A 113985-nucleotide genomic window follows, 5' to 3' on the forward strand; every position below is an offset into this window, starting at 1 on the left:
CGGACCTCGTGCCCGGCGATCTCGTGCTGCTCTTCGGCATGGTCGAGGGCGTCGTCGAGGGCGCGGCCGACGCCGGCGAGGCCGTGACACTCGCCGGGCGGTCCATCGATCTGGCCCTGGATGGCGTTTTCCGGCCGATTTCACGGCCTTCCGAGGCGAGCATGAGGATTGGTAGGCTCTGATGTTCGACGGATAAGGTGGAATGTCGATGAGCTCGCCCGAGACCGCTGTCCCTTCTACTGAGCCCACCGCTGTTCCCGAGGCCCCGCCTCCCGCACCTCCCGCTCCGGAGATCACTCCGCAGCCGGAGGGCGTCGCCGTGCCCGGAAACGGCGCCGGCCCGGACAGCGTTGTGCCGCCGGCTCCCGAGGCCGTCGACCCGCCCGCGGAAGACCCGCCGGCGCCCGTCGAGTCGCCTCCGGCCGTCGAGGCCCCGGCGGCCGTCGAGTCGCCACCTGCGGCCGTCGAGTCGCCACCTGCGGCCGTCGAGTCGCCACCTGCGGCCGTCGAGTCGCCACCTGCGGCCGTCGAGTCGCCACCTGCTGACGAACCGGTCGCCGCCGATGAGCCGGTGGCCGTATCCGCCGACGACGCGGCGGCCGTCGGCGGGGCCGCGCCCGTCAGCGAGGCCGCGCCCGATGGCGTGGTCGCGGCTGATGGCGAGGCTGCGCCCGTCAATGAAGCCGCGCCCGATGGCGTGGTCGCGGCTGATGGCGTGGTCGCGGCTGATGGCGAGGCTGCGCCCGTTAATGAAGCCGCGCCCGACGGCGTGGATGCGGCCGACAGCGCGGTCGCCGCCGACGGTGCGGCCCCGGCCGGCGGCGAACCGGTGCCGGTGCCCGCGCCCGACCCGGCGCAGGCCAAGCGCGAGCAGGCGTGGGCCGAGATCGAGGCGATCAAGCAGGAGGACGGGTTCGTCCGCGGGCCGGTCACCGAGGCGGTCAAGGGTGGCCTCATCCTCGACATCGGCGTGCGCGGCTTCCTGCCCGCCTCGCTGGTCGAGATGCGCCGCGTGCGCGACCTCCAGCCGTACGTCGGCCGGGTCCTCGATGCGAAGATCATCGAGCTCGACAAGACCCGCAACAACGTGGTGCTGTCCCGCCGGGCCTGGCTCGAGCAGCAGGGGCCGGTCAACCGCGGCGAGCTCCTGTCGAAGATCCAGAAGGGCCAGGTGCGCCGGGGCGTCATCTCCAGCGTGGTCAACTTCGGCGCGTTCGTCGACCTCGGCGGCGTCGACGGGCTCGTGCACGTCTCGGAGCTGTCCTGGCGGCACATCGACCACCCGTCCGACGTCGTGCACGTCGGCCAGGAGGTCGAGGTCGAGGTGCTCGAGATCGACCAGGCCCGCAAGCGGATCTCGCTGTCGCTCAAGGCGACCCAGGAGGATCCGTGGCGGCAGTTCGCGCGCATCCACCAGATCGGCCAGATCGTCCCCGGCATCGTGACCAAGCTGGTGCCGTTCGGCGCGTTCGTCCGGGTCAGCGACGGCATCGAGGGCCTGGTGCACATCTCCGAGCTGGGTGAGGGCCACGTCGAGCTGCCCGAGCAGATCGTCCAGAACGGCGCCGAGGTCCTCGTGAAGATCATCGACATCGACCTGGAGCGGCGGCGGATCTCGCTGTCCCTGCGCCAGGCCAACGAGGGCTACCTCGAGGGCGAGGAGCACTTCGACCCCACGATGTACGGGATGGCCGCCGCCTACGACAACGACGGCAACTACATCTACCCCGAGGGCTTCGACCCCGACACCGGCGAATGGCTGGAGGGTTTCGAGGTCCAGCGCGAGGCGTGGGAGAACTCGTACGCGGAGGCGCACGACCGCTGGGAGGCCCACGGCCGCCAGGTCCTGGCCAGCCGCGCCGCCGGTCACTGACGGCTCAGGCCAGGAAGCGCTCGATTTGAGCCGCGCGCTCATCCATCTGCCGGGTGAGCGACGCGGCCACCTCGTCGACCAACTGCTGAAGTGCCTCCTCGCCGAGCTCGGCGCCCTGAACGGCGGCAACGAGCCGTTTCCGCGCGCGGGCGGCCCAGTACGCCGACCCCGCCGAGGCGGCCGCGCTAACGCCCATGGCGGCGATCGTTATCGGAATCAAGTGCGGCACCTTGGCAAACTTGGCAGCGCCGCCGAGCATGCCCGCGAAGCGGCCAATCTGGAAACTCGTCCCGATCGCGTCGAACGCTGCCTCCGAGAACCGGTCGGCGGAAAGCTCGGTGTTGATCAGTTCGGTCACCGTCCCCGGGAGTACGTCCGGCAACGAGAAGCTCATCTCGATGTTGTCGTCGGGAACGCCGTACTCTCGGCAGATCGCCCGAACCCGTGGGCCCAGCGACGCCTCCAGCGTTGCGGTGAGCTGAGCCTGTAGCCGGACCATCGCCGGGTCGGCCCGGAGAACCTCGGGGTCGGCGAGAGCGGCGAGGTTCAGCGGCGACGTCCCCGGTCCGGCCGTGGTGATCCGCGTGACGATCGATGTCTTGACTTTCTCGACGGTGCCGGCCGTCTCGTCGCGGAGCTCCTCACGGAACGCCGGCGCCTGGGTGAGCGCGTGAACGTCTCGACGGAATCGCACCACGTTCACCCGGTGCCGGCCATTGGCGGCAAGTCCGCGCGCGACCGAGAAGGAGGGCTGGTCGTCGTTCTCGACCCGTGATCGGGGGAACACCGACTCGCACATCCCGCGGACCAGCGGCATCCGGGAGCCGCCGCCGGTGAGTACGATCAGCTCTGGCGGCGTCCCCTCGAGGTGGTCCCGGACTTCGGTCAGCAACTCTCGCAGCCGCCCCGACCAGCCGGTTGGGCGTGCCACGACCTGTGGGATCTCCAAGGCCTGAAGCCAGGTCCAGGCTCGGTCGACGATCGGCGCGTAGCGGGGATCGCAGGACTCCCGCAGGTCCAGGATCCGTCGTGCGTTCCGGGAGAACTGCGCTTCCTTGGCCCATCGACAGGCCAGCAGAAGAAATTCCTCGCCGCCCTGGACGCCAAGGGCGTCGGTCAGCTCCCGGTCGTGGCTCAGGGCGGACCGGACACTCTCCGCGAGCTCCCGGTCGATCTGCCGGCACCCGAGCTCGGCCCCGACCGGAAGGTTGACCGGCGTTAAGTCCTGCACGAACGTGCAGTCGGTCGTCGACGAGCCCACGTCCACCACCAGTACCCGGTCGAGGCTGCGGTCCGCGCCGCCGGCCCGGTCGCGTACGTAGACGAGCGCCGAATGCGACTCCGGCATGAGGCGCAGATGTACGCCGAGACTCGCGAAGTGGTGCTGGTACGCAACGACAGCGCCGGACGGCCAACCGGCCGGGTGGCCGACGTAGATCATGCTGTCGGCCGCGACGTCGGGCCGATCTGCACGGAACTCGGCGATCAGACTCTGGGCGAAGAGCACCGCGTCAGGGGTCGCGAGATCCCAGGCTTCGGGCACCTGCTTGGAGTTGACACTGAACTGGAGCGCGTCCCTCGCCAGGAGCGCCTCCTCGCCGATCAGCCGCCGGTGGTCGCCCCGCGCCCGCGCAAAGGCCGTGACGATGCTCTCCTCTCCCGATCGGGTGCGGCGGTGCACTCGCGCGACCCCCGGATCCGCGACCGAGAGCCAGGCGAGCGAGCTTTCGCCGTCCCCGATGTCGAGGCCGATCACGTGTCCGATGTCCGGTGATATCTCGTCGTCCAGCATGACTATGACTCCTCGGCAGTCGCGTAAAGGCCACCGGTGACGGTCAGGACCTTCGTGACAACCTCGATCTGGTCCAGGGTGGGGATCGGCGGAAACTCGCAACCGCCGTGGCCGCCCGGGGTGATCGCGGCGAGTAGGCGGAGGAGGTCGGGATCCTGGTCGGCCAGCTCGAGTTCGTCCTGTCGCAGGGCGCTCTTGTCGCCGCGGGCCGCGTCGTCCATGCGGGACCAGACTTGCGGGCTGATCTCGATCCGGCGGAAGAATTCGGGGTGCTGGAGCCGCAGCGTGAGCAGGATCGCGGCGTGGATGAGCCGCTCGCGGCTCGGTTCGCTGTGCAGGCGCAGAGTCTGCGCGGTCAAGTTGAGCGCGGACATGAAACGTCGGATGCGTCGGGGGTTGTCCTGGAACGCCGCCTCGACGAGCCGCCACAGCGCCGGATCGTCGCCCAGGCCGGTGACGACCTTGTCGCGCAGCTGCTTATAGACGGCCTCGAAGCGGACGGCGGGCAGGTGGAACGGGAAGTGGATCAGCTTTTCCAGGTATTGGCGGCCGCGGACCTCGTCGCCGTTGAGCCGGACTGCCGCCGCCTCGGCCATCACCTGGTAGTCCATGGCAAGCACGAAAACGCAGGAAGCGTCGCCCAGGAAAAGCTTGAGGGAGTCGAGGGCCGCGACCGCCGCGTCTCCGGAACACCGGTCCAGGTCATCCACGAAGACGACCAGGCGGCCGCCCTTCGTGAAGGCAGCGACCACCTCGGCGAAGTCCTCCTCGAAATGGTTGACGTGCCGGTAGTTGTCGTTGCCTCGCGCCTGCCAGGCGTCCCGGACGGCGTCCACGTCCTCGCCGGTGACGAAGCCTGCCGTCAACGGCCCGACCACGCGGCGGGTGAGTAGCCAGCTCGCCGTCATGCTCAGCTGCCGGGCCTTCTCCATCAGGCGGGGACTCGGGCCCGCCGCTTCGACTATCTCGGTGAGGACGGTCTGGATGAGGGCGTGCCAGATCTCCTCCTTCTGATCGTATTTCCAGGGGTTGAAGCCGATGGCGGGAATGCCGCGGGACCCGAGGATGTCCCGGCAGATGTTCATGAAACTCGACTTACCGGTGCCCCACGGTCCGAACACGCCGATGGTCAAGGGGAGGTTCGTGGTGGCCACGATCGCGTCGCAGAGGATCTCGGCGTGACCACGGAAGCCGAAGTCGTCGTCGGCGGCCCCGGCCACCGGGTTGTCGGTGAGCAGCATCGGGCTCGTGCCGGAGCTCATGGGCGGACCTCCGCGGTCGCGCGCGGCGGCCGGGCGCCGCCGTCCGCGCCGCCGGATACTAGATGGGGCACGACGTGCGGAAATAGCAAATCATGGACACCGCTGGCCCGGTGTCAGATAGGAAGCAGACCAGGGTCTCCGGTGAGGTGACTGGTTCATGAACGCGCGGAGCTGCGGCCCGTCAGGTGGTGGCGCAGGTCGCGGGTCTCGCCGGTGACCGGGCGGGCGGCCAGGATGCAGGTGTCGTCGTCGGGGTTGGCCCGGCGCAGGCGGGCCAGCAGCTGGGCCAGGGGCTGCTGCGGTGACGCCGCGACCGCCGCGTCGACCGTGCGCATCACCTGGTCGAGGCCGTCGTCGAGGCCGCGGCCGCGGTGCTCGACCAGCCCGTCGGTGTAGAGCAGCAGCACGTCGCCGTGCCGGAACGACATGCGGGCGGTGGGATAGACCGCGTCGTCGACCACGCCGAGGATCGGGCCGGGCGGGCGCTCGAGGGGCACCGTGCGGCCACCGCGGTTGAGCAGCGGCGGCGGGTGGCCGGCCTGGGCCCAGGTGATCTCCTGGCGGGCCGGATCGAAGCGCGCGACCACGGCGGTGGCCGCCAGCTCGGGGTTCTCCCGCTCGAGGTCGCAGGTCAGCCGGTTGAGCTGGCCGAGCAGCACGCCCGGGTCGCTGGTGGTGACGGCCAGCGCGCGCAGGGCGTGCCGCAGCTGGGCCATCGTGGTCGCGGCCGGGGTGCCGTGCCCGGCCACGTCGCCGACCGCGAGCAGCACCGTGCCGTCGCGCAGCTGGGTCGCCTGGTACCAGTCGCCGCCGACCAGACTCTCCTGCCCGGCCGGCAGGTAGCGCAGGGCGACCTTGATGCCGGGCAGCTCGATCGGGCCCTCGGGCACCGGCTGGATGATCCGCTGGAGGTGGGCGGCCAGCTCGTGCTCGTCGGCCAGCTGCCGCTCGACCTCGGCCAGGCGGCGGGCGTCGTTCTCCCGGTCGGTGACGTCCTGCACGATGCCGTAGAGGCGCAGCGGCCGGCCGGCGGCGTCGCGGACCGCGTCGGCGACCGTGCGCAGGTGCTTGACCCGGCCGCCGATGCGGACCCGGGTGGTGACGTCGACCTGGGTGGCCCGGTCGAACGCCTCCAGCGCCTCGACGACCAGCGGCGCGTCGTCGGAGACGGTCAGCGCGTCGGACTCGGCGCGGCTCATCGGGCCCAGCCCCGGGTCGCGCTCGAAGATCCGGTAGAGGTGCTCGGACCAGAAGATGTCCCCGGTGACCAGGTCCCACTCGCCCCAGCCGAGGTTGCCGAGCCGCTCGGTGCCGGACATCCGCTCGCCCTCACGGCCGGTGCCGTCGTGCCTGGTCCAATGCACCAGCAGGCCGGGGCCGAGCCGGTGGGCGCGAACCGTGTACGTCCCGTCGCCGTAGCGGAACGGCCCGATCGCGGCCGGGCTGCCGGTGTCGAGGACGCCCTGGTAGGTGTCCCAGCGGCCGCTGCCGGGCGAGGACGGGAACTGCACGCTGGCCCGCCGGCCGATCAGCTGAGCGCCGCGGCTGCCGTCGGGTGTGGACGCCTCGGGGCTGGCCGCCTGCCAGATCAGGTCGACGATGCGGCCGCCGTGGTCACGCTCGGCGACCAGGTAGCCACACATGCCAGGGGTGACGTCGAGGACGTGCTGGACGACCGCGAGCCACGGCTCGAAGCGGCGCATCGGGGCGATCGGCACGTCGGCGATCGGCGCGGTCAGCACGTCGAGCCGGGGCACGTCGCTGGACTCGGAGACGTCGAGGGCGCGGACCAGGCCGGCGGCCACCTCGAGCAGGTCGCGGCCCTGGTCGGCGGCCATCCGCAGCAGGTGGCGGCGGGCCTCGGCGACCCGGCAGCGGGCCCGGCCGGCGAGCAGCCCGACGGCACGCTCCACGATGGCCCGATCGGCCTCGGCCGCCATCGGTGGGCGGACGGCAGGGCGCAGGCTGCCGACTGCTTCCGCGTATGCCCGACCCACCGTGCCTCTCCTCCACAATGCCGCATGACGTGTACGGACTCTTGCTTACGGCACGGAAACCAAGAGCGTCATCCCCCGTTCATCCGGGTGGGCCCTCGACCTGCGGCGCGACCTCGCGCCAATCACCCGAAGGGTGCTCAGATTTCGAACAGCTGCCGCATGGCCTCGGTCAGACGGACCATGCTCTGCCCGGTGACCATGCCGATGCGCTCGGCGCCGACCGACGCGGGCAGGCGGCGCATGCGGTTGACCACCACGACCCCGGTGATCGGGTCCTGCTCGGTGAGGGCCACCGCGTACGGTGGAAGCTCGGTCGCCCCCCGCTGGCGGACGATCGGCGCGCAGAAGGGCGACGCGTTCTTCCGCTCGTTGTAGCTGTCCCCGGAGAGCACGAGAACGCGGTAGCGAAGATCGGTGCGGCTGCCGATGGTCCAGATCTCGCCACGCCTCATGGGATCACATCGGGGGTGGCAGGCGTCGGCACGCGCAGACTCTACCGCCGCGCGGATCTTACGCCACGCGCAGGCCGCGGCGCGTCCGATCCAACCCGCTGGGACGACCGGGATCGAACCAAGATCGGTCCAATCCCGTAGGTAAGAATGAGGTCGTAGAGAGCAGCTAGGGAAGGACGTCAATGATGTCGGAGAAGGCACAGATCGGGGTCACCGGTCTGGCGGTGATGGGGCGCAACCTGGCGCGCAACTTCGCCCGGCACGGCCACACCGTGGCCCTGCACAACCGCTCGTACGGCCGTACCAAAGAGCTGGTCGAGCAGTTCGGCCACGAGGGCAGCTTCATTCCGTCGGAGAGCGCCGAGGACTTCGTGGCCAGCCTCGAGCGCCCCCGCCGTGTGGTGATCATGGTGAAGGCCGGCGGGCCGACCGACGCCGTGATCGACGAGTTCGCGCCGCTGCTGGAGAAGGGCGACATGCTCATCGACGCGGGCAACGCGCACTACCTGGACACCCGCCGGCGGGAGGCGGCGCTGAAGGAGATCGGCATCCACTTCGTCGGCGCCGGCGTCTCGGGTGGCGAGGAGGGCGCGCTGCACGGGCCGAGCATCATGCCGGGCGGGCCCAAGGAGTCGTACGACGCTCTCGGTCCCCTGCTCGAGGACATCGCGGCCAAGGTGGACGGCGAGCCGTGCTGCGTGCACGTCGGCCCGGACGGCGCCGGCCACTTCGTCAAGATGGTGCACAACGGCATCGAGTACGCGGACATGCAGCTCATCGCCGAGGCGTACGACCTGCTGCGTCAGGTCGGCGGGCACTCCCCGGCGGAGATCGCCGAGATCTTCAAGGGCTGGAACGAGGGCCGCCTCGGCTCGTACCTGATCGAGATCACCGCCGAGGTGCTCAAGCAGGTCGACGCCGCGTCGGGCCGGCCGTTCGTCGACATCGTGCTCGACCAGGCCGAGCAGAAGGGCACCGGCCGCTGGACCGTGCAGGCCGCCCTCGACCTGGGTGTCCCGGTGAGCGGCATCGCCGAGTCGGTGTTCGCCCGGGCGCTGTCGGGCGGGGCCGAGACCCGCAAGGCGGCGCAGGACGCGGGGCTGCCCGGCCCGTCGGTGTCGGCCGGCTCGCACGCGGGCGACCTGCAGGCCGACGTCGAGCAGGCGCTGTTCGCCTCCAAGATCGTGGCCTACGCGCAGGGCTTCCAGCAGATCCAGGCGGCCAGCAAGGAGTACGACTGGCAGATCGACCCGGGCGCGATGGCGAAGATCTGGCGGGCCGGCTGCATCATCCGGGCCAAGTTCCTGGACTTCATCAAGCAGGCGTACGACAAGCAGCCCCAGCTGGCGACGCTGCTGGTCGACGACTACTTCCTGGACGCGGTGAGCGGCGCGCAGGACGCGTGGCGCCGGGTCGCGGCGACCGCGGCGGCCCAGGGCATCCCGGCGCCGGGCTTCGCGTCGGCGCTGGCCTACTACGACGGTCTGCGGGCCAAGCGCCTGCCGGCCGCCCTGATCCAGGGCCAGCGCGACTTCTTCGGCGCGCACACGTACCACCGCGTCGACAAGGAGGGCTCGTTCCACACCCTCTGGGCCACGGACGACCGCAAGGAAGTGGACGCTTAAGCACATCGCACCGATCAAGCCCCGCGTTTCCACACCCGCCGGTTGTCCACAGCTCGCCCGCGTCGTCGGCCCGATCATGGGCCAACTTCGCGATAATGAGCGGCGGGGGATCCCCCTGGGTGGGCGGGCCTGGTTGGTGGGGCGGGCTTGAAAGGGCGGAACAGCCCTGATCAGCGCAGCACGGTGACGGGGTCGGCGGCCATCAGGGCGCCGGCCTCGTCCGCGGGCAGCGGCTTCGACATGAAGAAGCCCTGGCCCAGGCGGTACCCCATGTCGCGCAGGCGCTCCAGCTGGGCCTCGCTCTCGATGCCCTCGGCCACGGCCGACAGCTGGAGGTACTCGGCCAGCTGGGCGACCGCCGCGGCCACGGCCAGGCGGCCACGGTCCTCGCCGTCGGCGATGCCGTCGACGAACGACTTGTCCAGCTTCAGCACGTCCACCGGGAACGCCCGCAGCAGCGACAGCGACGACTGCCCGGTGCCGAAGTCGTCCAGCGCCAGCCGGACGCCCATCTCGTGCAGCGCGTTCAGGGTCTCGCGCACCTGGCGGCCGTCGGCCACCGACGACTCGGTGATCTCCACGACCAGGTTCTGCGGGAGCAGGCCGGTCTCGCTGAGCACGGCGGCGACCTCGTCGACGAAACCGGGCTCGCGCAGCTGGCGGACCGCGACGTTGACGTTGATCGCCTTGATCGCGCCGGCGCCGTACGCAGCCTTCCAGCGGGCCAGCTGCTCGCAGGCCTCGCGCAGCACCCACGAGCCGAGCGGCACGATCAGGCCGGAGCGCTCGGCGACCGGGATGAAGTCGCCGGGCGAGACGAAGCCGCGCACCGGGTGCTTCCAGCGCACCAGGGCCTCGGCGCCGTGCAGGCGGCCGGTCACGATGTCGAAGACGGGTTGGTAGAGCAGGAACAGCTCGTGCCGGATGATCGCGTTGTGCAGCTCGCTGCCCAGGCGCGCGTGGTTGACCACGTCCTGGCGCATCCGGGGCTCGAAGCGCACCCAGGCCGCCTTGCCGCTCTCCTTCGCCGCGTACATGGCGATGTCGGCGTTGCGCAGCACCTCGTCGGCGCTGTCGCCCGGCCCGGCGATCGCCACGCCGATGCTGGCGTTGGCGAGCAACTGGTGCTCGCCGACCCGGAACGGCTCGGCCAGGGCCTGGAGCGTGCGCTGGGCCGCGTCCTCGGCGGTCTCGACGTCGTCGGTGTCGAGCAGTACCCCGAACTCGTCGCCGCCGAGGCGGGCCGGCAGGTCGCGGACCTGGCCGTTGACCCGCAGCCGCTGGGCGACCTGGTAGAGCAGCTGGTCGCCGAGGGCCGGGCCCATCGAGTCGTTGATCATCTTGAAGTCGTCGATGTCGATCAGGAGCACGGTGACGGCGCGGTGGGCGGCGAGCCGCTCGGCGAGCGCGGCGGCGAACCGGGTGCGGTTGGCCAGCCCGGTCAGCGGGTCGGTCATGGCCAGGCGCTCGAGCTCGGTCTGCTGGGTCTGGATGCCCTCGAGCAGGCGCTTGTTCTCGCGCAGGCCGAGCAGCTGGCGGGCGACACCGCAGACCACGATCAGCACGGCGCCGATGATCACGGCCCGCTCGCGGCCGTCCATCTGGCGGGCCGAGACGGTGATGACCAGGCCCGCGGTGGCGGTGACGGCCAGGAACGGGAGCATGTCCCAGTGCGAGCGGCGGTGCTTCGCGGCGGGGTCGCCCTCGGCCGGCGGGCGGCCCAGGACGATGTGCTGGCGGTAGGCGGCGACGCAGAACGACAGGGCGACGACCGGACCGGTCAGCACCGACAGGATCAGCCGCGGCTCCGGGGCGCCGGCGATCAGCAGCACGGCGAGCGAGACGGCCACGATCGGCGCGACGGCGAGCAGGCGCAGCGCCAGCGGGTCGATCGGGGCGTCGGGCGCGACCGCGGCCTTCCCGATGATCACCAGGCTGAGCAGGCCGCTGACGCCGACGGCGCCGGCCAGCGCGCGGGTGGTCAGGTCGGTGCCGGGCGGCGCGAAGCTGAGCACGACGTAGTAGAAGATCAGCGTGCCGGCGACGGCGACGGTGGCGCCGTCGAGCAGGATCCGGGCCCAGCCGAGCGGGGTGCGGTCGCCCAGCGGCAGCCGGCCCAGCGCGAACATGACCCAGAAGATGCCGAGCACGTTCGGCCCGGCGGTGTAGAGGGACATGCCGGCGTTGTTGTTGGCCAGCGCCAGCGTGGCGCAGGCGCCGACCAGCACCAGGATCGAGGCGTGCGAGAGCTGCCGCCAGAAGGCCCGCACCGGGCGGGCCACCATGATCGAGGAGCCGATCCGCTGGCAGGCGTAGACCGCCGCGGCCATCGCGATCGGGCCGCCCGCGTAACCGGCGTAGAGGCCGCCGGGCTCGCCGAGCAGGAGCCAGCCCACCATCGCGGCCACGCACGCGGCCGCGACCAGCAAGGGTCCTGGCCCGCTGCCGACCCTGGAGGGCCGGGCGGCGGGCACGACGCGATCTGGCATGCGCTCCCCTGGGCTCCCGAGTCGGTATACCTTTGCGGCATACCTGTCGGCCGGGAGCCCCGGGAGCTGAGAAAATCAGCCCTTCAGTGCGGCGGAGACCACTCCGCGCGCTTCCTCCTGGATGCGGGCGAGCGCCTCCGGCCCCTTGAACGACTCGGCGTAGATCTTGTAGACGTCCTCGGTGCCGGACGGGCGGGCGGCGAACCAGCCGGACGCGGTCGCGACCTTGAGGCCGCCGATCGCGGCGCCGTTGCCGGGCGCGGTGGTCAGCACGGCCGTGATCGGCTCGCCGTCCAGCTCCTTCGCCGTCACCTGCTCGGGCGAGAGCTTGGCCAGCACCGCCTTCTCCTCGCGGGTGGCGGGGGCGTCGATCCGGGCGTACGCCGGCTCGCCGAACTTCGCCGTGAGGTCGCGGTAGTGCTCGCTCGGGGTCCGCCCGGTCACCGCGATGATCTCGGAGGCGAGCAGGTCGAGGATGATGCCGTCCTTGTCGGTGCTCCAGGCCGAGCCGTCGCGGCGCAGGAACGATCCGCCCGCGCTCTCCTCGCCGCCGAAGCCGACCTCGCCCGACAGCAGGCCGGGCACGAACCACTTGAACCCCACCGGCACCTCGTCGAGCCGGCGGCCCAGGTCGCCGGCGACCCGGTCGATCATCGAGGACGAGACCAGGGTCTTGCCGATGGCGGCGCCGGCGGGCCACTCGCCGCGCTGCCCGAACAGGTAGGAGATGGCGACGGCCAGGTAGTGGTTGGGGTTCATGAGCCCGGCGTCGGGGGTGACGATGCCGTGCCGGTCGGCGTCCGCGTCGTTGCCGGTGGCGACCTGGAACCGGTCCTTCTGGTGGATCAGGGACGCCATCGCGTACGGCGAGGAGCAGTCCATCCTGATCTTGCCGTCCCAGTCGAGGGTCATGAAGCCGAACGCCGGGTCGACGCGCGGGTTCACCACGGTCAGGTCGAGGCCGTACCGCTCGCCGATCTCGCCCCAGTAGCCGACGCTGGCCCCACCGAGCGGGTCGGCGCCGATGCGCACCCCCGCGTTCCGGATCGCGTCGAGGTCGATCACCGAGGGCAGGTCGGCCACGTAGCCGTCGAGGAAGTCGTAGCCCTGGACGTGCTCGGACGCGCGGGCCCGGGTGGCCGGAACGCGGCGCACGCCGGTGAGGCCGGCGGCGATCAGCTCGTTGGCCCGGTCCTGGATCCATCTGGTGGCGTCGGTGTCGGCCGGGCCGCCGTTGGGCGGGTTGTACTTGAAGCCGCCGTCGTCGGGCGGGTTGTGCGAGGGGGTGACCACGACGCCGTCGGCGAGCCCGGTCGTGCGGCCGCGGTTGTGGGCGAGGATCGCGCGGGAGACCGACGGGGTCGGCGTGTAGCCGTCCCGGCTGTCGATCAGCGTGGTCACCTCGCTGGCGGCGAACACCTCGAGCGCGGTGATCATGGCGGGCTCGCTGAGCGCGTGCGTGTCGCGGCCCAGGAACAATGGTCCGTCGGTGCCCTGCGCCCGGCGGTACTCGACGATCGCCTGGCTGGTGGCGGCGATGTGGTCTTCGTTGAACGCGGTCCGCAGCGAGGAGCCACGGTGCCCGGACGTGCCGAACGCGACCCGCTGGGCGATCTCGCCCGGGTCCGGGTGCTCGGTGTAGTACCGCGAGACCACCCTCGGCACGTCGATCAGATCGCGGGCCTCGGCGGGCTTCCCGGCACGGGGGTCAACGGACATGGGTGGCCTCCTTCGCTACTCTCGCAGCCTATCGATACCCGGTTGAACTATTCCTGCACAGGATCCGAACTACGAGGTGTGATGCGGGCTCTGCGCGTGGTTGGCGTGCTTCTCCTGGCGCTCGGCGCGTTGCTCGCCCCGGCGGGACCGGCGAGCGCCCATGCCGCGCTGCTCGGCGCCACGCCGGCGCCCGGCAGCATCATCGGCGCCTCGCCGGCCGAGATCGTGGTGACCTTCAGCGAGGCGATCACCCCGGTCACCGGGCGGATACAGGTGCTCGACCCGGACGGCAAGCGGATCTCCGGCGAGCCCAGCGTGTCCGGCGCGACGCTGCGCATCCCGGTCCGGCGGGCCGCGCAGCCGCTCGGCACCTACCTGGTCAGCTACCGGGTGATCTCGGCCGACAGCCATCCGGTGGGCGGTGCGATCACGTTCTCGGTCGGCGCGCCCTCGGCCGCGCCGCCGGCCGCCGGCGAGGCCACCACCCATCGTTCGGTCGCGGTCGCGACGCCGGTCACGCGCTTCCTGGGGTACGCGGGACTCACGCTCGCCGTGGGACCGGCGCTGTTCCTGGGGCTGTTGTGGCCGCGGCGCCGGTCCCGGGCGGGTGCGACGCGGACCGCGTACGCCGGCCTGGGGTTGACCTTGATCGCCACCCTCGCGTCGCTCTGGACGCAGGCGCCGGCCAGCAGCGGCGCGGCGCTCTGGGATGTCTCCGGCACCGAGCTGAAACAAGTGCTGACCAGCCCGTACGGCCTCACGCTGCTGAGCCGGATCGCGGTGCTCGCGATCGTCGCCGGCCTGCTCCCGCCGGTCCTGCGCGGCGCCGCCTCCCGCCCGCGCGCCCTGGCCCTGGTCGTGGTCGCGCTCGGCGGACTGGTCACCTGGCCGCTGACCGGGCACGCGGCCGCCGCCCCGCTCTCGCCCGCGATCGTCGCCTCCGACGTCGTGCACCTGGCGGCGATGGCGGTCTGGCTCGGCGGCCTGATCACGCTCAGCGTGTTCCTGCTGCGGCGCACCGACCCGCGCGTGCTCGGTGTCGTGCTGCCCGCCTGGTCGCGCTGGGCGGCGCTGGCCGTCGTCTGGCTGGTGGCCGGGGGCGTGGTGCAGGCCGTCGTCCAGGTCGGGTCGGTCCCCGCGCTCTGGCAGACGTCGTACGGCCGCCTGCTGCTCGCCAAGGTCGCCGTGCTCGCCGCGACGCTGTCCGTCGCGTTCCTGGCCCGCCGCATGGTCAACCGCCGCCAGGTCGTCGCCGCGGGCGCCGGCCGCATGCGCCGCACGGTCGGCATCGAGGTGCTGGCCACCGCCGTGATCCTCGGGCTCAGCTCGGTGCTGGTGCAAGTCAACCCCGGCCGCAGCGCCACGGTGGACGAGGGCGCGGTGCGCGACGACGGCGTCTCGCAGACCCTGACCTGCCCGCTCTACACGCTGCAGTTCAACATCTTCCCGACCGAGGTCGGCGACAACAACACGATCCACGCGTTCGTCTACACCCCCGCCGGCGCGCCGCTGCCGGCCGACGAGTGGACGGTCACCTCGCAGCTGCAGGGCCGCGACCTCGAACCGGTCACCGAGCCGCTGCTGCCGTTGCAGCCCCGCCACCACGCGGCCGGGGCGATCACGTTCCCGTACCCCGGGACCTACGAGATCAAGTTCACGGTCCGTATCGGCGACCTGAACCAGGCGACGGTAAAGACGACTGTTTCGGTGCCGGCGGATACCGCTACGAGGTGACTTTCGGTCACCTTTTGGGCAGTAGGAGGGCCAGCAGCCCGTCGCGCCTTCCGCCCGTCCGCCCTTCCGCCCGGAGGTAGTCCGCCGTGCAAGTGTCCGTCGTCGGCAACCCCGACGCCTCGGTCGTGGTGACCGTCCGAGGAAACCTCGACATCGACAGCGCCGCCGTCCTGACCACGACCCTCGACCAGGTCCTCGACAACCCCGGCCCGCGCGTGGTCGTCGACCTGTCCGACGTCGAGTTCTGCGACTCGACCGGCCTCTCCGCCTTCGTCCTCGGCCACAACCGGGCCCGCGCCTCCGGCGGATGGCTCCGGCTCGCATCGCCCACCCCGTTCCTCGCCGACCTGCTCGAGACCGTGGGCCTGGCCAAGCGCATGGGCGTCTACCCGACCGTCGCCGAGGCCCTGGCCGACACCGCCGGTTAGCCGGGTGTCTACGCTCGCGACGTGCTGATCCTGCTTCCGCCGTCCGAGGGCAAGACCCCGGCCACGTCCGGTGAACCGGTTGACCACGAGCAGCTCTGGCTTCCGGCGCTCGGGACCGCCCGCAAGCGGGTGCAGAGCCGGCTCGTGGCGCTGTCCCGGCGGACCAGTGCGCGCGCCGTGGCCGAATCACTTCAGGTGCTCGGGCTCAGCGCCGGGCAGAAGGACGAGCTGGCCCGCAACGCCGCCTTGCCGGTCGCACCGGCGCGGCCGGCCGGGGAGGTCTACACCGGCGTGCTCTACGAGGCGCTCGGGGCGGGGACGCTCGGCGCGGAGGCGCGCGCCTGGCTCGACGACACCGCGGTCGTGTTCTCCGGGCTCTGGGGCGTGGTGCGGCTTCCCGACCGGATCCCGGCCTACCGGTGCTCGGTCGGCGTCAGCCTGCCGGGGGTGGGCGGGCTCACCGCGTACTGGAAGAAGGCCTTGAAGCCCAAGCTCGACCGGGCGGCCGCCGGCGGCCCGGTGCTCGATCTCCGGTCCGGCGCCTACGCGAACATGTGGACGCCGCCCGGGCCGGAGACGGCGACGATGCGGGTGCTGCACGAGCGCGACAACCGGCGCACCGTCGTCAGCCACTTCAACAAGGCGACCAAGGGGCGGATCGTGCGGGGTCTCGCAGAAGCGGGCGCGGCCCCGGCCTCGATCGATGATGTGGTCACCACGCTCAAGGAGCTGGGCTACACCATCGAGGAGTCCGGGACCGCGCGGCGTCAGCTCGACGTGATCGTCCGGGAGCTGTAGGAGCTACTGGGCGGCGAGGATGTCGACCACGAAGCGGAGGTCGCCCTGCTGCTCGCCGTACGCCAGGGCGGCGGGGATGTCGAGCTGGATGCGGGAGCCGACCTTCTGCCCGGGGATGGCCTCGTCCCAGCCCTGGATCACGGCGCCGACCCCGATCTGGGTGGCGAAGGGCTGACCGCGCTTCCAGGAGGAGTCGATGACCTCGCCGGTCTTGTAGGAGACCAGCTTGTAGTTCGCGGTGATCGTCTGGCCCTTCTGCACCGCCGGGCCGGTGCCCGGCACGATCGGGGTGATCACGATCTTGGAGAGGGTGCCCTTGCCCGCCTTCACGTCCGGCTCCTTGGACAGCGCGGCCGGCGTGTCCACCGCTGCCGGGGTGGGCGCCTCCGCGGTCGGCTGGGCGGCCTCGGACGGCGCCTCGGCGGCCGGGGCGCTCGCGGCGGGCGCGGCCGCCGGGGCCGACTTGACCGAATTATCGTGATGCTTCACCAGCGCGAAGACGACCGACAGGACGACGAGGACCGCCACTCCCGCGACGGCGCCGGCCACCGCCTGTCCTCGGCGTTTCGCCGAATCACCGGTGCTCGGGCGCACGGTCTGGGTGCTCATAAGTGTCGACTCTCCTGTACCGGGCTGGGCGGAAACTTCCGACACGGTACCCGTAGCGGGACGCAACCCCGCGGGAAACCTCCACCGAACCGCCGAGGTGGGTGATCGACCGTCCGGTTCGTCACGCAAATAGGCCTAGCCCGTCACTGATCGAAGTGAGATCGTTTACCGGCTCACACAGCGAGACGCAATGAAAAAGATTCACGGCCGGGCGGGGCCGTGCGAACGACCAGGGGAGGGTCGGTTTGCCGTCGACCGGAAATGGTCGCCCACCCGCGCGCTACCGGAAAACAGGTCACATCGGATTCCGCCGCGCCGCGGACTCCCCCGAGACGCAGGCGCAGGACCGTCGTAAATGGAACGAGTTCGCCTCGTCCGCGTCGGTGATCCTGGCCGGCGTGATCGTGGTGATCGGGTTCGGCTTCATCGCGAGCCGGGCCATGCGCTCCGACCACGACAACCCGTTGCCCGACCCGCCGCCGACCGCGGCCCTCGGCGGCGTCTCGCTGCCCAGCGCCAGCCCCGGGCTGATCCCGCTCGGCAGCCCGTCGCCGTCGCCCTCGGCGTCCCCCTCGGCGTCGGCGTCGTCGTCCGCCCCGCCGTCGAAGAAGCCGGCCACCAAGGCGCCGGACAACGGCGCGATCGCGCTGACCGCCGGCTCGGTGCCGGGGCTGGTCGACCTGACCGCCGAGGGCAGCCGCGACTGGGTGCACTGGGGCGAGGACGGCACCTTCTCCCTGGAGCGCAAGAAGGGCGGCGGCTTCGCGATCCTCGAGGGCACCCCGACCGCGCCGCGGTTCCGGCACGCGCTGAGCCCGCAGCGGTTCGCGTGGACCGCCGGCGACCCGGTCGACCACAGCGACGGCACGCCGACCGGGATCCGCACGTGCGGCTCGGGCAACGGCTTCACGATCTCGGCGCCGGCCGGCACCGGCACCCGGACGCTGCGCCTCTACCTGGGCGTGGTGTCGGGCAAGGGCACGCTGCGGGCGAGCCTGTCGGCCGGGTCGGCGACCGCCTCGGCGACGCTCGAGCAGCGGGACGGCTCCTTCCACTCGGCGGTCTACACGCTCACCTACCGGGCGCCGAAGACCGCCAAGATCAATCTGACGTGGACGACGACGCAGGCGTTCGGGGACGGCTGCGGCGGGGTGGCGCTCGAAGCCGCCACCCTGCACTGATTTTCACAGTGATAAGGCGATAAAGGGGAAAAGGTTGTTCGCGGGCTGGGGATCGTGGGTCGCCCGTCTCCGCTGGCCGGTGCTGATCGTGACGCTCATCGCGATCATCAACGCCGGGCTGTGGGGACTGGGTGTTTTCGGGAAGCTGACCGAGGGCGGGTACAACGACCCGAACAGCGAGTCCACCCAGGCCGCCGACGTGGCCCAGGAGGCGTTCGGCGCGCAGGGCGGCGACCTCGTCGTCATCTACACGCCGGTCAAGGTGAAGATCGACGACGCCGCGCTCGGCAAGCGGATCAAGACCTCGCTGGCGCAGCTGCCGAAGTCGGCCGTCACCTCCACCGCGTCCTACTGGTCGGCGAAGAACCCGCAGTACGCGGCGAAGAACAAGCACAGCGCCGTCGCCCTGGTCACGCTCGCCGGCGCGGACGACGCCGCCAAGCTCGAGTCGTACCGCGCGATCGACGACATGTTCGCGGTGCCGGGCGCGACCGTGCGGCTCTCCGGGGCGACCGCGCTGGCCGACGCCTCGTCGGCGCGCTCGACCAAGGACCTGGGCACGGCCGAGCTCATCTCGCTGCCGATCACCCTGGTGCTGCTCGTGCTGATCTTCGGCTCGCTGGTGGCGGCCTCGCTGCCGGTGCTGGTCGGCGGCGCGGCGGTGGCCGGCTCGCTCGGCATCCTGCACGCGATCTCGGCGACCACCGACGTCAACTCGTTCGCCGTCAACGTGGCGAGCCTGCTCGGCCTGGGCATGGCGATCGACTACGGCCTGTTCATGGTCGGCCGCTTCCGGGAAGAACAGGCCGAGGGCCGAGATCCGATCGAGGCGGTCTCCCGCACGGTCGGCACCGCCGGGCGTACCGTCGTCTTCTCCGCCACCCTGCTGATGATCGCCCTGGCCGGCCTGCTGTTCTTCCCGCAGGGCTTCCTGAAGTCGCTCGCCTACGGCGGCCTGGCGGCCGTCTTCCTCGCGGCGGTCCTCTCGCTCACCCTGCTTCCCGCGCTCCTCGCGGTGCTGGGCCCCAAGGTCGACAAGATTCCCGTACGCCTGCCCGGCCGTGCCGGCAAGGAGCCCGGATCCGGGTGGAAGAAGCTGGCCGGCTTCGTCCTGAAGCGGCCGCTGCTGGTCGCGATCCCGATCCTGGGCATCCTGCTGCTGCTCGCCTCCCCGATCCGCAACGTGCACTTCGGCGAGAGCGACGAGCGGATCCTGCCCGCCGGCGACCCGTCCCGCGCCGCGATCGAGACGCTGAAGGCCGACTACCCGCAGTTCACCGGCGACAGCGTGCAGATCGTGCTGCGCAATGCCCAGGACAGCGCCGCGTTCGCCGTCCAGCTGCGGCAGATCCCCGGCATCAGCCAGATCGGGCCGTCCCGCAAGCAGAAGGGCGTCACGCTGTTCACCGCGACGCTCAAGACCAAGGACGCGTACAGCGGCGAGGCCCGGGACGTGGTCGACGCGATCCGGGCGCTGCCCGTGCCGGCCGGGGCGACGCTGCTGGTCGGCGGCACGACGGCCCGCAACGTGGACAGCCTCGAGGCGACCGCCGAGCGGCTGCCGCTGATGGTCGGCCTGCTCGTCGGCGCCACGCTGCTGCTGATGTTCCTGGCGTTCGGCTCGGTGCTGCTGCCGATCAAGGCGGTGCTGATGAGCGCGATCAGCCTCAGCGCCACGTTCGGCGTGCTGGTCTGGATCTTCCAGGACGGGCACGGGTCGGGGCTGCTCGACGTCACCCCGGCGCCGCTCGAGGTCGGCATCGTCGTGCTCATGGCGGCGGTCGTCTTCGGCCTCTCCACCGACTACGAGGTCTTCCTGCTCTCCCGGATGGTCGAGGCCCGCACCCGCGGCGCGTCGACGAACGAGGCGGTCACCACCGGCCTGGCCCGCACCGGCCGGGTGATCAGCGCGGCGGCCCTGCTGCTCATCGTGGTCACCGGGGCGTTCGCGCTCTCGGCCGTGACGACGATGCGCTTCGTCGGCGTCGGCATGATCATCGCGCTGCTGCTGGACGCGACCGTGGTGCGCATGCTGCTGGTGCCCGCGGTGCTGCGCCTGCTGGGCGACGCGGCCTGGTGGGCGCCGGGGCCGCTGCGGCGGCTTCAGCAGCGGGCCGGGCTTTCCGAGTACGCCGGGGAGCGGTCCGTTGCCGGCGCGCCGGGCGGCCGCCATGCCGCGCCGGACGACACCCAGATCATCCGGTACGCCCCGTACGGCGCGGGCTCGCACGCGCTGCCCCCGGTGCCGGAGCCGGTCGCGCTGCCCGGGGCCGTGGCGGCGTACGCGCTGCCGGCCGCGCCGCTTTCGTCCCCGCCGCCGATGGACGACTCGACCCAGGTGTTCGCGCGGTTCGAGGACACGGCCGTGCTGCGGCTGCCGGCGCTGGACGCCTCGGGCGAGCCGGTCGAGGAGGTCGAGGCCGAGGCCGTGCCCGACTTCTCGCGGGCCGCGCTGCCGGCGCCCGACGACGACACGATCCTGGACGCGGAGATCCTGGAGGACTCGCCGGTCGACGCCGAGACGTCGTGGGGCCTGTCGCCCGCGCCGGCCGAGGCGTCGATCGAGCCCGGCCGGATCCTGCCCGCCGACCTCACGTCGTGGCTGCCGGCCGTCCCCGAGTTCGAGCCGAGGGCGGCGTGGGCCAAGGCCGACTCCGACGGCTTCTTCTTCGGCAAGCAGGCGGGCGCGGCGGTGGCGCCGTCCGACGGGCCGGCGATCGCGCTGCCGGCGTTCGCCGAGGCCGAGTCTGAACCTCAAGTCGAGGTTGAGACTTCGCCCGTCGCGGAGGCTGAAGCTGAGGTCGAGGTTGAGGCCGCGGCCGTCCCACCTGCGGTTATCGACGACGAGGCGATCGAGGTCGAGGCCGAGCCGGTCGAGGTCGAGCCGGTCGAGTCGATCTCGGAAGAGCCGGTCGAGCCGTTCGAACTCATCTCGGAAGAGGCGGTCGAGCCGGTCGCCTCCGTGGTGGAGGAACCCGCCGCGGACGAGCCGGAGCCGTTCGCCGAGGAGCCGTTCGTCCCGGAGCCGTTCGTCGAGGAGCCGTTCGCCGAGGAGCCGTTCGTCGAGGAGCCGTTCGTCGAGGAGCCGTTCGACTACGAGGCGGCGGCGCAGGCGTTCGGGTACGAGCCGGTGCGATACGAGCCGTTCGTGCCGAGCTTCACCGAGCCGTTCGACGACACCTACGTCCCCGCCGCGATCGCCGACGAGGAGCTCGCCCCGACCGTGGACCTGAGCGAGCGGGTCGCGCGCCCGGCCACCCTGGCCGACGCGTGGCGACCGGCCCCCTTCGACGGGCAGACATCGGCCCCACGCCCGGCTACGCTCGGCGATCAACCGCTCCCCCCGCGGCCGATCCCCTCCCTTCCGGAGCCTCCACCCATGACCGACTTCTCGCCGCAGCCGGCTCCCCCCGCCGCACCGGCGACGGCGTCACCCTCGCCGTTGCCGACGCCGCCGGCGGCCCCAGCCGGGCAGCCCGTGCACCTGGTCGACCCGGGGGCCTCTGTGCCCGTACATCCGGAGAATGACGACCAGCCGCCGGCGCCCCCCGCGCCCGCACCGACCGCCGCGCCCGCGCCCCCCGCGCCGAGCCGGCGGCCGGCCGACCTGGCCGACCACCTGCGCGAGTCCCGCCCGTCCGACCTGAGCGACTACACGTCCGGCAAGATCCCCCGGATGCGCCGCCCGGCCGAGCCGCCCGCCCCGGTGACCCGCCGCCCGGCGACGCTGGCCGACCATCTCTCGACGCGGAAGCCGCAGTCGTCATCGTCGGAGGACGCCACGCGCGACCTGCGGGACCACGCCGCCCACGACTGACGCCGTGCCCTTGCTCTGCTCACCTATGCGCGCGGTCAGCGGAAGACCAGGCCGCCGCCGACCTCGATCACCTGGCCGGTGAGGGCGCCGGCGCCGTCGGAGATCAGCAGGCGGACGGTGGCGACCAGGTCCTCCGGCACCAGCGAGCGCGGGATCGCCTGGGTGGCCACCAGCGGGGCGTGCGTCTCGGCGTCGCGGCCGTTCGCGAGCTCGGCCTCGCCCTCGGTGCGGATCGCGCCCGGCGACAGCGCGTTCACCGTGATGCCGGCCGGGCCGAGCGAGCGGGCCAGCGACCGGGTCAGGCCGATCAGCGCGGCCTTGCTGGCGACGTAGGACGGGCCCGACGGGCCGCCCATCCGGACCGTGGGCGACACGACGTTGACGATGCGGCCCCAGCCCCGCGACGCCATGCCCGCGCTCAGGGCCTGGGCCAGCAGCATCGGCGCGGTGACGTTGACGGCGAAGGTCGCCTGCCATTCCTCCAGCGGGAGGACGTCGAAGCCCACGTTCGAGGCGCGGGCCGCGTTGTTGATCAGGACGTCGACCGGGCCGGCCCGCTCGGCCAGCGCGCGGACGGCGGCCGGGTCGGCGAGGTCGGCGTCGAGCAGGTCGGCCCGCGCGCCGAGGTCGCGGCACAGGCCGGCGACGGTCTCCGCCTCCCCGGCCGCGGCCAGGTGGTGCAGCAGGAGCGTGTTGCCGGGGCGGGCCAGGCCGACGGCGACGGCCGCCCCGATGCCCCGCCGGGCGCCGGTGATCAGGATGCGCTGACCCATGTGCCCACCCTATGCCGACGTCGTCTCCGGGCGAGGGCGGCCGCCCCGGGAACGCACCCCGGGGCGGCCACGGGTCAGAGCCCGAGCTCGTTGAACAGGTACAGCCAGACCTCGCTGCGGGTCGGGAACGACGGGATGGCGTGCCGCAGCCGGCGCAGCGGGACCTCGCCGACGATCGCGATGGTCGCCGCCTGCAGGAAGTCGGCGACCTCGGAGCCGGTGAAGGTGACGCCGACCAGCACCTCCCGGTCCTGGTCGACGACGAACCGGCAGGTGCCCGCTCCCCCGCCGGTGAAGGCGCCGCCCGCGTTGGCCTCGGTGCCGACGTCGACGACCCGTACCCGCAGACCCGCCTTTTCCGCCCCGGCCGCCGTGTAGCCGACCGCCGCCACCTCGGGGTGCGTGAAGATGACACGCGGCGAGCGGGGGCCGTCGGCCAGGTGGTCGACGACCATGTCGCGGCCCTGGATGTGCTCGGCGACGATGGCCGCCTGGTACTTCGCCATGTGGGTGTAGAGCGCCCGGCCGTTCAGGTCGCCGATCACGTAGAGCCAGTCCTTGCCCGGCACCCGCATGTGGTCGTCGACCTCGATGTAGCCGTCGGCGTCGAGGCCCAGGTCCTTCGACTGCGGCGTGCGCCCGGCCGCGACCATCAGCTGCTCGGCCGAGGCCGTGCTGCCGTCCCGGAGCGTCACCGTGATCCCGTCGCCCCCGCGCTCGACCTTGACCGCGGTCTGCCCGGTGCGGATGTCCACGCCCTGCTCCCGCAGCGACGCGGTGACCTGCACGCAGGCGAACTCCTCCTCGCGCGAGAGCAGCCGGTGCTCGCCCTCGACCAGCGTCACCCGGCAGCCGAGCGACGCGTACGCCTGGGTCATCTCGGCGCCCACCACCCCGCCGCCGATGACGATGAGGGACGCCGGGATCTTCTCGGCCGTGGTCGCCTCCCGGTTGGTCCACGGCTCGGCGTCGCGCAGGCCCTCGATGTCGGGGATCGTCGCCACCGTGCCGCCGGCCAGGATCACGGCCGTGCGGGCCTCGAGGATCTCGCCGCCGACCTCGACCCGCTTCTCCCCCGCGATCCGGCCCCAGCCGCGCACCAGGTGGACGCCGCGCTCCTCGAGCCACGGCACCTGACCGGCGTCGTCGAGGTGCCCGATGTTGTCGTCGCGCTTGGCGAGCACGGCCGCCACGTCGAGCGGGCCGGTCACCGCCTCCCGCACCCCGGGCACCCGGCGCGCCTCGGCCAGCAGCTCGCCGGGGCGCAGCAGCGACTTCGACGGTATGCACGCGTAGAAGGAGCACTCGCCGCCGACCTTGTCGGCCTCGACGATCGCCACCGACAGCCCGGCCTGGGCCAGCCGCCCCGCGGCGACCTCGCCGCCGGGCCCGGCCCCGACGACCACCACATCAAAAGTCTGCATACCCTGCATGATCCTCCACGCCGGGCACGCGGGACGCCGCGGTCCGGTAGCCGGCGGCCTGGAGGGTGAACAACCGGGCGTAGCGGCCGCCGGCGGTCATCAGCTCGTCGTGGGTCCCGGCCTCGGCGAGGGCGCCGTCGTGCAGCACGTAGATGCGGTCGGCGTGGATGACGTTGGCCAGCCGGTGCGTGATCAGGATCGTGGTGCGCCGGCCCTGGCGGCCGCGGATCGCCTGGAACAGGGTGTCCTCGGCGCGCGGGTCGAGGGACGAGGACGGCTCGTCCATGATCAGCAGGTCGGCGTCGCGGTAGAAGGCGCGGGCTGCGGTGATCCGCTGCCACTGGCCGCCGGACAGGTCCTGTCCGCCGGCGAACGTGCGGTCGAGCAGCGTGTCGTAGCCGTACGGCAGCTCCTTGATCATGTCGTGGGCGGCGGCCATCCCGGCCGCCGTCTCGATGCGGGTGCGGTGCGGGTCGCCGGTGAGGTCGCCGAGCGCGATGTTGGTGGCGGCGGTGAACGGCCAGCGGTGGTGCTCCTGGAGGGCGACCGAGACGCGGCGGCGCAGCGCGTCCGGGTCCCAGTCGCCGAGCGGCCGGCCGTTCCAGCGGATCGCGCCGGAGGTCGGCGCCCGCAGCCCGGCGATCATCGCGGCCAGCGTCGACTTGCCCGAACCGTTCTCGCCGACGAGCGCGACCGTCTCCCCGGCCCGGATGGTGAGCGTGACGTTGTCGACCGCGGGCTCGTCCCGGTCCGGGTAGCGCAGGCTGACGTCGCTGACCCGCAGTTCGCGGAGCCGGTCCGGCGGCCGGTCGTGGCGCGGCGCGGACGGCAGGTGCCCGCGGGCCCGGGACAGGAAGGACACGTACTCGTTGAAGAACTGGCCGTTCGAGAACACCCGGTCGGCCTGGAACGTCACCACGGTCAGCGCCCGCTGCGCCGCCTGCACCGCGACCACGCAGGTGGCGGCCGCGGCGAGCGGGATCCGGCCGCCCGCCAGGAGGCCGCCGAGCAGCGCGTACACCCCGCCGAGGGCGAGGCCGCCGGCGACCGCGCCGACGCCGGTGGTGGTCGTGACCCGCTTGGCCAGGCCCAGCTCGATCCGGGTCTGCGCCCCCATGACCTGGTCGTAGAGCCCGAGCACGAAGTCGCGCAGCCCGTACGAGCGCAGCTCCGGCGCCGACACCCGCTCGGCCATCAGCCGTTGCAGCACCCACAGCCGGCGCCGGCGGGCCGAGCCGGCCAGGAAGGTCTTGAACCGCTCGTGGCCGGAGCGGACCCCGGCGTACGCGTTGGGCACCGTCGCCACCAGCAGGGCGGCCAGCAGCAGCGGGTGGATCAGCACGACGGCCACGGCCACGGCGAGCACGCCGGCCACGCCCGCGAGCAGGTCGAACACCTCCTGCACGAGCACGATCGCCGACTCGGTGCCGCGCGAGGCCCGCTCCATGTCGTCGGCGAAGCTGTCCTCGTCGAAGGCCTCCAGGCGTACGGCCGAGGTGGTCTCGAACAGACGGCGCTCGACCTCGCGGTTGACCCGGGGCGTGAGGCCGTTGAGGGCATATCCGGCGGCGATCGCCAGCGCGCCGCGCACCGAGGTCACCGCGGCCAGCACGGCCAGCGAGGGCAGCGCCGCGCCGACCCGGCCGGGCGTCGGGCCGGCCGCGAGCAGCGACACCAGCGCCTGCCGGGTGGCGAGCAGGCCGAAGGTGGCCATCGCACCGGACAGGACCGTCGCCAGGGCGACCATCACCGTACGGCCGGGATCGGCCCGCCAGGAGATCCGCAACGCCGACGCCACCAGGCGCGGCAGTTGCGCGACGACGCCGCGCAGCCCGGCGTCGAGGCGGGCACGCACGCCGTGCTCCCACCACATCGGGCGCAGCTCGGGGAGGGTGTGCTGAGGGGTCGCACTCACAAGGACCACGGTCACCACGGACGGGTCGGAGGAATCGGACCGGCCGTGTGAGCTGACCCGATCGTGGCAGGGTGACCTCATGATCGACTCCGTCCGGACGCGCAACGCCCTGCAGACCTCGGCCCGGCACTCCGGCCAGGCGCTGCTGGTGCTGGCGATGGCGGCGGTGACGCTCTGGATCCTGGGCCGGCTGTGGTCCGTCGTCTGGCCGCTCACCGTCGCGCTGCTGCTGACCACGCTGATCTGGCCCCCGGTCCGCTTCCTGCGCCGGCACGGCTGGCGTCCCGCGCTGGCCGCCTCGACCGCGATGGTGGCCTTCCTGCTGGTCGCGGCGGGCACCGTGATCGGCATCGCGGTGCCGGTGGCGTCCCAGTCGCCGCAGCTCGCCGACGGCGTGGTCGACGGCATCCAGCGCGTCCGCGAGTGGGCGGCCGGCCCGCCCCTGAACATCGGCGACGACCAGGTGACGAAGGCCCTGGACGCCGCCGTCCAGCGGGTGCAGGACAGCGTGGGCAGCATCGTCACCGCGACGGTCTCGGGCGTGAGCACGGCGCTGAACGGCCTCGTGACCGCCGTGCTGGCCCTGTTCCTGATGTTCTTCTTCCTCAAGGACGGCCCGCGCTTCCTGCCGTGGTTGCGCCATCAGCTGCCGGGCCGGCTGGCCACCGACGTCCCGGTGGTCGCCGCCCGCAGCTGGGACACGCTCGGCGCCTTCGTCCGGGGTCAGGCCTTCGTCGGCCTGCTCGACGCGGTCTTCATCGGCCTCGGCCTGTGGATCGTCGGCGTCCCGCTGGTCCTGCCGCTGGCCGTGCTCACGTTCGTGACCGCTTTCGTCCCGATCGTCGGCGCCCTCTTCGCGGGCCTCGTGGCCGTGCTGATCGCCCTGGTCTCCAACGGGCCGACCGACGCGCTGATCGTGCTCGGCATCATCGTCCTGGTGCAGCAGCTGGAGGGAAACGTCTTCCAGCCGATCCTGCAGAGCCGCGGCCTGGGTCTGCACGCCGCCGTGGTGCTCCTGGCGGTCACCCTGGGCGGCAGCCTGGCCGGCATCGTCGGAAGCCTGCTGGCGGTGCCGGTCGCGGCCGTCCTTTCCACCATTGGGGGGTACGTGCGGGAGCAGCTCTCCGCTCCCGGATCCGCCACCTAGGCCGCCGTCCCACCGAGTGGTCAGCTGCGGGGTTTCTTGAGCGTCCGGCCGTGCTTCAGGGACGCACGCGCCTCGCGAATGTGCCGCTTGTAGATCGGCTCATCTTCCCACCCGGCATCACCCAATGACTGCACTGCGCGAAGCACGCGTTCGTACTCGTTGCCGTAGTCATCATGAAATCGCACGCGGACGTTGAATGCCTCGATTCTGAGCACCGCGTCGGCAGAGAACGCGGCGATCAGGTCGCTTTCCCCTTCTTTCTGATTCGACGGGAGGTAGATCTTGCCGATCGATCTCAGGTCGAAGTCCGCACGGTCCCGAAAGTTCTCGGCGTGAAGAGCGACACGGAACTGGTGCTCACTCAGCCATTCAACCCCGCGGTCCACCGGATCGCCGACGAGGCGAATGCCGTAACGAATATCGTTGATCGTGGCGCCGATCGGGCCGGAATTGAAGAAGTGGATCTCTCGAGCTGCGGGAGAGGTTCGCAATGCGCTTCGGTGAATACTGACAACTTCTCGCTCGACATCTTTGTCCGTGTAGCACAGATGGGGTCCTTTGGCCAACGCCAGATGGATTTGGATCGCCCCGATGACTACGGCGACGACGGTGCCGGTGGCCAGCAATGGCAAGCGGCCCACCCAGGCGCTCGTCACCGCCGGTCGCGACAACATGCGAGCGGCCAGCACAACAAAGTCCACGATGAGCAGGCCCGACAAACCAAGAAGAACCCCGCGGTACAACCAGCGCCTGCGCACAAGCCGCTGGTCACCGAACTGCCGTCGGCGCACCCAAGAAGCCGGCAGAGATTGCGCGAATCGGATCATGGCAACCTCGCCTGAGAGCATCCGAACCTCTGCCGCACAGTACCAACCCGACGAAAGCATCCACATCAACGCTCAGCTTGGAGTTTCAGTCGACTGTCCACCTCAGACGTCCTCGATGCATCCCGAGACCCGAATCGTACCGGTCCACCCGAGGCGGTTGGAGGCTCGGCCCGATCAGAACGGATCTCTCCTGCTGGAGAACCAGTACGGCCGTCCCCCGCGGGCCAAGTCTCAGGAACCGGCGAGGTGCGGAGCCAGCGCGATCGTCACGAAGCGGATCGAACGGCCCAGCAGGCACGTCGCGGCGAAGATGACCGGGCGCATCGAGGTGCGGCCCAGGTAGGCGCTGGCGGCCAGCAGCGGCGGGATTCCGGTGACGGCGCTGACCAGCAGCATCCCGGTCGCCTGGCGGGGCCGGTCCAGCACCGCGACCAGTCGTGTCGCGGCCGCCTTCATGCCGCGCCGGCCCGGTTTCCCCGGCGCGGGCATACGCCGGTTTCTCAGCCGGTTTCGCAGCCACGGCGATCGGATCGCGCCGCGCGCGCCCAGGAAGATCAGCACCTTGCCGGCGGTCTGGCCGGCCGCGGCCGCCACGCCGAGCGCCACGGACGGCGCGCCGGTCGTCGCCACGGCCGCGACCAGGTACGGCTCGGCCGGGGTGAACGGCAGGAAGGCGGACAGGAGCCCGACGGCCGCGGCCGCCAGGACGGCGATCATGACTGGGTCTGCGGCAGACCCGACGGCAGCCCGGCCGCCCGGACCAGCGAGACGACCTTCACCGCGGCGACCCCGAGGGCGAACGTCACGGCCACGGCCGGCGGCGCGAGGATCGCCAGGACGACCACCGCGGCGGTGTTCAGCGCCTTCGCCGGCGGCGACCAGTTCCACCGGTAGATGCCCCGGTCGACGCGGGCGAAGTAGTTCGGGCTCAGCAGCGGCCAGCGCAGGAACATCAGGCTCAGCAACTGGTCGATGACCATGAACTGGACCAGGAACAGCGCGATCGGCAGGGCCGTGGCCGGCCGCAGCACGACCAGCGCGGCGGCGCAGGCCGACGTGCAGGCCCGGTCGGCGACGATGTCGAAGATCGCGCCGGCACGCGTCTCCTGCCCCAGCCGGCGCGCGGCGGCGCCGTCGAGGATGTCGCCGACCCAGTAGATCAGGTAGGCGGCGACCAGCAGATGCGCGCTGCGGTGACTCAGCGCCGCCACGGCGAGCGCGACCGAGACGGCCGTCCGCACCGCGGTGATCGCGTTGGGAACGTTGAGAAGACCGATCGCGGTCACTCGGCGTCCTTGAGGATGCGCTGCATGTCCGCCGTCCGCCGGTTCAGGTCGGCCAGCTGCGCGCTCACGTCGGCGAGCAGGCGCTGCGTCTCGGCGGCCTGCTCGGCGTACTGCCGCTGCAGGTCGCCCGACACCGCGGTCCGCCGGCGGACGGCCGCATACCAGACCCCCGAGATCAGCACGGCGGCGACGACGATGAGGAAGACCGAGCCGACGTCCATCTAATGTGTTCCTTTCGATACGGCGTCGCCGTCTCCGGCGTTGCTCAGGGTCGCGGCGGCGGCCGCCACCACGTCGGGCGTGAGGTGCAGCGAGAACGGCGCGGTCTCGTAGTACTTGAGCGCCTTGCCGTCCTCGGACAACTCGAGATGCGCGGTGACGAGCCCGGCCTTCTCCAGCTTCTTGAGGTGCACCTGCAGCAGCGCGCGGCTGATGCCCAGATCCCGGGCGAGCTGCGAGACGTAGGCGCGCCCGCCGGCCAGTGCGGCGAGCACGCGCAGCCGGTGCGGACTGGCCAGCGTGGCCAGAACCTCGACCAGCCGATCGCCGCTCAACGCGCCCATAGCTCACCTTGGCTCATGCCAACTATTATTGGCAGGTGCAAGCGCAGTCGTCAACTTCCCGCGGCGTTGCCGTGCGTGATGCGCAGGTAGTAGCCGTCCGGGTCGGTGAGCCGGAAGTCGTACAGGCCCCACGGCCGCTCCTGAAGCGGCTCGCTGACCACCGCCCGGCACCGCTCGTGGAGAGCCCGGAGCGTGCCCAGGTCGTCCAGCTCGAGCACGATCTCGACCCCGGCGCCCCGGTCGCCCTGGAGTCGTTGCCGGGTGAAGCCCCGGCCCTCGGCCCGCTCGGGCAGCTTGGCGACCGGCCCGAGCCCGAGCACGACAAGGCCGCGGCGCAGGCTCGCGTAGTCGGCGGCATGTCGCTGCACCCGAAACCCGAGCAGATCACGATAGAAGGCGACGCTGACGTCCAGATCCGCAACAAACAGTTCCATCCGAAGCCGCATCCATCGATGATTCCCCACCGCCGGCCCGGCCACCGCGAGCAAAAAGCCGGCCGGCGCCGCGGGTGAGCGGCGCGGCCGGCTGACGACCAACCCATCCTCAGAGGATCTGCGCGGCCTCCCAGACGTTGCCCGCCGGGTCGGCGAACGCGACCGTCCGCCGGCCCCAAGGCCGGTCGGTCGGGCCATTGAGGATGGTGACGCCGTGCTGCTTGAGCTCCTCACACACCGCGTTCGCGTCGGCCACCGCGATGGTGAGCAGCAAGCGCGCGCCGGCCTCCGCACCGGCGACCGCGTGCGGCTCGACGAGCGCGGCGGCCCGGTCGGAACGCAGGATGTTGATCATCAGGTTCTCCAGGCGGACCACGGCCGAGGCCTCGTCCGCGTAGATGACCTCGAGGCCGAAGACGTTCTCGTAGAACGCCCGCGCGGCCGCCAGATCGTCCACGAAGATCGTGATGACCTCGATCTTGTTCAGTCCTTTGATCACGTGCGGCTTCCTTCTTTCGTCGGCTGGTCACGCCACGGGCATCGACAACCACCCATGGTGGCCAAGATCGTACAGCCGCGGACCGGCGGCGTGGGGTCACGCGACCGGGACCGGCTCGGCCTCGGCGCGGACCGGGGTGCGGCGGGTGGACAGCCAGCAACCGGTGGCGACCAGCGCGAAGCCGGCCACCGTGCTCCAGCTGAGCGGCTCGCTCAGCAGCAGCACGCCGAGCAGGACGGCCACGACCGGGTTCACGTACGTCACGAGACCGGCCCGGTTCGAGCCGGCGAGCGCGATCAGCCGGTAGAACGCCAGCAGTGCGACCGCCGTGCAGAAGACGCCCAGCGCGGCCAGCGACGCCCAGGCGTTCGCGTGCACCGGCGACGTGGGCCAGGTCAGGATCGCGAACGGGGCCAGCACCACGGCGGTGATCGCGGTCGTGCCGCCGGCCAGCGCCTCGGGCGGGATGTCGGCGGCGCGCCGCTGGACCAGCATGGTGGCGACGGCGTAGCTCACGGCGGCCAGCAGCACCATGCCGGCGCCGAGCAGGCCCAGGCGGTCGCCGGAGACGTCGAGGCCGACCAGGACGGCGACGCCGGCGAAGCCGACGAACAGGCCCGCGGTGCGGATGCGGGTCAGCGGCTCGGTGCGCGACATCAGCAGCGCGATCACCACCGGCTCGACGGCGATCAGCAGGCCGGTCAGCGACGACGTGATGTGGACCTCGCCGTACGTGATGAGCAGGAACGGGCCGATGATGTGCACCACGGCCAGCAGCGCGACGATCCCGAAACGCGACCGCAGCACGCCCAGGGTGCCCCGGGAGGCGGCCACCGGCAGCAGCACCAGGGCGGCGATCAGGCCGCGGCCGGCGACCACGAAGACCGGCGAGAGGTCGTCGATGGCGATCTTGATCAGGAAGTACGGGATCCCCCACAGCACCGAGACGAGGAGGAACAACAGCCAGGCACGTCGATTCACCCCTCGACCTTGCCGCCCGAACCGTGGTAAGCGGTAGTAGTGACTTGCTGATGCCGTTTTAAGGTGGGCTGATGATCGACGTACGCCGGCTGGCCGTTCTCCGCGAGGTGGCCCGCCAGGGCAGCTTCAACCGGGCGGCCGCCGCCCTGCGCCTGACCCCCTCCGCCGTCTCGCAGCAGATCAGCGCGCTCGAGCGCGGCCTCGGCACGGCCGTGGTGCGGCGCAGCACGCGCGGCGTCGAGCTGACCGACGCCGGCCGGGTGCTGGCCGAGACGAGCGACGCGATCGCCGCCGAGCTGGCCAACGCCGAGGAGGAGATCGCCCGGCTCAGCACCGCCCGCACCGAGCGGCTGACCGTGGCCACGTTCACCAGCGGCGGCCAGCGGCTGCTCCCGGCCGCGCTGATCCGGTTCTCGGCCGAGCACCCGGGCGTCGAGCTGACCGTGCTCGAGAACGAGCCCGAGGACGGCCTGCCCCTGGTCCGCTCGGGCGCCGCCGACCTCGCCCTGGCGTACCACTTCGATGGTCCGCCGCCCACGCGAAAAGGCCTCACCTGGACGCCCCTGCTCGACGATCCGATGTGGATCGTCATGCCGGCCGGGCATCCGCTCGCCGGTCGCGAGTCGGTGAACCTCGGCGAGCTGGCCGGCGAGCGCTGGGTGCACGGCTGCCTCGCGATCGTCGACATGCTCGACCACTACGCGGCGATGGCCGGCTTCGAGATCCGCACGGCGTGCCGGGGCACCGACTACGTCTTCGCCCAGTCGCTGGTGCGGGCCGGCGTCGGGGTCAGCATGATCCCGCAGGTGGCGCTCACCGCCGACCTGGGCGGCCTGGCCACCGTGCCGCTCGCGCCGCCGTGCCCGAGCCGGTACGTCGGCATCGTCACGGCCGCGCGCCGGCCCCGCCCGCTGGCCGCCGCGCTGGCGAACGCGCTGCACGAGACGGTCGCCGGAATCCCGCTACCGGCCGCGTAGCTGGGCCAGCACCAGCGGGTCGATCGCACCGGGAACCAGGCGCTCCTCCAGGTTCTCGATCCCCGCCCAGTCGGCCAGGGCCGCGTCGAGATCGGGCTCGGCGTGGCCGGCCTTCTCCAGCAGCGTGCGCACTTCCGAAGCCACCGGCCCGGTCAGCGGCAGCAGCGTCGCCGGGTCGGGGCGCTCGAAGTACAGCGTGTGCATCTCGAGCAGCCGGCCCAGCTCGGCGACCGGATCGGCGTGGTCGTCGGCGCGCAGGTCCACCCACACGTCGCTGGTTCCGCCGTACCCCATGCCCCTGGCCACCACATAGAGCGCGGCGCTCTGCCGTCCCCGCCGGTCTCCCCCGGCCAGATCGCCCGCCCGCAGCGCGGCGAGCAGCCGATGGGCGAGGCGGTCCGAGGAGGAGGCCGACGCCAGCCAGGCCACCTCCATGGCGTCGACCACCTGCGGGCCGGCCAGCATGTTGCCCTGGATCGCGAACCCGTCCCCCGCCGTGCCGCCCGCCCACGCGTGACAGTCGCGGCCGGTGAACGTCGCGCCGTCGCCGGCCGGGCCCACCACGCCGACCTGCCGCTGGGACACGGGACCGGGATCGGCGGCGATCAGCGCCTCGACGGCGTTGGCCGCGGTCACGCCGGTGCTCAGCAGCGAAAGGGCTTGCGGCCGGTACGCGAGATTGGCGTACGACTGGGTGGCGACGGCGCCCACCTCGGCCAGTGCGGCGGGAACGGCCGCGCCGACCCCGAGGAACTTGCTGGCGACGGCGACGCCGTGGGCCCGGCCGTCGGCGGAGCGGGCCACGATCGAAAAGGTCATGGGCGCATTCTGTAACACGAGGGGCGCACACTGAGCCGTGCCGTGGGCGGTTCCGGTGGTTGCCGCGACCGGATCCCGCCCGCGGCGCCGAGCCCCGCGATCCGGGTGCGGCGATCCGGGTGCGGCGATCCGGGTGCGGCGGCGGTGATCAGGCGGCCGGCTGCTGAACCTCCGCCGCGCGGGCGCTCAGCCGCGCCAGGGTGGCGATGAGCTCGGCGGGGTCGGCGTTCGCCGCGAGGCCCCGGATCGACGCCGGGTCCAGCGGCGGCACCCCGACATGCGAGATCAGGGGGTGGTACGGGCGGGAGTCGCGCTCGCCCGCGCCGAACAGCGCCTCGCTGAGCTTCTCCCCCGGCCGCAGCCCGGTGAACTCGATCTCCACCGGCCGCGGCGCCAGGTCGACCATCTGCCGGGCCACCTCCGCGATCCGGACCGGCTTGCCCATCTCCAGCACGAGCGCCTCGCCGTCGTTCCCGATCGCCGCCGCCTGGATCACCAGGTGCACCGCCTCCTGGATGGTCATGAAGTACCGCTCGACGTCGGGGTGGGTCACCGTGACCGGGCCGCCGCCGGCGATCTGCGCGCTGAACGTCGTGAAGACCGACCCGCGGCTGCCCAGGACGTTGCCGAAGCGGACGCTCAGGTAGGTGCCGGCGCTGTGCCGGGCGACGTGGGCGGTCAGCCGCTCGGTGATCCGCTTGGAGTAGCCGAGAACGCTGACCGGGTCGGCCGCCTTGTCGGTGGAGATGTTGACGAAACGCTCCACGCCGGCCGCCGCCGCCGCGTCGAGAACCGCCTGCGTACCCCAGATGTTGGTCTTGACCGCCTCGCCCGGATAGCGCTCGAGCAGCGGCAGATGTTTGAGCGCGGCCGCGTGGAACACCACCTCCGGGCGGCGGGTCCGGAAGATCTCGCGGATCCGGGCCACGTCCCGCAGCGAGGCGAGCAGCAGCGCCGGATCGCTCAGCGGCGCCTGCGCGTCGATCGACAGCTGCACCGCCTGGAGCGCGGTCTCGTCCCGGTCGAGCATCATCAGCTCGGCCGGCGCGAACCGGTGGATCTGCCGGCACAGCTCCGACCCGATCGAGCCGCCCGCGCCGGTGACCAGCACCCGCTTGCCGGTCAGGTAGCCGGCGATCGCGTCCAGGTCGGTGTCGATCTGGTGCCGGCCGAGCAGGTCGGCGACGTCGGCCTCGCGCAGGTCACGCACGCCGATCTCGCGGTCCATCAGCTCGCTCACCGACGGCACCACCAGGAAGCCGGCGCCGGCCGCGGTGGCCAGGGCGCGGATGTCGCGGACCAGCTCGGCGTCGGCGTTGGCCACGGCGAGGACCACGGTGGTCGCGCCGGTGCGGTTCACCTGCGCCGCGATGTCGTCCCGGTTTCCCAGCACGGGTACGCCGTAGAACCGCATCCGTCGTTTGCGCCGGTCGTCGTCGATGACACCGACCGGCACGTACCGCCCGTTCGGGTCGTAGCGCATCGACTGCAGCAGGTTGCGTCCCGCCGCGCCCGCCCCGAACAGCAGCACCTTCACGCCGCGCCCGTCCGGCCGCACCCGCGCGTCCAGGCGCAGCCGCCAGAGCAGCCGGGCGGCGAGCATGACCACGAGCGCGAGCAGGCCGCCGACCAGCGGCGCGCCCGGCGGCAGCCGGTGGCCGGGCAGCATGCCGTCGAGCACGACGAGCACGGCGGTGGTCGCGAGCGCCGTCTGCCACACCGTGCGGACGTCCTCGAGGGTGCCGAACGCGTACCGGCCCCGGTGCGCGTGGCTCAGCGCGGCCTCGAGCACGACGGCGAGCGCGACCATCGGCACCGTGGCGGCGGCGCGCCCGGGGTCGAAGCCGAGCTCGTAGCGGGCGAGGACCGCGAGATTGAGGCCGGCGGCCCAGGCGAGCGCGTCGACGAACAGCGGGAGAAATCCATTCCCCTTCGACACAGGCGCACCTCCCGGCTCATTCGCAACATTCGGGGCGGCGGCTGCCGTTTTATCAGCGTAAACGAACTTCGGGATATCGCTCCGCCTTCGGCACCCCGCCGCCTAGTTTGATGTCAAGCGCGGCGTCGGGAGGTGAGCGTGGAGCTACGCGACTACCTCCGGGTGGCCGGGCGGCAGTGGTGGGTGATGGCCGCCGCCGTGCTGGTGGCGCTTGCGATCACGCAGGTCATCAATCGCCGGACCGCGCCCGAGTACGCGGCGACCGCGACGTTCTTCCTGTCCACGACCAGCAAGGACGGCTCGGCGGCGCTGGAGGGCTCGATGTTCGTCGAGGGCCGGCTCAAGACCTACACGGAGCTGCTCACCGGCGACAAGTTCGCCCACGAATTGGCGTCGGAAACGAATACCGGGCTGACCGCCGAGCAGATCCAGAAATCCATCACGGTGACCTCGGCGGGCGATAGCGTATTGATGACAGTAACGGTGACGAGCAATTTGCCGGCCCGCGCCCAGACCATTGCCCAGGCGGTCATCCCGCGCTTTCCGGCAATGGTCGGCGCGCTCGAGGCGCGGCCCGAGCCCTTCGGCCCGGCGGCCATCGTCACCGCGGTCGAGCCGGTCGCCCGGCTCGACCCCGACCCGGTCTCGCCGCGGCCCCTGCACAACGACGCGCTGGCCGTGGCGGTGGGCCTGCTGATCGGCGCCGCGCTGGGGGTGATCCGCGAGGTGTGCGACAACTCGGTGCGGGCCGCCGCCGTGCTGCCGGAGCTGACCGGCGCGCCGGTGCTGGCCCTGCTCCCGCGCGACCGCAAGGCGCGCCGCCGATCCGGGCCGTTCATCTCCGACAGCCGCTCGCCGCGGGCCGAGGCGCTGCGCCAGTTGCGCACCAACCTCCAGTTCGCGGGCCGCGACCGGCCGCTGAAGATCCTGGCGGTGACCAGCCCGATGCCCGGCGAGGGCCGCTCGGCGACCGCGTGCGGGCTGGCGATCCTGTTCGCCGAGGCCGGCCAGAAGGTGCTGATCGTCGACGCCGAGCTGCGCCGGCCGCGGCTCGCCGCGTTCCTGGGCCGGGAGGGCTCGGCCGGGCTGACCACGGTGCTGGTCGGGGGCGCCTCGCTCGACCAGGTCCTGCAGCCGTGGGGCGCCGGGTTGTGGCTGCTGGCCAGCGGGCACCGGCCGCCGAACCCGAGCGAGCTGCTCGCCTCGCCGCAGATGGCCGACCTCGTCGACGAGCTCCGCGAGCGCTTCGACAAGGTCATCTTCGACTCGCCGCCGCTGCTGCCGGTCACCGACGGCGCCGTGGTGGCGGCCCGCGCCGACGGCGCGCTGCTGCTGGTGCGCTCCCGCAAGACCACCGCCGCGCAGGTGGCGGCGGCCATGCGGGCGCTGCGCGCGGTCGACGCCAAGGTGCTCGGCTGCGTGTTCAACATGGTCGCCGCCCCGCGCCGCCGGATCGGCCTGCCGACCAGCGCCGACACGTTCGGCCCGCCGCTGCCGCCGGCCCCGCGGCCGGGCGGCTGGAGCTCGGTCGCCCTCGCCCTGAGCGGTGCCGCGTGACGACGCCCGGCGGCCTGCAGACGGCGACCGAGCGGACGGTCCCGGGCGCGATCGCCGACGTCTTCGCGATGAGCCGGGACGACCTGCCGACCCGGCTCGCCAACGCCGCCCGCTACCTGCGCCGCGCCCAGGTCACCCGGTTCGCGGCCCTCTACGAGCTGTTCAAGCTGGCCCTGCCGGTCAAGGGCTCGCTCGTCGAGTGCGGCGTCTTCCGGGGGTCGAGCTTCATGACGTTCGCCCAGCTGAGCGCCGCCCTCGAACCGACCAACCTGACCCGGCGGCTGTACGGCTTCGACTCGTTCGGCGGCTTCCCGGCCGTGACCGAGCAGGACCGCCCGGCACAGACCGGCGCGACGGCCGGCGGGCTCGCCGCGGACAGCTACGACGAGCTGTCCCGGCTGCTGGAGATCTACGACACCGACCGGTTCCTCGGTCACCTGCCCAAGGCCATGCTGGTGCGCGGCGACGTCTGCCAGACCATCCCGCAGTTCGTGGCCGACAACCCGCACCTCGTGGTCAGCCTGCTCTTCCTCGACCTCGACCTGTACGAGCCGACGGCCACCGCCCTGCGCCACTTCCTGCCCCGCATGCCCAAGGGCGCGGTGCTGGCCTTCGACGAACTGGACAACCCGCTGTGGCCGGGCGAGACCTCCGCGCTGCTCGACGAGATCGGCATGGGCCGGCTGGAGCTGCGGCGGTTCGAGTTCGACCCGTACATCGGGTATGCGGTGCTATGAGCGCGACCACCGCGCGGGCCATCCGCGCGCACGTGCTGCGGATGACCAACTCCGGCCGCAGCTCCCACGTCGGGTCCGCGCTGTCCTGCGCGGACATCCTGGCCGCGCTCTACGACCGGGTGCTCGAGGTCGACCCGCAGCACCCGGACCGGCCCGACCGGGACCGGTTCATCATGAGCAAGGGGCACGCCGGCGCCGCCCTCTACGCGGCCCTGGCCGAGCGGGGGTTCTTCGGCACCGCGCTGCTGGCCCAGCACTACCGCAACGGCTCGTTCCTCTCCGGTCACGTCAGCCACGTCGGCATCCCCGGCGTCGAGCTGTCCACCGGGTCGCTCGGGCACGGGCTGCCGGTGGGGGCCGGGCTGGCCTGGCGGGCCCGGCAGACCGGGTCGGTCTGGCGCACGTACGTGCTGCTGGGCGACGGCGAGTGCGACGAGGGCAGCGTCTGGGAGGCCGCGATGTTCGCCGCCCACCACCGGCTGTCCAACCTGGTGGCGATCGTCGACTACAACAAGCTCCAGTCGCTGACCACGACCGAGCAGACCCTGGCGCTGGAGCCGTTCGCCGACAAGTGGACGGCGTTCGGCTGGCGCGTGGCCGAGGTGGACGGGCACGACCACGAGCAGCTGGTCGCGGCGCTGGACGTGCCGCGCGGCGCCGAGCCGGACCGGCCGCGCTGCCTGCTCGCGCACACGGTCAAGGGCAAGGGCGTCTCGTTCATGGAGAACCAGGTGGCCTGGCACTACCGGCCGCCGACCGACGAGGAGCTGGCCGGGGCGCTGGCCGAGGTGGCGCCGTGAGGGCCCGGTTCTTCGCCGACCTCGTGGAGGCGGCCGCCGCGAACCCGGACGTCGTGCTGATCACGGCGGACATCGGGTTCGGCGCCGTCGAGGAGTTCATGACCCGCTGCCCGGGCCAGTTCGTCAACGCCGGCGTGGCCGAGCAGAACATGACCGGGCTGGCGGCCGGAATGGCGCTCGGCGGGGCCCGCGTGTTCACGTACTCGATCGCGAACTTCCCCACGCTGCGTTGTCTCGAGCAGATCCGCAACGACGTCGCGTACCACCACGCGGATGTCATCGTCGTCGCGGTGGGGGGCGGTCTCGCGTACGGCGCGCTGGGCATGTCCCACCATGCCACCGAGGATCTCGCCATCATGCGCTCGATCCCCGGGCTCGCGGTGGCGGCGCCCGGCGACTCGGTCGAGACGTCGGCGGTGATGGCCGACCTGCTCGCCAACGGCGGCCCGGCCTATCTGCGGCTCGGCAAGGCCGCCGAACCCGATGTGCATCCGCTTCCCCTGCGCCTCGCGCGGGGAGAATCGATCGGACTGCGTACGGGTGGGGATCTCGCGATCTTCACCACCGGCGGCATCCTCGACAACGCCGTACGCGCCGCCGAGCTGCTCGCCTTCTCCGGGGTGCACGCCGACGTCCGCTCGTTCCCCTGGCTCGACCCGCTCGACATCCTCGCCGTGCACGACGCCGCCCGCCGCTACACCACGATCGTCACCCTCGAGGAGCACTCGATCATCGGCGGCCTCGGCGGCGCCGTCGCCGAGATCCTCGCCGAGCTGCCCGGCTCGGCCTCGCTCATCCGGATCGGGCTGCCCGCGCGCTTCTCCTCGCTCGTCGGCGACCAGGACCACCTGCGGCGCGCGCACGGCCTCGACCCGGCCGCGATCAGCGCCCGGGTGCTCGAACAACTGGAGGTCAACCGTGGACTGGCGTGTCAGGTTCGTTGACTATCCCGAGCAGTGGCGCCGGCAGCGGGCCGGGCTGCTGCCGGTCATCGAGGAGACGATCGCGGCCGGCGACCTCATGCTCCGGCAGCAGCTGCGCGACTTCGAGACGAACCTGGCCCGGTTCGTCGGCACGTCGCGCGGCGTCGGGGTGAGCAACTGCACGGACGGCCTGCGGCTGCTCGCGCACGCGCTCGACATCGGCCCCGGCGACGAGATCGTCAGCGTCGCGCACACGTTCGTGGCGACCATCTCGCCGTTCGTGCTGCGCGGCGCCAAGCCGGTCCTGGTCGACATCGGCGAGGACCATCTGATGGACACCGACCGGCTCGCCGACGCGGTGTCGAAGCGCACCCGGGTCATCATCCCGGTGCATCTCAACGGTCGTACGGTCGACATGGCCTCGGTGGTGAAGGTGGCCGAATCGGTCGGCGCCGTCGTCATCGAGGACGCCGCGCAGGCCCTCGGCGCCACCTTCGAGGGGCGCAACGCGGGCACCTTCGGCCTGGCCAGCACCTACTCGTTCTACCCGGCCAAGCTGCTCGGCGCGCTCGGCGACGCGGGCGCGGTGCTCACCGGCGACGGGGCGCTGGCCGACCGGCTGCGGGCGCTGCGCGATCACGGCCGGGTCGGGCAGGCCGAGCTGGACGGCTGGGGCTACAACTGCCGGCTCGACAACCTGCAGGCCGCGATCCTGGATTGGCGCCTGGGGTCGTTGCCCGAGTGGATCAAGCGGCGGCGCGAACTGGCCCGGCAGTACACCTCGCTGCTGCACGACGTGCCGGAGCTGTCGATCCCGGTCGGGCCGGACGCGGATCCGCGGCGCTACGACGTCTTCCAGAACTATCCGGTGACCACGCCGCGCCGCGACGAGCTGGTCGCGCACCTGCGCGCGGCGGGGATCGAGACGCTGATCTCCTGGCCGATCCCGCTCCACCAGCAGAAGGGGCTGGGGCTGGAGGGACTGTCGCTGCCGCGGACCGAGCGTCTCTGCCGCGAGGTGGTCTCGCTGCCGCTGCATGTCGAGCTCACCGACGACCAGGTCTCGTACGTCGCGGCCAGCGTCCGCCGGTTCTTCGGCTCATGAGCGTCCCGTTCGTCAGCGTCGTCATCCCGTGCTGGAACGAGGAGGCGTTCGTCGCGGCGTTCCTCGACTCGGTGCTCGGGCAGACGTACCCGGCCGGCCGGATCGAGCTGCTCCTCGTCGACGGGATGAGCACGGACGGAACGCGCGACGTGGTCTCCTCGTACGCGTCGCGGCACGACCGGCTGCGGATGCTGGACAACCCGGGGCACAGCAAGCCGGTCGCGCTGAACATGGGGATCCGGGCCTCGGTCGGCGACGTGATCGTGCGGCTCGACGTGCACGCGTCCTATCCGCCGGACTACATCGAGCGGTGCGTCGCCGGGCTCCGCTCGCATCCGGACGCCGACAACGTGGGCGGCATCCGCCGGTCGGTGCCGCGCGACGACAGTGTGCTGTCCCGGGCGATCGCCCTGTCGACCACCGACACGTTCGGGGCGGGGAACTCGAAATACCGGGTCGGGGCGCGCACGCCGCAATGGGTCGACACCGTCTTCGGGGGTTGCTACCGGCGGCGGGTCTTCGACGACATCGGGATGTTCGACGAGCGGCTGACCCGGGCGCAGGACCGGGAGTTCAACAACCGGCTGCGCCAGGCCGGCGGGAAGATCCTGCTGCTGCCCGGCATCGAGTGCGACTACTACCCCCGGTCGGACTTCCCGGAGTTCTGCTCGTGGATGTTCGAGGCGGGGTACTGGCCGTTCGCGGCGTCGCGCTCGGTCGGCCGCTGGATCGGGTCGTGGCGGAACGTGGTGCCGCTCGGGTTCGTGGTCGCGGTGGCGGGCGGGGCGCTGCTGTCGCCGTTCTCGCGGCGCGCCCGCCGGGTCACGGGTGGCGTGCTCGGGGCGTACGGGTCGCTGGCGCTGTTGTCCTCGGCGCGGATCGCCCGCCGGCAGCGGGACGCCCGGCTGCTCGTCGCCCTGCCGCTGGTCTTCGCGACGACGCACGTCGTCTACGGGGCCGGGTCGGTGTGGGGGATTGTCGATCGGGCGCCCTGATGGAGACCTTTCATTACTACCGGGGGCGGGTGGCGCTGTATGCCATTCTGCGGGGGCTCGGGGTCGTTCCCGGCGACGAGATCATCGTGCAGGGGTACACCTGTGCGGCCGTGGTCGAGCCGCTGATCCGGCTCGGTCTCGTTCCCGTCTTCGCCGACATCTCGCCGTTCACCTATGGGCTGGATGCCGCTCAGGTCGCGGCGTCCATGACGACCCGTACCCGGGCCGTGATCGTTCAGCACACCTTTGGGGTTGTGGCGGATCTGGACGCCATTTTTCGCGTTGTCGGGGATATTCCGGTCATCGAAGACTGTGCGCATGTGACCGCGCCGGTCTCGGTCCGGGGTGTGGCCGCGTTTCTGTCCTACGAGTGGGGCAAGCCCATCGTGGCGGGGGTGGGTGGCTCGGCCGTGGTCCGGGATCCCGCGCTGGCCTCGGTGATGCGCCGGCAGTATGGGACATTTCGGGCGCCGCCCGCCTCGCGCGAGGTGATGATGTCGGCCCAGTACGCGGCGTTCTCGCTGGTCGACCGGTCCGGGATGGTGTGGCGGCTGCGGTCGCTCTACCGGCGGCTGGCCGGGCTCGGGCTGGTCGTCGGGTCCTATTCGGCCGATCCGTCGGCGAGCCCCGAGTACGCGTGGCGGATGACCCGGTCGGTGCGGCGGCGGCTCCCCTCGCGTACGCGTGCCGCCGCTCGTCTCGTCCCCCGCCGCCAGGCCGTCGCCGCACGGTACCGGGCCGGCCTCGAACGGCTCTCGCTGCTGACCCCGCCCCCGCAAAACGGAACCCCGCTCCGGATGCCGGTGCCGGTCGCCGACAAGACGGCGCTCGTGCGGACCGCGGCCCAGCAGCGGCTCGAGGTGGGCGAGTGGTTCACGACGCCGGTGCACCCGCTGTCGGGCGAGGCCCTGCGGGCGGCCGGCTACACCCCCGGTTCCTGCCCGAACGGCGAGTGGGCGGCGGCGCACGTGATCACTTTTCCGGTACGCGCGGGCGTGCGCGACGCCGAGGTCGACCGCGCGCTGCGGCTCGTCGCCGACGCGCTCGGCCGGCCGAGCGGGCTCCCGCGGATCCGGGTGCTGGGCGGGACGTTCACCGAGTTCACCGACGAGCAGATCCGGGCCGTGGCGCTGATGCACGCGACCGAGGTGTCGCAGGGTTTCCTGTCGTCCCTGGGCGTGCCGGCGCTGGAGATGCTCTACCGGCACGTGGCCGCGAGCCGGCACGCCGCCCTGTTCATCGCCCTGCGCGGCAACGAGCCGGTCGGCTACATCTGCGGCGCCCGCGACATGTCGGCCCTGTTCCGCGAGTTCGTCCTGCGCAAGTGGTGGGTGGCCGTCCCCGCCCTGCTCCCCAAGCTGGTTTCGCGCCACCGCCTGCTGCGGCTCTACCAAACCCTGCGCTACGCCCACACCGGCCCCGCCCTGCCCGACGCCGAGATCATGAACTTCGTCGTGCAGCCGGAGTCCCGCGGGCATGGCATCGCGCAGGCCCTGTTCACCGAGCTGACCGCCTGGTTCGCGGCGCACGACGAACCCGCCGTCAAAATCGTCACCGGCGAGCAGCAGGGCCGGGCGCACGGCTTCTACGAGAAGATGGGCGCCACGTTCGAGGGCCAGACGTCCATCCACCGCGGCGTGACCTCCCGCATCTACCGTTTCTCCCTCCGCGCGGCGCCCGCCGCTTCGCCCTCGCCCGCCCCGCCCGCCTCTTCCTGATTGCGCCCCTCCCCTCCCTCCCTTCACCTCCCTCCCGCCCTCCCCTTCCCCTTCTCCCGCCGCGCCCGCCTCTTCGTGGGTGCACCCCTTCCCTCCCCCCTCCCCTCCCCTCCGCCAAAAGCCGCAAAATCCCCGTAAGGTACAGATACGCTTCGTTGTGTGACCGTGCGTTACGACCGGGCGAAACGGATCGTGGACCTGACGGTGGCGGCCGCCGTCCTGATGGCCGGCGCTCCCGTCGCCGCCTACTGCGCGTGGCGGATCAAGCGGGAGGACGGCGGCCCGGTCCTGTACCGCGGCGAGCGCGTCGGCGTGGGCGGCCGCCCGTTCAAGATGCTGAAGTTCCGCAGCATGGTCGTCGACGCCTCGCGCCTCGGCGGCCCGTCCACCGCCGACGACGACCCGCGGCTCACCGCGACCGGCCGCATGCTGCGCCGCTGGAAGCTGGACGAGCTGCCCCAGCTCCTCAACGTGCTGGGCGGGTCGATGAGCCTGGTCGGGCCGCGCCCCCAGGTGCCGTCCGAGGTGGCCCGCTACACCGAACGCGAACGCCGCCTGCTCGAGGTGAAACCCGGGATCACCGACTGGGCGTCCATCGTCTTCCGCGACGAGGGCGGCATCCTGGCCGGCCACGACGACCCCGATCTCGCGTACGACATCCTGATCCGCCCCCGCAAGATCGAGCTGGGCCTCGCGTACGTCGCCGACCACCGCCTCCGCGTCGACCTGGAGATCCTGGTCCTCACCGCCCTGGCCGTGCTCGGCATCCGCGGCGTCGACGAGTACATGCTGCGGGTGCTGCCGGCCGAGCCCGTGAACGCCTGATCGTGTGTCCCTGCGTGCCCTCGCCACCAGCATCCCCGCCGTCGTCCGCCGGGACTACGTGGGAACGACGGTCGCCCACTGGCTGACGCTCGCCTCCGGCCTGCTCCTGTTCCACCTGGTGGCGCGCCGGGCCAGCGTCTCCGGCTTCGCCTACTACCAGGTCGCCCGCGGCGTCGTCGCCACCGTCCAGCCGTTCGCCCTGCTCGGCCTCGTCCCCGCCCTGCACCGATACCTCCCCCGCGCCGGCGACCGGTCCCGCGTCCTGGCGCTGCAGGCGTTCCTGGTCCAGATCGTGATCATGGACGTCGTCGGCCTGCTCGGCCTCGTCCTGGCCGACGACGTGGGCCGCCTGCTCGGCATCCCCGGCGGCGTCCCCGCCGTCCGCGCCGTGGTGGTCCTGGCCGCCGGCAACTGCCTGGTCGTGGTCACGATGGCCGGCCTGCGCGGCAACGGCCAGATCCGCCTCTCGAACGCGGTCTCGCTGCTCGGCCTGGGCCTGCTCCCCCTGGTCGCCTTCGCCGCCGCCACCCGCACCGACCTGTTCCTGGCCATCCAGGGCGCGGCCATGGCCTTCCTGGCCTTCGCCGGGATCGCCGCCGTCAGCCGGCACGTACCGTCCCCCCACCGCCCGGTCTCCCCACCCCCATTGGGCACCCTGCTCCGCTTCGGCATCCGCCGCGCCCCCGGCGAGATCGCCCTGCCGGCCCTGTTCGCCTTCCCCACGTTCTTCGTGGCCGGCGCCGCCCCCGGTTCCCCCACGCCCGGCTTCGTCGGCTTCGCCACGTCCGCGATCACGTTGATCTGCTCGGTCTTCGGCATGCTCACGCCGGTCCTGCTCCCCCGCCTGAGCAGCCATTTCCAATCGCCCCCGGCCGCCGCCGGATCCCCTCTGAGCCGCGGACTCAAGACCCTCCCGCTGGCCGCGGCCGGTCTCGCCACCCTCGGCGCCCTGTTCTTCGCCGTGATAGCCCCGCCCCTGGTCCACGGCTTCCTCGGCACCGAGTTCCACGACGCGATCGACGTCCTCCGCGCCGCCCTGCCGGCCGCCATCCCGTTCGCCGCGTTCTACGCCGCCCGCCCCACCTTGGACGCCCTCCAGGAAACCCCCGTCATCTCCCGCATCCTGCTCCTCTGCGTCGCCGTCGAGATCGCCCTCACCTACGCCACCGCCGCCTTCGCCTCCCCGGCCGCCGCCGCGATCGCGGGCCTGACGACGGCGGCCGTCCTGCTGGGCGCCCTCTCCTACGCCGCCCTGCTCCGGGCCGTCCCGGCGTGAAGCGCCGGTCGGCGCGCGGCCGCGCGAAACGCCCCTCTCCGGGCGAACGTCTCGCCGCCCGGCTCGGACCGCGCCGGGCAACCCGTCCCGGCCTGGTGGTCATCGGCATCGGCTTCGTGGCGACGCTGGCCGGCCACTTCACCCTGACCCGCATCGGCCTCGAGATCCCGGTGCTCAACGACACCCGGGTCCTGCTGTTCGCCGCGATGCTGATGGCGTTCGCCCTCGAGACGAAGGCCGCCGGCCCCCGACCCACCACCGGCGCCGCCGCCCGCTGCCTGCACCCGGTGCTGGTGCTCCTCGGCTACCAGATGCTCTCGGCCGCCTGGGCCCCGCGCGGCGCGATCATCCACGACGTCCTGAGCGACCTGATCGCCGAGACGATCCTCCTCGCCGTCTACACCGTCCTCGCCGAATGGGACAGCGACCACGTGGTCCGCGTGACCTTCGGCTGCGTCTACGGCGCCGCCTGGCTCTACTTCCTCTACGCCGCATCGGGCCGGGGCCACACCGCGAGCGGCCGCTGGGCCGCATTCGGCGGCGGCCCCAACGTCTTCGTCCGCGTCCTGGTCCTGGGCATCCTCGCGGCGACCTACTTCTACTTCCGCAGCGGCGACCGTCTCATCTGGCTGATCGGCGTACCCCCCTTCCTGGTCGGCGCCCTGGCCTCCGGTTCCCGAGGCGGCCTGGTAGCGCTGGCCATCACCGCCGGCGTCGCGATGCCCCGCATGATCCGCATCATCTGCTCGCGCCGTTTCCTCCGCCCGTTCGCCGCCTTCATCGCCCTGTGCGCCGCGACCTGGGCGATCATCGGCGACACCGTCATCGCCCTGACCCAGAACCGCTTCTTCACCGCCACCCTCCAGCAGCGCTACACCTCCGACCGTGACGTCCTCTACGAGAAGGGCCTCGGCCTGTTCGTCGAGCAGCCCGTCTTCGGCGTGGGAGTCCACGGCTTCTACGCCATCACCAACCTCGGCCCCGGCGAGCGCTACGTCCACAACCTCCCCCTGGCCGTAGCCGCCGAGGGCGGCGTGGTCGGCCTGATCCTCCTGATCACCGCCTTCTACGCCCTGCGCCGGGAGTTCGCCCGCGTCCCTTACCGCAAGCGCTCCTTGGAGAGCCGGGCCGCGGCCTACAGCGGCATCTACGTAGGCTGCGCAGGCCTCTTCTCGGGCGACTACTACGACGCCCGGCTGATGTGGATCTTCCTGCTCCTGGCCGCCATCCGCCCTCCGTCCGTCCTGGCCGCCGCCGCGGCTACGCCGACCCCGTCCCAACCTCCCAATCGCGCCCAGCCCGCATCGATTTCCGGCTCGTCTGCCGGCGCGCCGGTCGGTCCGCCGGGCTGATGCACGCACGCCGTGCATCCGCCAGGCACGCCGCCGGCCACCGCCCACACCGCTTAACGCCGCCAGACCATCGCCGCGCCGTGCGCACGCCGCCCGGCTGCCGGGGCCAGACACCGCCGGCCGCCGGGGCGTGTGCCGCAGGCCGTGGACCGGGCAGTCAGCCGCGCAGGTAGGCCAGCACCGCCCGCACCCGGCGATGGTCGTCGGCGTCGGGCGGGAGGTCGAGTTTGGTGAGCACGCTGCCGATGTGTTTCGCCACCGCGGCCTCGGTGACCACCATGCGGCGAGCGATCGCCGTGTTGGATCGCCCCTCGGCCATCAACGCCAGCACCTCCTTCTCCCGCGACGTGAGCAACGTCAGCGGATCACGCCGGCGGCCGATGAGCTGCCGCACCACCTCCTGGTCCACGACGGTCTGCCCCTCGGCCACCGCCATGAGAGCGTCGACGAAGTCGGTCACGTCCCCGATGCGGTCCTTGAGCAGGTAGCCGACGCCCGCCGACTTCCCCGAGTCGAGCAGCTCGGCCGCATAGGTCGGCGCCACGTGCTGACTGAGCACCAACACCGGCAGCTGCGGATCGGCGGCCCGCAACGCGATGGCCGCCTGGAGGCCCTCGTCGCTGAACGTGGGCGGCATCCGCACGTCGGTCACCACGATGTCCGGTTCGTGCTCGATCACCGCCGCCTTCAACTCCTCGGCGTCGCCGACCGCGGCCACCACCTCGTGCCCGAACCGCCGCAGCATGCCGGTCACGCCCTCACGCACGATCAGGCCGTCCTCGGCGAGCACCACCCGTAGCCCGGGAACGCTCTGGTCCTTCAGCTCGGTCCTGGCGTCGACCGGTTCCATCGCGGCACCTTCTGAGCTCGCACGGGTGCTGCCCTCGCAGACGCCCGCCCTGTCCAGCGCCGCACGTCCGCGGCGCCCCTCCGGGGCCACGGCCAACGGACCCACACTTCGCCCGTCGGGCCGATCGCTCCCGGGCCTCGGGCCGGTGCCCGCCCCGGCACCGCTTCTGACGCCCGGCCCAGTTCTGACGGACGACTCGGCTCTGGCGGACGTCCCAGTTCTGACGCCCGGCCCCGTTCTGACACCCGGCCCAGTTCTGACTCCCGGCCCCGTTCTGACGCCCGGCCCAGTTCTGAGACCCGGCCCCGTTCTGATGGACGGGCCAGTTCTGGCGGGCGGCCCGGCGTCGGGCCCCACACCCGGTCCAGCGCCTGGCCCGACGCTCGACGCAGCGCCCGGCCCGGGATCCGGTCCGGCACCTGGCCCGGTGCTCCGTCCGCCCCAACTTCGCCAATCGGCGACGCTTCGCCAGCTGCGTTCCCGTCGCCGGCCCGGTCCGGCCGGCAAACCGCCGCCCGAAGCCCCGGAGGGCCGCGGCGCGGTCACGACGACACCGGGATCTCGACGCGCACCAGGGTCGGACCACCCGCCGGGCTGGACAGGGCGACGGTGCCGTCCACCGCGGCCACCCGGTCGGCCAAGCCCACCAGGCCCGAACCCGCGGACGGGTCGGCCCCGCCGCGTCCGTCATCACGTACCTCAAGCGTCAGCCGGTCGCCGGCCATGCCGGCCGTCACCGCGGCGCGGCGCGCCTCGCTGTGTTTCGCCACGTTGGTCAATGCCTCCACCACTACGAAATAGGCCGTCACCTCCACCATCGACGGCAGACGGCCCGGGAGTCGGATATGAACGTCTACGGGAAGCGCGGCCGTGGCCGCCACTTCGCCCACCGCCGCCTCGAGCCCGCGGTCGGTGAGCACCTTGGGGTGCACCCCGTGGATCAGCTCGCGCAGCTCGGTGAGCGCCTGCTTGGCCAGCTCGTGCGCGTTGGCGACCTGGTCGGCCGCGGCCGAGCCCGCGGGAAGCTCCAGCCGGGCCAAGCCGAGCTGCATGCTCAGCGCGACCAGTCGCTGCTGGGCGCCGTCGTGCAGGTCGCGCTCGATGCGGCGCCGCTCCACCTCGAACGCGTCGACCAGGCGGGCCCGTGACCGGGTCACCTCGACCAGCTGCACGTCGGTGTCGTGCGGGCGCGGCGCGAGGATGGCCCGGGCCATCGCCGCCCGGGCACCCGCCCACGCGGTGACGGGGTAGGCCGCGATGATCGCCACCGGGACGCCGGCCAGAGCGATGGGGACGGTGACACTCAGGGGCGAGTCGTGGATGTACAACGGCCCGGCGAGCAACGACAGCGGCAGGTAGACCGCGGCGGTGACGACCACCGCATCCATCCAGCAGAGCATCAGGCAGGAGAGCATCGTGTAGCCGAGCTCGCGCCACGTGGCCTGCTCGCGCAGCCGGACCGTGACCCAGGCGCGCACACCCGGTCGCGGGACGGGCCGATGCGGGTCGGGCAGGACACTCTCGTCGACCAGGCGCATGCGCCAGCGCTCGAGCCGGGCGACGGCGACGCCGGACAGCACGGTCGCGACGTAGCCGGCGATGCCGACCACCAGAACCGACAGCACCACGCCGGCGAACAGCAGCCCGATCACGGCGAGGATCGCGGCGAAGCCCAGCAGCGCGCCGCCGGTCAGATAGGCGAGCGACCGCCAGGGCCAGGCCGAGCACAGGAATCGTGTCGGCCGCATCGTGAGCGCTTCGAGCGCGTTGCGAACCGGCATGGGGGCGACGCTACCGGGGCGGCGGGCCGCTGTCGGTAGACCTGGCTATACCTTCGATTCTCTATCCAGCTCTACTGTGCGCGGGCCGCCGGACCGGTTGGCTGAACGGCATGACGAGGGAGCAAGCAACACCGGCGGTCGAGCTGAGAGCCGTCACGAAAACGTACGGCACCGGCGAGCGAGGCGTGACCGCGCTGGACGCCATTGATGCCGTCTTTCCGGCCGGCACGTTCACCGCGGTCATGGGCCCGTCCGGTTCGGGCAAGTCGACGCTGCTGCACTGCGCGGCCGGGCTCGACCGGGCGAGCGGCGGTGACGTGGTCATCGACGGCACGCCGATCGGTGACCTGTCCGAGCGGCAACTGACCAAGCTCCGCCGCGCCCGGGTCGGCTTTGTGTTCCAGGCGTTCAATCTGATCGCCGCGCTGACCGCCGCGCAGAACGTGGCGCTGCCGCTGCGCCTGGCCGGCCGCAATCCGGCGCGCGGCGAGGTGAACGCGATGCTGGCCGAGGTCGGGCTCGGCGATCGCGCGGGGCATCGGCCGAGCGAGCTATCCGGCGGCCAGCAGCAGCGGGTGGCGATCGCGCGGGCACTGGTGACCCGTCCGGCCGTGTTGTTCGCCGACGAGCCTACCGGCGCGCTCGACGCGCGCTCGGGACGCGAGGTGCTGCGGCTGCTGCGCCTCGCCGTCGACCAGCATGACCAGACGATCGTCATGGTCACGCACGACCCGTTCGCGGCCGCGCACGCCGACCGCGTGCTCTTCCTGGCCGACGGCCGCGTGGTGGACGCGCTCGCCGGTCCGGCCGGGGCGCAGGAGATCGCGATCCGGACGGCCCGTCTCGAGGAGGCCCGCCCCGCCCGGACCGCGGGGGTGGCGTCGTGAGCATCGCGTGGCAGATGGTGCGGCACCGGTTCTCGAGCTTCGCCGGCACGTTCGTGGCGATCGCGCTAGGCGTGGCGGTTGTCGCCGGGGCGACGACGCTCTACCTGTCGTCGCGGCCCGAGGCGCCGGAGCGATATTCGGCCTCGCCGGTCCTGGTGAGCTCGCCATCGGTGGGAGACAACGACTACGGCCGGCCGGAGTACGAGTCGTGGACCGCGGCCGAGGCGATCGGCCTGGCGGCACGGCTGGCCGACGTTCCGGGCGTGACCGCGGCGGCGGCCGACCCGGTGTTCTACGTCCAGCGGGTGGTGGACGGGAGGCCGGCTGGTGACCCGGAGGGGGCTCGGCTCGACGGGCACGCCTGGTCGTCGGCGGCGCTGGGCGGCTACCGGCTCTCGGCGGGGGTGGCACCGCGGCACGAGGGCGAGGTCGCCGTGCCCGGGTTGCCGCCCGGGACGCGGATCGACGTGCTGACCGCCGCCGGCCCCGCCACCTGGACGGTCACCGGCACGGTGGACGGTCCCGGGTTCTACGTGGCGGACGCGATGGCGCTGCGGATGTCGCCAGGTGTGCGCGTCATCGGTCTCACCGTCGGTGGCGACGCCGGCGCCGTTGCGGAGGCGGCGCGTGGCGTGGTCGGCGCGGAAGGCGCGGTTCTGACCGGCCGGGACCGTGACTCGCTGGAACCGGTCAGCGTGACTCGCGTCCGGTGGCTCGGCGCGCAGCTCCTGATCGCGATGGTCGGGCTCGGCGGGTTCGTGGCGGTGTTCGTGGTGGCGTCGACCTGCGCGCTGAGCGCGGCGCAGCGGCGCCGCGAGATCGGTCTGCTGCGGGCGGTCGGCGCGACTCCCGGGCAGGTGCGCCGGATGATGTACGCCGAGACGCTCGTCGTCGCCGTGCTCGCCTCGCTGGCCGGGCTGCCGATCGGCGCGCTCACGGCCCCGCTGCTGGCCGGGCCGTTCGTGGACGCAGGCCTGGAACCGGCGGGCTACGCGGTGACCGTGCAGCCGCTCGCGCTGGCCGGGTCGTTCCTGCTCGGCGTGATCGTCGCCCTGGCCGGCGTCGCGGTCGTGGCGCGGCGGTCGAGCCGCACGCCGGCGCTGGACGCGCTGCGGGATGCCGCGGTCGAGCGCCGGGCGATGACGCCGGTGCGGTGGATCGCCGGGGTGGCCGGCGCGGTGGCGGGGCTGGTGCTGCTGGCACGGCTGTCGGCGATGCCGATCACGGTGCGGTCCACGGCCGGGCTCGGGGCGGCGATGCTGCTGCTGACCGCGGCCGCGTTGCTGGCGCCGGTCGTGATCGTGCCGCTGGTGCGCGCGGCGACCTGGCCGTGGCGCCGGGCGGCCACCGGCATGCTGATACGCGAGGGGACGCTGGTCGCGGTGCGGCGGGTGGCCTCGACCGCGGCGCCGGTGCTGCTCACGGTCGGCTTCACGGTGCTGCTCACGGGCACGGTCGCCACCATCGACAACGTCCAGGGCGCCGACGAGGCCGCCGACATTCCGGCCGCCACCGTGCTGGCGCCCGACGGTGTCCCGGGACTGGGGAACGCCGCGGTCGCCGCGCAGCCCGGTTCGTCTCGTCTGCTGACGCGGGTGCTGATCACGACGGGTGGCACGACCAAGGGGTACGACGCGGCCGGCGTTCCGGGTGGTGAGTTCGCCGGGCTGGCCCGCGGGGGCGACGACGGAATCGTGCTGGACGCGGCCACAGCCGAGGAGATGCACACCGCGGCCGGCGAGGTGCTCGCGCTGGCGTGGGCGGACGGGACGAGCGAGCGGCTCCCGGTCCGGGCGGTCACGGCCAAGACGGGCGGGGTGCTGCTGCCGCGGGACGCGGTCCGGCGGCACGATCCCGCGGCGCTGACCGATGCCGTGCTGCTGAGCGGCCCGCCGGTGGCCGTGGCCGGGGCGCGGGCGATGACGGCCCGGGAGTACGTGCAGATCGACATCGACGACGAGGGCCGGCTGGTCGACCTGTTCCTGGCCGTGCTGATCGGTCTCACGGTCGGCTACACGGGGCTGGCCGTGGCGAACACCCTGCTCATGGCGACGGCGGCGCGGCGGGCCGAGTTCCGGGCCATGCGCCTGGCCGGAGCGACTACCGGTCAGGTCCTGCGGGTGACGACGGCCGAGGCGGTGCTGGCCGTCGTGGTGGGCACGGTGCTCGGCGGCGTGGTCGCGGCGATCTCGCTCGACGGGGTCCGGGCCGCGGTCGAGGCCGAGCTCGAGCGCGGGGTTCCGCTGGTCGTTCCGTGGGGTGCCGCCGCGACCGTCACGGCGGTCTGTGCGCTGGTGGCCGTCGCGGCAACGGCCGGCCCGGTCCTGCGCCGGAAACGGAGCTGAGGCCTGGCGAACAGAGCTGGAGCGGCGAGCTGGAGCGGCGAGCTGGAGCGGCGAGCTGGAGCGGCGAGCTGGAGCGGCGAGCTGGAGCAGAGCGCTGGAGCAGAGCACCGGAGCAGGGAGCTGGAGCAGGGAGCTGGAGCAGAGGCGGCGGGAGCCGGGCCGAAACGGAAGCCGAGAACGTCAACGGGAAGCGCACGGGAGGAGCGGATCATGGAACAAGAGCGAAACGGAGGGTTCTTCAGCTCGCCGCGGCATGCTCGAATGAGACCCAGGCCACAGTGTGAACGTGAAGGGGATCGTCCGCATGCTCAACCTCTCCGTCCTCCTCGAGGACAGCGCCCGCAACTACCCGGAGCGCGCGGCGGTCGTGCTGGGCGACCAGCGTCTCAACTACGCGCAGGTGAACGCGGCGGCCAACCAGGTGGCCAACCTGCTGGTGGAGCGCGGCATCCGGCCCGGCGACAAGGTCGCGCTCTCGTGCCCGAACTTGCCGTACTTCCCGGTGGTCTACTACGGGATCCTCAAGGCGGGCGCGGTGGTCGTCCCGCTGAACGTGCTGCTCAAGGGGCGGGAGATCGCCTACCACCTCGGCGACTCCCAGGCGAAGGCCTACATCTGCTTCCAGGGGACGCCGGAGCTGCCGATGGGCGCCGAGGGCTTCGCCGGGTTCGGCCAGGCCGAGGGCTGCGAGCAGTTCCTCCTGATCACGGCGGATCCGGCCGCGCCGTCGCCGATCGAGGGGGCCGAGACGCTCGGCGCGGCGCTGGCCGGCAAGGCGCCGGTGTTCGAGTCCGTTCTGCTGCCGGAGACCGACCCGGCCGTGATCCTCTACACGAGCGGGACCACGGGGCAGGCCAAGGGCGCCGAGCTCTCCCACTCCAACCTGATTCTCAACGCGCTGACCTGCAACCGGCTGTTCGGCACCAAGCCGGGGACCGACACGCACCTGCTCGTGCTGCCGTTGTTCCACTCGTTCGGCTCGACCGTGAACATGAACGCGGGCTTCGCGAGCGCCTCGACGCTGGTGCTGCTGCCCCGGTTCGACGCGCCGGCGGCGGTGAAGCTGCTGGAGACGGAGAACGTGACGTTCTTCGCCGGCGTGCCGACCATGTACTGGGGGCTGCTCAACGCGCTGACCGAGGGCGTGGACGTCGAGCGGATCGCGTCGAACATGCGGGTCGCCGTGGCCGGCGGGTCCAGCCTGCCGGTGGAGATCATCAAGGAGGTCCGGCAGCGGTTCGGGGTGACGATCCTCGAGGGCTACGGGCTGTCCGAGACCTCGCCGGTGGCGACGTTCAGCGACCCGAACAGCGACCCGCGGCCCGGCTCGATCGGCATCCCGATCTGGGGTGTCGAGGTGAAGCTGATCGACGAGTCGTGGAACACGGTCGAGGGCGTGGACGAGATCGGCGAGATCGCGATCCGCGGCCACAACATCATGCGCGGCTACTACAACCGGCCGGAGGCGACGGCCGAGGTGATGCGGGACGGCTGGTTCCGGAGCGGGGACCTCGGCAAACGGGACAAGGACGGCTTCTACTACATCGTCGACCGGGCCAAGGACATGATCATCCGGGGCGGCTTCAACGTGTACCCCCGGGAGATCGAGGAGGTGCTGATGACCCACGAGGCGGTGTCGCTCGCGGCGGTCATCGGCGTTCCGCATCCGAGCCACGGCGAGGAGGTCAAGGCGTTCGTGATCCTCAAGGACGGCGCCACGGTCACCGAGGACGAGCTGGTCGCCTGGGGCAAGGAGCAGATGGCGGCGTACAAGTACCCGCGCGTCGTGGCGATCGTGGAGTCGCTGCCGATGACGGCCACCGGGAAGCTGCTCAAGCGCGCCCTGAGCTGACACGGCGGCACGGCGACGACCGGCCGTTCGCCCGGCGGCGCGCGCCCGGCGGGGGACCCCGCCAGGCGCATCGCGTCCGTAGACTCTCCCGATCGGCCCGGGCCGCCTCCTGCTGGGGGAACGGGCCGCGGTTGAATGATCACTTGCGTGGATACCGCACAGTAGGACGGGCGGTCACCCTGCCCGACGGAGGAAGCTTGAGCACAGCCTTGGCGGCCCGGCCAGCACCGGGCACGCAGGTAGCGACGGAACCGGCCGGCGGCCCGCCCGCCTCACGACAACGTGGGCTGAAACGGCTGACCGGCCTGCGGCACAGCTCCCCCGGGCGGCTCCAGCTCATCCTCGGCGGCCTGCTGATCCTCGCCGTGCTGACCGGGCTGGTCGCCGGCATCACCGGGAGCGCCACGTCGTCGGGCACGAGCGAGCTGGGCGACCGGGCGCAACCGCTGCTGGTCCAGGCCGAGACGATCTACTCGGCGCTGGCCGACGCCGACACCACGGCGGCGCAGGCGTTCCTCGCCGGCGGCCTCGAGCCGGCCGCGCTCACCACGCGGTACAACGACGACCTCGACCGGGCCACGACCGCGCTCACGGCGGCGGCCCGGCTCACGCCCGACGGCAGCCAGGCCGCCGCCGCGGTACGGCTGCTCAGCTCGGGGGTCGCCCGGTACGCCGCCCTGGTCGCCACCGCGAAGGCGGACAACCGGCAGGGTCTGCCGGTCGGGTCGTCCTACCTGTCGGCGGCGTCCGAGCTCAACCGGCAGACGCTGCTGCCGCAGGCGCAGACGCTGTTCCGGAACGCCCAGCACGAGGTCGACGCGGGCTACGGCAGCGCACGGAGCACGGGCTGGACGGTGCTGTTCGCGATCCTGCTGCTGGCGTTGATCGCGGCCCTCCTGCTGGCGCAGCGCTTCCTGAGCCGCGCCACCCACCGCACCTTCAACGTGCCGCTGGTCGGGGCGACGGTGCTGACCGTGCTGCTGGCGCTCGGGTCGATGTTCATCCTGGCCAGCCAGCAGTCGCATCTCGGCACGGCCGCCGACACGGGCTCGACGCCGACCGCCCAGCTCGCCGAGGCACGCATCCTGGCGCTGCGCGAACGGGGCGACGAGGCGCTCACGCTGGCCGCGCACGGCAGCGGCGCCTCCTACGAGCAGGACTTCCTGGACACCGACCAGAGTCTCACCCGGGCACTCGAGAACCGTTACCTGCGGGACGGGGCACGGACGGATCACCGTCAGTACGTCAGCGACCATCAGCTGATCCGCGGGCTGGACGACGGCGGCGACTACGAGAGCGCCGTCAAGCTGGCGATCAGCGACTCGACCAGCAAGCGGTTCGGCTACCTCACGAACAACATCGGGTCGGTCCTCGACGAGCGCAAGGCCGCCTTCACCGAGGAGATCGGCGCGGCGGGTAACGGCCTCGGGGTGCTGACGGTGCTCGGCCCGCTCGTGGCGCTCGCGATCTGCCTGCTGGCCGCGTCCGGCATCCGCGCCCGCCTGGCGGAGTACCGATGAGCGCCGCAAAGGCCGGCCGGGTACCGACGAGCGGCGCAAAGGCCGGCCGGGTACCGACGAGCGGCGCAAAGGCCGGCCGGGTACCGACGAGCGGCGCAAAGGCCGGCCGGGCACCGATGAGCGGCACAAAGGCCGGCCAGCTACCGATGAGCGGCGCGGAGGCGGGCCGAGCTTCGGTGAACGGCGCGAAAGCCGGCGGAAGAGCGACGAACGGCGCGGCCTCGGGAGGACAGCTGATGCGATCGGCAATCACCAGGCTCGCCGCGGTGGGCACGGCCGGCCTCCTGCTCGCGATCGCCGGGTGCAGCGGCGACTCGTCCCCGCTGCCGCGCACCGCGGGCAAGGCGCAGGCCGCGCCCTCGGCGCCCGCCCAGGCCGCGCCCGACACGTCCTGCAACCCGCGTGCGAGCCTGCGGCCGGCCGGCGCGCTCCCGCAGCCGGGGCACATGCCCGCCGGCAGCTACATGGCCAAGATCCAGGAGCGGGGCCGGCTCGTGCTCGGCACCAGCCAGGACACACTTCTGTTCAGCTCGCGCAATCCGTTCACCGGCAAGGTGGAGGGGTTCGACGTCGACATGGCGCGGCAGATCGCCCAGGCGATCTTCGGAGATCCGGACCGCATTCAGATCAAGGTCATCGGGTACGACAAGAGAGTCAGTTCCGCCCGGGACGGCAGCGTGGATATCGTCGCCGACACCATGACGGCCAACTGCGCCCGCTGGAAGGACGTCAACTTCTCCAGCATCTACTACCAGGCCGGCCAGCGGGTTCTCGTCTCGAGCGACTCGAAGGCCAAGACCATCGAGGACCTCGGCGGCAAGCGGGTGTGCGCGGCGTCCGGCTCCACGTCGTTCGACAACATCGGGGCGATTCCGACCAAGCCGATCCCCGTCGCCAAGGCCGCCTTCGGTGACTGCCTGGTCGCGTTCCAGCAGAACGAGGTCGACGCGATCTCGACCGACGACACCATCCTGGCCGGGATGGCGGCCCAGGACCCGTACGCGAAGGTGATCGGCCCGAAGTTCACGCAGGAGCCCTACGGCATGGCGATGTCGCAGGAGCATCCCGAGTTCACCCGGTTCGTCAACGCCGTCCTGGACAAGAACCGGGCCAACGGCACCTGGGCCGCGACGTACAAGAAGTGGCTGGGCGCCTTCGGCGCCACCCCGGCACCGCCCAAGGCCGAGTACAAATGACCGCTCCGTCGCTCGCTCCGGCCGACGCCGAGCTGCTCCGCCTCGAGACCGCCATGACCGCCATCGCGTCCAACCTCGTCGACCTCGACGACAACCCGGCCCGCAAGGACCTGGACAAGACGAAGCTGACCGGGAAGACGGCCGCGGCGTGGGCGGACGCCACCGATGCGCTGACGCAGCTGTGGGACGGCTACCGCATGCTGACCGACGTGATCGCCCAGGCTCGCGCGCTGCGTGACCAGCGCAAGCTCAGCGATGCCGACCGGGCGGCGTTCGTGCACCGGGTGCTCGGCAAGTCGATCACGCTGTCGACGACGACCGTGCCGCTGGCGCAGCGCGGGCTGCTCGGCGCGGGGCAGGTCCACACCACGTGCTCCGCGGCCGAGCTGCTGTCCGCGATGGAGGCCGCCTTCGGCACCGCCGTCACGGTCGCGGTCCAGGCCGGCGAGGCGTGGCAGCGGTTGCTTCCGGCCGCCGCCGACGCGGCCGCCTCGGTCGACAACGTGCGCGCGCTCACCCGGCAGGCGGGCGGCAGCACGGCGACCGTCGACGAGGCGGATCGGCGGCTCGGCGCGTTCACGGCGGCGCTCGCCTCGGATCCGCTCGGTGTCGACGGGCGCGATCTGGACGCCGTACGGGAGCTGGTGGCGCGGGCCGACGCCGAGCGCACGTCGGCCGCCGAGCTGAGGGAGGCTCTCACCCATCGCCTCGCCGACGCCCGGGCCCTGCTCGCGCAGCTCGTCCAGGCCCAGCATGCCGCGGACGCGGCGCTGGACGCCGCCGCCGACCGGTTCCGGGAGCAGGATCTGGCCGGAGTGCGCCGGGCCGAGCTGGGACCGGATCTCGCCGCCATCGACGCGCTGGCCGCCGCCGGGCACTGGGCGCTGATCAGCCCGAAGCTCGCCGACTGGACGCGCCGGGCCCGGGAGCGGCTGACCGCGCTGCGCAACTCGGCCGCACACAACGACGGCCTGCTGACGGCGCGCAACGAGCTGCGCGGGCGGCTCGACGCCTACCAGGCGAAGGCGCTGCGCCGGGGGCTGGGCGAAAGCGCCGAGCTCACGCCGCTCGCCGACGCGGCCCGGACGGCGCTCTACACGGCGCCGTGCGATCTCGACGCCGCCCGCGCGGCCGTCAACGCCTACCAGGACGCCCTCACCGCCACGATCGCGAGGAACGGCCGATGAAGTGCGAACGCAACTGTCCCGGCACGATCGAGGACGGCTACTGCGACACCTGCGGCATGGCACCGGTGGCCGGGGCCGCAGCCACCCACAACGGAACGGGCAGCGGCGCCGGGGTGCGCGCCGGATCGACCGCCGGTGGATCGGCGGCCGGTGGAACGGCGGGCGGGCGCGCGGCGGGCTCGGCGACGACACCCCGGCAGCGGAACACCGCCGGCACCGCCGCCACGTCGCCGTCGCAGCGGACGAGCGCGCTCTCCACGCGTACCGGAGGAAGCGGCCGGACCGGCAGCTCCCGGACCGGTTCGCGACGCCGCCGATTCGGTGGCGGGCTGGTCGACGTCGCGCCGATCGTGCAGGCCGACCCGGCCACCGCGGTCATGAGCCGGGCCGAGGTGCCCGAGGAGAAGCGGTACTGCGCGAAGTGCGGCAAGCCGGTCGGCCGCTCCCGGGGCGATCGCGACGGACGCACGTCCGGCTTCTGCCCGTCCTGCGGCGAGGGGTTCAACTTCACGCCGAAGCTGGTCAAGGGCGACCTCGTCGGCGGGCAGTACGAGGTGGTCGGCGCGCTCGCGCACGGCGGGCTCGGCTGGATCTACCTGGCCATCGACAAGAACGTCTCGGACCGCTGGGTGGTGCTCAAGGGCCTGCTCAACTCCGGCGACGAGGATGCGCTGGCCGCGGCGGTGGCCGAGCGGCGGTTCCTGGCCGAGGTCGAGCATCCGAACATCGTCAAGATCTACAACTTCGTCGAGCACGACGGCGCCGGCTACATCGTGATGGAGTACGTCGGCGGGCAGTCGCTGAAGGACATGCTCAAGAAGCGGCGGACCGCGAACGCGGGCAACGCCGATCCGATCCCGGTCGACCAGGCCCTGGCGTTCGTGCTGGAGATCATGCCGGCGTTCGCCTACCTGCACGACCGCAGCCTGATCTTCTGTGACTTCAAGCCGGACAACGTGATCCAGTCCGGCGACCAGATGAAGCTGATCGACCTCGGCGGCGTCGTGCACATCGACGACCTGGACGCGGCGATCTACGGCACGGTCGGCTACCAGGCGCCGGAGATGGCGACCGAGGGGCCGTCCGTCGCGTCGGATCTCTACACGATCGGCCGGACGCTCGCGGTGCTCACCACCGACTTCCGCGGCTACCAGAGCACGTTCAAGGACAGCCTCCCGGACCGCGGCGAGTTCGCGGTCTACCAGCAGCACGAGTCGTACTACCGGCTGCTGCTGCGGGCGACCCGCCTCGACCCGGCCGAGCGGTTCGTCGACTCGGCCGAGATGAGCGACCAGATGCTCGGCGTGCTGCGGCAGGTGCTCGCGGCCGGCGGCGAGGCCCGCCCGGCGCCGTCAAGGCTGTTCACCGGCGAGCTGCGCACCGACCTCAACGCGAACGGGCCCCGCTGGCAGGACCTGCCCACGCCGCTGATCGACCTAACCGACCCGTCCGCCGCGTTCCTCGCCTCGGTCACCGTGACCGACCCGGCCGAGGTGCTGACGCTGCTGGCGAACTCGCCCGAGCAGACGGTCGAGGTGCGGCTGCGGGCGTTGCGGGCCCGGATCGACCTGGGCGCGCGCGACGGCGACTTCCGGGGCGCGATCGTGGCCCGCGACGAACTGCTGGCCAGCGACGGCGCCGACTGGCGGGTGGCCTGGTACGACGGGCTGCTCGCGCTGGCGACGGGGCAGCACGAGTACGCGCGGCAGCAGTTCGACGCGGTCTACTCGGCGCTGCCCGGCGAGCTGGCCCCGCAGCTCGCGCTCGGCCTCGCGCTGGAGCTGGCCGGCGACGCGGCGGCGGCCGGCTACTACGACGTGGTGAGCCGCACCGACCCGGCGTACACGGCCGCGGCGGCCGGCCTGGCGCGCTGCCGGCTCGGCGCCGGCGATCGCACGGGCGCCGTCGAGGCGTACAACCGGGTGCCGGGCACCTCGTCGGCCTACCGGACCTCGCAGGTGGGCGCCGTACGCGCGCTGGTGCATGCGCACCCGACCGTGGCCGCCGATGTGACCTCGCTGTCCGCCGCGGCCGCGCTGATCGAGCGGCTCGAGATCGAGGCCGCGCAGCTCGCGGCCCTGCGCGCCGAGCTGCTGGAGCAGGCGCTGCGGACGGTGGCGGGAGGCCGGGCGCTGCCCGCCACGGTGCTCGGGCCGGCCCGCAACGGCGAGGTGACCGAGAGAGACGTGCGGTTCGCGCTCGAGGGCGCCTACCGCGAGATGGCCCAGGCGGCGCACGGGCTCGAGAAGATCCGGCTGGTCGATCTCGCGAACGCGTCCCGCCCGAGGACCCGCACATGAGGAACGAGGCTCGATGACGATGACCGACTGCGCCTCGTGCGCCGACGAGCGCGCCGCCGGCGCGGCGTTCTGCGAGGCCTGCGGCCGCCCGCTGGCGTCGGAGACCGCCGGCATCCCGTCGGAGGCCGCCGATACGCCGGCGGCTCCCGCGGGCGCGACCTGCCCGAACTGCGGCACGGCCGGCTCGGTGGGTGCCGACGGGTACTGCGAGAACTGCGGCATGCTGGCCGGGCGGCCGCGCGACCACATCGAGGCGGACTGCGGAACGGTGGCGGCCGCGGTGACTGACCGCGGGCGGCGGCACCACCGCAACGAGGACGCGATGTGGCTGGCCGTACGCGGCACGGATGTCGACGTGGTGGTGTGCGACGGCGTGTCCGCGTCGTTCGACCCGGACGTCGCCTCCGAGACCGCGGCGAACCGGGCGGGCGAGCTGCTGGCCGGGTCGCCGGACGTGTCGGCCGCCATCCTCGCCGCCAAGGCCGCCGTCGCCGAGCTGGTGACCAGCGGCGACCCGCGGCGGGTCGTCTCCAACCCGGCCTGCACGATCGTGACGGCGACCGTGCGCGGCGCCGAGGTGAACATCGGCTGGGTGGGCGACAGCCGCGCGTACTGGCTGCCGCCCGACGGCCCGGCCGAGCCGCTCACCGAGGACGACTCGTGGGCCACGCACGCGATCGCGATGGGCGCCGACCCAGAGGCCGCGATGCGCGACCCGAAGGCGCACGCGATCACCGCATGGCTGGGCGCCGACGCCGCGCCGGTGCTGCCGCGGACGGCCGCGTTCGCCGTGGCCGGCGCCGGTCACCTGGTGCTGTGCAGCGACGGGTTGTGGAACTACCTCACCGACCACCGGGCGTTCGCCGACACCGTGCGGGCGAGCTTGCGCGCGCACGGCACCCTGGTCGAGGCGGCGCGCGCTCTCACCGACTTCGCGAACGGTGAGGGCGGCGCCGACAACATCACCGTGGCCCTGGTCCCCATCTCCTCCGCCGAGATCCCCGCCGATCCCAAAGACCCAGTCAAGGAGTAGGAATGCCGTATTCCGCCGAGGCCTTCCAGAACGAGTTCCTCGCGCTGGGCGCGACCGAGGTCAACGCGATCGTCACGGTCACCTCGTCCGGCGCCGAGGGCGGGCGACGTACCTCCGGGGCCACCGAGATCATCATCGTGGACGCGTCCGGGTCGATGCAGGCCGAGGGCCGGATCAGCGCTGCCCGCCAGGCCGCGAAGGCCGCCGTCGACTGCATCGACGACGGGGTCAACTTCGCGATCATCGCCGGCGTCAGCACCGCCCAGCAGCTGTTCCCGGCGCCGGGCCAGCTCGCGGTCGCCTCGCCGCAGTCGCGGGCCGACGCGATCCGCTCGATCGACCGGCTGCAGGCCAGCGGCGGCACCGCGATGGGCGCGTGGCTCCTGCTCGCCGCGCAGCTCTTCGCGCAGCGGCCGGGCGACATCGCGCACGCCATCCTGCTGACCGACGGCGACAACGGCGAGCGCCAGGGCTACCTGGAGACGGTGCTCGACTCGATCGCCGGCAAGTTCACCTGCGACTGCCGCGGCGTCGGCGTCAACTGGAAGGTCTCGGAGCTCCGCAAGATCGCCGAGTCGCTGCTGGGCACCGTCGACATCGTGGCGCAGCCGTCCGGGCTGACCGCCGCGTTCGAGCAGATGATGACCAAGGCGATGGGCAAGACCAGCGCCGACGTGCAGCTCAAGGTGTGGACGCCGGTCAACTCGACGGTGCGGTTCGTCAAGCAGGTCGAGCCCGAGGTGATGGACCTGACCGGCAAGCGGGTCCAGGACGGGCCGCGGGCCGCGCGCTACCCGCTCGGGTCGTGGGGCGCCGAGAGCCGCGACTACCACGTGTGCGTCGACGTGGCGCCGGGCGCGGCCGGCGACGAGATGCTCGCCGCCCGGGTGTCGGTCGTGGAGGGCGACACCGTGCACGCGCAGGCGCTCGTACGGGCGGTGTGGACCGAGGACACGGCCCTGTCCACGCGGATCAACCGGCAGGTCGCGCACTACACCGGGCAGGCCGAGCTGGCCGAGGCGATCCAGTCCGGCATCGAGGCACGCAAGGCCGGCGACGACCGCACCGCGACGATCAAGTTCGGCCGGGCCGCGCAGCTCGCGCACGCCAGCGGGAACAAGGCGACCGAGGAGCTGCTGGCCACGGTCGTCGACATCGAGGACGCGGCGACCGGCACGGTCCGGCTGCGGCGCAAGGTCGAGGCGGCCGACGAGATGGCGCTCGACACCCGCTCGACCAAGACGGTGCGGGTCGGGCGGTCGCAGTGACCACCTACACCTGCCCGAAGGGGCACACGTCCAGCACGGACGATTTCTGCGACGAGTGCGGGGCGAAGATCGGCGGCGCCGGTACGGTCGACGTGTCCCCGCCCGGGTCGGCGGCGGCATCGACGGCGACGGCCGCGCCGGCGGCCACGGGCGCCCCGGCCCAGGCGGGCGGGGAGCCGTGCCCGAACTGCGGGGCGCCGCGGGCGGGCGGGACCAGGTTCTGCGAGGACTGCGGGTACGACCACAGCACCGGCAAGGTGCCGACGCTGGCCGCTCCCCCGGTGGCCGCCACGCCGGTCGCCGGGCAGTGGACGGCGACGATCGCGGTCGACCGGAAGTACTTCGAGGACAACGCGATCGAGGGGGTCGAGTTCCCGGCCGACGCGCCGTCGAGCACGGTCGACCTGCCCGCGCCGCAGGTCCGGATCGGCCGGCGGAGCTCGTCGAAGGGGACCAGCCCGGAGATCGACCTGTCCGATTCCGATCCGGGCGTGTCGCACAGCCACGCGCTGCTGACGCTCAGCGTGGACGGGGTGTGGCTGGTGTCGGACGTGGGGTCGACGAACGGGACGTACGTCAACGACGAGCAGCAACCGCTCACGGCGGGACAGACCCGGTCGCTGAAGGACGGGGACGAGGTGCACGTGGGGGCCTGGACGACGATCACGCTGCACGCGCCGGCCGCCTAGGAGGGCGACTTCCGGCGAATCGGGCGCGCGGGCGGCGCGCGGCGGGTTACCTTGCCGATCGTGTCGAGGGTCGAAGCCACGAGCGGTGCCGGCCGGTGAGAGAACGCCGGGTCGGGCACGCCGAGCGCACCCAGGTGCTCGGCCTGCTCGGCAACGCGTTCGAGGCCGGGGTGCTGCCGGTCGGTGAGTACGACGCCCGGGTGGCGGCGGTCGGCACCGCCAGCTACGCGTCGCAGTTGCGGCTGCAGGTCTCGGATCTGCCGCCGGCATACGGCTGGAGCCCGCCGGCCGGCGTGAACGCGCCCGAGAGATCGGCAAACGGGCGGATCGCGCTGATTCTCGGGATCGCGTCGGTGCCGATGTCGGTGTGCGGGATCGGCCTGGTGCTCGGCGTGCTCGCCGTCGTAGCCAGTCGCGGTGGCGGGTCGGCGCACGGCGGGTCGGCGCACGGCGGGTCGGCGCACGGCGGGTCGGCGCAAGGCCGGCCGGCGCACGGCGGCCCGGCGCACGGCGGCCCGGCGCAGGGCGGCCCGGCGCAGGGCGGCCCGCGCTTCACGAGCGCGCTGATCGGGCGGGTCTTCGGCATCATCGGGATCGCGCTCTCCCTGGCCGGGCTGGCCGCGTTCTATCTCGCCTGGCGACGCTCCTCGTAAGCAACCGGGGTTGACTATCACGGGAATAAGCAACTACGGTTGCTTACATGTCCGGTGTTGAGATCTCCGCGCAGGGCGACGTCGCCGATCGGCTCGCCGCCGTCGGGGCGCTGCGCCGCCTCGCCGATCGGCTCGAGGACGCGGCCGTCGAGGAAGCCATGCGCGAGGGCTGGGGCTGGCCGCAGGTGGCCGAGGCGCTCGGCGTCACCCGTCAGGCCGTCTACAAGAAGCACGCGAAACGGCTCATCGACGCCGGCATCTCATTGAGGAGGCGTTCCGGATGACCGACTTCGACCACTACCTCAACGGCATCCTGTCGGCCGCGGCCGACGAGGCCCGGGCCGAGGGCGCGCCGGCCGTCGAGGCGCAGCACCTGCTGCTCGCGATCGCCGCCGATCCGCGGTCCGGCCTCGATCGGGAGGCGCTGCGGCGGGCTCTGGAGCGGGAGTTCGCGGTGAGCCTGGCCGCGGCGGGGGTGCGGCTCGACGGCGGGATGCCGCGGGCGACGCCGGCCGCGGGGACCCACCCGGGGCTGGGGGCGTCGGCGAAGGCGGCCCTCGAGCGCGGCTTCGCCCTGGTCGGCCGCAAGCGCGACGCCCGGCCGGGGCATCTGTTGCTCGGCGTCGTCCTGGCCGAGCACGGGACGGTGCCGCGGGCCCTCGCCCTGGCCGGGATCGATCGCGACGAGCTGGCCCGGCGCGTACGGCGGGAATTGTCATGATCTTGGTTGAGGGTTTGCGCATGCGGTACGGGAGCCGCGATGTCCTCGATGACGTGGCGTTCCGGATCGACGAGGGCGAGACCGTTGCCCTGCTCGGTCCGAACGGCGCGGGGAAGACGACCACGATCGAGATCCTCGAGGGCTTCCGGAAACGGTCGGCGGGGCGCGTCGAGGTGCTCGGCCGCGACCCGGAAACCGCCGGCGAGGACTGGCGCGAACGGGTCGGCGTCGTCCTGCAGTCCTGGCGCGACCACGGCAAATGGCGCGTCGGCGAGCTGCTCGGCCAGTTCGCCGCCTACTACCCCGAGCCGTGGAACCCGGCGGAGCTGATCGCGGCCGTCGACCTCCGCCCCGACCAGAAGATCCGCACGCTGTCCGGCGGCCAGCGCCGGCGGCTGGACGTGGCGATCGGGCTGATCGGCCGCCCCGACCTGCTGTTTCTCGACGAGCCGACGGCCGGGCTCGATCCCGAGGCCCGCCGCGGCTTCCACGATCTCCTCGGCACGCTGCCCACGACGATCCTGCTGACCACGCACGACCTGGACGAGGCGGAACGGCTGGCCGGCCGCATCCTCGTGCTCGACCGGGGCCGGATCGTCGCCGACGGCACGCCCGCGGATCTGGCCGGCGGCCGCAACGAGGTGCGCTGGTCGGCCCACGGCGAGCGGTTCGCCCGGATCACGACCACCCCGGCGCGGCTGGTCCACGATCTCTACCGCGAGCACGGCGATCAACTGCACGACCTGGAGGTACGCCGTTCCTCGCTGGAGAACACCTACCTGTCCCTGGTCGGCGCCCGATGAGGCGCGCTCTCCGGGCCGGGCGCTCCCGCGGGCTGATCGAGCTCCGGCAGTCGGTCACCACCGGCGGCGATCTGGTCAACCACCTTCTCTGGCCGGTCCTGATGCTGATCGCCCTGTGGTTCCTGCGCGATCGGAGCTTCGGCCCGATGCTGCTGCCCAGCATTCTCGGCATGAACGCGGCGATGGCCATGGTCAGCATGAGCCAGCATCTGACGGCCGACCGCGAGGACGGGACATTGCTACGAGCGCGAGCCATCCCGTACGGCGTGATCGGTTATCTCACCGGGAAGCTGATCTCGGTCTCGGGTGGCCTCGCGCTGGATCTGGCGATCTTCCTGGTCCCGGGGCTGTTCCTGATCGGGGGCACGCAGGTCGGAGGCGCGCAGGTCGGAGGCGCGCTGGTCGAGAACCCGCTCGCGTTGATCGGCCTGCTCGCGCTCGGCCTGCTCGCGACGCTGCCGGCCGGCGCGGTGCTCGGCTCGGTCGTGGTCAGCAGCCGCGGCCAGGGCGTGCTGACGCTGCCGATCCTCGCGGTGATCGCGGTGTCGGGCGTGTTCTACCCGATCACGGCGCTGCCGGGCTGGCTGCAGGGGGTCGCGCAGGCGTTCCCGGTCTACTGGCTCGGGCTCGGCATGCGCTCGGCGATGCTGCCGCCGGCCGCGGTCGTGGCCGAGATCGGCGGCTCGTGGCGGCACCTGGAGACCGTCGGGGTGCTGGGCGCGTGGGCGGTGCTCGGCCTGGCGATCGCGCCGTTCGTCCTGAGGCGGATGGCCCGCCGGGAGACCGGCTCGGCGATGACGTCCCGGCGGGACCGAGCACTCCAGCGCGTCGGCTAGACCGGCTGTTGCACGTCCGCGAGCATCTCCAGTGTGGCCAGCCGCAACGCGGCGCTCCGGGCGTAGAGCGACGCCCCCGGGCCCGGGCGCGTCCGGCCCGACAGACCGCTGAACGAGCCGCCGGCCTCGGTCAGGATCAGCGACGTCGCGGCGAAATCCCAGATCTGCCCGCCGGTCTGCAACGCCAGATCCAGGTCGCCCCGCGCCACCAGCAGGCCGGGGTGCACGGTCCACGCCAGGGCCGGCGTCCGCTCCTTGATCGGGGCGGTCAGGTGCGGCGCCCAGGCCTCCGGGACGGCCGCGAAACGGCTCTCGGCGATCTCGTCGCTGCCCCGGGCGACGTGCAGCTTCGTCGCGGCGACCACGCGGCCGCCGACGATGCGGCCCTCGAAGGCGCCCCCGCCGCGCGACGCCCAGAACACGCTCCCCTGGGCCGGGTGCGCCGCCACCGCCGCGACGATCTCCCCGTCCTCCTCGAGGGCGAGCAGGATCAGCCACCGGTCGTCGCCGTCGACGAACAGGGCCGTACCGTCGATCGGGTCGATGATCCACCGCCGTCGCGCCCCGGCCGAGGTCTCGCCCTCCTCCTCGCCGAGAATCGCGTCGCCCGGGCGCGCCGCGGTCAGCACCTCGCGGATCGCCGCCTCCACCGCCCGATCGGCCGCGGTCACCACCGACCCGTCGGCCTTGAGCTCTCGCGGCAGGTCGGCCAGGGCGCTGAAGTGCGGCAACGCCACGGCCGCGCCGGTGATCACGGCGCGCTGCGCCAGCTGCAGATCGGTCTCCACGAACCCATCCTGCACGCTCGGCCCGCCGTCCACCCGCATGTCCCCCTTCGCGATCAAGATGTGTCTCCACATCACCTCGCGAACGCGACCGCCGGGTGTCCGTCGCCCCAACCGAGGGCAAACCCGCAGCGCAAACCCCCGATCAGCACCCCGGGCCGGCGGCCACCCCATTGACGATCCGATACGCGGTGATGTCGCCCGACACGTAGCCGGCCAGATCGGCGATCGTCGCCGGCGGCGCGTCGTGCACGCCCACGTAGGCGACGATCGCCGAGTCGACGGTGCGGCACGAAGCCACGCCGGCCACCTCGCGGGCCTGCTTCTCCGCGCGATCCGGGTTCAACGCAGCGTAAGAAACACCAGCGACACTGACTGTGACTGCTGCCGACATGAGTACATGAGTGAGGTGCACCGGAGCAATCTAGTCAAGATCACTGTCGGTGTTGAGCTGGCCGAACGGACTAGTCTTTCGCCACTCCGGGTGAAAGCATAAAGTCCAGGACCGTGGCCGAGACGCGCTCGTACGCGGCATTCGGAGGGTTCAGGTAGTCGCCGTGCCGGCCGCCGGGCACGGTCACGAACCGCTTTGTCCAGCCCTGAGGGAGCGCGGCATAGGCCTGCCGACCGGCGGCGATGGGCACGGTCGGGTCGCGGTCGCCGTGGACGAACAGCACCGGGACCGGAGAGCCGCCGAACGCGGACGACGGCCGGCGCCCGGCCACCGACACGGCGCCGCGCAGGCCGGGCAGGTGCCCGGCACGGAGCAGACCGAGCGTCGTCGTCCCGCCGGCCGAGAAGCCCACGGCCAGGATGCGGCTCGGGTCGGCGTGCCAGGTCGCGGGCTCGCGGAAGATCTCGTGCAGCACGAACGAGGCGTCGGCGGGCTGGTGGCGTACGTCCGCCGCATCGACTTCGACGTTGCCGTTGGTGTGCGGATAGGCGGGCGCGATCACGACGAATCCGGCCGCGGCCCAGGTCGAGGCGATCGGCGTGAACTGGGACGGCAGGCCGCCGAGGCCGTGGCTGAAGATCACGACCGGGTGAAGTCCGGTCGTGCCCGCGAGCGACCAGATCGTCGTCGGCAGCGGGCGGCTCGCGCCCCGGGCGAAGGAGGCGGTGCGGATGATCACACCCGCGGCCCGGGGAGGGCCGGCGTGGGCGTGCGCCGACGAACCGCAGCCGGCCAGGAGCAACGCCACCATCGCCACCGCCCACCTACGCATGTGGTGAGCCTAGAAACGTCACGCCAACGGACATATCGCCGTTGTGGGGGACGATGAGACGACGAATCTTGCTGGCCGGTGGCGCCGCGTTGGCCGCGTATGTCGGGATAGCCGGTTACCGCGCCCGAAAGGCTGAATCGGAACCGGTGATCCCGGCCGCACCGCCGGGCGAGGAGCACCTCGAACACCGCTGGTCGGCCGCCCGCGGGCGCACGGTCGGCTTCTACACGGCGGTCCCGGCGGGCTACGGCGACGGGAGCGGCCTGCCGGTCTGTCTCGTGCTGCACGGCGGCTCGAAGACGCCCGACGACTACGCGACGCTCGGTCTGGGGCGGTTCCTGACCGACGCCGTACGCCGCGGGCTGCCCCCGTTCGTGCTGGCCGGCGCCGACGGCGGCCGTCTCGCCTGGCGGCCGAGCGGCGCCGACGACCCGCAGCGGCTGGTGCACGAGGAGATCCCGGTGTGGTGCCGGCAGCGCGGCTTCGACATCACCCGGATGGCGGCGTGGGGCTGGTCGATGGGCGGCTACGGCGCGTTGCTGCTGGCCGAGGCGTTTCCGGGCTTCGTCAAGGCGGTCGCCGCGTTCTCCCCGGCGGTGCGGCCGGACGACGACGTGACCGGCGCGACCCGGCTGCTGCGCGGCACGCCGGTCGGGCTGTGGTGCGGCAAGCAGGACGGCCTCTACGGCAACGTGCTCGACCTGGAGAGCAAGCTGCCGGAGCCGCCGCGGGCGGGTGGGTACGCCGACGGCCGGCACAACTTCGGTTACTGGTCGCGATGCGTGCCGTCCGCGTTCGACTTCGTCGCGGGCGCCCTCAACGCCGCCGGCACCGGTAAGTGAGCGAGTTTTAACCCGCCTGTCAAGTGTGATGCCGGACAATGAGGAGATGGTGGCCTCCACCCTGCCGGTCAACGGCATCGAGCTCTGCGTCGAGACGTTCGGCGAACCGACCGACCCCGCCCTGCTGCTCATCGCCGGCGGCGCCAGCTCCATGGACTGGTGGGAGGACGAGTTCTGCCGGCGCCTGGCCGCGGGCGGGCGGCACGTGATCCGCTACGACCATCGCGACACCGGCCGGTCGACGTCCTTCCCCGCCTGCGCGCCGCCGTACTCCGGCGTGGACCTGGCCAACGACGCGCTCGGCGTGCTCGACGCGCTCGGCATCCACCGGGCCCACGTGGTCGGCATGTCGATGGGCGGCGCGCTGGCCCAGCGGATCGCGATCGAGCGCCCGCACCGGGTGCTCTCCCTGACCCTGATCTCCGCGACCCCGGGACCGTCCGGCGCCGACCTCGACGGCCCGGCCGCGCCCGCGACGACGCCCGACTGGTCGAACCGGCGCGGCTCCGTCGACCGGCTGATCGCCACCGCGCGCGAGCTCGGCGGCCCGTTCACCGCCGACGAGCCGCACCTACGCCGGCTCGCCGAGCGGGTCTTCGACCGCACCCACGACATGGCCGCCAGCCAGACCAACCACTGGTGCTGCCCGGGCGGTCCCGCCTTCCGGCCGCGCCTCGGCTCGATCACGGCGCCGACGCTGATCCTGCACGGCACGCTCGATCCGCTCTTTCCGGCCGTGCTCGCCGAGGCGCTGGCCGCCGAGATCCCCGGCGCCCGCCTGGTCTGGCTCGACGGCGTCGGGCACGAGTTCCCGCCGGCCGCGGTCTGGGCGCTGGTGATCGCCGAGATCATCGGCCAGGCCGCGCGCCAGCCCGCCTGACGATCACCCCCGCCGGCGCAGGGCGTTGAGCAGGCTGATCCCGGCCGCGAACGCGCCGCCGCACATGGCCAGGTAGATCAGCAGCAGCGCGGCGCTGGTGTGGAACGGCAGCGTCGCGAAGAACAGCGTGAGCACCGCGCCGGCCGCCGCCGACCCCGCCGTCAGCGTCCACCCGATCGCCTTCTCGGCCGGCGTGAAGTGCGGGGACGCGCTCGCCAGCAGCATGCCGGCGACGGGGCTGACGATCGGCACGATGAGCGAGCCGACGGTAAGCATGCCGACCGCCAGGTACTCGGCGGCGCCGGCCGCCTGCCCGGCCACCGGGCGCACCGGCGCCGGCGGCGGGATCAGCGCGGGCAGCCGGATGTGCGGCGGCACCTGCCCGCGCCGGGCGGCGTCGACGAGCGACTCGGGCGGCCCTAACCGCGTGATGATCGCGGCGGCGTCGTCGAGCGGGCTGGTCGCCGCCGCCCGCCGCGCCGCGATGTAGTCGGCGACCGTGTGCATGAGCTGGTCGCGCAGCTCGGGCGACAGGTCTTCGCTCTGCGCCCAGAGCGCCGCCAGGTAGTCGAGGACGATCACGTCGGTGTGCGCGAGCGGTGCCGTAGTCATGTCCAAGAGAATCGGGTTTCCGGCCCCTCCGGCACATCCCTCCCCGGTCGGAATCGTCCCCCGCCCCTACGCCTTTCGGCCGACCCGGTCACGGCAGGATGGGGGCATGCGCCTGGTATCCCTGCTCCCGTCGGCCACCGAGATCGTCTACGCGCTCGGCCTCGGCGACGATCTCGTCGGCGTCACCTTCGAATGCGACGAGCCGGCCCGGGCCCGCGAGGAGAAGACGGTGTTGGTCGGCGGCCGCGACACCCGGGGCATGACCCCGGCCGCGATCGACCTCTACGTCAAGGAGCGGATGTCCGCGGGCGCCGATCTCTACACGCTGCACGCCGGGGCGCTGGCCGGCCTCGAGCCCGAGCTGATCCTCACGCAGGACCTGTGCCGGGTGTGCGCGCTGCCGTCCGACCACGTCGACGAGGCACTCGACCACCTCGGCTGCCGGGCCGACGTGCTGTCCCTCGATCCGTACTCGCTGGAGGACGTGCTGGCCACGTTCGTGCGGGTCGGCGAGGCCGCGGGGGTCCCGGACCGGGCGGCGTCCCTGAACGCCGGTTTGCGCGAGCGCCTGGCCCGGGTCGCGGCGGCGGTCGAGGGCCGGCCGCGGCCGCGGGTGGCGGTGGTGGAGTGGGTGGATCCGCCGTTCACCGCCGGGCACTGGGTGCCCGACCTGGTGACGGCGGCGGGCGGCGATCCGGTCGCGGCTCGCGGGGGCGAACGCTCGATCCAGGTGTCGTACGCCGACCTGGCCGCCCCGGACCCGCAGGTGGTCCTGGTCACCCCGTGCGGCTTCCACCTCGACGGCGCCCGCGAGCAGGCGAGAGCCGTGGTCCCGCACTTCCCCGGCGCCGAGGTGTGGGCGATCGACGGGGACGGACTGGTGGTGCGCCCCGGCCCGCGTCTGGTCGACGGGGTCGAGGCGATCGCCGCGATCCTGCACCCGGGCGCGGTCCCGGTCCCGCCGCCGGGCCGGATCGCCCGGGTTGCCTGACTAGGCGACGGCCTGGAGCACCGGCTGCGGCGCCGCCGACCAGCGCAGGCGGGCCGCGGCGCGGACCCGGGAGGCCTTGTGGAGCCAGAGCGTGTCGCGGCCGAACGACCAGGTCAGGCTGACCAGCGCGACCACCAGCGCGGCCGTCGCGAGCGGGGCCGGCAGCAGGTGGGCGGTCACCAGGGCGAGGACGATGCCCTGGAGGGCGGCGACGACCTTGCGGGAGAAGCGGTACGGCAGGGCGGCGTTCAGCCAGGGCGCGGCCCACGAGGCGGCGACGAACAGGTAGCGGTACGCGCCCAGGGCCACCGTCCACCAGCCGAAACGATCCCCGGCGTACACGCTCAGCACCAGGATGAGGAAGGCGTCGATCTCCATGTCGAAGCGGGCGCCGAGGGCGGTGGTGGTGCCGGTGCGGCGGGCGACCTGGCCGTCGACGCCGTCCAGCGCGAGCGCGACGCCGGCCACCGCGACCAGGGCGGGCGTGCTGACCGGGTGCGCGAACGAGGTCACGACCAGGGCGGTGACGCCGCCGACCAGGATCGCGCGGCTGAAGGTGACCACGTTCGCGGCGCCCATCGTGCGCATGCCGTGACGCTGGAGGCCGGTGGCGAGCAGACCGCAGAGCACCAGGCCGTACCCGGCGCCGGCGGCGAGCCCGGCGGGGGTGAGCCCGAGGGTCGCGGCGAGCGCGGTCAGCAGCACGAACTGGGCCGTCAGGCCGATCATCGGTCCGCGTGCGGGCGCCGCCGGGGTGGCTGCGAGTGTCACCGTGCCTCCAGTTGCAAGATCATTTGCGTATGGTTGCCGCGTCGGCGCGAAACACACGCCGTCAGCGCTTAACACGCGCTACGGCGACGATCGGTTCAGCATTTGAGGAGACAGCCCATGTCGGGTGACGCACGGGCGTTCTGGATCGCCTCCCCCGGACGAGGGGAGATCCGCTCCGAGCGGGTCCCGGCGCCGGCGCGTGACGAGGTTCTGGTCCGCACGCTGCACACCGGGGTGAGCCGCGGGACCGAGACTCTCGTCTTCGCCGGCCGGGTGCCGGAGAGCCAGTGGGCGCACATGCGGGCGCCGTACCAGGAGGGCGACTTCCCGGCCCCGGTCAAGTACGGGTACCTCAACGTCGGCGTGGTCGAGCAGGGCCCCGCCGAGCTGCTGCACCAGACCGTCTTCAGCCTCTACCCGCATCAGACCCGGTTCACCGTTCCGGCGAGCGCGGTCACCGTGGTCCCGCCGGACGTTCCCGCTCACCGGGCCGTTCTCGCGGGCACCGTGGAGACCGCCGTGAACGCGCTCTGGGACGCGGCGCCGCTGATCGGCGACAAGATCGCGGTGGTCGGCGGGGGCATGGTGGGCGCGTCGGTCGCGGCCATCGCGGCGACCATTCCCGGCGTACGCGTGGAGCTGATCGACGTCGACGAGGCGCGCGCCGGGCTGGCCGCCGCGATCGGGGTGTCCTTCGCCCGGCCGGCCGACGCCCTCGGCGACTGCGACATCGTCGTGCACGCCAGCGCCACCTCGGCCGGCCTGACCCGGTCGCTCGAGCTGCTCGCCGCCGAGGGCACGGTCGTCGAGCTCAGCTGGTACGGCGACAAGCAGGTCAGCGTGCCGCTCGGCGAGTTCTTCCACTCCCGGCGGCTGACCGTGCGATCGAGCCAGGTCGGCGGTATCGTCCCGGGCCGCCGGCGAAATTACGGTGAACGGCTGGCGCTCGCGCTCGACCTGCTGCGGAACCCGGCGTTCGAGGCGCTCGTCACCGGCCGTTCGCCGTTCGACGAGCTGCCCGGCGTGTTGCCCCGCCTCGCGGCGGGTACCCTTCCGGCCCTCTGCCACGTGATCGACTATCCCGAGGAGTAGCGTTGTTCAGCGTCACCGTCCGTGATCACATCATGATCGCGCACAGTTTCTCCGGCGAGGTCTTCGGACCGGCCCAGAAACTGCACGGCGCCACCTTCGTGGTGGACGCGACCTTCCGCCGCCCGGAACTGGACGACGACAACATCGTCGTCGACATCGGCCGGGCGAGCGAGGAGCTGCACGCGATCTGCGGCGGGTTGAGCTACCGCAACCTCGACGACGAGGCCGGCTTCAAGGGCGTGAACACGTCCACCGAGTACCTGGCCAAGGTCATCGCCGACCGGTTGGCGGCCAAGGCGGCCGCGGGCGACCTCGGCGCGGGCGCGGCCGGCCTGACCGGCATCGCGGTGACGCTGCACGAGTCGCACATCGCGTGGGCCTCCTACGAGCGCGATCTGTGAGCTCTCCGCTGTGGGCGGTGCTGCCGGGGACGGTCGACGACCCGGCGGCGCCGAGCGGGGGCAACCGGTACGACCGGATCGTCCTCAACCTGCTCACGGCGGGCGACGGCCCCGACGTCCCGGCGCGGGACGTCCACGAGATCGCCCTCCCCGGCGCCTGGCCGACCCCGGCCGAGCCGTCCCGCGACGCCTTGGCGCGGGCCCTAGCCGACATACCGGATAAATCCGATGTGCTCCTCGACGGGCTGGTGGCCTGCGGGGTCCCCGAGATCCTCAAGCCCCACCGCCACCGCCTCCGGATGGCGGTGCTGGTGCACCTCCCGCTGAGCGACGAGACGGGCCTCTCCCCCGCCGGGGCCGCCGCCTTGCGCGACCGGGAGCGGGCCACCCTCCACATGGCGACGAAGGTGATCGCGACGAGTGAGGCGGCCGCCCGCCGCATTTCGGAAATGCACGATTTATCGGTCCGCGGACTGTCGCGGCGGCGCGGCGGGCCGGAGGCGGCACGAGGCGAGACGGGGGCGAGCGCCGGGCCACCGGCGGCAGGCCGTGTGGAGGTCGTCGAGCCCGGCGCGTCGGCCGCCGAGCTGGCCTTGCCCGACAAATCGGGATGCCGGCTGCTGTGCGTCGCCGCGGTCACCCCTCGCAAGGGGCAAGACCTGCTGGTCCGAGCGCTCGAGGAACACCTTGCGGATCTGCGATGGACCTGCACCTTCGCCGGGGCCGTCAGCACGCCCGTCCCCCACCGAAACGGAAATATTCGATTTGTGGGGCCGCTGCAAGGGACGGCGCTGGACTCGGCGTACGGGAAAGCTGATCTTTTTGTTCTGCCCTCGCGGGCCGAGACCTACGGCATGGTGGTCACCGAGGCGCTCGCCCGCGGGATCCCGGTGATCGCGACCGACGTCGGCGGCGTGTCCGAGGCGCTCGGCTTCGCGCCCAACGGGGAACGGCCCGGCCTGCTGGTCCCGCCGGAGGATCCGGAAGCCCTGGCCGGCGCCCTGCGCACCTGGCTCACCGACGCGAACGAGCGTGACCGGCTGCGCGCGGCGGCCAAGGCGCGCCGCGGCACGCTTCCGACCTGGCACGAAACCGCACGACGACTGAGTGAGGTGCTCACCGCATGACCGGAGAGTTCAGCGAATCGTGGCTCACGCTGCGGGAACCGGCCGACGCCGCGGCCCGCAGCGCCGAGCTCGTCACCCTGCTGCCGGGGCCGGTCCGGACCATCCGCGACCTCGGGTGCGGCACCGGATCGATGGGCCGCTGGCTCGCGCCGCGGCTGGACGGGCCGCAGCACTGGATCATGGCGGACCGGGATCCGGCGCTGCTCGACTACGCCGCCGCGCACATGCCGTTCCCGGGGGTGACCGTGGAGACCGCGCTCGGCGACGTCACCGCGCTGACCGCCGGCGACCTGGCCGAGACCGACCTGGTCACCTGCTCGGCGCTGCTCGACCTGCTCACCGCCGAGGAGGTCGCCGACCTCGCCGCCACCTGCGCGAAGTCGCGGACCACGGCGCTGTTCACGCTCTCGGTCGCGGGCGAGGTCGCGCTCGACCCGCCGCTGCCCGAGGACGCGGCCGTCGCCGCCGCCTTCAACGAGCACCAGCGGCGCGTCGTGGACGGGCGCCGGCTGCTCGGGCCCGACTCCCCGGAGGCCGCGAGGGCCGCTTTCGAGAGGGCCGGCGCCACCGTGATCACCCGGAAGAGTCCGTGGCGGCTCGGATCCGACAAATCCGCGCTCGCCGCCGAATGGCTCGCCGGATGGGCCGGCGCGGCCGCCGAACAGCGCCCCGACCTGCGGCTCGACGATTATCGGGCGAACCGGCGGGCAACCGTCCCGACCGCCACGATCGGACATGTTGATCTTTTGGCGATCTTCGGCTGAACCCTTTGTGCCCGTCCCGGCGTACTAGGGGAAGACGGGCGAACAGAGGGGGACTACGACGTGACGCGATCGATCTGGCCATGGCTCCGGCTCCTCGGCGGAGCGGGGATCATCGCGGTGCTGCTGTGGCGGCTCGGCACCGGCGCGTTCCTCGACGGGCTGCGCGTGATCGACGGGCCCCCGCTCGTCGCCGCGTTCCTGATCGGGGTCACCACGACGGCGTTCAGCGCCTGGCGGTGGTGCCTGGTCGCGCGCGGCCTCGGGCTGCGGCTGTCGTTCCGGGCCGCGGTCGCCGACTACTACAAGGCGCTCTTCCTCAACGCGGCGCTGCCCGGCGGCGTGCTCGGCGACGTGGACCGGGCGGTCAAGCACGGGCGGGACGAGGGCGATGTCGCCAAGAGCGTGCGCGCGGTCGTGCTCGAGCGGACGGCCGGTCAGATCGTGCTGATCGGTGCCGGGATCACGGTGCTGCTCACCGTACCCTCGCCGGTGTTGTCCCTGCTGAAGGAGCACGGCGCGGTCGCCGCCGTCGTCCTCGCGAGTGTCGCCGCGGCCGCGGTCCTGGTCCTTCTCGCCTGCCGCCGGCTGCGGCAGGGCGGTTCCCGGCTCGCCGCCGGCGTCCGCACCGGGATCGCCGAGATCCGCACCGGGCTGCTCGCCCGCCGCAACTGGCCCGGCATCACGCTGGCCTCGACGATCGTCCTGGTCGGACACCTGGCGACGTTCGTGGTGGCGGCCCGCGCCGCCGGTTCGGCCGCCTCGCTGACCCGGCTCGCCCCGCTGATGCTGCTGGCACTGCTCGCCATGTCGCTGCCGCTCAACATCGGCGGCTGGGGCCCGCGCGAGGCGGTGACCGCGTGGGCGTTCGGCGCGGCCGGCCTGAGCGCCACCCAGGGCCTGACCACGGCCGTCGTCTACGGCGTCTTCGCCTTCGTGGCGGCGCTTCCCGGAGCGATCGTCGTGCTGGTCCGGGCCGTGCGCCCGCTGACGGTGGCCGGTTCCGTGAGCGCGGTGGCCCCCGTCTCCCCCGCCGTGCCGGCCTACGTCGCGCCGCAGCGTGAGTTCGCCCGCACGGGCGCGTGATCTCTTGGACTCACCGCTCGAACCGCTCCGAGAGGGCGTATCGCAGCAGCACGACGTCGCCGATCTGACGCACCTCGGCCAGGGCGGCCCGGTGCCCGGGGCCCCACGGGAAGTCGCCGTCGCCGACGAAGCGCGGCGCCCGCGAGTCGCCCACGAAGAAGGGCGCCACCACCAGCTGGAGCTCGTCGACCAGGCCGGACGTGAGGAACTGGGTGTGCATGCTGCCGCCGCCCTCGACCATGAGGCGGCGGACGCCCCGCCCCGCCAGGTCGGACGTCACGCGGCGAAGGTCGACCGGGTCGCCGCCGTCGACGACCGTCGCGACCTCCCCGAGCCGCTTGCGGGCGTCGCCGAGGCTCGCGCTGGCACAGTAGACGAGCTTCTCGACGTCGCCGAGGGCGAAGAACCGGGCGCCGGGGTCGATGTCGCAGCTGCCCGTGACCGTGACCTTCAATGGGTGTGGCCGCTGGCCACGCGACACCCGCAGCGCACAGCGCTCCGGCGAGCGCACCAGCAGGCGGGGGTCGTCCTGCCGGATCGTGGTGGCGCCGACCAGGATCGCGTCGCAGCCGGCCCGCACCTCGTCGACCCGGTCGAAATCGGCGTCGTTCGAGAGCAGCAACCGATCCTGAGCCGCGTCGTCGAGGTAGCCGTCGATGGACATGCCGCAGCTCAACAGCGTGTAAGGACGCTCAACCACCGATGACGCCTCCAGTCGAGCGACGATCGTCACCCCGGTCGAACAGTTGCGTCCAAGATAATCCGAGCGACGATGACAAGCACGTTCGCAGTCTGTTGCGTTCCGACTACCTCGGTGGCGGGCATAGATCAGCGGGGAACCAACGAGGAGGACCGATACCGATGAAGAAGGCCACGGTGCGACAGCAGGTGACCGTACCGCTACGTTTCTCCGACGGATACACCACCAGCGCCCGGGTGATGACCTTCGACGATCTCGTGGATGGCAAGGAGCACCTGGCCCTCGGCCTCGGCGACTGGCAGCGCGCGCTGACCAAGTCGGCGGCCGGCGGGCGCGCGCCGCTGGTCCGGCCGCACAGCGAGTGCCTGACCGGGGACGTCTTCGGCAGCCAGCGGTGCGACTGCGGGCCGCAGCTGCGCGAGGCCGTCGAGCGGATAGCCGATCAGGGCGGCTTCCTGCTCTACCTGCGCCAGGAGGGCCGGGGCATCGGCCTGTACGCGAAACTGGACGCCTACGCGTTGCAGGACGCCGGGCTCGACACCTATGAGGCGAACGTCGCGCTCGGCCGGGGCGAGGACGAGCGGGACTACGCCGCGGCGGCGCAGATGCTGATGGCGCTGGGGGTCGATCGCGTACGGCTGCTGAGCAACAACCCGGACAAAGCGGTGCAGCTCGACGCGTACGGGATCGACGTCACCCAGCGGATCCCGACCGGTGTGCACATGTCGTCCGCGAACGTGCGCTACCTGGCGACCAAGGCCTCGCACACGTCTCACACGATCGAGCTACCCCTGGCCGAATAGAGCCGGGCCACCCCGTCAGGCACGATGGGCTGATGACCGACGATCCCCGGCTGCTGCTGACGGCACTCGACCAGGTGCCGTTCATCCTCGCCGTGTGCGAGGGACCGGAGCTGCGGGTGCTCAGCCTCAGCGCGGCCACCCGGGCGGTCCTGCCCGGGCGGGAGTGGGCCGGCCGGCCGATCCGCGAGGTCATCAGCGACCTGCTCGACCAGCAGATCGTCGACCGGTACTACGAGGTGTTCCGCACCGGCGAGCCGGTCATCGGGCAGGAGTGGCGGGTCCATCTCGACATGCCGGACGGCTCGGTCCACGAGATGTACGCGAACTTCACCATCACGCCGTGGCACTCCTCCTCGGGGGAGCGCCTCGGCGTGATCGGGGTCGGCTTCGACGTCACCGAGACGGTCCGGCAGCGGCAGTCGGCGGCGGCGCTCGAACGGCAGGTCGAGCAGAGCCGGCAGGTGATCACCTCGTTGCAGCGCGAGCTGCTGCCGACCGGGCTGCCGGTGCTGCCGGGGGTGCAGGTCGCGGCCAGCTATCTGCTGGCCGACGCGGACACGGCGGCGGGCGGGGACTGGTTCGACGCGGTCTCCCAGCGGGACGGGCGGGTCGCGCTGATCGTCGGCGACGTCGTCGGGCACGGGGTGGCGGCGTCGGGGGTGATGGGCCAGCTGCGGGCGGTGCTGCGCGACCGGCTCGACGACGGCGCCGGCATTCTCGAGGCCGTCGCGGCGGCCGACCGGTTCGCGTCGCGGTCGCCGGGGGCGCACGCGACGACGATCTGCGTCGCCGAGCTCGACCCGGTCAGCGGCGATCTCGTCTACTGCACCGCGGGGCATCCGGCGCCGCTGGTGGTGTCGCCGTCGGGCGAAACCCGATTCCTTTCCGGTACGGGTGGAACGCCGCTCGCCACCGGCGGATCCTTCCCCGTGGGCACGGATCGCCTGGCGCCGGGCGAGTTGCTGCTGCTCTACACCGACGGCATCCTCGAGCGGCCGGGCCGCACCCACGCGACCGGATCGGCGGAGCTGGCCACGGTCGCGGCGGCGTGCGCGGCCGGTCGCGGGTTGCGCGACCCGGCCGCCACGGTCGCCGAGCGGGTCTGCACGCAGGCGGTGGAGATGCTGGTCCGGGCGACCGGCCATCACGACGACATCACGCTGCTCGCGGCGCAGCGGGTGCCGGCGCCGCCGCCCCTGGTCGTCGATCTGCCGGTCTCGCCGGCGTCGCTGGCCGACGCCCGGGCGGCGATCGGGTCGTGGCTGTCCACGGTGGGCGCGACCGAGCACGACGCCTTCGTGCTGCAGCACGCCATCGGGGAGCTGATGACCAACGCGATCGAACACGCGCGGTCGGCGTCGGTCGTGGAGGTGCGCGGGTCGTTGTCCCCGTCCGGCCAGGTCGTCGTGACCGTGCACGACCACGGAGAATGGCGGCCGCCGTCCCGGCAGCCCCACCGGGGGCGGGGCCTCGCCATGGCCTCCCAGCTGGTCGAGGAGCTGTCGGTGGCGCCGTCGTCGGCGGGGACCGTGGCTTCTCTGACGCACACGCTCGTCCGGCCCGGCCGACTGTTGGACATTTCGGACTCACCGGATTTTATGCCGTCTTCCGCCGCCAGCGGTGTCTTCACCATCATCGAGGAGCCCGGCGATGACGAGACCCGGGTGCGGTTCGAGGGGCCGGTGGACGCGATCTCCGCCTCGGTCGCGCGGCAGGAGCTGCTGCGCCGGGGCCGGGGCGGGACGGTGGCGCTGACCGTCGACCTCTCCGCCGTGACCCACCTCTCCAGCGCCGGGGTGTCGGCGCTGCACCACGTCGCCGGGCGGCACACGTCGTCGGCGCCGCTCTCGCTGCGCGCGGCGCCGGGCACGCCGGCCCGGGAGATCCTCGAACTGGTGGCGCTGCCGGCCATCGCCTCTTTCGCGTGACGGGGTTATCCACAGGGCCGGGCAAAGTGTCCGCCCGGCTCACTACTATCGCGGGGTGACTTCTCCCGCCGTTCCCTCCGCCGCCACGGATGTGCTCAACCGCGTCTTCGGCTATCCCGATTTCCGGGGTGACCAGCGCGAGATCATCGAGCACGTGGTCGCGGGCGGCGACGCGCTGGTGCTGATGCCGACCGGCGGCGGCAAGTCCCTGTGCTACCAGATCCCCGCCCTCGTGCGCCCCGGCACCGGCGTGGTGATCTCCCCACTGATCGCCCTCATGCAGGACCAGGTCGACGCGCTGCGCACGCTCGGCGTCCGGGCCGGCTTCCTCAACTCCTCGCAAGACCTCGACGAGCGGCGCGTCGTCGAGGCCGAGTTCGTCAACGGCGAGCTCGACCTGCTCTACGTGGCGCCCGAGGGCCTGGGCGTGCCGGCCACCCAGCGGCTGCTCGACCGCGGCAAGATCTCGCTGTTCGCGATCGACGAGGCGCACTGCGTCTCCCAGTGGGGGCACGACTTCCGCCCCGACTACCTCGGGTTGTCGATGCTGCACGAGCGCTGGCCCGACGTGCCCCGCATCGCGCTGACCGCGACGGCGACCACGGCCACCCGCGAGGAGATCGCCACCCGCCTGCGGCTGACCGACGCGCGGCATTTCACGGCCAGCTTCGACCGGCCCAACATCCAGTACCGCATCGCCCCCAAGAACGAGCCCCGGCGCCAGTTGCTCGACCTGCTGCGCACCGAGCACCCCGGCGACGCCGGCATCGTCTACTGCCTGTCCCGCGCGTCGGTGGAGAAGACCGCGGAGTTCCTCTCCCAGCAGGGCGTTCCGGCGCTGCCCTACCACGCGGGCCTCGACAACCGGGTGCGCGCGGCCAACCAGTCCCGCTTCCTCCGGGAGGACGGGCTGGTCATGGTGGCGACGATCGCCTTCGGCATGGGCATCGACAAGCCCGACGTGCGGTTCGTGGCGCACCTCGACCTGCCCAAGTCCGTGGAGGGGTATTACCAGGAGACGGGCCGCGCCGGGCGGGACGGGCTGCCGTCGACGGCCTGGCTGGCGTACGGCCTGCAGGACGTCGTGCAGCAACGCAAGATGATCGAGGGGTCGGACGGCGACGCGGCCTACCGGCGCAACGCCTCCCGGCACCTCGACGCGATGCTCGCCCTGTGCGAGACGGTCTCCTGCCGGCGGGCGCAACTGCTCGCCTACTTCGGCCAGCAGGAGGCCCCGGCGACCTGCGGCAACTGCGACACGTGCCTGACGCCGCCGTCGTCGTGGGACGGCACGGTCGCCGCGCAGAAGCTGCTCTCGACGATCCTGCGGTTGCAGCGCGAGCGGGGCCAGAAGTTCGGGGCCGGCCAGTCGATCGACATCCTGCTCGGCAAGGAGACGGAAAAGGTCCTCCAGTTCCGCCACCAGGAGCTGTCCGTCTTCGGCATCGGCGCCGACCTGCGCGACCAGGAGTGGCGCGGCGTGGTCCGCCAGCTGCTGGCGGCGGGCTACCTGGCGGTCGAGGGCGAGTACGGCACGCTGGTCCTGACCCCCACGAGCGCCGACGTCCTGCGCGGCGACGTCAAGCTGATGATGCGCCACGAGGCCCCGAAGGCCGCGCGCCCGCCCCGCTCCCGCACGACGGCGGCATCCGCGGCGGCCGACCTGCCACCCCAGGCGGCCCCCGACTTCGAGCGTCTGCGCGCCTGGCGGGCGGCGACGGCCAAGGAGCAGAGCGTCCCGGCGTACGTCATCTTCCACGACGCCACCCTGAAGGCGATCGCCGCCTTGCGCCCGACGTCGCTGGCCCAGCTCGGCACCGTGAGCGGGGTGGGGCAGAGCAAGCTGACCAAGTTCGGCCAGCAGGTGCTGGACACGCTCGCCGCGTCCGACGCTCCCGCCGCCGCCCCGGCCGCTCCTGCGCCCGCCGCGTCTCCGCCGCCAGATGGACCCGGCCGCCGGGGCCCTTCCGATGCCGGCCACGGCGGTTCCGATGCCGGCCGCACCCCTTCGGACGCCGGCCGCCGCGCTTCCGATGCCGGCCACGGCGGATCCGATGGCGGCCGCGTTGCGCGCGCGCCGCTGCCGCGTTCGCCTGAGCCGGCCGCGACCGCCCCCGCGTTCGATTTTCCGGATGAGGAGCCGCCCGAGGACGAGTACGAGCCTTACGACCCCTACGACGGCGCTTAGTACGACAGCCGCACAGTGTGGGCGGTCACGGCCAGAAACGCCGCGGCGAGCATGGCCAGGGTGATGTGCCGGTACCGGGCGGTGTATTTGCGGACTTGGTAGTGATCCAGGCCGGTCTCGTTCTTTGCGAACTGGAACGTTCCTCGACCGCCCAGCGGGAGCCGGCCACCCGGACCAGCTCGGCGAGTGGCACCGGACCGGCGGTGTGGCAGACGTAGTAGGCCAGATTGGTCGGGTCGCTGATGGAGCGGCGCACCAGCAGTTGGTGCCGCTCGCCAGGACCGGGATCGATCAGCAGCCAGTCGTGGAGCCGATGTCCCTTGCTGCCGCCCCCGGCCGAGAGTCGCTGCCAGCCTCGCGCCGGTGCCCGGCCAGCCAGCACGTCCGCCCGCACCGGCCGATGTCGTCAAACCCGGCCCGCCGGCGGGCGAACCTCTCGTCGATTACCGTCTCCGACGCGGCTACTGTGCCTTCTTCGCGTCCTGTCACGCCTAGAAATTGATCACGCGGGGCCGCATTCGATGATCACGCCCCGCGTCGGACCACAGTGCCGGTGTCGTACTGGTCATCGCTGGTCATGTGTACTGGGGGTATGCCGGATCACGAGGTGGCGGGTGCGCGGGTGTCACCGCGCGAGGTCGAGGTGCTGACCGCGTTGGGTGAGTACCTGACCAACCCGGAGATCGCGGCCCGGCTGTTCATCTCGATCCGTACGGTGGAGAGCCACGTTTCCTCGTTGCTGCGCAAGCTCGGCGTGAGCGACCGGCGTGCCCTGGCCGCGATGGCGCGGGACGTCACGGCCACCAGCGGGCCGGCGCTGCCGCAGGCGTTGACGCCCCTGGTGGGCCGGCTCACCGAGCGGCAGGCACTGGCCCGGGCCCTGAGCGAGAACCGGTTGGTGACGGCGGTGGGGCCGGGCGGGGTCGGCAAGACCCGGTTGGCGCTGGGGGTGGCCGCGGACGTGGTGTCGCAGGACGGTGTCCGCTACGTCGACCTGGTGCCGGTAACCGGGGACGCGATGGTGCCCCAGGCGGTGGCCGCCGGGCTGGGGGTGGCCGAGGAGAACCTCGCGACGTGGGCCGCGAACCGGCGGCTGCTGCTCATCCTGGACAACTGCGAGCACGTCGTGGACGGCGTGGCGGTGCTGGTCGAACAGTTGCTGCGGCACAGCGCGGACATCACGGTGCTGGCGACCAGCCGGATTCGGCTGTCGGTCCCGTTCGAGCGGGTCTTCCCCGTAACTGGGCTGGCCTCGGCGGAAGCGGAGCGGTTGTTCGTGGCACGCGCGGAGGCGGCGGGTGCCACCGAGGTCGCCGGCGAGGCGGTCGGCCGGATCTGCGCGGCCCTCGACGGCGTGCCGCTCGCCATCGAGCTGGCGGCGGCGCGGGTGGCCGCAGTCGGCCTGGACGGAGTCGCCGAAGGGCTGGCCGACCAGCTCAGCTTGCTGACCGGGGCCCGGCGTGCCGACGACCGGCACCGCTCGCTACGGTCCGCACTGGACTGGAGCTACCAGCTGCTCGACGAGCACGCCCGAACCGTGCTGCGGCGGGCCTCGGTCTTCGCGACCGGGTTCGGGCTCACTGCGGCGGCGGCCGTCACCGGCGAGCCCACCGCCGACGTGCTCGCCGGCCTGGCAGTCCTGGCCGATCACAGCCTGCTCAGGACCGTCCCGTCCCCGGACGGGACCAGGTACACGGCGTTGGAGTCGGTCCGCCAGTACGGGGTCGAGCTCCTCGCGGACGAGGAGCCGGAGGTCCGCGACCGGCACCTGCGCTGGTTCCTGGCCGAAGGCGCCACCCAGCTCGCGGACGACCACGAAGACGCCGGGTGGCGCGCGGGTTTCGACCGGATCGCGGACGAGCTGCGCTGGGCGCTGACCCGGACGTCCTCCGGCGCGGCGGCGACGCTCCTGGCCGCCTTGTGCCACCGGCGGGGCCTGCTGGCGGAAGCGCAGCTACGGTCCGAGCAGGCGGCCGACCTGGCCGTCACCCCGTTCGCCCGCTTCGACGCGCTGCGCCTCGCCGCCGGATCCGCCGAAGCTCGGCACGCCGGCGACGACGCGCTGCGTCTGCGGCGCGCCGCCGGGGAGGCCGCCCTGCTCGCCGACCGGCCGGAGCTGGCGGCCCGTGAGCTGGCCCGGGTGGTCGAGCTGGTGCACCGGTCGGTCGGCATCATCACCTCGGCCCCGGACCCGAACGCGGTGCGCACCACCTTGGCCGATGCCCGGCGGTACGCGGGCGAAGACCCGGTCGCGTTGGCCAGGGTCGCCACGGCCGAGGCATTCGCGGGGTCCGTCCACGACCCCTTGACCGTCGCGGCCACCGGCAACGCGGTACAGCTGGCCGAACGCAGCGGTGATCCGCTGGTCGTGAGCGCCGCGCTGGACCAGTTGACCGTGATCCACCTCAATCAGGGGAACGCTCGTGCCGCACTTACCGCCGCTCGGCGGCGTACGGAACTGCTCGGCCGACTGCCTCTGGACGCCGAGCTGGGTTACGAAATCAATGACGCGTACGGCATGACGACCGACGCCGCGATCGCTGCCCAGGATCTGGCCTTCGCCCGGGAAATGGCCCGGCGCTGCCGGGGCCTGCCGCAGAACCGCGAGTCCGGGCACCTGGCCACCTACCGGCTGATCATTGTCGCGACGCTGAGCGGCGAATGGGACGAGGCCCGCGCCCACGGCGTGGTGTTTCTCGACGCATGGCAGGAGGCCGGCCGGCCCCGCCTGAGCACTCTGCGCCGCGCCGCGAAGGCCCTGGCTACGGTGTACGCGATCGAGGGAGCCACCGAGGCGGAGAAACTGTGGTCCGGGATCGTCGACGACCTCGCGCCCGCCGGCCGCGCGGCGAACGACTCGCGGGCCATGGCGTTCTTCGACGCCTGGGTGCTGCTGCGCCAGGGAGACCGCGCCGCGGCGGCCGCGCTGCTGCGGTCGGACGAGTTCACCGGCTGGGTCGACGGCATCTGGCGACCCTGGCACGGCTCCCTCCGCGAAGCCGCCGCCCGGGGCGCGGAGTGGAATCCGTGGTCCGTTCCGTGAGTTCCACGGATGTCCGCGCACGACTCCTCGGGCAGCCTGGTGACCAGCCGAAAGAAAGGAACAGCGAAATGCGCACCATCGTCGCCAGCCTGTTCATCTCCCTCGACGGGGTCACCGACGAGCCCGGCCAGTGGCACTTCCCGTACTGGAGCGACGAGATGGCCAAGGACGTGGAAGCCACCATGTCCGGGGCCGATACCCTGCTCATGGGCCGCAAGACCTACGAGGGCTTCGCCGCCTCCTGGCCGGACCGCGCCGACGAGGGCGCCGAGTTCATGAACAACATCACCAAGTACGTCGTCTCCACCACCCTCGCGGAAGCGAACTGGAACAACACCACCGTCATCACCCGCGACCAAGTCGCCGACCTGAAAGTCCAGGACGGCGCCACCATCATGATCTCAGGCAGCGTCAGCCTCGTCCGCTCACTGCTGCTGGCAGACCAACTCGACGAACTACACCTGCTCGTACACCCCATCGTGCTCGGCAAAGGCGCCCGGCTCTTCGACGACATCGGAACCGAACTACCCCTGACCCTCACCGAGTCCAGGACGTTCGGCACCGGTGTGCTGGCCCTGACTTACACCCGCTGATCGAGCGTTGGGGGATCGGACACGTCCGTGCGACCGAGGTGATCCAGGTTCGCGTACCTTCCCGACCGGACCGGGCTGCCCTGCCGCCCGGTCCGTGACGTCCTTGTCCGCCATCCCGTAACGAAATCCCACGTCCAGCAATGGTCTACCTGGAGGCGGCGGCCAGCAGCGGGTCGGCGAGCAGCGGCGCGAAGCCCAGGTCGGCGGCGCCCAGCAGGGTGGCGTCGTCGGCCAGCCCGGAGAGCCGCAGCCGGGCCCGCTCGCGCGACACGGGCATGGCGTGGTGGGCGATGCGCGCGGCCACCTGAGGCGCCGCGGCCGCGTAGACGTCCCGCAGCATGCCGCCGAAGATCACCACGCCCGGGTTGAACAGATTGATCAGGTTGGCGACGCCGATCCCGAGCCAGTCCCCGACCTGTTCGACGGCGGCCCGCGCCCTTCCGTCGCCGGCGGCCGCGTCCCGGACGACCGCACGCACCGCTTCCCGCCCGATCAAGCCCTCGTCGTCCCGGCCGGCGGCGGCGACCAGGGCGTACTCCCCCGTCTCGGCCTCCAGGCAACCCCGCGAGCCGCACAGGCAGGGGCGGCCGTTCACCGGGTTGACCAGCATGTGGCCGACCTCGCAGCCGTAGCCGCTCTCGCCACCCAGGAGCTTGCCGTTCACCAGGATGCCGCCGCCCACCCCGACGTCGCCGTGCAGGTAGATCAGGTCGGGGGAGCCGACGCCGGCGCCGCGCTGGAACTCGGCCAGGGCGGCCAGGTGGGCCTCGTTGCCGACGGCCACCGGCAGGCCCAGGCCGAGGGCGCGGGACAGCTCGGCGCCGAAGGCCTGGTCGACCCAGCCCATCTGGGGGCCGTAGCGGACCATGCCGTCGCCGGGGCGGATCATGCCGCAGTAGGAGGCGCCGATGCCGACGCAGATCGACGTGGCGTCGGTCAGCGAGCGGCCCAGCGCGGCCAGCTTGGCGACCACCGTCTCGAGATCGACGCCGGCGCGCGGGCGCGGGGTCTCCCGGCGGCCGAGGATGCGGCCGCCGAGCCCGACGCGGGCGGCCACCAGGCGGTCGACGGCCACGTCGAAGGCGAGCACGTGGAATCGGGCCGGCTCGGGGCGTACCACCAATGACGGGCGACCGGCTCCGGTCGTACCCTCCGGATGCTCTTCGCTCACCAGACCGGCCGCGGCCAGCTCCGCCGTGAGCGCCAGGATCGTGCTGCGGTTGACGCCCATCCGCTCGGCGAGGGCGGCACGCGACAGCGGCCCGCTCACATGCACGTGATGGAGCAGGGTCCCCAGTGTCGATCGGTGGCGGTGCATACCACCCGCCAACCTAACCGACCGCCGGTGCAGAATCACCGGGTGACGATCAGGGGACTGCTGCTCGACTTCTACGGCACGGTCGTCGAGGACGACGACACCATCATGATGGAGATCGCCACGCGGGTCGCGGCCGGCGCGTCGACGCCCGCCACCGCCGCCGGGGTGATGGCGGCCTGGGACCGGGCGTACGAGGAGCTGGCCGAGCGCGCGCCCTTCCGCTCGTTGCGCCAGTGCTCGGTGGGCAGCCTCGTGACCGTGATGGCCGAGTTCGGCTGCCCCGGCGACGCCGAGGAGCTGTGCGCCGAGCAGTACGCCTACTGGAGCGCCCCGCCGCTGCGCCCCGGCACCCGCGAGTTCCTCGACCGCGTGCGCCTCCCGATCTGCGTGGTCTCCGACGCCGACCACGACAACCTGCGGCGCGCCATCGAGGCCCACGGCCTGAGTTTCGCCGCCGTGGTGTGCAGCGAGCGGGTGGGCGCCTACAAGCCGGACGCCGCCATGTTCGCTGCCGGCCTGGCCGCCCTCGGCCTCGAACCGCACGAGGCGCTGCACATCGGCGACTCCGTGCGCACCGACATCGAGGGCGCCCACGCCGCCGGCATCCGCACGGCCTGGGTCAACCGCCGCGGTCTCCCGGCCACCGATGGCGGCCCCGCCGGCTTCGTCATCAACGACCTGTCCGAGCTGGACGCCCACCTGACCTGACCGCCGCGGCGGTGAATCCGATGCCGGTGACCCGGGCGGTCGCCCACCCGCGACAGAGCCGGTGACCCAGGCGGTCGCCCACCGGTGCCGGCCCCGGCCCCGCCGGAAACCGGATATCGGTGGAGCGGGCGGCCGCCGGATGGCATGCTGCGTCGCAGTTACGGGGGACGAAGGGCAGACAACATCGTGGATTTCGCCGAGGCCGTGGAACAGCACCTCGTCGCAGTGACCGCGCGCGACCTCGAGGGCTACCTGGAGACCGTGCACGACGACGTGTCGCTGGTCCTGCCGAACGGCCGCCTCATCGAGGGCCGCGCGGCGATCACCGACTTCCACCGCGACTGGTTCGACGACCCGGACTGGAGCTGGGAGCTCTCCCGCCTGCGGACCGCCACCGCCGGCGACACCGGCATGGCCCTGTGCCAGGTCGCCTATCACGACCTGGACGCCGAGGGCCGCGCCTACACGATGCGCTACCTGCTGAGCCTCACTTTCACCCGGGTCGGCGGCGTCTGGCTGCTCCTGCACGACCAGAACACCCCGACCACCTGATCAAACACCGCACGCGACGCCCCAGACGCGGGACACGGCGCGAAGCGCCGCTGTCAGGCGCCCGGGGGCTCGGCCCCCGGAGCCGGCATGTCGTCGATGCGCCGGAGTCCGCGCCCTCCGCGGACAGACATCACCCCGCACCGACGACGTCGACCATCCACTGGACGCCGAACTTGTCCTTGCACTGGCCGAACGTGTCGCCCCACATCTGCTTCTCGAAGGGCACGTGCACCTCGCCGCCGTCGGCGAGCTTGCCCCAGACCTCCTCGAGGCCCTCGCCGGGGTCGCCGCTGAGGCTGACGGTGATGTTGTTGCCGGGGTTGAGCGTCATGCCGGGGGCGGTGTCGGAGGCCATCAGCCGGTAACCGCGGGGCGTGTCGAGATTGGCGTGCATCACGAGGTCTTTCGCGGCGGGATCGGGGCTGCCGAACTCGCCGAAGGTGTTGATTTTCAAGTCGCCGCCGAAGACCGACTGGTAGAACTCCATGGCCTCGCGGGCGTTGCCGTCGAACGTCAGGTAGGGGTTGAGCTGAGACGCCATTTCCGGCTCCCTTGGCTGGGTGACTGTCCTTTCACCGGCCGACCCTAGACCTCACCTACGACAAAAATGAGGCCCTTACCCCGAAAGAACGCGCGGAAGAACGGCGCGGAAAGAACGGCGCGGAAAGAGCGGCGCGGAAAGAACGGCGCGCCCGGGACGGCCGGGCGCGCCGCCGAACGGTCAGCGGTGGTCCGACCCCGCCGACTCCACCGCCGCGCGGCCGGCCTCGAGGCGGGCGACCGGAACGCGGAACGGCGAGCACGACACGTAGTCGAGCCCGACCTCGTGGAAGAAGTGCACCGACTCCGGGTCGCCGCCGTGCTCGCCGCAGACGCCGAGCTTCAGGCCCGGACGGGTCGCCCGGCCCTCCTCCGCGGCGATCCGCACCAGGCGGCCGACGCCGTCGCGGTCGATCGACTCGAACGGGCTGATGCCGAAGATGCCGAGCTCCAGGTACCGCCAGAAGAAGGCGCCCTCCACGTCGTCGCGGGAGAAGCCCCAGGCCATCTGGGTCAGGTCGTTGGTGCCGAACGAGAAGAACTCGGCGGCCTCGGCGATCTGGCCGGCGGTCAGCGCCGCGCGCGGCACCTCGATCATCGTGCCGATCACGACCTTGACGCCCGAGTCGCCGACCACCTCCGCGATGATCTTCTCGGCCTCCGCGCGTACGGTCTCGAGCTCCTGAACCGCACCGACCAGCGGAACCATGATCTCGGGTTTGGGGTGACCGCCCTCCGCCGCCAGCGCGACCGCGGCCTCGGCGATCGCCCGTACCTGCATCGCGAAGAGACCGGGAATCACCAGGCCGAGACGTACGCCGCGCAGGCCGAGCATCGGGTTCTGCTCGTGCATGCGCCGCACCGCCGACAGCATCCGCTCGTCGCGCTCGTTCTCCTCGCCGCGCGCCTTCGCCACCGCCACCTGCACCGCCAGCTCCTCGAGCGACGGCAGGAACTCGTGCAGCGGCGGGTCGATCAGCCGCACGGTCACCGGCAGCCCGTTCATCTCGCGGAAGATGTCCAGGAAATCGGCCCGCTGCAACGGCTGCAGGGCCGCCAGCGCCTCGTTGCGCTCGGTCGGGTTGTGCGCCAGGATCAGCCGCTCGACCAGCTCGCGGCGGTCGCCGAGGAACATGTGCTCGGTGCGGCAGAGCCCGATGCCGTGCGCGCCGAAGCGCCGCGCCCGGGCCGCGTCCAGCCCGGTGTCGGCGTTGGTGCGCACCTTCAGCGCCGCCCGCGAGTCCGCATGCGACATGAGCAGGTGGACGGCGGCGACCAGCGGCTCGTTGGCCAGCGCCGGGTCGAGGTCGCCCTCGAAGTACTGCACCACCTCGGACGGGCGGACCGGTACCTCGCCGAGGTAGACCCGGCCGGTGGTGCCGTCGATCGAGATGACGTCGCCGGAGTGCACGACCTGGCCGCCGACGGTGAACTGGTCGCGGCCGACCTCGATCTGGTCGGCGCCGCAGATGCAGGTCTTGCCCATGCCACGGGCCACGACCGCCGCGTGCGAGGTCTTGCCGCCGCGCGAGGTGAGGATGCCCTGGGCCGCGATCATGCCGGGCAGGTCGTCCGGGTTGGTCTCCCGGCGGACCAGGATGACCGGGCCGTCGGCGGCGACCGCCTCCGCCGAGCTGAAGACCACCTTGCCGTACGCGGCGCCGGGCGACGCGCCGACACCGCGGGTGATCGGCGAGGGGTCGCCGGCGAGGTCGAACCGCGGGAACATCAGCTGGGCGAGCTGGGCGCCGCTGACCCGGGTCAGCGCCTCGTCCAGGTCGATCATGCCCTCGTCGACGAGCTGCGCCGCGATCGTGAAGGCGGCCGCCGCCGTCCGCTTGCCGACCCGGGTCTGCAGCATCCACAGCTTGCCGCGCTCGATCGTGAACTCGATGTCGCACAGGTCGTGGTAGTGACCCTCGAGCGTGGCCATGATGGCGAGCAGCTCGTCGTACGACTTCTTGTCGATCTTCTCGAGGTCGGCCAGCGGGAGCGTGTTGCGGATGCCGGCCACCACGTCCTCGCCCTGCGCGTTCTGCAGGTAGTCGCCGTAGATGCCGCTCTCGCCGGTGGCCGGGTCGCGGGTGAAGGCGACGCCGGTGCCGGAGTCGGGCCCGAGGTTGCCGAAGACCATCGCGACCACGTTGACGGCGGTGCCGAGGTCGGTCGGGATGCGCTCCTGCCGGCGGTAGAGCACGGCGCGGTCGGCGTTCCACGAGCGGAACACCGCCTCGATCGCGAGCTCGAGCTGCTGCCGCGGGTCCTGCGGGAAGTCGTGGCCGGTGTGCTTGGCGAAGACCTTCTTGTACGCCCCGACGAGTGCCTTGAGGTCGTCGGCGTCGAGCTGGACGTCGTCCTTGACGCCCTTGGCCTGCTTCGCCTTGTGCAGCGCGTCCTCGAACTCCTCGCCCGGCACGTCGCAGACGGTCTTGCCGAACATCTGGATGAGGCGGCGGTACGAGTCCCACGCGAACCGGTCGTTGCCACCGGCCTGCCGGGACAGCCCGTCGACGGACTCGTCGTTGAGCCCGACGTTGAGGACGGTCTCCATCATGCCGGGCATCGAGAACTTGGCGCCCGAGCGCACCGACACGAGCAGCGGGTCGGCCGGGTCGCCGAGCTTGCGGCCCATCGACTCCTCGAGCGCCGCGAGATGCTCGTCGATCTCGCCGTCGAGACCGTCGACGTGGATGCCGGCGGTCAGGTACTTCTGGCAGGCCTCCGTGGTGATCGTGAACCCCGCCGGCACGGGCAGCCCGAGGTTCGTCATTTCGGCGAGATTCGCGCCCTTGCCGCCGAGCAGATCCTTGAGATCCTTGTTCCCCTCGGCGAAGTCGTAGACGAACTTGGCCATGGCGACCACCTCCGGTTTCGATTCCGCGGCCCACATGGTTTCTGCCCCGGGATTCGTAAGGCTAAGCAGACATGGACCGAATAGTTAACCTGCGGGTGGGGTTTTCCACAGGTCCCCGCAGGTCCCTGTTCGGGAAGCGCTCTCTTCGCGCAGTTCCGTGCAAACGAACCTGCGGGTAGCCTTTCGGCGGTGAAAGGTTTGCGGTGGCGTAGCGAGCGGCGCCTGCGGGGCATCCGGGTCCCGCGCCCGTTCGACCTCGACGCGTTCTGCGCCGAGCTCGCCGCCGGCCGCGGCCGCCCGCTGATCCGCCGCCCGGTCCCGGGCCTGAGCGCCGACGCGCCGTGCGGGCTCTGGATCGCCACCGACAAGGCCGACCACGTCTTCTACGACCCGGGCACCTCGACCCTGCACGCCGAGCACATCGTGCTGCACGAGCTCGCGCACATGATCTGCGGCCATTCCGGCTCCGACGGCGCGTTCGCCCGGCTCTTCCCCGACCTCGACCCGGCCACCGTGCGGCGGGTGCTGGGCCGGGTCAGCTACACCTGCGAGCAGGAGCGCGAGGCCGAGATGGTGGCGTCGCTGATCCGCGGGCGCTCGGCGACGCCGCCGGGCACGCCCGGCCGCGTCGCGGATGCCTTCGGCTACGCCGAGTGATCTTCGACGTCGCGCTCCTGACGCTCCTGTGGGGCGCGACCGTGGCGCGGGTGCCCACCCTCCTGCGCGACCGGCGGCAGCAGGCGATGTGGGCGACACTGTTCGCCGGCACGCTGACCGAGACGTCGACCTTCCCCCCGGTCGCCCGGGCGGTCGACTGGCCGATCCTCACCCACCTGCTCGGCGTGGTCGCCGCGTTCGTGCTGCTGCGCTTCCTGGCCGTGCTGGCCGGCTCCGGCGGGCTGCGGTGGCAGCTCGCGCTGACGGTGACGGTGCTGGTCACGATGCTCGTGCTGGACGCGGTCGCGGGCGGGATCGATCCCCGCCCGGCCAGCCTGGCCGGCCACCTGTCGCCGGCGGCGGTCGCCTACTGGGCGGTGCTGGAGGTCTACCTCGGGGCCGTCCTGATCACGACCACGCTGCTCTTCTGGTCGGTGGCCCGGGACGCGCCGGCCGGACTCCCCCGGCTCGGGCTGCGCACGGCCGCGGTCGGCACGGCCCTGATCGCGATGTACGCCGCGGCGAAGACGATCCTCATCGTGCTGCGCGGGGCCGGCGTGCCGATCGACTTCGAGACGGTGGCGCCGTGGGGGCGCTCCCTGCAGGGCGTGGGCACGCTGCTCGCGGTCTCGGGAGGGCTGGTGCCGGCCGGTCGCCGGGCGCGCGCGGTGCTCTCCGCGTACCGGAGCCTCCTGGTTCTCAGGCCCTTGTGGACCGCCATGCGCGACGCGTTCCCCGAGGTCATCCTGTTCTCGCCGCGCCGCGCGGTGATCGAGCTGGCCGGCGTCGACGACGTGCACCTGCGCCTCTACCGGCGGGTGATCGAGATCCGCGACGGGATGCTGGCGCTGCGCCCCTACCTGCCGGAGATGTCCCACGAGACCCCGGAGGCGGAGGCGGCGGCCATCCGGCTCGCGCTTCGCCGGCGCGCGGAGGGGCATCCGCCGGTCGACGGCACCCAGGCGTTCGCACCGGTCGGGCCGGAGATGTCGGACGAGGTCGCGTGGCTGAGCCGGGTGAGCCGCGCCTACCGCCGGCGCCGCGTCACGGCTGCCGCTGCTCGGACTCCCAGACCTTCCGGATCAGCTCGCTGATCGTCTCGCGGCCGCGCGGCGACACGCCGGCCGCGCGCAACGCGATCTCGGTGACCCCGGCGTCGCTGATCGACCGCAGGAGGTCGAGCTGGGCGTCCACCCGCCGGGTCTGCTCGTCGTCCAGGAAGTACGACACCGGGACGCCGAAGTAGGTCGCGAGGGCGGTCAGATGCTGGACCGTCGGGTTGTCGCGCCGGCCGGTGCGCAGCTGCCAGATGTACGTGTGCGAGATCGCCACGCCCTGGCCGCTGCGGATCGCCTCGGCGACCGCCATGTAGCTCGGCTCCGCCCGGCCCGCGTCGCGGACCTGGCGGAACAGGCGGTCAAGTTTCTCGGCGATGGAGAAGGCGCCCACCACGCCCTCCTCCCCGTCCCGCCATCGATCTGTCCCGACCATACGACGCCCATGAGCAGGGACGCGCGCCGCGCCCATGCACATCCCCCGATGTAGGACGTCATAAACTGTGGTTGATGAGACCGCCAAGAGCCTAAGTCACGACCCACCCTCGCTCAAGCCCCGCCCCTTGTAACGTCGTCCGGGTGGTGGACATTGTGGAAGGACCCGAGGTCTCTGCCCTGCTCGGCGAGCTGACGACGCTGGTCGGCCGGGAAAATCCGTACCCGCGGTACGACCGCCTGCGGGAGATCTCCCCGGTGCTGCGCGCGGAGGACGGCGCGCTGGTGGTCACGAAGTATGCCGATTGCGCCGCGGTCACCCGGGATGCCCGGCTCGGCCACATGCCGGCGGACATGCTGGCATTCGTCGGGCTGCCGGACTGGAAGGATCACCCGGCTCTTCATCAACTGTTCACCAGCCTGCTCGCGATCAACCCGCCCGATCACACCCGGCTGCGCCGGCTGGTGAGCTCGGCCTTCACCGCCCGCCGGGTCCACGCGCTGCGCCCGGCGATCGAGCGGATGGTGGACGACCTGCTGGCGCCGCTCTCGGGGCCGGCCGACTTCATCGCGGCGTTCGCGTTTCCGCTGCCGGTCAACGTGATCGGCGAGCTGCTCGGGGTTCCGGCCGAAGATCGAGGGCAATTCCAGTCGCTCGTACGGGACTGGTCGCGGCTGCTGGACACGATCACCCCCGAGGTGATCGCCCGTGCCGACCCCGCCGCCGCGACGATGCGTTCCTACCTGGCGTCGCTGGCCGGCGCCCGCCGCCGGGCGCCGCGGGACGACCTGATCAGCGCGCTCGTCGCCGTCGAGGAGGGCAGTGACCGGCTCTCCGAGGACGAGCTGCTCACGATGGCGGCGCTGCTGTTCGCGGCCGGTTTCGAGACGACGACCAACCTGCTGGCCAACGGGTTGGTGGCGCTGCTGGCTTCCCCGTCGGAGATTCCCGCCCTGCTCGCCGACCCCGCCACCGCGGTCGAGGAGCTGCTGCGGTTCGACTCGCCGGTGCAGCTCGTGGGGCGGGTGGCGTGGGAGCCGACGTCGATCGGTGGTGTCGACATTTCGCCCGGTGACCGGATTGTCGCTTATCTCGGAGCGGGCAATCGCGACCCGGAACGCTTCGACTCACCGGGCCGGCTGGATCTGACCCGGGCGGACAACGCGCCGCTCTCGTTCGGCGGGGGCATCCACTACTGCCTGGGCGCACCACTGGCCCGTTTGGAGGCTCAGGTCGCTTTTCCGGCTCTGCTGCGGCGTTTCCCGGGCCTGCGCCTCGACGGGACGCCCGGCCGGCGCGACAGCCTCACCATCCGCGGGTTCACCTCGCTGCCGGTGACCTTCGGGTGAAAATTAAGACGCCGCTGAGAATTCCACGGGGGAAGAACTCTCAACGGCGCACGCCGAACATTAGACGAAGCCGGGCGGGTCTGTCTATCCCACGCGCTGCACGACCGTGCCGACAAGTTTCTGCCAGTCGGTGGCGAAGCCGGGCGCGGGGGTCGCGCTGTTCAACTGATAGATCGCGTACGCGTCGACGAGCACCACGTTCGCCGACTGCACGATGGTGACGGCGGTGTCGGCCGTGCCCGGGTGCGCCGGGTCGTACTTCTTGTGCCGGATCACCACGAACCCGGTCCATCCACCCTGGTCGAGCGGCTGCACCTGGACGGTCTCGGTGTAGGCCGGCTCGCTGCGGTCGCTGGTCTTCACGGCCGGCACCGACACCGTCTTCGCGCAGCCGTCGGCCACACCGTGCAGGCCGGCGAGGGCCGCGTCGGCGCCGGACTTGTCGCCGTAGACGATCGCGATCTGCTCGAGCGTCTGCGCACCCTTCTCCCCCTCGTCGACGAGCGGGGACGCGACGACCTGACCACCCGGGGGCACAGTCGGCGCGGGGGCGGTGCCGCCGCAGATGCTCACCAGCTGGTTGGGGTCGGCGCTCTCCTCGGGTGCGCTCCAGGTCGGCCCGACCTCGGCGGCCTGGAGGAAGGCGCCACGCATCGTGGTCGTCGTGATGGTCCGCCGATCGGGCTGCTCATGGTCGTCGGAGCCGCTGCAGGCGGCCGTCACGGCAAGGGCGCAAGCAGCCACAACGGCGGCCCGGGCGGCTCGGGGGGTCACGAACATCCGGCCATCTTCGCAGATGATCCGCCCCTCGCCGACTCGTCTACGTAGCGTGATGAGGTGGCTTCGCACTGGACTCTCCCCCAGGGGCCGGGCGCAGGATTCCGGCATGGCTTCCGCCGGTGTGGCGGGTTAGGTTGACCGAGGACTCGTCGTCGGTGAGGGGGTCGCAGGTGGCTGAGATGTCCCAGGTGGCTGCCATCGAGAAACTCGCCGAGCGGCTCCGGGCCGAGCTGGGCGCGGCGCGGGTCATCACCGACCGGCAGGAGTTGCGCACCTACGAGTGCGACGGCCTCGCCCACTACCGGGTGGTGCCCGCCCTGGTCGCCCTGCCGCAGGACACGGGACAGGTCGCCGCCGTGGTGCGGGCCTGCGCCGACGCGAAGGTGCCGTTCGTCGCCCGCGGCTCGGGCACCGGGCTGTCCGGCGGGGCGCTCCCGCACGCCGACGGGGTGCTGATCGTGACCGCGCAGATGCGCGACATCCTCGGCCTGGCGCCCGCCGACGAGCGCGCCGTGGTGCAGCCGGGCGTCATCAACCTGCACGTCACCCGGGCCGCGACGCCGCACGGCTACTACTACGCGCCCGACCCGTCCAGCCAGCAGATCTGCTCGATCGGCGGCAACGTGGCGGAGAACTCGGGCGGCGCGCACTGCCTGAAGTACGGGTTCACGACCAACCACGTGACCGGGCTCGAGGTGGTGGCGCCCGACGGCGAGGTGGTGCGGCTCGGCGGGCGGGCGCTCGACCCGCCCGGCTACGACCTGATCGGCGCGTTCGTCGGGTCGGAGGGAACGCTCGGCGTCGCGACCGAGGTGACGGTGAAGCTGACCCGGCTGCCCGAGTCGGTGCGGACGCTGCTGGCCGCCTTCCACGGCACCGACCAGGCCGGCGCGGCGACGTCGGCGATCATCGGGGCGGGCGTGGTGCCGGCCGCGATCGAGATGATGGACGCGCTGGCGATCGAGGCGGCCGAGGCGGCGGTGGCCTGCGGCTACCCGGAGGGGGCCGGTGCGGTGCTGATCGTCGAGCTGGACGGGCCGGCGGCCGAGGTCGCGGCCCAGTTCGACGAGGTGAGCCGGCTCTGCGAGGAGAACGGCGCGTTCGAGATCCGGATAGCGGCCGACGACGCCGAGCGGGCGCTGTTCTGGAAGGGGCGCAAGTCGGCGTTCGCGGCGGTCGGCCGGATCAGCCCCGACTACATCGTGCAGGACGGCGTGATCCCCCGGACCGAGCTGCCCGAGGTGCTGCGCCGCATCGGCGCGCTGGCCGAGGAGCACGGCGTCCGGGTGGCGAACGTCTTCCACGCCGGCGACGGCAACCTGCATCCCCTCGTGCTGTTCGACGACGCGGTCGAGGGGCAGGCCGAGCGGGCCGAGGCGGCCTCGGGCGCGATCATCGACCTCTGCATCGAGTACGGCGGATCCATCACCGGCGAGCACGGGGTGGGCGCCGACAAGGCGAAGTACATGCCGCGCATGTTCACCGACGACGACCTCGACACCATGCAGCTGGTGCGGTGCGCGTTCGATCCGGACGGCATCGCCAACCCGGGCAAGATCTTCCCCACGCCCCGGCTGTGCGGCGAGCGGCCGGGCCGGCATCAAGCTCTCGAGGCCAAGCCCGAGTGGCACGGCGCGGACGTGTTCTGATGAGCGCCCTCGACGAGCTGACCCGGCCGGCCGGGGACGAGGACGTGGTCGGCGGCGTCACGGCCCGGCTCGTGGCCGCGCCCGCCGACACCGCCGAGGCGGCCGCGCTGATCGCGGCGTCGCAGGACCTGACCGTGGTGGTGCGGGGCGCGGGCACGAAGCTCGACTGGGGACCGCCGCCGGCGGCACTCGACCTGATCATCGACACCCGGCGGATGGCCGGGGTGGTCGAGCACGCCGCCGGTGACCTGATCACGATCGTCCGGGCCGGGACGCCGCTGGCCGACATCTCCCTCGGCGACCAGGTGCTGGCACTGGACGGGCCGGCGGGCGCTTCGGTGGGCGGGACGGTCGCGACGAACACCAGCGGGCCGCGGCGGCTGCACTACGGCACGACCCGCGACCTGCTGATCGGCATCACGGTGGTGCGGCCCGACGGCAAGGTCGCCAAGTCGGGCGGCAAGGTCGTGAAGAACGTCGCGGGGTACGACCTGGGCAAGCTCTACACCGGCTCGTACGGCACGCTCGGCCTGATCACCGAGTGCGCGTTCCGGCTGCATCCGCGGCCGCGGGCGGCGGCGTACGTGCGGGCGCAGGCCCCGGCCGGCGAGGTGGCCCGCGTGCTCGAGGCGCGGGTGGCGCCGGCCGCGATCGAGATCGACTCCGCGTCGGGCGAGCTGGCCGTGCTGATCGAGGGGACGCCCGGCGGCGTACGGGAGAGATCGGGCCTGCTGGCGAAGCTGCTCGCCGGCGAGGTAGCCGAGGACCCGCCGCCGTGGTGGGGCGCCGATCCGTGGGAGGCGGGCGGGATCGGGCTCAAGCTGTCGGTGCCGATCTCCGCGGTGCCCGAGCTGGTGTCCGAGGGCGACCCGGTGCGCGGGTCGGCCGGCACCGGCGTGCTCTACGCGGGGGCGGCCGGGATCACCGAGGTCGAGCGGCTGCGGGCGCGATGCGTGCGGCTCGGCGGGCACGCGGTCGTGCTCACGGCGCCGCCCGGGTCGCGCGAGATCCTCGACATGTGGGGGCCGGTGCCGGGGCTGGCGCTGATGCGGCGGATCAAGGACCAGTTCGACCCGGGGCGCCGCTTCTCCCCCGGCCGGTTCGTGGGAGGGATCTGATGGTCGACGCCACCTGGGGCACCGGGGAGCCGCCGCGCGACGTGCTCGGTTCCGTCAACGGCGGCGGGCCGGCGTTCGACGACGACCACCCGCCACGGCCGGAGCTCATCGCCGACTGCGTGCACTGCGGGTTCTGCCTGCCTACCTGCCCGACCTACGTGCTGTGGGGGGCCGAGGCCGACTCGCCGCGCGGGCGGATCTACCTGATGAACCAGGGGGTCGGCGGGGAGCCGCTGAGCGACTCGATGGTCGAGCACTTCGACCACTGCCTCGGCTGCATGTCGTGCGTGACCGCGTGCCCGTCGGGGGTGCAGTACGACCGGCTGATCGAGGACACCCGCGCGCAGGTGGAACGGCGGCATCCGCGTACGGCCAAGGACCGTGCCCTCCGCTCGGCGATCTTCGCGCTGTTCCCCTATCCGCGGCGGCTCCGGCTGCTGCGGGGGCCGCTTCGCGCGTACCAGGCCTCGGGTTTGCAGAAGCTGGTGGGCCGCAGCGGTCTCCTCGATCGCCTGGGCCCCACCCTCGCGACGCTGGAATCGCTCGCGCCGCGGCTGCGCGGCGTGCCCCGGCCACCCGCCCGGGTCGCCGCCCGCGGCACGCGCCGGGCGGTCGTCGGCATGCTCACCGGCTGCGTGCAGAGCGCGTTCTTCCCGGACGTGAACTCGGCGACCGTGCGGGTGCTGGCGGCCGAGGGCTGCGACGTGCTGATCCCGCCGTCGCAGGGGTGCTGCGGCGCGCTGAGCGTGCACAACGGACGCAAACCGGAGGCGCAGCGGTTCGCCCGGCGGCTGATCGCGACGTTCGAGAAGACCGGCATGGACTACTTCGTGGTCAACGCGGCGGGGTGCGGGTCGTCGCTCAAGGAGTACGACGTGCTGCTCGAGGACGACCCCGCGTTCGCCGGGCGGGCTCGTGCGTTCGTCGCCAAGGTGCGCGATCTCTCCGAGCTGCTGGCCGAGCTCGGCCCGGTGGCGACCCGGCACCCGCTCGAGATGACGGTGGCCTATCACGACGCCTGCCACCTCGCGCACGCCCAGGGCATCCGGGCGCAGCCGCGGTCGTTGCTGGCCGGGATTCCGGGCCTGACGCTGAAGGAGATCGCCGACCCGGAGATCTGCTGCGGGTCGGCCGGCATCTGGAACGTGCTGAACCCGGAGCCGGCCGCCGCGCTGGGCGACCGGAAGGCCGCGCACGTGCTCGCGACCGGGGCATCGCTGCTGGTCACGGCCAATCCCGGGTGTCTCATGCAGATCGCGGCGGCGGCGAAGCGGCAGGGCGGGGAGATCGCCCTGGCGCACACCGCCCAGGTCCTGGACGCTTCCATCCGGAACCTGGGGGTGCGTGCGCTGGTCGCTATTTGATGGCGAAGCTCGGGTGCGGCGGCTGGTTGTACGCCGTGTTCTGCCAGGCGATGGCCTCGCGGTACTGGATGTCGTGCAGCAGGGTGACGACCCGGCGGTCGGTGGGCGTCGGCGTGCTGTAGATGCGCAGCGCGTTGTTCGCCGTCGTCGGCCAGATCACCTCCTCGCGCCAGTCGCCGAACAGGTCGCCGGAGAGCGACGGGGTCGACTTGGTGCCGTTGTTCGAGTGCACGTCCGACGCGGTGAGCAGGCGGGTGTCGCCCGAGGTGCCGTACTTGTCGATGTGCGTGCTGTCGAGCAGCTCGCGGGTGGCGTCGCCGTCCCACCAGACCACGAAGTTGGTGGAGCCGGGCTTGCGGGTGGCGACCACCGCGCCGGACGGGCTGCGCACGCCGTCGGCGGCCGCCGACCACGACTCGGCGCCGGGGCTGCCGGCCCAGATGTCGTCGCTGACGCCGCGGCCGTTGTCGCCGTTGGGCGCCGTCGTCCACAGGACCTGGCCGGTGCGGGCGTCGGCGAAGTAGGACGAGGGCTTGCTGCCGTCCTCGTCGACCTTGAACTCCTCGAGGCCGGGGCGGGACGGGTCGAGGTCGCCGACGTGCATGGCGTCGCCGTGGCCGTTGCCGGTGTTCCACAGCTTGCCGCCGTTGTCGTCGATCGCCATGGCGCCGTAGATGATCTCGTCCCTGCCGTCCTGGTCCACGTCGGCGATCGCCAGCTGGTGGTCGCCCTGGCCGGCGTAGGCGCTGTTGCCGCTGCTGTTGGAGTCGAACGTCCACCGCCGGGTGAGGGCGCCGTTGCGGAAGTCCCAGGCCACGATGACCGTACGGGTGTAGTAGCCCCGCGCCATGATCAGGCTCGGGCGGCCGCCGTCGAGGTACGCGGTGCCGGCCAGGAACCGGTCGACCCGGTTGCCGTAGGAGTCGCCCCAGCTGCTGACCGTGCCGCGCGGCGGCTCGTAGTTGACGGTGCTCACGGCCGCGCCGGTCCGGCCGTCGAACATCGTCAGGTACTCGGGGCCGGACAGGACGTAGCCGGCGGAGTTGCGGTAGTCGGCGTTGGCGTCGCCGATCACCCGGCCGGCGCCGTCCACGGTGGCGTCGGCCGTCTTCATGGCCACCTCGGCGTCGCCGTCACCGTCGTAGTCGTACACCTGGAACTGGGTGTAGTGCGCGCCGGCCCGGATGTTGCGGCCGAGGTTGATCCGCCAGAGGCGGGTGCCGTCGAGCTTGTAGCCGTCGACGTAGACCGGATCGGTGACGCCGGACTGCGAGTTGTCCTTGGCGTTGGCCGGGTCCCACTTGAGGACGATGTCGAGCTTGCCGTCGCCGTCGAGGTCGCCGACGCTCGCGTCGTTGGCGGTGTAGAGCGAGCTGTTCGGGTTCTGGATCGGGACGTCGAGGTAGCCGTTCGCGAAGGTCAGGGCCGGGCCCTCGGCCGCCTGCTCGGCGCCGTTGACGACCGCGCGGACGGTGTAGGTCTGACCGGCGGCGGCGCCCGGGTCCAGGTAGTTGGTCGACGCGGTGAGCGGGCTCGCGGTGAGCTTGGTGGTGCCGCGGTAGACGTTGAAGGCGACGCCGCTCGGGTCGGTGGCCAGCCAGCGCCAGCTGATCAGGTTGCCGCTGCCGGAGTGGACGCTGACGACGCCTCGGTCCAGCCGTTCGACCTGTTTCCCGTTCACGGTGGGCGCGCCCGTCGTGGGCGGGGTCGTCGGCGGGGTCGTCGGTGGGGTCGTCGGGCTCGTCGTCGGCGGGGTCGTCGGGCCGGTCGTGGGCGGCGTGGTCGGGCCGGTCGTGGGCGGCGTTCCGCCCGTGCACGCCACTCCGTTCAGGCTGAACGATGCCGGGGTCGCGACCGTGCCGCTGCCGTTGAAGCCGAAGCTGGTCGTGGCATTTGTCGCGATATTTGCGTTATAGCCGGCGTCCTTCACCTGGACGGTGGCGCCGGTCTGGGTCACGACGCCGTTCCACAGCTGGGAGATGGTCTGCGATCCGGGCCAGGTGAACGTCAACGTCCAGCCGTTGATCGCGTCGCCGAGGTTGGTGACGTCGACGGCCACACCGAAGCCGCCCGGCCACTGGCTGGAGATCGTGTACTTGACCTGGCAGCCCGCGGCGGCGTCGGCCCGGGTCGCGGCGGCCAGCAGCCCGGCGCCGACGGTGGCGACGGCGAGGGCGGCGACGATCTTTCTCCTGCTGGCCACGCTGGCCCCTTACATTTACAGTCATGGATTGGGAGCGCTCCCAGACTGACCGGTCGCGGTCGGTTCGTCAAGCTCCCGCCGTTCCCCACCCACATCCCGCGTCCTCCGGGAGGAACCCCCGATGCGTCGAAGAATCGCCCTGCTCGCCGTGGCCGGCACCGCCGTCGCCGCGGCCACCGTCGTCACCGCCGGACAGGCCTCGGCGGCCGCCGGCTGTCAGGTCAAGTACACGATCTCCAGCCAGTGGCCGGGTGGTTTCGGCGCGGCCGTGGACGTCACCAATCTCGGCGATCCGCTCAACGGCTGGACCCTCGCGTTCACGTTCACGGCCGGGCAGTCGATCACGCAGCTCTGGAACGGGTCGGTCTCGCAGTCCGGCGCGTCCGTCCAGGTGAAGAACGCGGCCTATAACGGAAATATCCCGGTAAATGGGGTAGCTAGTTTTGGCTTCAACGGGTCGTGGACGGGCAGCAATCCGGTGCCTTCGTCGTTCGCGCTGAACGGTGTCGCGTGCACCGGGGTCGTGACCACTCCACCTACGACCACGCCCACCACCGCGCCGACAACTCCACCCACTTCGCCGACCACGCCGCCGACGACCTCTCCGACCACTCCCCCGACGACTTCTCCCCCGGCCGGCTCCCCGGTCAAGATCATGGCGCTCGGGGACTCGATCACCGGGTCGCCGGGCTGCTGGCGGGCGCTGCTCTGGCAGAAGCTGCCGGCCGCGCGGGTCGACTTCGTGGGCACGCTGCCGCCGCAGGGATGCGGGTTCACCTACGACGGGGAGAACGAGGGGCACGGCGGCTACCTGGTCACCAATGTGGCCAACCAGGACCTGCTCGTCGGCTGGCTCGCGGCCACCCGTCCGGACGTGGTGATGATGCATTTCGGGACGAACGACGTGTGGAGCAATCTGCCGGCGTCGACGATTCTCACCGCGTACACCAAGCTCGTCTCTCAAATGCGAGCCTCGAACCCGCGCATGAAGATCCTGGTCGCGCAGATCATTCCGATGAATCCGAGCACGTGTACGGAGTGCGCGGCGCGCGTGGTGAGCCTGAACGCCGCGATCCCGGCGTGGGCCGCGTCGCAGACGACCGCGGCCTCGCCGATCACCGTGGTCGACCAGTGGACGGGCTTCACCGACGCCACCGACACCTACGACGGCGTGCACCCGAACGACGCCGGGAACGTGAAGATCGCCAACAAGTGGTATCCGTCGGTCTCGGCCGCCATTTCGTGAAGTTTCGCGGCCGGGCGGCACGGTCGCCCGGCCGCGAGTTTTTGTCGTACCCCTCCGGCATACTCGCGGCATGTCTGATTCGGATCATCTGGTGGAGACCTGGCGCCGCATCATCGCCGGGGAGGGCAAGTCGTGGGTGGTGTTCGAGCACGGCACCTGCGTCGTGCTCGCCGAACCGGGCAGCGGCGACCTGGCGACGCGGGCCGTCGAGATCCTGCGCGAGTTCGGGCCGGTCGAGGCGGGCACGCCGACGGCCGACTTCGGCACCATCCATCTGGAAGACACGCCGGGCTGGGTGGTGACGGGCAGCCATCCCGACGTGCTGACGTTCGTCGCCCCCGACGAGGTCGACCAGCACGACACGCTCGTGGTGGGGCTGGCCGGCCGCTCCAAACGCGACCAGGACGCGCGGTCCCCCACCGTCGTCCACGTCGAGGACGCCCGTGCCTGAGCGGCCACCGTTCACGTTCGGCCCGGCCAGCGCGGCGCGGGCGCAGCCGGCCCTTTCGCTGCGTCCCGCGCCGGCCCGTCCGTCGCTGGTTCTGGACGCCACGGTGGTCCCGTTGCTGCGGGCCGGCCTCGGCTTCTACGACATGGAGTACCGCTGGGTGGCCCACCTGGACGACCGAGACGAGCTCCGCTTGTGGCGCTCGTGGTCGGCGTTCCAGGTCTACGCGGTGCAGGTGGCCGGCTTCGAGCTGCACGATCTCCGGGTCGAGCAGGACCGTTCCCGCTTCCGTGGCTTGCTCTCCGACGAGCCGGCGCAGTTCGAGCAGGTGCTGATCTCGGTGGTCAACCAGCTGCGGGATCTCTCGGCCGGGCACACGACGTACGGCCCGGTCGCGGGGGCCGGGCCGCGACCGGCGAGGTGGCCCGCCGCCCGATCGGAGGTCGCCGCCGAGTAGACGGACACCATCGGGCCTGCCACCTGCCGGCCATCGCCCCGCGGCGGTCAGCGCACGCGCACGGTGGCGCTCAGCTCAGGGCGCGCACTGTCGCCGGCACGCGGCGCCGCAGCGGTCAGCTCATTGCATGCACCGTGGTCGGCGCACGGCGCCGCAGCAGTCAGCCGATTGTGTTCGCGCACGGCGCCGCAGCAGTCGGCCCATCGCGGCGCCGCGGTCAGCAAACGGCGCCGCGGCGGTCAGCTCAGGGCGCGCACCGTCGTAGGCACAGGGCACCGCAGGCGTCAGCTCAGGGCGCGCACCGTGATCGGCGCACGGCGCCGCAGCAGTCGTCAGCCGATTGTGCTCGCGCGCGGCGCCGCAGCCGTCAGCTCAGGGCACGCACCGCGGTCAGCAAACGGCGCCGCGGTCGTCAGCTCAAGGCTCGGACCGCGGTCAGCACCTCGGCCGGGGACGGGTGCGGGGCGCCATCGGGGTGGACGGTCGCGTGGCGGATCGTGCCGGTGCGGTCGGCGATCACCACGGCCGGGAACGGGAGGATCGAGCGGCGCGCGCCCAGGATGACGTCGGCGCCGGGAGTGTGGAAGCCCAGGTTGAAGGCGTCGATCAGGGTGTGGCGGACGTCGGCGGCCACGAAGTAGGACAGGTCGTGCCGGCGCTTGATCTCGGTGAGCCGCTGTGGGATCTGAGGGCTGACGGCTACCAGGTGGGCGTCCGTGTCGGCCAGCGCGGGGATCAGCCGGTGCTGGTAGGCGGCCAGCGTCGCGTTGCACGGGTCGGACGCGGCGTAGCGGAAGAAGACGAGGATCACCGCGCCGGTCTGGCGTAGGCGGTCGAGGTGGATCGGGCCCAGGTCGGCCTCGAGCAACGTTGCCGAGGGGAGGCGGTCGCCGGGTTTGACCATGCGGTGCCAGATGGCGTCGCGGTCGAACTGGCGGCGCAGCGACTCGTCGTCGGAGCGGCTCGGGGCCGGGGCCGGGTGGGTCTGGCGGTGCACGGCCGCAGTCATCTTCTCTCCCGCATGGCCATAGCCTACCTTACCGATAGGAATAAGGACCACCGACGGTCGGTGCGCACGGAGACTCGGCCGATGGGGACGGGGATGGGGACGGCGCGGACGAGGCCGGCGCGGACCGGGACGGCAAGGATGCGGCTGCCGCGGACTGCGACGGCGCGGACGAGGCCGGCGCGGACCGGGACGACGCGGATGTCGCCGACGCGGACTGCGACGGCGCGGATGTGGCCGGCGCGAATGTGGCCGACGCGGACTGAGCCAGCGCGGACTGGGACGGCGCGAATGTGGCCGGCGCGGACCGGGACGACCCTTCGCTCAGCGCGACGGGCGCGGGCCGGGCGCGCAACACCCTCGCGGCCAAAGCAGCGGCGGCGATCAGCAGCGCCGCGGCGGTCAAGGACATGACGGCGAAGGCCACGCCGTACGCCGCGCCGGCCTGGGCGACCAGCTCGGACCCGGCCCGCGGCGGGAGGGCAGCGGCCACCGCCACGGCGTCGGGCAAGGTGCCGCCACCAGGGACGGGCAGGCCGGCGGTGCCGTGGCGGTAGACGGCCACCACCAGGGAACCCAGGACGGCAATCCCCAGGGCGCCCCCTAGCTCGCAACCCGTTTCGGTCACCGCCGCGGCCATGCCGGCCCGGGACGGGCGCGCCGTGGACACGACGATTTCCGTGGTCAGGATGTAGACGGGCGCGAGGCCGGCCGCGATCAGGACCATGCCGCCGACCATCGCGGGGAGGCCGCCGGCGGCTACCACCGCGAAACCGGCCGCCATCGTGGCCAAGCCGAGGGCGATCACCCGGGCTCGCGGGAGACGGCGGGTCAGGGCGGGGCCCAGGAACGACGCGGCCAGGTAGGCGATCACCGACGGCAGGGTCCACAGGCCGGCGCGCAGTGCGGACAGGCCCAGCACCACCTGAAGGTACTGGGCGATGGCCAGCAGCGAGCCGTACTGGACGAAGAACGACAACGCGTTGGCGGCCAGCGCCACGGTCAGCCGGCGGTCGCGGAACAGGGTCAGGTCCAGCAAGGGAAAGGCGATGCGGCGCTGGCGGGCCAGGAACGCGGCGCCCAACCCGAGCGCCAGCAGGACGGCGGCGCATGCGGCGAGGGACCAGCCCGCGGCGGCCAGGCGCTTCACGCCGTACACGAAAAGAAGTATCGCGGTCAGGCTCAGCAGGGCGCCGAAGATGTCGAATCGGCCGGCGGCTCGGTCGCGGGACTCGGGCAGCAGGAACGGGCCGACGGTCAGGAGCACGGCCACGACGGGGACGGCCAGCAGGAAGACCGAGCCCCACCAGAAATGGGCCAGCATGACGCCGCCGATCAGCGGGGAGGCTATGCCGCCCAGGGAGAAGCTCGCGCTCCAGATGCCGAGGGCGACCGTGCGGCGGCGGGCGTCGGGGAACATCACCCGGATCAGGGCGAGGGTGGACGGCATCAGGGACGCGCCGGACAGGCCCATCAGGACGCGGGCGGCGATCAACTGCGCGGGCGTCGCGGCGAAGGCGGCCAGCAGCGAGGAGACACCGAACGCGGCGGCGCCGGCCAGCAGGAGACGGCGGCGGCCGATGCGGTCGCCGAGGACGCCCATCGCGATCAGGGCGCCGGCCACGACGAAGACGTAGCTGTCCATGATCCAGAGCTGCTGCACGCCGGTGGGCCGGAGGTCGGCGGCCAGGGCGGGCGCCGCGAGGTTCAGGACCTCGGCGTCGAGCGAGACGAGCAGGCACGGCAACGCCAGCACGGCGAGCCCGATCCACGAGCGCATGGCGCCACCTCCGAAGTTGAGTAACGCAATCAAGTCGTTCATCACGTTACGGAAGGAGGCGACAACGCGCAACGCGAAGAAACGGGGCAATGCGTTATGCTGCGGGGCATGGGCACGCGGATCGCGGAGACCTCGGTGGCGGAGCTGGTCGGCTTCGTCAACGAGTGGGGCACGCTGCCGCGCGCGGTCGAGGGGCGGCCGCCGGCCGATGATCGTGGCCGGGCCGCGCTGGCCGACGAGCTGCACCCGGTCTTCGCGGTAACGGCGGCGGGCGAGCGGGCGGCGCTGGTCACGGCGCTGCTGGACCGCACGAAGGTCCGGCCCGCGCTGACCGAAATCGACGGTGCGCTGACCGAGGTGTGGACGGTCGACGACCCGTCGCAGTCCGAGCGGGCGTCGGCGGCGCTGGCGCTGCGGCACCACCTGGCCGAGCATCCGGGTCGCATCGGGGTCTGCGCCGACGATCAGTGCGCGGACGTCTATGTGGACGCCTCACCCGCCGGCAAGCGCCGCTTCTGCTGCCTGACCTGCCAGAATCGCGCGCGGGCGGCGGCCTTCCGGCGCCGCGGCAGGGAACGGGCCTAGCGGAGGTACGCGAGCTCGGGCAGCCGCCGCTGATACTCGGCGACGAGACGGCGCGCGATCGGCACCGAGTCGATCAGCGGGTGACAGGCCATGGCCCGCACCGCGACCGCCGCCGAACCGGTCGTGGCGGCCTCGAGCACGGCCCGGTCGATCGACTTGATGCGCTGCACGAGCTCGATTCCGTGCGCGGGCACGGAAGCATCCGGGTAGGGCCGCACCCCGTCGCCGTCGACCCGGCACGGCACCTCGACCACGGCGTCGTCGTCGAGGATCGGCAGCGTGCCACGGTTGCGCACGTTGAGGATCAGGTCGGCGGGGGTGCCGGTGGCGAGCGCCATCATCAGCGCGAGCGCGATCTCCTCGTAGCCCCCGCCCTCGGCGTCGTCCCGCTCGCCGAGACCCTCCATCGCCATGTACGTCGCGTCCCGCTGCCGCAGCGCCGACTGCCAGATCTCGAGCGGGTCGGCATCGGGCTCGGCCAGCGCCGCGTAGACGCCGGCCTGCTGGCGCAGCAGAAACTCGCCTCGGGTCTCCCCGGCCGCGAGCTCCGCGCGTACCAAATCGGGATTTTCGTAGTAGTAATGCAGGTATTCGTTGGGCACCGCGCCGAGCTTGCGCAGCCGGGCGGCGCCGAAAAGACGCCCTTCCTCGAAGGACGCGAGGGCCTGGTCGGAGGCGAGCAGCCGCGGGAGAAGATCTTCTTCCCCCCGCCGTACGGCCGAAAGCCAGCCGAGGTGATTGAGACCGGCATAGCTGAGGCGGGCCGTCCCCGCGGGCAGCCCCAGCGCGCGGACCACCCGCCGGCCGAGCGCCGCCGGCGAGTCGCAGATGCCGATGACCCGGTCGCCGAGCTCGGCCGCCATCGCCTCGGTGACCAGGCCGGCCGGGTTCGTAAAGTTGATCACCCAGGCCTCGGGCGCGACGAGCCGGATGCGGCGGGCCAGCGCGGTGGCGACCGGCAGCGTGCGCAGGCCGAACGCGATGCCGCCGGCGCCGACCGTCTCCTGGCCGAGCACGCCCTGGTCGAGGGCCACCCGCTCGTCGATGACGCGGCCCTCGAGCCCATGGACGCGGATCGCGCTGAACACGAAGTCGGCCCCGGTGAGCGCTTCCGTCAAATCGGTCGTGACGGAAATGTCGGGCGGTTGCGCCCGAAGAGAGGAGGCGGCGCGCGCGGCCTGGGCCTTCAGCACACGCGCTATCGCGGCCAGGCGGGCGTGCGAGACGTCGTACAGCGTGATCGAGGTTATCGGGTTGCCGGGCCCCAGCAGGGCGCCGTAGATCAGGGGGACGCGGAAACCGCCCCCGCCCAGGATTGTCAGGTTCACATGCCACCCCCGTGGGCGTCCGACAGCCGCGCGATCGTCGCGCCCGCCCGCCGCACCCTACGTTGCTCGCCGCCCGGAAGGACGTCGTCCAGGAACGCGTACCGCGGATCGCCGGACGTGCGCCACCAGTCGGCGATGTCGCCCCAGCCCGGCGCCGACAGCGAGCCGCCGAAATGCTGCACCGACAGCGACGCGATCAGGTTGGCGAAGGCCAGGCGCTGCCCGAGCGGCCAGTCGTTGAGCGTGCCGAGGATGAAGCCGGCCATGAACACATCGCCGGCCCCGGTCGGATCAAGAGCATCCACGGGTACGGCGGGGACGTGCACGAGTTCGCCGGTGCCCGAGTCGATGGCGATCGCGCCGTCCGCCCCGTTGGTCACCACCACGACCGGGACCAGGCCGGCCAGCCGCCGCGCCGCCTCCTCGGGGGTGCTCGCCCGCGTGTACCGCATGGCCTCGACCGCGTTGGGCAGGAACGCGTAGCAGTCGTCGAGCATGCCGAGCGCCTCGGCCGGCCACTCGTCGGTCGCGTCCCAGCCGACGTCCGCGAAGACCAGCGTGCCGGCCTCGCGCGCCTTCCGCACCCACGGCAGCCGGTCCTTGGTCAGGCTCACCGACGCCGCCCGGGCTGCCGGCAGGTCCCCCACCAGGCCATCCGCGTTGAGCGGCGGCGGGTGGGCGTGCGTGATCATGCTGCGGTCCCGGTCGTAAGCGAGCGACACCGTCACCGGCGAGTGCCCCTCGATGCGGGTCGAGGCCGAGAGGTCGACGTTCTCCTGGGCGCAGAGGGTCCGGGCGCAGAAATCACCGTAGGCGTCGGTCGCCAGCGCGGTGCCCAGGCCCGTACGCAATCCGAGTCTTGCCGCCGCGACCGCGAGGTTCGCCACCCCGCCCGGACAGGAACCCATGCCGTTGGCCCACACCTCGGTGCCCGGCCGCGGAAGCTCGCGCAGGCCGGTGAAGACGATGTCGAGATAGACAACGCCGGGAACGAAGAGGTCGAGCCCCATCCAGCGATCTTATTTCCTACCCGGCCGCAGGCGAGCGATCGTGAAGGTTCGCTGTGGTGATCCCGCTGACTACGCGGCCGCCGCGGTCAGCTCCGGCCGGTACACCGAGTACCGGCCCTTGCCTTCGCGTTTGGCCGTGTACAGCGCGATGTCGGCGTGCCGGAGCAGATCGCCCGGCTGGTCGTCCCGGTCGCGCTCGGCGACCCCGACGCTGGCGTTCGCGGCGAGCTCGTGGTCGCCGAGGCGGACCGGCAGCGTCAGGGCCTCGACGATCCGGGCCGCCACCTCGGCGGCCTGGGGTGCGTCGGCGGGCAGCAGCACGGCGAACTCGTCGCCGCCGAGCCGGGCCACCAGGTCGCCGGGCCGGGCCGCGGCGCGCAGCCGGCGGGCCACGTGGATCAGCAGCTCGTCGCCGACCGGATGGCCGAGCGTGTCGTTGACGGTCTTGAAGTTGTCCAGGTCGATCAGGATGGCCGAGACCGGTTCCCCGCTGCCGCCGGTGTCGTCCAGCGTCTCGTTGAACAGGGCCCGGTTGGCCAGGCCGGTGAGCGCGTCGTGGGTGGCCTGCTCGCGAAGCTGCTGCTGGTGCTGGCGCAGCTGCTCGACCAGGGCGGCGTTGTCCCGGAACGCGAGCAGCTGGCGGACCACCACGGCGGCGGTCGCGGCGACCGCGCCGATGAGAATGGGGAGCTGGTCGTCGCCGGTCAGGACGGCGGCGAACAGCAGCGCGTCGACCGCGCCGACCGCGAGGTAGGGAATCACGCTGTACGGCCGGGTGCGGGGCGCGGCCGTCACCGCGACCGCCCGGCGGCACTGCACGACCGCCGCGAGCGCCGCGACCAGCCCTTCGGTGGTCGTGATCACGTTCGAGACGCCGGCGTAGCGAGGGTCGCCCAGCACCGGCACGAGCGCCGAGCCGACGGCGCCGACCCCGACCACGGCCGCCAGCAGCCGCAGCGCGACGGAGTCCACCGCGACGGTGCCGGCCAGCATCAGCTTCACCACGGCGAGCACGGCGAGCAGGCAGATCAGGCACATCACCAGCAACCCGAGCACCGTGGCCGGACCGCGGCCGTTGCGGAGCTCGGGCCGCAGCACGAAATGCCACAGGAACGCCGACGCGCCGATCAGCACGGTCGCGGCGTCCATGCCGAGGCGCAACCAGTCGGCGCGGCTGCGCCGGGCGCTCGGGAGTCGCAGCAGGCTCCACAGCACCAGCGCGAGCGCCGTCACGAGCAGCCCGACGGACACGAAGAAGACAGGCCCGGCGCCCACCCCGGTCCCGCCCACGCTGGCGGCGGTGAACGGCCCGGTGGCCGGGGCGATCAGCAGCGCGGCGACGGACAGCCGGCGCCAGAAGCGGCGACCGGCCGGCGTCAGCTCGGGCAGCGTGGCGGCCCGACGGAAGCACCAGGCCGCGGCCAGCATGCCGAGCGCGCCCGGCAACCACCCGGCAACGCCGAGATGGTCCCAGCCGATCATCCGGGCCACGCACCAGCCGACGGCGACGGCGTACAACAGCCCGTACACCGACATCACCTGGCGAAGCATTCGCCTGTCCAACGCCTCACCGCCTTCCGTCACCGGTGCCATCGACCCGGCGGGCGCGGAGTTGAGGCGTAGCGCGGGTTCGCCCCGATCTCGCCACCGTGCCGTCCGGCGCGTGAAGCTCGCCGAAGCCGTGCGCGAGCTGCCGTGCGCCGCCCCGGCGGAGTGCGCCCGCGCCGTGTTCCCCGACGACCCCGGCCGCGCCGAACGACTGCTGCGGGACGCCGAGGAACGTGCCCGGCAGGAGTGGGGCTCGGCCACGCCCGCGACGGCCGGCCTGCCACCGCGCTCGGCGTCGCTCGCGCCGCGACTCGCGGCGGACATTTTCGGACGCTCGCCGTCGTCCTCTGGCACAGCGCCTCCCGCGCCCGCCGACCAGACGCGGGAGGCGCTGGTGGCGCCGCTACTGTTCCCCACCCCCATCACTGGGTGGGGGTGGAAACTACCCCACCCCTACGACATTTCCAGCTCGCCCGTCCACAGGGCCTCCGCGGCCGGAATGTCGGCCGACACTCCCCCCACGATCTCGACGCGCCACGGCAGGGCGGCTCCCTGGCGTTCGACGCGCACCGCGGTGCCGTCCCGGGTCACCGTGAACGTGCTGTCGCCGACCGGAACCGTCGTCTCGCCGTCGACCGGGGCATAGAGGCGCAGCGTCACGCCGTCGCGGTGGTCGTAGTCGGGGCGGTCGGTGCGGCTGCCGATCGGCAGGACCGCGCCCGGGCGGACCAGCAGCGGGGCGCTGTCGAAGCCGTGCGTCTCGGTCACCCAGCCCGGGCCGGTCACGGTCTCGCCGGTCTCGAAGCGGGTCCACCGGCCGGCCGGGACGTAGTACGTGACCTCGCCGGCCTCCGAGAAGACGGGGGCGACGAGCAGGTCGGGGCCGAGCAGATATTGGCGGTCGAGGTGGGTGACGGCGGGGTCGGACGGGAATCCGACGATCATGGGCCGCATGACGGGGACGCCAGAGGTGTGGGCCACGCGCGCGGCGCCGTACAGGTACGGCATCAGGGCGTACTTGAGGTGCGTGAACTTGCGCAGCACCGCCACCGACTCCTCGTCGAAGAGCCACGGCACGCGGTACGAGTGGTTGCCGTGCAGCCGGCTGTGCGACGACAACAGGCCGAACGCGATCCAGCGCTTGAACACGGCGGGATCGGGGCGCCCCTCGAAGCCGCCGATGTCGTGGCTCCAGAAACCGAAACCGGAGGACATCAGCGAGAGGCCGCCGCGCAGGCTTTCCGCCATCGACTCGTACGTGGCCGAGTTGTCCCCGCCCCAATGAACCGGGAACTGCTGGCCGCCGACCGTGGCCGAGCGGGCGAACAGCACCGCCTCGCCCTCGCCCCGGGCCTCGCGCAGCACGTCGAACACGACCTGGTTGTAGAGCTGCGTGTAGTAGTTGTGCATCCGCTCGGGGTCGGAGCCGTCGTGCCACACCACATCGGTCGGGACCCGCTCGCCGAAGTCCGACTTGAACGCGTCGACCCCCATGTCGACCAATGCCCGGAGTTTCCCGGCGAACCACGCCCGCGCCGCCGGGTTGGTGAAATCGACCAGCGCCATGCCGGCCTGCCACCGATCCCACTGCCAGAC

99 protein-coding genes and 3 pseudogenes (2 of these 102 running past the window's edge) are annotated in these 113985 nt (G+C 72.4%); 60 read left to right on the forward strand and 42 right to left on the reverse strand.

What is annotated here, in order from left to right; genetic code table 11:
- A protein-coding gene (locus ACZ6TB_RS19075; protein ID WP_465555835.1) for a TetR/AcrR family transcriptional regulator crosses the window boundary here: on the forward strand, positions 1–182 show its 3' end. Its footprint begins 424 nt before the window's first position; the window shows 182 of its 606 coding nt (coding positions 425–606); the start codon falls outside the window, past its left edge; its stop codon occupies positions 180–182.
- A gap of 26 nt (positions 183–208) precedes the next feature.
- Positions 209–1873 (forward strand): S1 RNA-binding domain-containing protein, encoded by a 1665-nt coding sequence (locus tag ACZ6TB_RS19080; RefSeq protein ID WP_465555836.1) that lies wholly within the window; start codon positions 209–211, stop codon positions 1871–1873.
- 4 nt (positions 1874–1877) lie between these two features.
- Here ACZ6TB_RS19080 and ACZ6TB_RS19085 read toward each other — a convergent pair whose 3' ends face one another.
- From ACZ6TB_RS19085 to ACZ6TB_RS19100, 4 genes are all read right to left on the reverse strand, one after another.
- On the reverse strand, positions 1878–3767 hold the full coding sequence (locus ACZ6TB_RS19085; protein ID WP_465555837.1) for an Hsp70 family protein: 1890 nt from the start codon (positions 3765–3767) through the stop codon (positions 1878–1880).
- On the reverse strand, positions 3668–4927 hold the full coding sequence (locus tag ACZ6TB_RS19090; protein ID WP_465555838.1) for a KAP family P-loop NTPase fold protein: 1260 nt from the start codon (positions 4925–4927) through the stop codon (positions 3668–3670). Before ACZ6TB_RS19090 ends, ACZ6TB_RS19085 begins: the two co-directional genes overlap by 100 nt.
- A gap of 155 nt (positions 4928–5082) precedes the next feature.
- Complete coding sequence (locus tag ACZ6TB_RS19095; protein ID WP_465555839.1) at positions 5083–6924, reverse strand: SpoIIE family protein phosphatase; 1842 nt, start codon at positions 6922–6924, stop codon at positions 5083–5085.
- A 137-nt stretch (positions 6925–7061) separates the two neighbouring features.
- Positions 7062–7376 carry a type II toxin-antitoxin system PemK/MazF family toxin gene (locus ACZ6TB_RS19100; protein ID WP_465555840.1) on the reverse strand — a complete coding sequence of 105 codons (315 nt, stop codon included), beginning with the start codon at positions 7374–7376 and terminating at the stop codon, positions 7062–7064.
- Between the two features lie 185 nt (positions 7377–7561).
- Between ACZ6TB_RS19100 and gndA the strand changes: the two genes are divergently transcribed.
- Positions 7562–9001 (forward strand): NADP-dependent phosphogluconate dehydrogenase, encoded by a 1440-nt coding sequence (gene gndA, locus ACZ6TB_RS19105; protein WP_465555841.1) that lies wholly within the window; start codon positions 7562–7564, stop codon positions 8999–9001.
- Positions 9002–9171: 170 nt separating this feature from the next.
- Here gndA and ACZ6TB_RS19110 read toward each other — a convergent pair whose 3' ends face one another.
- Positions 9172–11490: a putative bifunctional diguanylate cyclase/phosphodiesterase gene (locus ACZ6TB_RS19110; RefSeq protein WP_465555842.1), complete on the reverse strand. Its 2319-nt coding sequence runs from the start codon at positions 11488–11490 to the stop codon at positions 9172–9174.
- Between the two features lie 75 nt (positions 11491–11565).
- Positions 11566–13209 carry a phosphoglucomutase (alpha-D-glucose-1,6-bisphosphate-dependent) gene (pgm, locus tag ACZ6TB_RS19115; protein WP_465555843.1) on the reverse strand — a complete coding sequence of 548 codons (1644 nt, stop codon included), beginning with the start codon at positions 13207–13209 and terminating at the stop codon, positions 11566–11568.
- A gap of 81 nt (positions 13210–13290) precedes the next feature.
- On the opposite strand from pgm, the gene ACZ6TB_RS19120 reads away from it, so the two are divergent.
- The 3 genes from ACZ6TB_RS19120 to ACZ6TB_RS19130 all read left to right on the forward strand — a co-directional run bounded on the left by ACZ6TB_RS19120 (position 13291) and on the right by ACZ6TB_RS19130 (position 16169).
- Complete coding sequence (locus tag ACZ6TB_RS19120; RefSeq protein WP_465555844.1) at positions 13291–14943, forward strand: copper resistance CopC/CopD family protein; 1653 nt, start codon at positions 13291–13293, stop codon at positions 14941–14943.
- An 86-nt stretch (positions 14944–15029) separates the two neighbouring features.
- Positions 15030–15371: an STAS domain-containing protein gene (locus tag ACZ6TB_RS19125; protein ID WP_465555845.1), complete on the forward strand. Its 342-nt coding sequence runs from the start codon at positions 15030–15032 to the stop codon at positions 15369–15371.
- A 21-nt stretch (positions 15372–15392) separates the two neighbouring features.
- Positions 15393–16169, forward strand: a complete 777-nt coding sequence (locus ACZ6TB_RS19130; RefSeq protein ID WP_465555846.1) for a YaaA family protein — start codon at positions 15393–15395, stop codon at positions 16167–16169.
- Between the two features lie 3 nt (positions 16170–16172).
- Here ACZ6TB_RS19130 and ACZ6TB_RS19135 read toward each other — a convergent pair whose 3' ends face one another.
- Positions 16173–16778, reverse strand: a complete 606-nt coding sequence (locus ACZ6TB_RS19135) for an FKBP-type peptidyl-prolyl cis-trans isomerase (RefSeq protein WP_465555847.1) — start codon at positions 16776–16778, stop codon at positions 16173–16175.
- 245 nt (positions 16779–17023) lie between these two features.
- On the opposite strand from ACZ6TB_RS19135, the gene ACZ6TB_RS19140 reads away from it, so the two are divergent.
- Together ACZ6TB_RS19140 and ACZ6TB_RS19145 are read left to right on the forward strand one after the other, a co-directional pair.
- Entirely contained in the window at positions 17024–17959 is a 936-nt protein-coding gene (locus ACZ6TB_RS19140) for a hypothetical protein (RefSeq protein WP_465555848.1), read from the forward strand.
- A gap of 34 nt (positions 17960–17993) precedes the next feature.
- Positions 17994–21776, forward strand: coding sequence for an MMPL family transporter (locus ACZ6TB_RS19145; protein ID WP_465555849.1), 3783 nt, complete (start codon positions 17994–17996; stop codon positions 21774–21776).
- Positions 21777–21811: 35 nt separating this feature from the next.
- On the opposite strand, the gene ACZ6TB_RS19150 is transcribed toward ACZ6TB_RS19145, so the two are convergent.
- From ACZ6TB_RS19150 to ACZ6TB_RS19160, 3 genes are all read right to left on the reverse strand, one after another.
- Positions 21812–22549, reverse strand: a complete 738-nt coding sequence (locus tag ACZ6TB_RS19150) for an SDR family NAD(P)-dependent oxidoreductase (RefSeq protein WP_465555850.1) — start codon at positions 22547–22549, stop codon at positions 21812–21814.
- A 74-nt stretch (positions 22550–22623) separates the two neighbouring features.
- On the reverse strand, positions 22624–23973 hold the full coding sequence (locus ACZ6TB_RS19155; protein ID WP_465555851.1) for a dihydrolipoyl dehydrogenase family protein: 1350 nt from the start codon (positions 23971–23973) through the stop codon (positions 22624–22626).
- Positions 23960–25846 carry an ABC transporter ATP-binding protein gene (locus ACZ6TB_RS19160; protein WP_465556058.1) on the reverse strand — a complete coding sequence of 629 codons (1887 nt, stop codon included), beginning with the start codon at positions 25844–25846 and terminating at the stop codon, positions 23960–23962. Before ACZ6TB_RS19160 ends, ACZ6TB_RS19155 begins: the two co-directional genes overlap by 14 nt.
- 121 nt (positions 25847–25967) lie before the next feature.
- On the opposite strand from ACZ6TB_RS19160, the gene ACZ6TB_RS19165 reads away from it, so the two are divergent.
- The gene (locus ACZ6TB_RS19165) at positions 25968–27035 is read left to right on the forward strand and encodes an AI-2E family transporter (RefSeq protein ID WP_465555852.1); all 1068 of its coding nucleotides are present in this window, start codon (positions 25968–25970) and stop codon (positions 27033–27035) included.
- Between the two features lie 20 nt (positions 27036–27055).
- Here the strand turns inward: ACZ6TB_RS19165 and ACZ6TB_RS19170 are convergent, their stop codons facing one another.
- From ACZ6TB_RS19170 to ACZ6TB_RS19205, 8 genes are all read right to left on the reverse strand, one after another.
- Positions 27056–27862 carry a hypothetical protein gene (locus ACZ6TB_RS19170; protein WP_465555853.1) on the reverse strand — a complete coding sequence of 269 codons (807 nt, stop codon included), beginning with the start codon at positions 27860–27862 and terminating at the stop codon, positions 27056–27058.
- Between the two features lie 231 nt (positions 27863–28093).
- Complete coding sequence (locus ACZ6TB_RS19175) at positions 28094–28579, reverse strand: hypothetical protein (protein WP_465555854.1); 486 nt, start codon at positions 28577–28579, stop codon at positions 28094–28096.
- Entirely contained in the window at positions 28576–29148 is a 573-nt protein-coding gene (locus ACZ6TB_RS19180) for a CDP-alcohol phosphatidyltransferase family protein (protein WP_465555855.1), read from the reverse strand. Before ACZ6TB_RS19180 ends, ACZ6TB_RS19175 begins: the two co-directional genes overlap by 4 nt.
- Positions 29145–29369, reverse strand: coding sequence for a hypothetical protein (locus ACZ6TB_RS19185; RefSeq protein ID WP_465555856.1), 225 nt, complete (start codon positions 29367–29369; stop codon positions 29145–29147). Before ACZ6TB_RS19185 ends, ACZ6TB_RS19180 begins: the two co-directional genes overlap by 4 nt.
- Positions 29370–29711, reverse strand: coding sequence for an ArsR/SmtB family transcription factor (locus ACZ6TB_RS19190; RefSeq protein ID WP_465555857.1), 342 nt, complete (start codon positions 29709–29711; stop codon positions 29370–29372).
- 50 nt (positions 29712–29761) lie between these two features.
- Complete coding sequence (locus ACZ6TB_RS19195; RefSeq protein ID WP_465555858.1) at positions 29762–30145, reverse strand: VOC family protein; 384 nt, start codon at positions 30143–30145, stop codon at positions 29762–29764.
- Between the two features lie 109 nt (positions 30146–30254).
- Positions 30255–30644, reverse strand: a complete 390-nt coding sequence (locus ACZ6TB_RS19200) for a VOC family protein (RefSeq protein WP_465555859.1) — start codon at positions 30642–30644, stop codon at positions 30255–30257.
- A gap of 96 nt (positions 30645–30740) precedes the next feature.
- On the reverse strand, positions 30741–31625 hold the full coding sequence (locus ACZ6TB_RS19205; protein ID WP_465555860.1) for a DMT family transporter: 885 nt from the start codon (positions 31623–31625) through the stop codon (positions 30741–30743).
- Between the two features lie 71 nt (positions 31626–31696).
- Between ACZ6TB_RS19205 and ACZ6TB_RS19210 the strand changes: the two genes are divergently transcribed.
- Complete coding sequence (locus ACZ6TB_RS19210; RefSeq protein WP_465555861.1) at positions 31697–32602, forward strand: LysR family transcriptional regulator; 906 nt, start codon at positions 31697–31699, stop codon at positions 32600–32602.
- On the opposite strand, the gene ACZ6TB_RS19215 is transcribed toward ACZ6TB_RS19210, so the two are convergent.
- Together ACZ6TB_RS19215 and ACZ6TB_RS19220 are read right to left on the reverse strand one after the other, a co-directional pair.
- Positions 32588–33421 (reverse strand): DUF1028 domain-containing protein, encoded by an 834-nt coding sequence (locus ACZ6TB_RS19215; protein ID WP_465555862.1) that lies wholly within the window; start codon positions 33419–33421, stop codon positions 32588–32590. The genes ACZ6TB_RS19210 and ACZ6TB_RS19215 overlap by 15 nt on opposite strands.
- A gap of 148 nt (positions 33422–33569) precedes the next feature.
- A complete protein-coding gene (locus ACZ6TB_RS19220; protein WP_465555863.1) occupies positions 33570–35360 on the reverse strand; it encodes a polysaccharide biosynthesis protein in 1791 nt (596 codons plus the stop codon).
- Positions 35361–35498: 138 nt separating this feature from the next.
- On the opposite strand from ACZ6TB_RS19220, the gene ACZ6TB_RS19225 reads away from it, so the two are divergent.
- The 10 genes from ACZ6TB_RS19225 (at position 35499) to ACZ6TB_RS19270 (ending at position 46648) form a co-directional block, all read left to right on the forward strand.
- Positions 35499–36917, forward strand: a complete 1419-nt coding sequence (locus ACZ6TB_RS19225; protein ID WP_465555864.1) for a tyrosine-protein kinase domain-containing protein — start codon at positions 35499–35501, stop codon at positions 36915–36917.
- Positions 36914–37654 carry a TylF/MycF/NovP-related O-methyltransferase gene (locus ACZ6TB_RS19230; protein WP_465555865.1) on the forward strand — a complete coding sequence of 247 codons (741 nt, stop codon included), beginning with the start codon at positions 36914–36916 and terminating at the stop codon, positions 37652–37654. The genes ACZ6TB_RS19225 and ACZ6TB_RS19230 overlap by 4 nt, the downstream gene beginning before the upstream one ends.
- The gene (locus tag ACZ6TB_RS19235) at positions 37651–38454 is read left to right on the forward strand and encodes a transketolase (RefSeq protein WP_465555866.1); all 804 of its coding nucleotides are present in this window, start codon (positions 37651–37653) and stop codon (positions 38452–38454) included. Before ACZ6TB_RS19230 ends, ACZ6TB_RS19235 begins: the two co-directional genes overlap by 4 nt.
- Complete coding sequence (locus ACZ6TB_RS19240; RefSeq protein WP_465555867.1) at positions 38451–39398, forward strand: transketolase family protein; 948 nt, start codon at positions 38451–38453, stop codon at positions 39396–39398. Before ACZ6TB_RS19235 ends, ACZ6TB_RS19240 begins: the two co-directional genes overlap by 4 nt.
- Complete coding sequence (locus ACZ6TB_RS19245; RefSeq protein ID WP_465555868.1) at positions 39373–40482, forward strand: DegT/DnrJ/EryC1/StrS family aminotransferase; 1110 nt, start codon at positions 39373–39375, stop codon at positions 40480–40482. Before ACZ6TB_RS19240 ends, ACZ6TB_RS19245 begins: the two co-directional genes overlap by 26 nt.
- The gene (locus tag ACZ6TB_RS19250) at positions 40479–41477 is read left to right on the forward strand and encodes a glycosyltransferase family 2 protein (protein ID WP_465555869.1); all 999 of its coding nucleotides are present in this window, start codon (positions 40479–40481) and stop codon (positions 41475–41477) included. The genes ACZ6TB_RS19245 and ACZ6TB_RS19250 overlap by 4 nt, the downstream gene beginning before the upstream one ends.
- Positions 41477–43195, forward strand: coding sequence for a GNAT family N-acetyltransferase (locus ACZ6TB_RS19255; protein ID WP_465555870.1), 1719 nt, complete (start codon positions 41477–41479; stop codon positions 43193–43195). Before ACZ6TB_RS19250 ends, ACZ6TB_RS19255 begins: the two co-directional genes overlap by 1 nt.
- Before the next feature lie 159 nt (positions 43196–43354).
- Complete coding sequence (locus ACZ6TB_RS19260; protein WP_465555871.1) at positions 43355–44020, forward strand: sugar transferase; 666 nt, start codon at positions 43355–43357, stop codon at positions 44018–44020.
- Positions 44021–44024: 4 nt separating this feature from the next.
- Complete coding sequence (locus tag ACZ6TB_RS19265; protein ID WP_465555872.1) at positions 44025–45296, forward strand: lipopolysaccharide biosynthesis protein; 1272 nt, start codon at positions 44025–44027, stop codon at positions 45294–45296.
- Positions 45293–46648, forward strand: coding sequence for an O-antigen ligase family protein (locus ACZ6TB_RS19270; RefSeq protein WP_465555873.1), 1356 nt, complete (start codon positions 45293–45295; stop codon positions 46646–46648). The genes ACZ6TB_RS19265 and ACZ6TB_RS19270 overlap by 4 nt, the downstream gene beginning before the upstream one ends.
- Positions 46649–46805: 157 nt before the next feature.
- On the opposite strand, the gene ACZ6TB_RS19275 is transcribed toward ACZ6TB_RS19270, so the two are convergent.
- Both ACZ6TB_RS19275 and ACZ6TB_RS19280 read right to left on the reverse strand, forming a co-directional pair.
- The gene (locus ACZ6TB_RS19275; protein ID WP_465555874.1) at positions 46806–47498 is read right to left on the reverse strand and encodes a response regulator; all 693 of its coding nucleotides are present in this window, start codon (positions 47496–47498) and stop codon (positions 46806–46808) included.
- A 542-nt stretch (positions 47499–48040) separates the two neighbouring features.
- Positions 48041–49279 (reverse strand): sensor histidine kinase, encoded by a 1239-nt coding sequence (locus tag ACZ6TB_RS19280; RefSeq protein ID WP_465555875.1) that lies wholly within the window; start codon positions 49277–49279, stop codon positions 48041–48043.
- 110 nt (positions 49280–49389) lie between these two features.
- Here ACZ6TB_RS19280 and ACZ6TB_RS19285 point away from each other — a divergent pair, with 110 nt between their 5' ends.
- The 9 genes from ACZ6TB_RS19285 to ACZ6TB_RS19325 all read left to right on the forward strand — a co-directional run bounded on the left by ACZ6TB_RS19285 (position 49390) and on the right by ACZ6TB_RS19325 (position 62867).
- Entirely contained in the window at positions 49390–50166 is a 777-nt protein-coding gene (locus ACZ6TB_RS19285; RefSeq protein WP_465555876.1) for an ABC transporter ATP-binding protein, read from the forward strand.
- Positions 50163–52511 carry an ABC transporter permease gene (locus tag ACZ6TB_RS19290; protein ID WP_465555877.1) on the forward strand — a complete coding sequence of 783 codons (2349 nt, stop codon included), beginning with the start codon at positions 50163–50165 and terminating at the stop codon, positions 52509–52511. The genes ACZ6TB_RS19285 and ACZ6TB_RS19290 overlap by 4 nt, the downstream gene beginning before the upstream one ends.
- Positions 52512–52815: 304 nt before the next feature.
- Positions 52816–54363: a long-chain-fatty-acid--CoA ligase gene (locus ACZ6TB_RS19295; RefSeq protein ID WP_465556059.1), complete on the forward strand. Its 1548-nt coding sequence runs from the start codon at positions 52816–52818 to the stop codon at positions 54361–54363.
- Between the two features lie 197 nt (positions 54364–54560).
- A complete protein-coding gene (locus ACZ6TB_RS19300; RefSeq protein WP_465555878.1) occupies positions 54561–55883 on the forward strand; it encodes a hypothetical protein in 1323 nt (440 codons plus the stop codon).
- A 236-nt stretch (positions 55884–56119) separates the two neighbouring features.
- A complete protein-coding gene (locus ACZ6TB_RS19305; protein ID WP_465555879.1) occupies positions 56120–57079 on the forward strand; it encodes a glutamate ABC transporter substrate-binding protein in 960 nt (319 codons plus the stop codon).
- Entirely contained in the window at positions 57076–58266 is a 1191-nt protein-coding gene (locus ACZ6TB_RS19310) for a hypothetical protein (protein WP_465555880.1), read from the forward strand. Before ACZ6TB_RS19305 ends, ACZ6TB_RS19310 begins: the two co-directional genes overlap by 4 nt.
- Positions 58263–60566 carry a serine/threonine-protein kinase gene (locus ACZ6TB_RS19315; RefSeq protein ID WP_465555881.1) on the forward strand — a complete coding sequence of 768 codons (2304 nt, stop codon included), beginning with the start codon at positions 58263–58265 and terminating at the stop codon, positions 60564–60566. The genes ACZ6TB_RS19310 and ACZ6TB_RS19315 overlap by 4 nt, the downstream gene beginning before the upstream one ends.
- 13 nt (positions 60567–60579) lie before the next feature.
- On the forward strand, positions 60580–61599 hold the full coding sequence (locus ACZ6TB_RS19320) for a protein phosphatase 2C domain-containing protein (protein ID WP_465555882.1): 1020 nt from the start codon (positions 60580–60582) through the stop codon (positions 61597–61599).
- A gap of 2 nt (positions 61600–61601) precedes the next feature.
- Positions 61602–62867 carry a vWA domain-containing protein gene (locus ACZ6TB_RS19325; protein ID WP_465555883.1) on the forward strand — a complete coding sequence of 422 codons (1266 nt, stop codon included), beginning with the start codon at positions 61602–61604 and terminating at the stop codon, positions 62865–62867.
- Positions 62868–62871: 4 nt separating this feature from the next.
- On the opposite strand, the gene ACZ6TB_RS19330 is transcribed toward ACZ6TB_RS19325, so the two are convergent.
- On the reverse strand, positions 62872–63123 hold the full coding sequence (locus tag ACZ6TB_RS19330) for a hypothetical protein (RefSeq protein WP_465555884.1): 252 nt from the start codon (positions 63121–63123) through the stop codon (positions 62872–62874).
- 1 nt (position 63124) lies between these two features.
- Here ACZ6TB_RS19330 and ACZ6TB_RS19335 point away from each other — a divergent pair, with 1 nt between their 5' ends.
- From ACZ6TB_RS19335 to ACZ6TB_RS19360, 6 genes are all read left to right on the forward strand, one after another.
- The gene (locus ACZ6TB_RS19335) at positions 63125–63556 is read left to right on the forward strand and encodes an FHA domain-containing protein (protein ID WP_465555885.1); all 432 of its coding nucleotides are present in this window, start codon (positions 63125–63127) and stop codon (positions 63554–63556) included.
- 95 nt (positions 63557–63651) lie between these two features.
- A complete protein-coding gene (locus tag ACZ6TB_RS19340; RefSeq protein WP_465555886.1) occupies positions 63652–64209 on the forward strand; it encodes a DUF1707 SHOCT-like domain-containing protein in 558 nt (185 codons plus the stop codon).
- A 47-nt stretch (positions 64210–64256) separates the two neighbouring features.
- On the forward strand, positions 64257–64493 hold the full coding sequence (locus ACZ6TB_RS19345; protein WP_465555887.1) for a hypothetical protein: 237 nt from the start codon (positions 64257–64259) through the stop codon (positions 64491–64493).
- Entirely contained in the window at positions 64490–64930 is a 441-nt protein-coding gene (locus ACZ6TB_RS19350; RefSeq protein WP_465555888.1) for a Clp protease N-terminal domain-containing protein, read from the forward strand. The genes ACZ6TB_RS19345 and ACZ6TB_RS19350 overlap by 4 nt, the downstream gene beginning before the upstream one ends.
- Positions 64931–64950: 20 nt before the next feature.
- Positions 64951–65733: an ABC transporter ATP-binding protein gene (locus tag ACZ6TB_RS19355; RefSeq protein ID WP_465555889.1), complete on the forward strand. Its 783-nt coding sequence runs from the start codon at positions 64951–64953 to the stop codon at positions 65731–65733.
- Entirely contained in the window at positions 65730–66569 is an 840-nt protein-coding gene (locus tag ACZ6TB_RS19360; protein ID WP_465555890.1) for an ABC transporter permease, read from the forward strand. The genes ACZ6TB_RS19355 and ACZ6TB_RS19360 overlap by 4 nt, the downstream gene beginning before the upstream one ends.
- Here the strand turns inward: ACZ6TB_RS19360 and ACZ6TB_RS19365 are convergent.
- From ACZ6TB_RS19365 to ACZ6TB_RS19375, 3 genes are all read right to left on the reverse strand, one after another.
- On the reverse strand, positions 66566–67414 hold the full coding sequence (locus tag ACZ6TB_RS19365) for an inositol monophosphatase family protein (RefSeq protein WP_465555891.1): 849 nt from the start codon (positions 67412–67414) through the stop codon (positions 66566–66568). The genes ACZ6TB_RS19360 and ACZ6TB_RS19365 overlap by 4 nt on opposite strands.
- Before the next feature lie 85 nt (positions 67415–67499).
- Positions 67500–67700, reverse strand: a complete 201-nt coding sequence (locus ACZ6TB_RS19370) for a hypothetical protein (protein WP_465555892.1) — start codon at positions 67698–67700, stop codon at positions 67500–67502.
- Between the two features lie 118 nt (positions 67701–67818).
- Positions 67819–68580 (reverse strand): alpha/beta hydrolase family protein, encoded by a 762-nt coding sequence (locus tag ACZ6TB_RS19375; RefSeq protein ID WP_465555893.1) that lies wholly within the window; start codon positions 68578–68580, stop codon positions 67819–67821.
- A gap of 53 nt (positions 68581–68633) precedes the next feature.
- Between ACZ6TB_RS19375 and ACZ6TB_RS19380 the strand changes: the two genes are divergently transcribed.
- Both ACZ6TB_RS19380 and ACZ6TB_RS19385 read left to right on the forward strand, forming a co-directional pair.
- A complete protein-coding gene (locus ACZ6TB_RS19380; RefSeq protein WP_465555894.1) occupies positions 68634–69422 on the forward strand; it encodes an alpha/beta hydrolase-fold protein in 789 nt (262 codons plus the stop codon).
- Positions 69423–69468: 46 nt separating this feature from the next.
- The gene (locus ACZ6TB_RS19385; RefSeq protein WP_465555895.1) at positions 69469–70302 is read left to right on the forward strand and encodes an alpha/beta fold hydrolase; all 834 of its coding nucleotides are present in this window, start codon (positions 69469–69471) and stop codon (positions 70300–70302) included.
- Between the two features lie 3 nt (positions 70303–70305).
- Here ACZ6TB_RS19385 and ACZ6TB_RS19390 read toward each other — a convergent pair whose 3' ends face one another.
- On the reverse strand, positions 70306–70914 hold the full coding sequence (locus ACZ6TB_RS19390; protein WP_465555896.1) for an HAAS signaling domain-containing protein: 609 nt from the start codon (positions 70912–70914) through the stop codon (positions 70306–70308).
- Between the two features lie 106 nt (positions 70915–71020).
- Between ACZ6TB_RS19390 and ACZ6TB_RS19395 the strand changes: the two genes are divergently transcribed.
- Positions 71021–71905, forward strand: coding sequence for an ABC transporter substrate-binding protein (locus ACZ6TB_RS19395; protein WP_465555897.1), 885 nt, complete (start codon positions 71021–71023; stop codon positions 71903–71905).
- Here ACZ6TB_RS19395 and ACZ6TB_RS19400 read toward each other — a convergent pair whose 3' ends face one another.
- Positions 71906–72676 carry a CDP-alcohol phosphatidyltransferase family protein gene (locus ACZ6TB_RS19400; RefSeq protein ID WP_465555898.1) on the reverse strand — a complete coding sequence of 257 codons (771 nt, stop codon included), beginning with the start codon at positions 72674–72676 and terminating at the stop codon, positions 71906–71908.
- Between the two features lie 117 nt (positions 72677–72793).
- Between ACZ6TB_RS19400 and ACZ6TB_RS19405 the strand changes: the two genes are divergently transcribed.
- The 5 genes from ACZ6TB_RS19405 to ACZ6TB_RS19425 are packed head-to-tail and all read left to right on the forward strand — an operon-like array spanning position 72794 to position 77143.
- Positions 72794–73768, forward strand: coding sequence for a zinc-dependent alcohol dehydrogenase (locus ACZ6TB_RS19405; protein ID WP_465555899.1), 975 nt, complete (start codon positions 72794–72796; stop codon positions 73766–73768).
- 2 nt (positions 73769–73770) lie between these two features.
- Complete coding sequence (locus tag ACZ6TB_RS19410; RefSeq protein WP_465555900.1) at positions 73771–74169, forward strand: 6-pyruvoyl trahydropterin synthase family protein; 399 nt, start codon at positions 73771–73773, stop codon at positions 74167–74169.
- Positions 74166–75296: a glycosyltransferase family 4 protein gene (locus ACZ6TB_RS19415; RefSeq protein ID WP_465555901.1), complete on the forward strand. Its 1131-nt coding sequence runs from the start codon at positions 74166–74168 to the stop codon at positions 75294–75296. The genes ACZ6TB_RS19410 and ACZ6TB_RS19415 overlap by 4 nt, the downstream gene beginning before the upstream one ends.
- Positions 75293–76060 carry a class I SAM-dependent methyltransferase gene (locus ACZ6TB_RS19420; protein WP_465555902.1) on the forward strand — a complete coding sequence of 256 codons (768 nt, stop codon included), beginning with the start codon at positions 75293–75295 and terminating at the stop codon, positions 76058–76060. Before ACZ6TB_RS19415 ends, ACZ6TB_RS19420 begins: the two co-directional genes overlap by 4 nt.
- 60 nt (positions 76061–76120) lie before the next feature.
- Positions 76121–77143, forward strand: a complete 1023-nt coding sequence (locus tag ACZ6TB_RS19425) for a lysylphosphatidylglycerol synthase transmembrane domain-containing protein (protein WP_465555903.1) — start codon at positions 76121–76123, stop codon at positions 77141–77143.
- Positions 77144–77153: 10 nt separating this feature from the next.
- Here ACZ6TB_RS19425 and ACZ6TB_RS19430 read toward each other — a convergent pair whose 3' ends face one another.
- Positions 77154–77843 (reverse strand): RibD family protein, encoded by a 690-nt coding sequence (locus tag ACZ6TB_RS19430; protein WP_465555904.1) that lies wholly within the window; start codon positions 77841–77843, stop codon positions 77154–77156.
- Positions 77844–78004: 161 nt separating this feature from the next.
- On the opposite strand from ACZ6TB_RS19430, the gene ACZ6TB_RS19435 reads away from it, so the two are divergent.
- The 3 genes and pseudogenes from ACZ6TB_RS19435 to recQ form a co-directional block, all read left to right on the forward strand.
- Positions 78005–78646 (forward strand): GTP cyclohydrolase II, encoded by a 642-nt coding sequence (locus ACZ6TB_RS19435; protein ID WP_465555905.1) that lies wholly within the window; start codon positions 78005–78007, stop codon positions 78644–78646.
- Positions 78647–78678: 32 nt separating this feature from the next.
- Positions 78679–80574: a SpoIIE family protein phosphatase gene (locus tag ACZ6TB_RS19440; RefSeq protein ID WP_465555906.1), complete on the forward strand. Its 1896-nt coding sequence runs from the start codon at positions 78679–78681 to the stop codon at positions 80572–80574.
- A gap of 55 nt (positions 80575–80629) precedes the next feature.
- Positions 80630–82462: pseudogene (recQ, locus tag ACZ6TB_RS19445) on the forward strand (DNA helicase RecQ); the annotation flags it as partial.
- Positions 82463–82758: 296 nt separating this feature from the next.
- On the opposite strand, the pseudogene ACZ6TB_RS19450 reads toward recQ, so the two are convergent.
- Positions 82759–83153: pseudogene (locus tag ACZ6TB_RS19450) on the reverse strand (IS701 family transposase); the annotation flags it as partial.
- Positions 83154–83354: 201 nt separating this feature from the next.
- Between ACZ6TB_RS19450 and ACZ6TB_RS19455 the strand changes: the two are divergent.
- Positions 83355–85805 (forward strand): ATP-binding protein, encoded by a 2451-nt coding sequence (locus ACZ6TB_RS19455; RefSeq protein WP_465555907.1) that lies wholly within the window; start codon positions 83355–83357, stop codon positions 85803–85805.
- Positions 85806–85873: 68 nt separating this feature from the next.
- Positions 85874–86398 (forward strand): dihydrofolate reductase family protein, encoded by a 525-nt coding sequence (locus tag ACZ6TB_RS19460; RefSeq protein WP_465555908.1) that lies wholly within the window; start codon positions 85874–85876, stop codon positions 86396–86398.
- A 145-nt stretch (positions 86399–86543) separates the two neighbouring features.
- Here ACZ6TB_RS19460 and ACZ6TB_RS19465 read toward each other — a convergent pair whose 3' ends face one another.
- Entirely contained in the window at positions 86544–87716 is a 1173-nt protein-coding gene (locus ACZ6TB_RS19465) for an ROK family protein (RefSeq protein WP_465555909.1), read from the reverse strand.
- 42 nt (positions 87717–87758) lie between these two features.
- On the opposite strand from ACZ6TB_RS19465, the gene ACZ6TB_RS19470 reads away from it, so the two are divergent.
- On the forward strand, positions 87759–88424 hold the full coding sequence (locus ACZ6TB_RS19470) for an HAD family hydrolase (RefSeq protein WP_465555910.1): 666 nt from the start codon (positions 87759–87761) through the stop codon (positions 88422–88424).
- A gap of 186 nt (positions 88425–88610) precedes the next feature.
- Positions 88611–88976, forward strand: coding sequence for a YybH family protein (locus tag ACZ6TB_RS19475; RefSeq protein ID WP_465555911.1), 366 nt, complete (start codon positions 88611–88613; stop codon positions 88974–88976).
- A 130-nt stretch (positions 88977–89106) separates the two neighbouring features.
- Here the strand turns inward: ACZ6TB_RS19475 and ACZ6TB_RS19480 are convergent, their stop codons facing one another.
- Complete coding sequence (locus tag ACZ6TB_RS19480) at positions 89107–89517, reverse strand: VOC family protein (RefSeq protein WP_465555912.1); 411 nt, start codon at positions 89515–89517, stop codon at positions 89107–89109.
- A gap of 180 nt (positions 89518–89697) precedes the next feature.
- Positions 89698–92370 carry a pyruvate, phosphate dikinase gene (gene ppdK / locus ACZ6TB_RS19485; protein WP_465555913.1) on the reverse strand — a complete coding sequence of 891 codons (2673 nt, stop codon included), beginning with the start codon at positions 92368–92370 and terminating at the stop codon, positions 89698–89700.
- Between the two features lie 189 nt (positions 92371–92559).
- On the opposite strand from ppdK, the gene ACZ6TB_RS19490 reads away from it, so the two are divergent.
- Positions 92560–93027: a hypothetical protein gene (locus ACZ6TB_RS19490; RefSeq protein ID WP_465555914.1), complete on the forward strand. Its 468-nt coding sequence runs from the start codon at positions 92560–92562 to the stop codon at positions 93025–93027.
- Complete coding sequence (locus ACZ6TB_RS19495) at positions 93024–94121, forward strand: MAB_1171c family putative transporter (RefSeq protein WP_465555915.1); 1098 nt, start codon at positions 93024–93026, stop codon at positions 94119–94121. The genes ACZ6TB_RS19490 and ACZ6TB_RS19495 overlap by 4 nt, the downstream gene beginning before the upstream one ends.
- Here the strand turns inward: ACZ6TB_RS19495 and ACZ6TB_RS19500 are convergent.
- The gene (locus tag ACZ6TB_RS19500) at positions 94072–94476 is read right to left on the reverse strand and encodes a helix-turn-helix domain-containing protein (RefSeq protein ID WP_465555916.1); all 405 of its coding nucleotides are present in this window, start codon (positions 94474–94476) and stop codon (positions 94072–94074) included. The two genes, ACZ6TB_RS19495 and ACZ6TB_RS19500, sit on opposite strands and share 50 nt — an antisense overlap.
- 185 nt (positions 94477–94661) lie before the next feature.
- Between ACZ6TB_RS19500 and ACZ6TB_RS19505 the strand changes: the two genes are divergently transcribed.
- Entirely contained in the window at positions 94662–95867 is a 1206-nt protein-coding gene (locus ACZ6TB_RS19505; RefSeq protein ID WP_465555917.1) for a cytochrome P450, read from the forward strand.
- A gap of 84 nt (positions 95868–95951) precedes the next feature.
- Here ACZ6TB_RS19505 and ACZ6TB_RS19510 read toward each other — a convergent pair whose 3' ends face one another.
- On the reverse strand, positions 95952–96647 hold the full coding sequence (locus tag ACZ6TB_RS19510) for a hypothetical protein (protein WP_465555918.1): 696 nt from the start codon (positions 96645–96647) through the stop codon (positions 95952–95954).
- A gap of 179 nt (positions 96648–96826) precedes the next feature.
- Here ACZ6TB_RS19510 and ACZ6TB_RS19515 point away from each other — a divergent pair, with 179 nt between their 5' ends.
- The 3 genes from ACZ6TB_RS19515 to ACZ6TB_RS19525 are packed head-to-tail and all read left to right on the forward strand — an operon-like array spanning position 96827 to position 100778.
- Positions 96827–98296, forward strand: coding sequence for an FAD-linked oxidase C-terminal domain-containing protein (locus ACZ6TB_RS19515; protein ID WP_465555919.1), 1470 nt, complete (start codon positions 96827–96829; stop codon positions 98294–98296).
- Entirely contained in the window at positions 98296–99414 is a 1119-nt protein-coding gene (locus tag ACZ6TB_RS19520; protein ID WP_465555920.1) for an FAD-binding oxidoreductase, read from the forward strand. Before ACZ6TB_RS19515 ends, ACZ6TB_RS19520 begins: the two co-directional genes overlap by 1 nt.
- A complete protein-coding gene (locus tag ACZ6TB_RS19525) occupies positions 99414–100778 on the forward strand; it encodes a (Fe-S)-binding protein (RefSeq protein WP_465555921.1) in 1365 nt (454 codons plus the stop codon). Before ACZ6TB_RS19520 ends, ACZ6TB_RS19525 begins: the two co-directional genes overlap by 1 nt.
- Here ACZ6TB_RS19525 and ACZ6TB_RS19530 read toward each other — a convergent pair.
- Positions 100771–102981, reverse strand: coding sequence for a rhamnogalacturonan lyase family protein (locus ACZ6TB_RS19530; protein ID WP_465555922.1), 2211 nt, complete (start codon positions 102979–102981; stop codon positions 100771–100773). The two genes, ACZ6TB_RS19525 and ACZ6TB_RS19530, sit on opposite strands and share 8 nt — an antisense overlap.
- Before the next feature lie 121 nt (positions 102982–103102).
- Between ACZ6TB_RS19530 and ACZ6TB_RS19535 the strand changes: the two genes are divergently transcribed.
- From ACZ6TB_RS19535 to ACZ6TB_RS19545, 3 genes are all read left to right on the forward strand, one after another.
- On the forward strand, positions 103103–104227 hold the full coding sequence (locus tag ACZ6TB_RS19535) for a cellulose binding domain-containing protein (protein ID WP_465555923.1): 1125 nt from the start codon (positions 103103–103105) through the stop codon (positions 104225–104227).
- 70 nt (positions 104228–104297) lie between these two features.
- Complete coding sequence (locus ACZ6TB_RS19540; RefSeq protein WP_465555924.1) at positions 104298–104678, forward strand: hypothetical protein; 381 nt, start codon at positions 104298–104300, stop codon at positions 104676–104678.
- Positions 104671–105132, forward strand: a complete 462-nt coding sequence (locus tag ACZ6TB_RS19545; protein WP_465555925.1) for a hypothetical protein — start codon at positions 104671–104673, stop codon at positions 105130–105132. The genes ACZ6TB_RS19540 and ACZ6TB_RS19545 overlap by 8 nt, the downstream gene beginning before the upstream one ends.
- Before the next feature lie 412 nt (positions 105133–105544).
- Here ACZ6TB_RS19545 and ACZ6TB_RS19550 read toward each other — a convergent pair whose 3' ends face one another.
- Together ACZ6TB_RS19550 and ACZ6TB_RS19555 are read right to left on the reverse strand one after the other, a co-directional pair.
- A complete protein-coding gene (locus ACZ6TB_RS19550) occupies positions 105545–106141 on the reverse strand; it encodes a redoxin domain-containing protein (protein WP_465555926.1) in 597 nt (198 codons plus the stop codon).
- Between the two features lie 313 nt (positions 106142–106454).
- Positions 106455–107960: pseudogene (locus tag ACZ6TB_RS19555) on the reverse strand (MFS transporter); the annotation flags it as partial.
- Between the two features lie 66 nt (positions 107961–108026).
- Here ACZ6TB_RS19555 and ACZ6TB_RS19560 point away from each other — a divergent pair.
- A complete protein-coding gene (locus ACZ6TB_RS19560) occupies positions 108027–108503 on the forward strand; it encodes a CGNR zinc finger domain-containing protein (protein ID WP_465555927.1) in 477 nt (158 codons plus the stop codon).
- On the opposite strand, the gene ACZ6TB_RS19565 is transcribed toward ACZ6TB_RS19560, so the two are convergent.
- The 4 genes from ACZ6TB_RS19565 to yicI form a co-directional block, all read right to left on the reverse strand.
- On the reverse strand, positions 108500–109831 hold the full coding sequence (locus ACZ6TB_RS19565; protein WP_465555928.1) for a family 4 glycosyl hydrolase: 1332 nt from the start codon (positions 109829–109831) through the stop codon (positions 108500–108502). The genes ACZ6TB_RS19560 and ACZ6TB_RS19565 overlap by 4 nt on opposite strands.
- Positions 109828–110841, reverse strand: a complete 1014-nt coding sequence (locus ACZ6TB_RS19570; protein ID WP_465555929.1) for a carbohydrate kinase family protein — start codon at positions 110839–110841, stop codon at positions 109828–109830. The genes ACZ6TB_RS19565 and ACZ6TB_RS19570 overlap by 4 nt, the downstream gene beginning before the upstream one ends.
- Positions 110842–110910: 69 nt before the next feature.
- Positions 110911–112392: a diguanylate cyclase domain-containing protein gene (locus ACZ6TB_RS19575; protein WP_465555930.1), complete on the reverse strand. Its 1482-nt coding sequence runs from the start codon at positions 112390–112392 to the stop codon at positions 110911–110913.
- Between the two features lie 450 nt (positions 112393–112842).
- A protein-coding gene (gene yicI / locus ACZ6TB_RS19580) for an alpha-xylosidase (RefSeq protein ID WP_465555931.1) crosses the window boundary here: on the reverse strand, positions 112843–113985 show its 3' portion. 1101 nt of this gene lie beyond the right edge of the window; the window shows 1143 of its 2244 coding nt (coding positions 1102–2244); the start codon falls outside the window, past its right edge; it ends in the stop codon at positions 112843–112845.

It is taken from the genome of Actinoplanes sp. NPDC051537 (assembly GCF_055586105.1).

What these genes read in the sequence shown, in the direction of transcription:
- ACZ6TB_RS19080 (WP_465555836.1), top strand. Translation starts at nt 209, where the DNA reads ATGAGCTCGCCCGAGACCGCTGTCCCTTCTACTGAGCCCACCGCTGTT.
- ACZ6TB_RS19090 (WP_465555838.1), bottom strand. Translation starts at nt 4,927, where the DNA reads ATGAGCTCCGGCACGAGCCCGATGCTGCTCACCGACAACCCGGTGGCC.
- ACZ6TB_RS19100 (WP_465555840.1), bottom strand. Translation starts at nt 7,376, where the DNA reads ATGAGGCGTGGCGAGATCTGGACCATCGGCAGCCGCACCGATCTTCGC.
- gndA (WP_465555841.1), top strand. Translation starts at nt 7,562, where the DNA reads ATGTCGGAGAAGGCACAGATCGGGGTCACCGGTCTGGCGGTGATGGGG.
- ACZ6TB_RS19110 (WP_465555842.1), bottom strand. Translation starts at nt 11,490, where the DNA reads ATGCCAGATCGCGTCGTGCCCGCCGCCCGGCCCTCCAGGGTCGGCAGC.
- pgm (WP_465555843.1), bottom strand. Translation starts at nt 13,209, where the DNA reads ATGTCCGTTGACCCCCGTGCCGGGAAGCCCGCCGAGGCCCGCGATCTG.
- ACZ6TB_RS19120 (WP_465555844.1), top strand. Translation starts at nt 13,291, where the DNA reads ATGCGGGCTCTGCGCGTGGTTGGCGTGCTTCTCCTGGCGCTCGGCGCG.
- ACZ6TB_RS19135 (WP_465555847.1), bottom strand. Translation starts at nt 16,778, where the DNA reads ATGAGCACCCAGACCGTGCGCCCGAGCACCGGTGATTCGGCGAAACGC.
- ACZ6TB_RS19150 (WP_465555850.1), bottom strand. Translation starts at nt 22,549, where the DNA reads ATGGGTCAGCGCATCCTGATCACCGGCGCCCGGCGGGGCATCGGGGCG.
- ACZ6TB_RS19155 (WP_465555851.1), bottom strand. Translation starts at nt 23,973, where the DNA reads ATGCAGACTTTTGATGTGGTGGTCGTCGGGGCCGGGCCCGGCGGCGAG.
- ACZ6TB_RS19160 (WP_465556058.1), bottom strand. Translation starts at nt 25,846, where the DNA reads ATGTGGTGGGAGCACGGCGTGCGTGCCCGCCTCGACGCCGGGCTGCGC.
- ACZ6TB_RS19165 (WP_465555852.1), top strand. Translation starts at nt 25,968, where the DNA reads ATGATCGACTCCGTCCGGACGCGCAACGCCCTGCAGACCTCGGCCCGG.
- ACZ6TB_RS19170 (WP_465555853.1), bottom strand. Translation starts at nt 27,862, where the DNA reads ATGATCCGATTCGCGCAATCTCTGCCGGCTTCTTGGGTGCGCCGACGG.
- ACZ6TB_RS19175 (WP_465555854.1), bottom strand. Translation starts at nt 28,579, where the DNA reads ATGATCGCCGTCCTGGCGGCCGCGGCCGTCGGGCTCCTGTCCGCCTTC.
- ACZ6TB_RS19185 (WP_465555856.1), bottom strand. Translation starts at nt 29,369, where the DNA reads ATGGACGTCGGCTCGGTCTTCCTCATCGTCGTCGCCGCCGTGCTGATC.
- ACZ6TB_RS19190 (WP_465555857.1), bottom strand. Translation starts at nt 29,711, where the DNA reads ATGGGCGCGTTGAGCGGCGATCGGCTGGTCGAGGTTCTGGCCACGCTG.
- ACZ6TB_RS19195 (WP_465555858.1), bottom strand. Translation starts at nt 30,145, where the DNA reads ATGGAACTGTTTGTTGCGGATCTGGACGTCAGCGTCGCCTTCTATCGT.
- ACZ6TB_RS19210 (WP_465555861.1), top strand. Translation starts at nt 31,697, where the DNA reads ATGATCGACGTACGCCGGCTGGCCGTTCTCCGCGAGGTGGCCCGCCAG.
- ACZ6TB_RS19215 (WP_465555862.1), bottom strand. Translation starts at nt 33,421, where the DNA reads ATGACCTTTTCGATCGTGGCCCGCTCCGCCGACGGCCGGGCCCACGGC.
- ACZ6TB_RS19235 (WP_465555866.1), top strand. Translation starts at nt 37,651, where the DNA reads ATGAGCGCGACCACCGCGCGGGCCATCCGCGCGCACGTGCTGCGGATG.
- ACZ6TB_RS19250 (WP_465555869.1), top strand. Translation starts at nt 40,479, where the DNA reads ATGAGCGTCCCGTTCGTCAGCGTCGTCATCCCGTGCTGGAACGAGGAG.
- ACZ6TB_RS19255 (WP_465555870.1), top strand. Translation starts at nt 41,477, where the DNA reads ATGGAGACCTTTCATTACTACCGGGGGCGGGTGGCGCTGTATGCCATT.
- ACZ6TB_RS19275 (WP_465555874.1), bottom strand. Translation starts at nt 47,498, where the DNA reads ATGGAACCGGTCGACGCCAGGACCGAGCTGAAGGACCAGAGCGTTCCC.
- ACZ6TB_RS19280 (WP_465555875.1), bottom strand. Translation starts at nt 49,279, where the DNA reads ATGCCGGTTCGCAACGCGCTCGAAGCGCTCACGATGCGGCCGACACGA.
- ACZ6TB_RS19285 (WP_465555876.1), top strand. Translation starts at nt 49,390, where the DNA reads ATGACGAGGGAGCAAGCAACACCGGCGGTCGAGCTGAGAGCCGTCACG.
- ACZ6TB_RS19295 (WP_465556059.1), top strand. Translation starts at nt 52,816, where the DNA reads ATGCTCAACCTCTCCGTCCTCCTCGAGGACAGCGCCCGCAACTACCCG.
- ACZ6TB_RS19305 (WP_465555879.1), top strand. Translation starts at nt 56,120, where the DNA reads ATGCGATCGGCAATCACCAGGCTCGCCGCGGTGGGCACGGCCGGCCTC.
- ACZ6TB_RS19310 (WP_465555880.1), top strand. Translation starts at nt 57,076, where the DNA reads ATGACCGCTCCGTCGCTCGCTCCGGCCGACGCCGAGCTGCTCCGCCTC.
- ACZ6TB_RS19315 (WP_465555881.1), top strand. Translation starts at nt 58,263, where the DNA reads ATGAAGTGCGAACGCAACTGTCCCGGCACGATCGAGGACGGCTACTGC.
- ACZ6TB_RS19320 (WP_465555882.1), top strand. Translation starts at nt 60,580, where the DNA reads ATGACGATGACCGACTGCGCCTCGTGCGCCGACGAGCGCGCCGCCGGC.
- ACZ6TB_RS19325 (WP_465555883.1), top strand. Translation starts at nt 61,602, where the DNA reads ATGCCGTATTCCGCCGAGGCCTTCCAGAACGAGTTCCTCGCGCTGGGC.
- ACZ6TB_RS19345 (WP_465555887.1), top strand. Translation starts at nt 64,257, where the DNA reads ATGTCCGGTGTTGAGATCTCCGCGCAGGGCGACGTCGCCGATCGGCTC.
- ACZ6TB_RS19350 (WP_465555888.1), top strand. Translation starts at nt 64,490, where the DNA reads ATGACCGACTTCGACCACTACCTCAACGGCATCCTGTCGGCCGCGGCC.
- ACZ6TB_RS19355 (WP_465555889.1), top strand. Translation starts at nt 64,951, where the DNA reads ATGCGGTACGGGAGCCGCGATGTCCTCGATGACGTGGCGTTCCGGATC.
- ACZ6TB_RS19360 (WP_465555890.1), top strand. Translation starts at nt 65,730, where the DNA reads ATGAGGCGCGCTCTCCGGGCCGGGCGCTCCCGCGGGCTGATCGAGCTC.
- ACZ6TB_RS19375 (WP_465555893.1), bottom strand. Translation starts at nt 68,580, where the DNA reads ATGCGTAGGTGGGCGGTGGCGATGGTGGCGTTGCTCCTGGCCGGCTGC.
- ACZ6TB_RS19380 (WP_465555894.1), top strand. Translation starts at nt 68,634, where the DNA reads ATGAGACGACGAATCTTGCTGGCCGGTGGCGCCGCGTTGGCCGCGTAT.
- ACZ6TB_RS19385 (WP_465555895.1), top strand. Translation starts at nt 69,469, where the DNA reads ATGGTGGCCTCCACCCTGCCGGTCAACGGCATCGAGCTCTGCGTCGAG.
- ACZ6TB_RS19390 (WP_465555896.1), bottom strand. Translation starts at nt 70,914, where the DNA reads ATGACTACGGCACCGCTCGCGCACACCGACGTGATCGTCCTCGACTAC.
- ACZ6TB_RS19395 (WP_465555897.1), top strand. Translation starts at nt 71,021, where the DNA reads ATGCGCCTGGTATCCCTGCTCCCGTCGGCCACCGAGATCGTCTACGCG.
- ACZ6TB_RS19405 (WP_465555899.1), top strand. Translation starts at nt 72,794, where the DNA reads ATGTCGGGTGACGCACGGGCGTTCTGGATCGCCTCCCCCGGACGAGGG.
- ACZ6TB_RS19420 (WP_465555902.1), top strand. Translation starts at nt 75,293, where the DNA reads ATGACCGGAGAGTTCAGCGAATCGTGGCTCACGCTGCGGGAACCGGCC.
- ACZ6TB_RS19435 (WP_465555905.1), top strand. Translation starts at nt 78,005, where the DNA reads ATGAAGAAGGCCACGGTGCGACAGCAGGTGACCGTACCGCTACGTTTC.
- ACZ6TB_RS19440 (WP_465555906.1), top strand. Translation starts at nt 78,679, where the DNA reads ATGACCGACGATCCCCGGCTGCTGCTGACGGCACTCGACCAGGTGCCG.
- ACZ6TB_RS19455 (WP_465555907.1), top strand. Translation starts at nt 83,355, where the DNA reads ATGCCGGATCACGAGGTGGCGGGTGCGCGGGTGTCACCGCGCGAGGTC.
- ACZ6TB_RS19460 (WP_465555908.1), top strand. Translation starts at nt 85,874, where the DNA reads ATGCGCACCATCGTCGCCAGCCTGTTCATCTCCCTCGACGGGGTCACC.
- ACZ6TB_RS19465 (WP_465555909.1), bottom strand. Translation starts at nt 87,716, where the DNA reads ATGCACCGCCACCGATCGACACTGGGGACCCTGCTCCATCACGTGCAT.
- ACZ6TB_RS19480 (WP_465555912.1), bottom strand. Translation starts at nt 89,517, where the DNA reads ATGGCGTCTCAGCTCAACCCCTACCTGACGTTCGACGGCAACGCCCGC.
- ppdK (WP_465555913.1), bottom strand. Translation starts at nt 92,370, where the DNA reads ATGGCCAAGTTCGTCTACGACTTCGCCGAGGGGAACAAGGATCTCAAG.
- ACZ6TB_RS19510 (WP_465555918.1), bottom strand. Translation starts at nt 96,647, where the DNA reads ATGTTCGTGACCCCCCGAGCCGCCCGGGCCGCCGTTGTGGCTGCTTGC.
- ACZ6TB_RS19515 (WP_465555919.1), top strand. Translation starts at nt 96,827, where the DNA reads ATGTCCCAGGTGGCTGCCATCGAGAAACTCGCCGAGCGGCTCCGGGCC.
- ACZ6TB_RS19520 (WP_465555920.1), top strand. Translation starts at nt 98,296, where the DNA reads ATGAGCGCCCTCGACGAGCTGACCCGGCCGGCCGGGGACGAGGACGTG.
- ACZ6TB_RS19525 (WP_465555921.1), top strand. Translation starts at nt 99,414, where the DNA reads ATGGTCGACGCCACCTGGGGCACCGGGGAGCCGCCGCGCGACGTGCTC.
- ACZ6TB_RS19535 (WP_465555923.1), top strand. Translation starts at nt 103,103, where the DNA reads ATGCGTCGAAGAATCGCCCTGCTCGCCGTGGCCGGCACCGCCGTCGCC.
- ACZ6TB_RS19540 (WP_465555924.1), top strand. Translation starts at nt 104,298, where the DNA reads ATGTCTGATTCGGATCATCTGGTGGAGACCTGGCGCCGCATCATCGCC.
- ACZ6TB_RS19550 (WP_465555926.1), bottom strand. Translation starts at nt 106,141, where the DNA reads ATGACTGCGGCCGTGCACCGCCAGACCCACCCGGCCCCGGCCCCGAGC.
- ACZ6TB_RS19560 (WP_465555927.1), top strand. Translation starts at nt 108,027, where the DNA reads ATGGGCACGCGGATCGCGGAGACCTCGGTGGCGGAGCTGGTCGGCTTC.
- ACZ6TB_RS19570 (WP_465555929.1), bottom strand. Translation starts at nt 110,841, where the DNA reads ATGGGGCTCGACCTCTTCGTTCCCGGCGTTGTCTATCTCGACATCGTC.
- ACZ6TB_RS19575 (WP_465555930.1), bottom strand. Translation starts at nt 112,392, where the DNA reads ATGCTTCGCCAGGTGATGTCGGTGTACGGGCTGTTGTACGCCGTCGCC.